109 protein-coding genes and 1 tRNA gene (2 of these 110 running past the window's edge) are annotated in these 112,568 nt (G+C 56.4%); 23 read left to right on the top strand and 87 right to left on the bottom strand.

Going from position 1 to position 112,568, the window contains the following annotated elements; translation table 11 throughout:
• A protein-coding gene (locus F3J29_RS02165) for a nicotinamide mononucleotide deamidase-related protein YfaY (RefSeq protein ID WP_166862640.1) crosses the window boundary here: on the bottom strand, nt 1-913 show its 5' portion. The gene continues 284 nt to the left of window position 1, outside the view; only the first 913 of its 1,197 coding nucleotides appear in the window; it begins with the start codon at nt 911-913; the stop codon falls past the left edge of the window.
• A gap of 252 nt (nt 914-1,165) precedes the next feature.
• On the bottom strand, nt 1,166-1,708 hold the full coding sequence (locus tag F3J29_RS02160; RefSeq protein ID WP_008459823.1) for a YfaZ family outer membrane protein: 543 nt from the start codon (nt 1,706-1,708) through the stop codon (nt 1,166-1,168).
• Between the two features lie 259 nt (nt 1,709-1,967).
• On the opposite strand from F3J29_RS02160, the gene katA reads away from it, so the two are divergent.
• Nucleotides 1,968-3,416 carry a catalase KatA gene (gene katA / locus F3J29_RS02155; protein WP_166862638.1) on the top strand — a complete coding sequence of 483 codons (1,449 nt, stop codon included), beginning with the start codon at nt 1,968-1,970 and terminating at the stop codon, nt 3,414-3,416.
• A gap of 13 nt (nt 3,417-3,429) precedes the next feature.
• On the opposite strand, the gene menE is transcribed toward katA, so the two are convergent.
• The 9 genes from menE to F3J29_RS02110 all read right to left on the bottom strand — a co-directional run bounded on the left by menE (nt 3,430) and on the right by F3J29_RS02110 (nt 12,257).
• Complete coding sequence (gene menE, locus F3J29_RS02150; RefSeq protein ID WP_166862637.1) at nt 3,430-4,785, bottom strand: o-succinylbenzoate--CoA ligase; 1,356 nt, start codon at nt 4,783-4,785, stop codon at nt 3,430-3,432.
• Nucleotides 4,782-5,747, bottom strand: coding sequence for an o-succinylbenzoate synthase (gene menC, locus F3J29_RS02145; protein WP_166864861.1), 966 nt, complete (start codon nt 5,745-5,747; stop codon nt 4,782-4,784). The genes menE and menC overlap by 4 nt, the downstream gene beginning before the upstream one ends.
• A complete protein-coding gene (menB, locus tag F3J29_RS02140; RefSeq protein ID WP_166862635.1) occupies nt 5,747-6,604 on the bottom strand; it encodes a 1,4-dihydroxy-2-naphthoyl-CoA synthase in 858 nt (285 codons plus the stop codon). The genes menC and menB overlap by 1 nt, the downstream gene beginning before the upstream one ends.
• Nucleotides 6,605-6,613: 9 nt before the next feature.
• The gene (gene menH, locus F3J29_RS02135) at nt 6,614-7,387 is read right to left on the bottom strand and encodes a 2-succinyl-6-hydroxy-2,4-cyclohexadiene-1-carboxylate synthase (protein ID WP_166862633.1); all 774 of its coding nucleotides are present in this window, start codon (nt 7,385-7,387) and stop codon (nt 6,614-6,616) included.
• A complete protein-coding gene (menD, locus tag F3J29_RS02130) occupies nt 7,384-9,054 on the bottom strand; it encodes a 2-succinyl-5-enolpyruvyl-6-hydroxy-3-cyclohexene-1-carboxylic-acid synthase (RefSeq protein WP_166862632.1) in 1,671 nt (556 codons plus the stop codon). Before menD ends, menH begins: the two co-directional genes overlap by 4 nt.
• A gap of 82 nt (nt 9,055-9,136) precedes the next feature.
• A complete protein-coding gene (gene menF / locus F3J29_RS02125) occupies nt 9,137-10,438 on the bottom strand; it encodes an isochorismate synthase MenF (RefSeq protein WP_166862630.1) in 1,302 nt (433 codons plus the stop codon).
• 111 nt (nt 10,439-10,549) lie between these two features.
• Nucleotides 10,550-10,846, bottom strand: a complete 297-nt coding sequence (elaB, locus tag F3J29_RS02120; RefSeq protein ID WP_166862628.1) for a stress response protein ElaB — start codon at nt 10,844-10,846, stop codon at nt 10,550-10,552.
• A gap of 49 nt (nt 10,847-10,895) precedes the next feature.
• A complete protein-coding gene (locus F3J29_RS02115; protein WP_166862626.1) occupies nt 10,896-11,363 on the bottom strand; it encodes a GNAT family N-acetyltransferase in 468 nt (155 codons plus the stop codon).
• 36 nt (nt 11,364-11,399) lie between these two features.
• The gene (locus F3J29_RS02110) at nt 11,400-12,257 is read right to left on the bottom strand and encodes an NmrA family NAD(P)-binding protein (RefSeq protein ID WP_166862624.1); all 858 of its coding nucleotides are present in this window, start codon (nt 12,255-12,257) and stop codon (nt 11,400-11,402) included.
• Between the two features lie 113 nt (nt 12,258-12,370).
• On the opposite strand from F3J29_RS02110, the gene F3J29_RS02105 reads away from it, so the two are divergent.
• Nucleotides 12,371-13,273 carry a LysR family transcriptional regulator gene (locus F3J29_RS02105; protein ID WP_166862623.1) on the top strand — a complete coding sequence of 301 codons (903 nt, stop codon included), beginning with the start codon at nt 12,371-12,373 and terminating at the stop codon, nt 13,271-13,273.
• Nucleotides 13,274-13,328: 55 nt separating this feature from the next.
• Here the strand turns inward: F3J29_RS02105 and nuoN are convergent, their stop codons facing one another.
• The 14 genes from nuoN to lrhA all read right to left on the bottom strand — a co-directional run bounded on the left by nuoN (nt 13,329) and on the right by lrhA (nt 30,017).
• The gene (gene nuoN / locus F3J29_RS02100; RefSeq protein ID WP_166862622.1) at nt 13,329-14,786 is read right to left on the bottom strand and encodes an NADH-quinone oxidoreductase subunit NuoN; all 1,458 of its coding nucleotides are present in this window, start codon (nt 14,784-14,786) and stop codon (nt 13,329-13,331) included.
• A 6-nt stretch (nt 14,787-14,792) separates the two neighbouring features.
• On the bottom strand, nt 14,793-16,322 hold the full coding sequence (nuoM, locus tag F3J29_RS02095) for an NADH-quinone oxidoreductase subunit M (protein ID WP_166862620.1): 1,530 nt from the start codon (nt 16,320-16,322) through the stop codon (nt 14,793-14,795).
• A 121-nt stretch (nt 16,323-16,443) separates the two neighbouring features.
• On the bottom strand, nt 16,444-18,285 hold the full coding sequence (gene nuoL / locus F3J29_RS02090; RefSeq protein ID WP_166862618.1) for an NADH-quinone oxidoreductase subunit L: 1,842 nt from the start codon (nt 18,283-18,285) through the stop codon (nt 16,444-16,446).
• Entirely contained in the window at nt 18,282-18,584 is a 303-nt protein-coding gene (gene nuoK / locus F3J29_RS02085; protein WP_008459783.1) for an NADH-quinone oxidoreductase subunit NuoK, read from the bottom strand. The genes nuoL and nuoK overlap by 4 nt, the downstream gene beginning before the upstream one ends.
• Nucleotides 18,581-19,138 (bottom strand): NADH-quinone oxidoreductase subunit J, encoded by a 558-nt coding sequence (nuoJ, locus tag F3J29_RS02080; RefSeq protein WP_008459782.1) that lies wholly within the window; start codon nt 19,136-19,138, stop codon nt 18,581-18,583. The genes nuoK and nuoJ overlap by 4 nt, the downstream gene beginning before the upstream one ends.
• Before the next feature lie 10 nt (nt 19,139-19,148).
• Nucleotides 19,149-19,691: an NADH-quinone oxidoreductase subunit NuoI gene (gene nuoI, locus F3J29_RS02075; RefSeq protein WP_008459780.1), complete on the bottom strand. Its 543-nt coding sequence runs from the start codon at nt 19,689-19,691 to the stop codon at nt 19,149-19,151.
• Nucleotides 19,692-19,705: 14 nt separating this feature from the next.
• On the bottom strand, nt 19,706-20,683 hold the full coding sequence (gene nuoH, locus F3J29_RS02070) for an NADH-quinone oxidoreductase subunit NuoH (RefSeq protein ID WP_008459779.1): 978 nt from the start codon (nt 20,681-20,683) through the stop codon (nt 19,706-19,708).
• On the bottom strand, nt 20,680-23,403 hold the full coding sequence (gene nuoG / locus F3J29_RS02065) for an NADH-quinone oxidoreductase subunit NuoG (protein WP_166862616.1): 2,724 nt from the start codon (nt 23,401-23,403) through the stop codon (nt 20,680-20,682). The genes nuoH and nuoG overlap by 4 nt, the downstream gene beginning before the upstream one ends.
• Before the next feature lie 166 nt (nt 23,404-23,569).
• Complete coding sequence (gene nuoF, locus F3J29_RS02060; RefSeq protein ID WP_039305072.1) at nt 23,570-24,916, bottom strand: NADH-quinone oxidoreductase subunit NuoF; 1,347 nt, start codon at nt 24,914-24,916, stop codon at nt 23,570-23,572.
• Entirely contained in the window at nt 24,913-25,413 is a 501-nt protein-coding gene (gene nuoE / locus F3J29_RS02055) for an NADH-quinone oxidoreductase subunit NuoE (RefSeq protein WP_008459776.1), read from the bottom strand. The genes nuoF and nuoE overlap by 4 nt, the downstream gene beginning before the upstream one ends.
• Nucleotides 25,414-25,415: 2 nt before the next feature.
• On the bottom strand, nt 25,416-27,227 hold the full coding sequence (nuoC, locus tag F3J29_RS02050) for an NADH-quinone oxidoreductase subunit C/D (protein ID WP_008459775.1): 1,812 nt from the start codon (nt 27,225-27,227) through the stop codon (nt 25,416-25,418).
• 86 nt (nt 27,228-27,313) lie between these two features.
• Complete coding sequence (nuoB, locus tag F3J29_RS02045) at nt 27,314-27,988, bottom strand: NADH-quinone oxidoreductase subunit NuoB (protein WP_008459774.1); 675 nt, start codon at nt 27,986-27,988, stop codon at nt 27,314-27,316.
• A 15-nt stretch (nt 27,989-28,003) separates the two neighbouring features.
• Complete coding sequence (gene nuoA / locus F3J29_RS02040) at nt 28,004-28,450, bottom strand: NADH-quinone oxidoreductase subunit NuoA (RefSeq protein WP_008459773.1); 447 nt, start codon at nt 28,448-28,450, stop codon at nt 28,004-28,006.
• A gap of 631 nt (nt 28,451-29,081) precedes the next feature.
• Nucleotides 29,082-30,017, bottom strand: coding sequence for a transcriptional regulator LrhA (lrhA, locus tag F3J29_RS02035; RefSeq protein ID WP_166862613.1), 936 nt, complete (start codon nt 30,015-30,017; stop codon nt 29,082-29,084).
• 1,002 nt (nt 30,018-31,019) lie between these two features.
• On the opposite strand from lrhA, the gene alaA reads away from it, so the two are divergent.
• Nucleotides 31,020-32,234, top strand: a complete 1,215-nt coding sequence (gene alaA, locus F3J29_RS02030; protein WP_008459770.1) for an alanine transaminase AlaA — start codon at nt 31,020-31,022, stop codon at nt 32,232-32,234.
• 76 nt (nt 32,235-32,310) lie between these two features.
• On the top strand, nt 32,311-32,910 hold the full coding sequence (yfbR, locus tag F3J29_RS02025; RefSeq protein WP_166862611.1) for a 5'-deoxynucleotidase: 600 nt from the start codon (nt 32,311-32,313) through the stop codon (nt 32,908-32,910).
• Between the two features lie 41 nt (nt 32,911-32,951).
• Here the strand turns inward: yfbR and F3J29_RS02020 are convergent, their stop codons facing one another.
• From F3J29_RS02020 to yfbV, 4 genes are all read right to left on the bottom strand, one after another.
• A complete protein-coding gene (locus F3J29_RS02020; protein ID WP_166862609.1) occupies nt 32,952-34,784 on the bottom strand; it encodes an SLC13 family permease in 1,833 nt (610 codons plus the stop codon).
• A 91-nt stretch (nt 34,785-34,875) separates the two neighbouring features.
• Nucleotides 34,876-35,556, bottom strand: coding sequence for a sugar phosphatase (locus tag F3J29_RS02015; protein ID WP_166862607.1), 681 nt, complete (start codon nt 35,554-35,556; stop codon nt 34,876-34,878).
• Nucleotides 35,549-36,043 (bottom strand): YfbU family protein, encoded by a 495-nt coding sequence (locus F3J29_RS02010; RefSeq protein ID WP_166862606.1) that lies wholly within the window; start codon nt 36,041-36,043, stop codon nt 35,549-35,551. The genes F3J29_RS02015 and F3J29_RS02010 overlap by 8 nt, the downstream gene beginning before the upstream one ends.
• A 95-nt stretch (nt 36,044-36,138) precedes the next feature.
• The gene (gene yfbV / locus F3J29_RS02005) at nt 36,139-36,594 is read right to left on the bottom strand and encodes a terminus macrodomain insulation protein YfbV (protein ID WP_008459760.1); all 456 of its coding nucleotides are present in this window, start codon (nt 36,592-36,594) and stop codon (nt 36,139-36,141) included.
• A gap of 339 nt (nt 36,595-36,933) precedes the next feature.
• Here yfbV and ackA point away from each other — a divergent pair, with 339 nt between their 5' ends.
• Both ackA and pta read left to right on the top strand, forming a co-directional pair.
• Entirely contained in the window at nt 36,934-38,136 is a 1,203-nt protein-coding gene (gene ackA, locus F3J29_RS02000; RefSeq protein WP_008459758.1) for an acetate kinase, read from the top strand.
• Nucleotides 38,137-38,221: 85 nt separating this feature from the next.
• The gene (gene pta / locus F3J29_RS01995) at nt 38,222-40,363 is read left to right on the top strand and encodes a phosphate acetyltransferase (protein ID WP_166862604.1); all 2,142 of its coding nucleotides are present in this window, start codon (nt 38,222-38,224) and stop codon (nt 40,361-40,363) included.
• Between the two features lie 64 nt (nt 40,364-40,427).
• Here the strand turns inward: pta and F3J29_RS01990 are convergent, their stop codons facing one another.
• The 5 genes from F3J29_RS01990 to F3J29_RS01970 form a co-directional block, all read right to left on the bottom strand.
• Nucleotides 40,428-41,381 (bottom strand): transketolase family protein, encoded by a 954-nt coding sequence (locus F3J29_RS01990; RefSeq protein WP_166862602.1) that lies wholly within the window; start codon nt 41,379-41,381, stop codon nt 40,428-40,430.
• Nucleotides 41,374-42,207 (bottom strand): transketolase, encoded by an 834-nt coding sequence (locus F3J29_RS01985; RefSeq protein ID WP_166862600.1) that lies wholly within the window; start codon nt 42,205-42,207, stop codon nt 41,374-41,376. Before F3J29_RS01985 ends, F3J29_RS01990 begins: the two co-directional genes overlap by 8 nt.
• Nucleotides 42,207-43,598, bottom strand: a complete 1,392-nt coding sequence (locus F3J29_RS01980; protein WP_166862597.1) for a PTS ascorbate transporter subunit IIC — start codon at nt 43,596-43,598, stop codon at nt 42,207-42,209. Before F3J29_RS01980 ends, F3J29_RS01985 begins: the two co-directional genes overlap by 1 nt.
• 142 nt (nt 43,599-43,740) lie before the next feature.
• Nucleotides 43,741-44,019 (bottom strand): PTS sugar transporter subunit IIB, encoded by a 279-nt coding sequence (locus tag F3J29_RS01975; RefSeq protein WP_166862595.1) that lies wholly within the window; start codon nt 44,017-44,019, stop codon nt 43,741-43,743.
• An 85-nt stretch (nt 44,020-44,104) separates the two neighbouring features.
• Complete coding sequence (locus tag F3J29_RS01970) at nt 44,105-44,548, bottom strand: PTS sugar transporter subunit IIA (RefSeq protein ID WP_166862594.1); 444 nt, start codon at nt 44,546-44,548, stop codon at nt 44,105-44,107.
• Between the two features lie 256 nt (nt 44,549-44,804).
• Here F3J29_RS01970 and F3J29_RS01965 point away from each other — a divergent pair, with 256 nt between their 5' ends.
• A complete protein-coding gene (locus tag F3J29_RS01965; protein ID WP_166862592.1) occupies nt 44,805-45,824 on the top strand; it encodes a LacI family DNA-binding transcriptional regulator in 1,020 nt (339 codons plus the stop codon).
• 57 nt (nt 45,825-45,881) lie between these two features.
• Here F3J29_RS01965 and yfcD read toward each other — a convergent pair whose 3' ends face one another.
• The 3 genes from yfcD to yfcF are packed head-to-tail and all read right to left on the bottom strand — an operon-like array spanning nt 45,882 to nt 47,736.
• Nucleotides 45,882-46,424, bottom strand: coding sequence for an NUDIX hydrolase YfcD (yfcD, locus tag F3J29_RS01960; protein ID WP_039305105.1), 543 nt, complete (start codon nt 46,422-46,424; stop codon nt 45,882-45,884).
• 58 nt (nt 46,425-46,482) lie between these two features.
• On the bottom strand, nt 46,483-47,034 hold the full coding sequence (yfcE, locus tag F3J29_RS01955; protein ID WP_166862590.1) for a phosphodiesterase: 552 nt from the start codon (nt 47,032-47,034) through the stop codon (nt 46,483-46,485).
• Between the two features lie 57 nt (nt 47,035-47,091).
• A complete protein-coding gene (gene yfcF, locus F3J29_RS01950) occupies nt 47,092-47,736 on the bottom strand; it encodes a glutathione transferase (protein WP_166864858.1) in 645 nt (214 codons plus the stop codon).
• A 151-nt stretch (nt 47,737-47,887) separates the two neighbouring features.
• On the opposite strand from yfcF, the gene yfcG reads away from it, so the two are divergent.
• The 3 genes from yfcG (at nt 47,888) to F3J29_RS01935 (ending at nt 49,871) form a co-directional block, all read left to right on the top strand.
• The gene (yfcG, locus tag F3J29_RS01945) at nt 47,888-48,517 is read left to right on the top strand and encodes a GSH-dependent disulfide bond oxidoreductase (RefSeq protein ID WP_166862588.1); all 630 of its coding nucleotides are present in this window, start codon (nt 47,888-47,890) and stop codon (nt 48,515-48,517) included.
• Between the two features lie 77 nt (nt 48,518-48,594).
• A complete protein-coding gene (gene folX, locus F3J29_RS01940; RefSeq protein WP_205246678.1) occupies nt 48,595-48,954 on the top strand; it encodes a dihydroneopterin triphosphate 2'-epimerase in 360 nt (119 codons plus the stop codon).
• Between the two features lie 23 nt (nt 48,955-48,977).
• On the top strand, nt 48,978-49,871 hold the full coding sequence (locus tag F3J29_RS01935) for a TIGR01777 family oxidoreductase (protein ID WP_166862585.1): 894 nt from the start codon (nt 48,978-48,980) through the stop codon (nt 49,869-49,871).
• A gap of 35 nt (nt 49,872-49,906) precedes the next feature.
• On the opposite strand, the gene F3J29_RS01930 is transcribed toward F3J29_RS01935, so the two are convergent.
• The 3 genes from F3J29_RS01930 to dalD all read right to left on the bottom strand — a co-directional run bounded on the left by F3J29_RS01930 (nt 49,907) and on the right by dalD (nt 54,118).
• Nucleotides 49,907-51,184: an MFS transporter gene (locus F3J29_RS01930; protein ID WP_166862583.1), complete on the bottom strand. Its 1,278-nt coding sequence runs from the start codon at nt 51,182-51,184 to the stop codon at nt 49,907-49,909.
• A 63-nt stretch (nt 51,185-51,247) separates the two neighbouring features.
• On the bottom strand, nt 51,248-52,714 hold the full coding sequence (gene xylB / locus F3J29_RS01925) for a xylulokinase (RefSeq protein ID WP_166862581.1): 1,467 nt from the start codon (nt 52,712-52,714) through the stop codon (nt 51,248-51,250).
• 9 nt (nt 52,715-52,723) lie between these two features.
• Complete coding sequence (gene dalD / locus F3J29_RS01920; RefSeq protein WP_166862579.1) at nt 52,724-54,118, bottom strand: D-arabinitol 4-dehydrogenase; 1,395 nt, start codon at nt 54,116-54,118, stop codon at nt 52,724-52,726.
• Nucleotides 54,119-54,312: 194 nt separating this feature from the next.
• On the opposite strand from dalD, the gene F3J29_RS01915 reads away from it, so the two are divergent.
• Entirely contained in the window at nt 54,313-55,263 is a 951-nt protein-coding gene (locus tag F3J29_RS01915) for a sugar-binding transcriptional regulator (protein WP_166862577.1), read from the top strand.
• Nucleotides 55,264-55,372: 109 nt separating this feature from the next.
• On the opposite strand, the gene hisP is transcribed toward F3J29_RS01915, so the two are convergent.
• The 17 genes from hisP to pdxB all read right to left on the bottom strand — a co-directional run bounded on the left by hisP (nt 55,373) and on the right by pdxB (nt 71,750).
• Nucleotides 55,373-56,146 carry a histidine ABC transporter ATP-binding protein HisP gene (gene hisP / locus F3J29_RS01910; protein WP_008459737.1) on the bottom strand — a complete coding sequence of 258 codons (774 nt, stop codon included), beginning with the start codon at nt 56,144-56,146 and terminating at the stop codon, nt 55,373-55,375.
• A gap of 10 nt (nt 56,147-56,156) precedes the next feature.
• Complete coding sequence (locus F3J29_RS01905) at nt 56,157-56,870, bottom strand: ABC transporter permease (protein WP_039295564.1); 714 nt, start codon at nt 56,868-56,870, stop codon at nt 56,157-56,159.
• A complete protein-coding gene (locus F3J29_RS01900) occupies nt 56,867-57,553 on the bottom strand; it encodes a histidine ABC transporter permease HisQ (RefSeq protein WP_008459735.1) in 687 nt (228 codons plus the stop codon). Before F3J29_RS01900 ends, F3J29_RS01905 begins: the two co-directional genes overlap by 4 nt.
• A 74-nt stretch (nt 57,554-57,627) precedes the next feature.
• On the bottom strand, nt 57,628-58,410 hold the full coding sequence (gene hisJ, locus F3J29_RS01895; RefSeq protein ID WP_166862575.1) for a histidine ABC transporter substrate-binding protein HisJ: 783 nt from the start codon (nt 58,408-58,410) through the stop codon (nt 57,628-57,630).
• A gap of 189 nt (nt 58,411-58,599) precedes the next feature.
• Nucleotides 58,600-59,382: a lysine/arginine/ornithine ABC transporter substrate-binding protein ArgT gene (argT, locus tag F3J29_RS01890; protein ID WP_166862572.1), complete on the bottom strand. Its 783-nt coding sequence runs from the start codon at nt 59,380-59,382 to the stop codon at nt 58,600-58,602.
• A 286-nt stretch (nt 59,383-59,668) separates the two neighbouring features.
• A complete protein-coding gene (locus F3J29_RS01885) occupies nt 59,669-60,241 on the bottom strand; it encodes a UbiX family flavin prenyltransferase (RefSeq protein ID WP_166862570.1) in 573 nt (190 codons plus the stop codon).
• 21 nt (nt 60,242-60,262) lie between these two features.
• Nucleotides 60,263-60,934: an ArsR/SmtB family transcription factor gene (locus F3J29_RS01880; RefSeq protein WP_166862568.1), complete on the bottom strand. Its 672-nt coding sequence runs from the start codon at nt 60,932-60,934 to the stop codon at nt 60,263-60,265.
• Between the two features lie 65 nt (nt 60,935-60,999).
• The gene (locus tag F3J29_RS01875) at nt 61,000-62,412 is read right to left on the bottom strand and encodes an MFS transporter (RefSeq protein WP_166862566.1); all 1,413 of its coding nucleotides are present in this window, start codon (nt 62,410-62,412) and stop codon (nt 61,000-61,002) included.
• A 135-nt stretch (nt 62,413-62,547) separates the two neighbouring features.
• A complete protein-coding gene (gene purF / locus F3J29_RS01870; RefSeq protein ID WP_008459723.1) occupies nt 62,548-64,065 on the bottom strand; it encodes an amidophosphoribosyltransferase in 1,518 nt (505 codons plus the stop codon).
• 38 nt (nt 64,066-64,103) lie between these two features.
• The gene (gene cvpA / locus F3J29_RS01865) at nt 64,104-64,589 is read right to left on the bottom strand and encodes a colicin V production protein (RefSeq protein WP_039295575.1); all 486 of its coding nucleotides are present in this window, start codon (nt 64,587-64,589) and stop codon (nt 64,104-64,106) included.
• A 343-nt stretch (nt 64,590-64,932) separates the two neighbouring features.
• On the bottom strand, nt 64,933-65,649 hold the full coding sequence (gene dedD / locus F3J29_RS01860; RefSeq protein WP_166862564.1) for a cell division protein DedD: 717 nt from the start codon (nt 65,647-65,649) through the stop codon (nt 64,933-64,935).
• Nucleotides 65,639-66,907 carry a bifunctional tetrahydrofolate synthase/dihydrofolate synthase gene (gene folC / locus F3J29_RS01855; RefSeq protein WP_166862562.1) on the bottom strand — a complete coding sequence of 423 codons (1,269 nt, stop codon included), beginning with the start codon at nt 66,905-66,907 and terminating at the stop codon, nt 65,639-65,641. The genes dedD and folC overlap by 11 nt, the downstream gene beginning before the upstream one ends.
• A gap of 64 nt (nt 66,908-66,971) precedes the next feature.
• Nucleotides 66,972-67,892 (bottom strand): acetyl-CoA carboxylase, carboxyltransferase subunit beta, encoded by a 921-nt coding sequence (gene accD / locus F3J29_RS01850; protein WP_039305152.1) that lies wholly within the window; start codon nt 67,890-67,892, stop codon nt 66,972-66,974.
• Nucleotides 67,893-68,030: 138 nt separating this feature from the next.
• A complete protein-coding gene (locus F3J29_RS01845) occupies nt 68,031-68,690 on the bottom strand; it encodes a DedA family protein (RefSeq protein ID WP_039295583.1) in 660 nt (219 codons plus the stop codon).
• 25 nt (nt 68,691-68,715) lie between these two features.
• Nucleotides 68,716-69,531: a tRNA pseudouridine(38-40) synthase TruA gene (gene truA, locus F3J29_RS01840; RefSeq protein WP_166862560.1), complete on the bottom strand. Its 816-nt coding sequence runs from the start codon at nt 69,529-69,531 to the stop codon at nt 68,716-68,718.
• Nucleotides 69,531-70,544 carry an aspartate-semialdehyde dehydrogenase gene (locus F3J29_RS01835; protein WP_166862558.1) on the bottom strand — a complete coding sequence of 338 codons (1,014 nt, stop codon included), beginning with the start codon at nt 70,542-70,544 and terminating at the stop codon, nt 69,531-69,533. Before F3J29_RS01835 ends, truA begins: the two co-directional genes overlap by 1 nt.
• 69 nt (nt 70,545-70,613) lie before the next feature.
• Nucleotides 70,614-71,750 carry a 4-phosphoerythronate dehydrogenase PdxB gene (gene pdxB / locus F3J29_RS01830; RefSeq protein WP_166862556.1) on the bottom strand — a complete coding sequence of 379 codons (1,137 nt, stop codon included), beginning with the start codon at nt 71,748-71,750 and terminating at the stop codon, nt 70,614-70,616.
• A 251-nt stretch (nt 71,751-72,001) separates the two neighbouring features.
• On the opposite strand from pdxB, the gene flk reads away from it, so the two are divergent.
• A complete protein-coding gene (gene flk, locus F3J29_RS01825; RefSeq protein WP_166862554.1) occupies nt 72,002-73,006 on the top strand; it encodes a flagella biosynthesis regulator Flk in 1,005 nt (334 codons plus the stop codon).
• A 56-nt stretch (nt 73,007-73,062) separates the two neighbouring features.
• Here flk and F3J29_RS01820 read toward each other — a convergent pair whose 3' ends face one another.
• Together F3J29_RS01820 and fabB are read right to left on the bottom strand one after the other, a co-directional pair.
• Entirely contained in the window at nt 73,063-74,244 is a 1,182-nt protein-coding gene (locus tag F3J29_RS01820; protein ID WP_166862552.1) for an MFS transporter, read from the bottom strand.
• Between the two features lie 225 nt (nt 74,245-74,469).
• Nucleotides 74,470-75,687: a beta-ketoacyl-ACP synthase I gene (gene fabB / locus F3J29_RS01815; RefSeq protein WP_166862550.1), complete on the bottom strand. Its 1,218-nt coding sequence runs from the start codon at nt 75,685-75,687 to the stop codon at nt 74,470-74,472.
• A gap of 158 nt (nt 75,688-75,845) precedes the next feature.
• On the opposite strand from fabB, the gene mnmC reads away from it, so the two are divergent.
• Entirely contained in the window at nt 75,846-77,846 is a 2,001-nt protein-coding gene (gene mnmC, locus F3J29_RS01810; protein WP_353620526.1) for a bifunctional tRNA (5-methylaminomethyl-2-thiouridine)(34)-methyltransferase MnmC2/FAD-dependent 5-carboxymethylaminomethyl-2-thiouridine(34) oxidoreductase MnmC1, read from the top strand.
• Between the two features lie 71 nt (nt 77,847-77,917).
• On the opposite strand, the gene F3J29_RS01805 is transcribed toward mnmC, so the two are convergent.
• From F3J29_RS01805 to prmB, 6 genes are all read right to left on the bottom strand, one after another.
• Nucleotides 77,918-78,193 carry a YfcL family protein gene (locus tag F3J29_RS01805; RefSeq protein WP_008459691.1) on the bottom strand — a complete coding sequence of 92 codons (276 nt, stop codon included), beginning with the start codon at nt 78,191-78,193 and terminating at the stop codon, nt 77,918-77,920.
• A 27-nt stretch (nt 78,194-78,220) separates the two neighbouring features.
• Nucleotides 78,221-78,769 (bottom strand): elongation factor P hydroxylase, encoded by a 549-nt coding sequence (locus F3J29_RS01800; protein ID WP_166862546.1) that lies wholly within the window; start codon nt 78,767-78,769, stop codon nt 78,221-78,223.
• Nucleotides 78,770-78,785: 16 nt separating this feature from the next.
• A complete protein-coding gene (locus tag F3J29_RS01795) occupies nt 78,786-79,583 on the bottom strand; it encodes a sulfite exporter TauE/SafE family protein (RefSeq protein WP_166862544.1) in 798 nt (265 codons plus the stop codon).
• 11 nt (nt 79,584-79,594) lie between these two features.
• Nucleotides 79,595-80,419 (bottom strand): penicillin-insensitive murein endopeptidase, encoded by an 825-nt coding sequence (gene mepA / locus F3J29_RS01790; RefSeq protein ID WP_039305183.1) that lies wholly within the window; start codon nt 80,417-80,419, stop codon nt 79,595-79,597.
• Between the two features lie 4 nt (nt 80,420-80,423).
• On the bottom strand, nt 80,424-81,509 hold the full coding sequence (gene aroC, locus F3J29_RS01785) for a chorismate synthase (protein ID WP_008459684.1): 1,086 nt from the start codon (nt 81,507-81,509) through the stop codon (nt 80,424-80,426).
• Between the two features lie 82 nt (nt 81,510-81,591).
• Nucleotides 81,592-82,524 carry a 50S ribosomal protein L3 N(5)-glutamine methyltransferase gene (prmB, locus tag F3J29_RS01780; protein WP_008459683.1) on the bottom strand — a complete coding sequence of 311 codons (933 nt, stop codon included), beginning with the start codon at nt 82,522-82,524 and terminating at the stop codon, nt 81,592-81,594.
• A 173-nt stretch (nt 82,525-82,697) separates the two neighbouring features.
• On the opposite strand from prmB, the gene smrB reads away from it, so the two are divergent.
• Nucleotides 82,698-83,249, top strand: coding sequence for an endonuclease SmrB (gene smrB / locus F3J29_RS01775; RefSeq protein WP_038480719.1), 552 nt, complete (start codon nt 82,698-82,700; stop codon nt 83,247-83,249).
• A 174-nt stretch (nt 83,250-83,423) separates the two neighbouring features.
• Here smrB and sixA read toward each other — a convergent pair whose 3' ends face one another.
• The 4 genes from sixA to F3J29_RS01755 form a co-directional block, all read right to left on the bottom strand.
• Nucleotides 83,424-83,912, bottom strand: a complete 489-nt coding sequence (gene sixA / locus F3J29_RS01770) for a phosphohistidine phosphatase SixA (protein WP_166862542.1) — start codon at nt 83,910-83,912, stop codon at nt 83,424-83,426.
• 178 nt (nt 83,913-84,090) lie between these two features.
• Complete coding sequence (fadJ, locus tag F3J29_RS01765; RefSeq protein ID WP_166864856.1) at nt 84,091-86,256, bottom strand: fatty acid oxidation complex subunit alpha FadJ; 2,166 nt, start codon at nt 86,254-86,256, stop codon at nt 84,091-84,093.
• A complete protein-coding gene (gene fadI, locus F3J29_RS01760) occupies nt 86,256-87,566 on the bottom strand; it encodes an acetyl-CoA C-acyltransferase FadI (protein WP_166862540.1) in 1,311 nt (436 codons plus the stop codon). The genes fadJ and fadI overlap by 1 nt, the downstream gene beginning before the upstream one ends.
• A 180-nt stretch (nt 87,567-87,746) precedes the next feature.
• On the bottom strand, nt 87,747-88,031 hold the full coding sequence (locus F3J29_RS01755; protein WP_166862538.1) for a YfcZ/YiiS family protein: 285 nt from the start codon (nt 88,029-88,031) through the stop codon (nt 87,747-87,749).
• Nucleotides 88,032-88,408: 377 nt separating this feature from the next.
• On the opposite strand from F3J29_RS01755, the gene fadL reads away from it, so the two are divergent.
• The gene (gene fadL, locus F3J29_RS01750; protein ID WP_166862536.1) at nt 88,409-89,773 is read left to right on the top strand and encodes a long-chain fatty acid transporter FadL; all 1,365 of its coding nucleotides are present in this window, start codon (nt 88,409-88,411) and stop codon (nt 89,771-89,773) included.
• A 46-nt stretch (nt 89,774-89,819) separates the two neighbouring features.
• Here the strand turns inward: fadL and F3J29_RS01745 are convergent, their stop codons facing one another.
• The 13 genes from F3J29_RS01745 to ccmA form a co-directional block, all read right to left on the bottom strand.
• On the bottom strand, nt 89,820-91,721 hold the full coding sequence (locus F3J29_RS01745; RefSeq protein WP_166862534.1) for a heavy metal translocating P-type ATPase: 1,902 nt from the start codon (nt 91,719-91,721) through the stop codon (nt 89,820-89,822).
• The gene (gene hflK, locus F3J29_RS01740) at nt 91,718-92,770 is read right to left on the bottom strand and encodes a protease modulator HflK (RefSeq protein ID WP_166862532.1); all 1,053 of its coding nucleotides are present in this window, start codon (nt 92,768-92,770) and stop codon (nt 91,718-91,720) included. The genes F3J29_RS01745 and hflK (F3J29_RS01740) overlap by 4 nt, the downstream gene beginning before the upstream one ends.
• Complete coding sequence (gene hflC / locus F3J29_RS01735) at nt 92,767-93,780, bottom strand: protease modulator HflC (protein ID WP_166862530.1); 1,014 nt, start codon at nt 93,778-93,780, stop codon at nt 92,767-92,769. The genes hflK (F3J29_RS01740) and hflC overlap by 4 nt, the downstream gene beginning before the upstream one ends.
• A complete protein-coding gene (gene hflK, locus F3J29_RS01730; RefSeq protein ID WP_166862528.1) occupies nt 93,777-95,741 on the bottom strand; it encodes a protease modulator HflK in 1,965 nt (654 codons plus the stop codon). The genes hflC and hflK (F3J29_RS01730) overlap by 4 nt, the downstream gene beginning before the upstream one ends.
• A gap of 166 nt (nt 95,742-95,907) precedes the next feature.
• Entirely contained in the window at nt 95,908-96,666 is a 759-nt protein-coding gene (gene mlaA, locus F3J29_RS01725; protein WP_166862526.1) for a phospholipid-binding lipoprotein MlaA, read from the bottom strand.
• A gap of 13 nt (nt 96,667-96,679) precedes the next feature.
• A complete protein-coding gene (locus F3J29_RS01720) occupies nt 96,680-97,744 on the bottom strand; it encodes a cytochrome c-type biogenesis protein CcmH (protein WP_166864853.1) in 1,065 nt (354 codons plus the stop codon).
• 8 nt (nt 97,745-97,752) lie between these two features.
• Complete coding sequence (locus tag F3J29_RS01715; protein ID WP_166862524.1) at nt 97,753-98,310, bottom strand: DsbE family thiol:disulfide interchange protein; 558 nt, start codon at nt 98,308-98,310, stop codon at nt 97,753-97,755.
• The gene (locus tag F3J29_RS01710) at nt 98,307-100,262 is read right to left on the bottom strand and encodes a heme lyase CcmF/NrfE family subunit (RefSeq protein ID WP_166862523.1); all 1,956 of its coding nucleotides are present in this window, start codon (nt 100,260-100,262) and stop codon (nt 98,307-98,309) included. The genes F3J29_RS01715 and F3J29_RS01710 overlap by 4 nt, the downstream gene beginning before the upstream one ends.
• Nucleotides 100,259-100,738: a cytochrome c maturation protein CcmE gene (gene ccmE, locus F3J29_RS01705; protein ID WP_166862520.1), complete on the bottom strand. Its 480-nt coding sequence runs from the start codon at nt 100,736-100,738 to the stop codon at nt 100,259-100,261. The genes F3J29_RS01710 and ccmE overlap by 4 nt, the downstream gene beginning before the upstream one ends.
• A complete protein-coding gene (gene ccmD / locus F3J29_RS01700; RefSeq protein WP_166862518.1) occupies nt 100,739-100,951 on the bottom strand; it encodes a heme exporter protein CcmD in 213 nt (70 codons plus the stop codon).
• Nucleotides 100,948-101,688: a heme ABC transporter permease gene (locus F3J29_RS01695; RefSeq protein WP_166862516.1), complete on the bottom strand. Its 741-nt coding sequence runs from the start codon at nt 101,686-101,688 to the stop codon at nt 100,948-100,950. Before F3J29_RS01695 ends, ccmD begins: the two co-directional genes overlap by 4 nt.
• A 29-nt stretch (nt 101,689-101,717) precedes the next feature.
• Complete coding sequence (gene ccmB / locus F3J29_RS01690; protein ID WP_166862514.1) at nt 101,718-102,377, bottom strand: heme exporter protein CcmB; 660 nt, start codon at nt 102,375-102,377, stop codon at nt 101,718-101,720.
• Nucleotides 102,374-102,979 carry a cytochrome c biogenesis heme-transporting ATPase CcmA gene (gene ccmA / locus F3J29_RS01685; protein ID WP_166862513.1) on the bottom strand — a complete coding sequence of 202 codons (606 nt, stop codon included), beginning with the start codon at nt 102,977-102,979 and terminating at the stop codon, nt 102,374-102,376. The genes ccmB and ccmA overlap by 4 nt, the downstream gene beginning before the upstream one ends.
• A gap of 203 nt (nt 102,980-103,182) precedes the next feature.
• On the opposite strand from ccmA, the gene F3J29_RS01680 reads away from it, so the two are divergent.
• The 3 genes from F3J29_RS01680 (at nt 103,183) to F3J29_RS01670 (ending at nt 104,970) form a co-directional block, all read left to right on the top strand.
• Nucleotides 103,183-104,124 carry a formate/nitrite transporter family protein gene (locus tag F3J29_RS01680; RefSeq protein ID WP_166862511.1) on the top strand — a complete coding sequence of 314 codons (942 nt, stop codon included), beginning with the start codon at nt 103,183-103,185 and terminating at the stop codon, nt 104,122-104,124.
• A 75-nt stretch (nt 104,125-104,199) separates the two neighbouring features.
• Nucleotides 104,200-104,274, top strand: a tRNA-Arg gene (locus F3J29_RS01675).
• Between the two features lie 156 nt (nt 104,275-104,430).
• The gene (locus F3J29_RS01670) at nt 104,431-104,970 is read left to right on the top strand and encodes a DUF2058 domain-containing protein (protein WP_166862509.1); all 540 of its coding nucleotides are present in this window, start codon (nt 104,431-104,433) and stop codon (nt 104,968-104,970) included.
• Nucleotides 104,971-105,014: 44 nt separating this feature from the next.
• On the opposite strand, the gene F3J29_RS01665 is transcribed toward F3J29_RS01670, so the two are convergent.
• From F3J29_RS01665 to F3J29_RS01655, 3 genes are all read right to left on the bottom strand, one after another.
• The gene (locus F3J29_RS01665) at nt 105,015-105,458 is read right to left on the bottom strand and encodes an NUDIX hydrolase (RefSeq protein ID WP_166862507.1); all 444 of its coding nucleotides are present in this window, start codon (nt 105,456-105,458) and stop codon (nt 105,015-105,017) included.
• Nucleotides 105,459-105,717: 259 nt separating this feature from the next.
• Nucleotides 105,718-106,767 (bottom strand): NAD(P)/FAD-dependent oxidoreductase, encoded by a 1,050-nt coding sequence (locus F3J29_RS01660; protein WP_166862505.1) that lies wholly within the window; start codon nt 106,765-106,767, stop codon nt 105,718-105,720.
• A gap of 122 nt (nt 106,768-106,889) precedes the next feature.
• On the bottom strand, nt 106,890-107,117 hold the full coding sequence (locus F3J29_RS01655; protein ID WP_166862503.1) for a hypothetical protein: 228 nt from the start codon (nt 107,115-107,117) through the stop codon (nt 106,890-106,892).
• A 241-nt stretch (nt 107,118-107,358) separates the two neighbouring features.
• On the opposite strand from F3J29_RS01655, the gene F3J29_RS01650 reads away from it, so the two are divergent.
• Nucleotides 107,359-108,234, top strand: coding sequence for an NAD(P)-dependent oxidoreductase (locus F3J29_RS01650; RefSeq protein WP_166862501.1), 876 nt, complete (start codon nt 107,359-107,361; stop codon nt 108,232-108,234).
• Nucleotides 108,235-108,278: 44 nt separating this feature from the next.
• On the opposite strand, the gene F3J29_RS01645 is transcribed toward F3J29_RS01650, so the two are convergent.
• Complete coding sequence (locus tag F3J29_RS01645; RefSeq protein ID WP_166862499.1) at nt 108,279-109,073, bottom strand: AraC family transcriptional regulator; 795 nt, start codon at nt 109,071-109,073, stop codon at nt 108,279-108,281.
• 78 nt (nt 109,074-109,151) lie between these two features.
• Here F3J29_RS01645 and F3J29_RS01640 point away from each other — a divergent pair, with 78 nt between their 5' ends.
• From F3J29_RS01640 to F3J29_RS01625, 4 genes are all read left to right on the top strand, one after another.
• Nucleotides 109,152-111,167 carry an FUSC family protein gene (locus F3J29_RS01640; RefSeq protein ID WP_166862497.1) on the top strand — a complete coding sequence of 672 codons (2,016 nt, stop codon included), beginning with the start codon at nt 109,152-109,154 and terminating at the stop codon, nt 111,165-111,167.
• Nucleotides 111,157-111,372, top strand: coding sequence for a DUF1656 domain-containing protein (locus F3J29_RS01635; protein WP_166862495.1), 216 nt, complete (start codon nt 111,157-111,159; stop codon nt 111,370-111,372). The genes F3J29_RS01640 and F3J29_RS01635 overlap by 11 nt, the downstream gene beginning before the upstream one ends.
• Nucleotides 111,369-112,232: an efflux RND transporter periplasmic adaptor subunit gene (locus tag F3J29_RS01630; RefSeq protein WP_166862493.1), complete on the top strand. Its 864-nt coding sequence runs from the start codon at nt 111,369-111,371 to the stop codon at nt 112,230-112,232. The genes F3J29_RS01635 and F3J29_RS01630 overlap by 4 nt, the downstream gene beginning before the upstream one ends.
• A gap of 62 nt (nt 112,233-112,294) precedes the next feature.
• Complete coding sequence (locus tag F3J29_RS01625; protein WP_166862491.1) at nt 112,295-112,540, top strand: DUF2543 family protein; 246 nt, start codon at nt 112,295-112,297, stop codon at nt 112,538-112,540.
• 24 nt (nt 112,541-112,564) lie between these two features.
• Here the strand turns inward: F3J29_RS01625 and F3J29_RS01620 are convergent, their stop codons facing one another.
• Nucleotides 112,565-112,568, bottom strand: partial view of an RluA family pseudouridine synthase gene (locus F3J29_RS01620; RefSeq protein WP_166862490.1) — the 3' end only. Its footprint extends 695 nt past the window's final position; 4 of the gene's 699 nt are visible here — the last part of the coding sequence; its start codon lies beyond the right edge, outside the window; it ends in the stop codon at nt 112,565-112,567.

Genomic DNA, 112,568 nt, shown 5'->3' with positions numbered 1-112,568 from the left:
GTGTTTCAGCTTTCTGCGGTAAAACACGGCTGCCCAGAAGCGCGGCCTGCGCCCGGTTTAACTGCAGCGCCAGCAGGCCCCCGGTAAATTGTTCGCTCACGGCAAGCGTCAGTGAACGTTCGCCGAGGCGGCGTGCTATTTGTGCCGGAAGCCCTTCGGTGCCCTCAAAAATCAGGCTTTCACCCGCCACGCGGCGAACTTCCGGCCAGACAGCCTCCATTGCGTCACGCTGGCTGGCCGGGCCGGTCAGTTTGAGCTCAATGATCGGCATAGAAGAACGATAGCCCATCACCACGCCATCCGGCAGCGCCAGCGGATCAAGGCACTGCGCCAGCTCGCTCTCGGAGCGCCCAAAAGTCGTTAAACGCAGGCATACAGGCGGCTCGGGGAGAGTAAAACGCTCACGCAGCCGCGGCATGATTTGTTTGTCCACCATAGCCTTAAACTCTGACGGTACGCCGGGAGTGAAAAACATCAGGCAGCGGTTTAGGGTCAATGCAAACCCGCAGGCGGTGCCCACAGGATTGTCGATCATTTCACTGTTAGCCGGAATTTGCGCCTGCTTGCGGTTGCTGGGCGCCATCACTCGCCCGCGCTCGGCAAAAAACTGCTCCATATAGGTTAACCATTCCGCGTGCTCAACCAGCTCAACGCCCGCTGCCGTCGCCGCCGCCAGCGCGCTTAAATCATCGCTGGTTGGCCCCAGGCCACCGTTAACAATCAGCACATCGGCTTCGTGGCTACGCTCTTTCAGCACCGCAACCAGGTCTGGAAGGCTGTCACCAACCGTATTACGGCGCGACATGGGCAATCCCTGGTGAAAGAAATAGTCGGCAAGCCAGGCCGCATTGGTATCGGTAATTTGCCCATACAGCACTTCGTCGCCGGTGGACAGCATTTCTACTTTTAACATTTTTTACTCCGCAGCAGGGGAACGCCCCACTATAGCGCAGGCACCAAAGAACGGCAGACACAAAAAACGCGGCTAAAAGCCGCGCTTAAACTACTGACCAACCGCTGGTTAGAGATAAAACGCCAAAGGGATCGTCAAAAAAACTGGAAAATCAATTCATTGATTTTCGGCTGCTCACCACAAAGAGGGAAAAACCACGCTTCTTTCCTCTTTGTCAGCAACTTCAGCGCGGCTAAAAGCCGCGTTGAAGAATTAGAAACTGGCGCTCACGCCCACATACGGGCCGTCGGCAACGGTGTCAGTCCGGTCGCCGTCTTTGCCACCGAGGCTAATATAGCGGTAACCAACCTGCGCCGAGAATGGACGCATAAAGTTCCAGCTTGCACCGGCGCTAGCCTCTTTGTAGTCCTTCACGCTGCTGGAGAGAGAGTCCGGCGAATAGTAGTAATCGCCAAAAATGGCAATGTCAGAAGTGATTGGCCATCTCAAACCGCCACCCGCCGCAAGCGCATAACCTTCTTTGCGATCTTTTGCGTGCAGATAAACGCCCCGACCGCCTACGGTTGCCATCATCGGCCCCAGAGGAATATTAAAACCGAGGCCCAGGCCCACGGTATCACCATTGTCGTCGTTATGGGCATAGTTACCGGTTACCGCAATGCCGCTGCTTTCGGTGCCAAAACCCACGCCGAGATTAGTGTATTCCTTACCGACTTCAGCACTCACGCCAATTGCACTGGCACCTGCAGAAACCAGCAGCAAACCCGCGCCGCCGGCTAAAAGTAATTTATTCATTCCTTGGTTCCTGAAAAAGAAAAGGGCTGCCCTTAAAAATGCCATTGGATGGCGTTGTGCATTATCTTATTAACGCGCTGGAAAATGCCAATATTTCCTTGATTGTAAGAAAATGAAAAGACGCCTTTTTGTGTGACAAGATCAATGCAGCCGGGTAGCACCCAATGACACATTGAGCAGGTGAATAATAAGCACAGTAAAAAAGAGGATTTAATTAAACACTTTTTTACTGTGAAACCTGGCTACCAAGGAGGCATAAATGAGCAAGAAAGGATTAACAACCGGCGCAGGTGCTCCCGTTGCGAATAATAACAACGTTGCTACCGCAGGTCCGCGCGGCCCGATGCTGCTTCAGGACGTCTGGTTCCTTGAAAAACTCGCCCACTTCGACCGCGAAGTGATCCCTGAGCGCCGTATGCACGCGAAAGGCTCCGGCGCGTTTGGTCATTTTACCGTAACCCACGATATCACCCGCTACACTCGGGCAAAATTATTCTCAGAAGTCGGCAAAAAAACTGAGCTTTTCCTGCGTTTCTCCACCGTTGCCGGTGAACGCGGCGCGGCTGACGCCGAACGAGATATTCGCGGCTTTTCCATGAAATTCTATACCGAGGAAGGCAACTGGGACCTGGTGGGCAACAACACGCCGGTGTTCTATCTCCGTGACCCGCTGAAATTCCCTGACCTGAACCACGTTGTTAAACGCGATCCGCGCACCAACCTGCGCAACCCAACGTATAAATGGGATTTCTTCTCGCACCTGCCGGAAGCCCTTCACCAGTTAACCATTGATTTCAGCGACCGTGGCTTACCGCGCTCTTATCGCCACATACACGGTTTTGGCAGCCATACCTTCAGCTTTATCAATAGCGACAATCAGCGTTTCTGGGTGAAGTTCCACCTCAAATCCCAGCAGGGCATTGAGAACCTGATGGATGATGAAGCCAGCCGCCTGATTGCCGCAGACCGTGAAAGCGCCCAGCGCGATCTGTATGAATCCATTGAGGCCGGTGATTTCCCACGCTGGACGCTGTTCGTGCAAATTATGCCGGAAGCCGAAGCGTCAAAAACGCCGTATAACCCGTTTGACCTGACGAAAGTCTGGCCACACGGCGACTATCCATTAATGGAAGTGGGCGTGCTGGAACTGAATCGCAACCCGGAAAACTACTTCTCTGACGTGGAACAGGTGGCGATGTCCCCGGCCAACGTTGTGCCAGGTATTGGCTTCTCACCGGATCGCATGCTTCAGGGTCGCCTGTTCTCCTACGGCGACGCACACCGCTACCGCCTGGGCGTGAACCACCATCAAATCCCGGTGAATGCGCCAAAATGCCCGTTCCATAACTACCACCGCGATGGGTCGATGCGTGTAGATGGCAACAGCGGCAATGGCGCGACTTACGAGCCAAACAGCTTTAACGTTTTCCAGGAACAGCCAGATTTCAGCGAGCCACCGCTGAGCCTGGAAGGCGCGGCAGACCACTGGAACCATCGGGAAGACAGCGACTACTTTAGCCAGCCGCGCGCGCTGTATAACCTGCTAAGCGATGAAGAGCATCATCGTATGTTTGCGCGCATTGCGGGTGAGATGAAAGACGTCCCGGAAAACATTCAGAACCGTCAGATTTGCCTGTTCAGCCAGGTACATCCTGAATACGGTGCAGGAGTGGCGAACGCACTTCAGGCACTGAAGAACAATAAGTAATAACTTGCGGGGGTTATGCCCCTGCTGCCCATTCCATTAATTTACGGCGGGAGATTTTAATCCCGCCCTGTTTTAGCGCCTGTGGCAGGGTTAACCAGCGCACGGGTTGCTGAAAACGAGGCAGTTTTCCGTCAAGCCAGACCGCAATATCATTAAACTCACACCCGGCACTTATCTCAACCACGGCGACCGGCCGCTGTCCAAACTCAGCGTCGTCCACCGGCACCACAAACACCTGCTGAACCGCTGGATGCGCGGCAATGACCCGCTCCACCTCTTCCGGCTGGATGCCCTCTCCACCGCTGAAGAACTGGTTATCAAGACGTCCGACAATCGTCAGGCGGCCTGAATGCAAAACGCCCCGATCGCGGGTAGCAAACCAGCCCTGCTCATTCACCAGAGGAATAATCTGCCCGTCACGCCAGTAGCCGCTGGCCAGGCTGTCCGCCTGGATCCACACTTCTTCATCGACAACTCTCACCTTCCGGCCCGGCAGCGGTGCACCCACATCAGGCTGACCGTCAGCGCGTTTCGCACAAACCGTAGAAGCCAGTTCGGTGAGGCCATAGCCGCACCAGCAGCGCACTCCTCGCGCTTCTGCCTGCCGGGTTAATTCAACCGGAATTGCAGCCCCGCCAAGGAGCACTTCCCGCAGCGCCAGAGGCTCCTCTTTTTCGAGCAGCCGCCAAAGCTGAGTTGGCACTAAGGAAGCGTGACTGCATCCACGCAGCGCCTCGTTTATCGATTGCGCGGTCGAGATCGCCAGCTGGCCCCCTGCATACAGCCAGCGCCAGAGGATCCCCTGCCCGGACACATGGAACAGCGGTAAAGACAAAAGCCAGCTATCGCCTGGCCCGTAATGCATCATCGTCAGTACGCCAGCCGCGCTGGCAAGATGGGCAGAGAATGTATGCACCGCCGCTTTGGGTAACCCGGTTGAACCAGACGTTAGCGTCATAGAGGCTAAACGCGATGGCTGCCAGGTTTCACACCAGGCAGGCGCCCTGACCAGCGACAGTGGCGTCACATCCGGCAGAGACTGGCTGTCGGTCAAGATAATGCCATAGCGAAGCGTCATCGATGGTAAGAGCTGCGCCAGCAAGCTATCAGGCAGCTGAGGATTTAGCGGCAGAATACGCGCCCCGCATTGCCATAACGCCAGCCAGGCGAGCAGCGTTTGCGGGCCATTTTTCGCTTTGAGCGCAACGCCGTCACCTTCTTTGACACCCTGCTGGCGAAAGCCTCCCGCCAGCGCATCCACGCGCTGGCACAGGGTTTGCCAGGTTAAGAGCTCATCGTCGAGGCGGAGCGCAACACTCGTACCACGGACATCGGCCCAGTGACGCCACGGCCAGTCTGTAAAGGTCATCGAATACGCTCGAGCCTGTCTGCGCTAACACACGGCAGAGGACTGCCGGGCCAGCTGCGCTCAAGCTGAGACTGCATCAGGGACAAAGTATCCAGCCCAGGCAGGGTTCCCGGCGTGAGCCAGGCGGCGATGCGGGCCAGTTGAGTCAAACCGAGGCTGGACTCAATGGAGGAGCCAATCACCGCTTTCAGCCCCAGACGATGTGCCGCCGCAACCTGCTCACGCACTTTATCCAGGCTACCGGTAAGCGTCGGTTTGATAACCACTGCCGAAACGCCCGGCTCAGCGGTGAAAGTAAAATCAGCCTCCCGCAGGCTTTCGTCCCAGGCAATGGCAATTCCCGTTTCCAGGCTAAAAGCACGGGACTGCTCGCGGGTTTTGCACGGTTCTTCAATAAAGTCGATGCGCGAACGGTAATCCGGATTGACGTATTTGGCGAACTGCTGCGCTTTGAGCGGCGTCCAGCTGCGGTTAGCATCGAGACGCAGGCGAAGTTCAGGCACGGCTTCAAGCAATAAATTAACCACCATGCCGTCGCGAACCGCTTCGTACAGCCCCACTTTCACCTTCGCAATTTTTTCGCCCGGCATTTTGGCCAGCGTAAGAATCAGCTCGTCCGGATCGCCAGTGCACAGCGGCGCGGCGCGGTAGTCAGCGGCCTGCAGCAGGCTATCTTCTGCTTCTGACAGCGCACAGCTTAAGCCAAAGGCCACCGAAGGCATCCCGGGTAACGGCGTCGATTCATCTGCCACCCACCGTTCAAGCCAGCGCTCGACCTGCGCCTGAGCCTCCGCGAGGGTTTCCCGGCTAAAGCCCGGCAGAGGGGAAATTTCGCCCCATCCGCTGCGCTCGCCCAGGGTCAGGCGCACCAGCAGCCCCTCTCTAAACTTGAGACGCTGGTCGCGAAGCACTACGCCAGCCTCCATCGGGATTTGAAAGCGCCACAGCGCCGCGCTGCGCATCATGGATTCCGTTTAAATTTGCTGAAGTCCGGCTGGCGCTTCTGGTTAAACGCGTTGCGCCCTTCCTGGCCTTCTTCGGTCATGTAGAACAGCATCGTGGCGTTCCCCGCCAGTTCCTGTAACCCGGCCTGGCCGTCGCAGTCGGCATTCAGCGCCGCTTTCAGGCAGCGTAGCGCCATCGGGCTGTTCTGCAGCATTTCACGGCACCAGCGCACGGTCTCTTTTTCCAGATCGGCAATCGGGACAACGGTATTCACCAGGCCCATGTCCAGCGCTTCTTTCGCGTCATACTGGCGGCACAGGAACCAAATCTCGCGCGCTTTTTTCTGGCCGACAATACGCGCCATGTAGGAAGCGCCCCAGCCGCCGTCGAAAGAACCGACTTTTGGGCCAGTCTGGCCAAACACGGCGTTTTCCGCCGCGATGGTCAGGTCACACATCATATGCAGCACATGGCCACCGCCGATGGAGAAACCCGCCACCATCGCCACAACTGGCTTAGGGCAGGTGCGAATTTGGCGCTGAAAATCGAGCACGTTCAGATGGTGCACGCCGCTGGCATCCTGATAGCCGCCGTAGTCACCGCGCACTTTTTGGTCACCGCCCGCACAGAAGGCTTTTTCCCCCTCGCCGGTCAGAATAATAGTGCCGATATTGTCGTCATAGCGTGCATCGGCCAGGGCGTCGATCATCTCTTTAACGGTCAGCGGACGAAACGCATTACGCACTTCCGGGCGGTTGATGGTGATTTTGGCGATACCGTCGCTGGATTTGTGGTAGCGAATATCGGTGTAACCTTCGGAGCAATCCAGCCATTCAATCGGGGCGTAAAGCATTTGTTCATCAGGATAAATCATGAAAGATCCTTACAGGTCATAGGAACGAAAGAGGGTTAGCAGAGCGGAACTGAACGCGGCGGGAGCTTCACGGTGGGCGTTGTGTCCGGCCCCCGAAATCAGAGTCTGGGCGCAGTTCAGCCCGGCGGCAACGGCGCGAAACTTTTCATCTCGCTCACCGCAAATAAAATGGAACGGCACGGCAAGCTGGCCGAGCATTTCACGTAAATCAGGCTGTCGGGCAAGCGACGTTGCTTCCAGCATCCGGGCTAGCGCCCTGGGATTGTTTTGCGCACGCAGGGTAACTAAGTCCGCGCGCTGCTCACAGCTAAGAGAATGGAACACAGGCTGCCGATACCAGGCGTTCAACACGGCCTGGAAATCTTCGTGCATCAAACGCTGCGCCCATCGGGCATCGTTCAGCGCTCTCGCCTCGCGCTCGGCCACATTTGCCAGGCCAGGATGACCGCCTTCTACCACCAGGCCACGCAGCCCTTTCGACTCAGCCTGACTGGCGTGATAAATCGCGATGCGCCCGCCCAGGGAGTAGCCCACGAGCCAATAGTGATTTATACCGTGATGTTTGAGGGTGTTTCGTAACGCGCTATCAACCTCGGCAAAACTCTGCACGTCAAGACCGGCGGAACCGCCGTGGCCGGGCAGATCCAGGTATAGCTGCGGCCAGTCGGAAAAGTGCGGCTTAAGCGCCTGCCACTCATGATGGCTACCAAGAAAACCGTGCAGCCAGACTATGTGCGGCAGAGTGGAACGGCGGCCCGAATACGGCACGGCATGAAGGATCATGCCTGGCTAACCTGGGCCAGTAAATGCTGCAGGGTCTGAGCGCCGGCGGTTTCCGGCACGCTAATTTCAATCACCGTCGCGCCGGGGCGCAACCAGGCCCGACGAACGGCCTCTTCAAGCGCCTGCCAGTTTTCAGGATTCTGATAGCCCAATTCAAACATGGCGGCCGCGTGGGAGAAGTTCACGTTTTGCGGCATACAGTAAAAACGCTCGCGTTCTTCGGCAGGCGTAGGCAAAAGCGAGAAGATCTGGCCGCCGTTATTATTAACCACCAGCAGCACAAACGGCGCCGAGGCGTGGCGCAGCAGCGCCAGAGCATTAAGGTCATAAAGTGCCGAAATATCGCCGACTATCGCCAGCGTGGAGCGCGCCGTTGCCCGCTGAACGCCCGCGGCGGTAGACAGCAGGCCATCAATGCCGCTCGCACCGCGATTGCTGTACACTGGATACCCCACGGGAAGCTGGGCAAAAGCATCGATCAAACGCACAATTAAACTGTTGCCAACAAACAGCTGACCGCCTTCCGGTAGCAGCCGCGGCAGGCGTTGGGCAACCTGCGCCTCACCAAATTCGCGGGTTCCTTGCTCAACTTTTTCCAGCGTCTGCCAGGCCAGAGACGTTAGCGCTTCGGCCCAGGGCAGCCGTTTTTCTGCCGGATGCTTTTCCAGCCAGGCTTCGACGCTGGCGATCAGACGGCGGCCACGGTGGTTGGCAGGATCAAGACGCCCGGGCTGTTTATCCACCAGCCAGTACTCTTCCGGCCTGCACGCGGCCTGCCACTGAAGTACCCGTTTTCCGGTCAAACTGCCGCCAAACTGGATAACAATTTGCGCCTGCTCAAGACAGGTCACGGCCTGGCTATTACTCAGCCACAGGTCTGCACACGGCAGCGGCTGTCCGGTCTGTGAAAGCACGTCGCCGATAAGCGGCCAGCCGAGCATTTGCGCCCAGGCCGCGACCTGCTCACCTTCGCTGGCAGAAAGCCGCCCGGCGACCACCACGCCGCGTTTTTGCCGCCAGAAGAACCAGTCTCTTTGCTTCGGTACTGCATTTTCGTAGACTTCACGCAGCCAGGGAGCGTTGCCTTCCCACCAGCCGTCGAGCTGGTTTTGCCAGTCAAGGCCCGTGTCATCTGGCGCACCGTAGAGCGGCTCGGCAAAGGGGCAATTGATATGCAGAGCGCCTCCGTTAAGCTGGCCGACGGCGCTGTCAACCGCAGACACCAGCCAACTGGCGGGAATATCGTGCGTTGGACGAGGCAGGTTAAGTGCGGCGGAAGGATGAGAGCTAAACAGCCCCGGCTGGCGTACAGCCTGATTTGCGCCACAGTCGATAAGTTCGGGCGGTCGGTCTGCCGTCAGTAAAATGAGCTTTTCACCGGTCAAGCCGGCTTCTATCACCGCAGGATAGAGATTGGCCACCGCGGTGCCGGAGGTCACAATGATCGCCACCGGCTCACCGCTGGCCTTCGCCAGCCCAAGCGCCAGATGGCCCAGGCCGCGTTCATCAAAATGAGTATGGCAAATGAAACTGCGGTTTTCCGCCGCGCTGAGCGTCAGCGGCGTAGAGCGGGAGCCTGGCGCGATACACACATGCCGCACCCCATGTCGGGTCAATGCTTCGAGTATGACGCCCGCCCAACGGCGGTTAAATGAGCTTATCGACATAATATTGTCCGCAGTCAATTTCGACTTTCGATTATAAATACTATGGCAAGAGTTAAATTGATTTGCGTCGTGAATAGCTTATTCAATTACCACTGCCGATCAGCAACGTCTTCAAACCGGCCGCTTTATTTTCAATTTCCTGCCACTCTTCTGCGGCAACCGAGCCGGCGACAATGCCCGCCCCGGCATAAAGACGAACGCCGGTATGGCTCACTTTTGCCGAGCGCAGCGCCACACAAAACTCCGTTTGATGACGGGACAGATAACCCGCCGAACCTGCGTACCATTCACGCTCAAAAGGCTCGTTCACGGCAATAAATCCCCGAGCCAGCTCACGGGGTAATCCCGCCACGGCGGCGGTAGGCTGCAGCTGTTTAAGGCAAAGTGCATCATCCTGACGCTTGAGCTGTGTCCAGATGCAGCGCCGCAAATGCTGCACTTTGCGCAGCCGCATCACCTGCGGCGGCAGTACATCCAGCGCGCCGACCGCAGCCTGCAGGCGCTGGCAAATGTCTTCTACCACCAGCATATTTTCGCGCTGGTTTTTGTCATCTTTTAGCAGCCACTGACCCAGTTTAGCGGCCTGAGCATCGTCCGGGTGATTAGCCACCGTGCCGGCCAGGGCTTCAGTTCGCAGCGCATCGTCGATTCTTCGCCACAGGCGTTCCGGGCTGGAGCCAAGAAAGGCGTTTTTCGCATCAAACGCCATCAGGAAATGGTAGCAGTTCAGGTTCACCCGGCGGCTGGCGGCCATAAACCCTGCGGCGGAAACCGGGGAAGAAAACGCCAGATCGGTGGCCCGGGCGAGCACGACTTTATCCAGTGCTTTCTGGCTGATGGCGCTGACCACCCGATCGACCAGGCGGTGCCATTCGGTCTGCTCCGGCAAATGGGTTTCACCGAGGCATTTGAGATTTAACTGCGGGAGAAGTTTCGCCGGCAGAAGCTGCCCAATAAACGCGGCCGCCGCCAACGCATCCTGCTTAAGGGAGGTTTTGCTGTACAGATGCAGCCAAAGAAATGCCTCCCCGCCTACGCGCCGCCATTCCAGGCGCGAGAGAAACAGAAAACCGTGGGACGGATCGAAAGCATTTAATCCCCAGACGCGCAGAAAAGGTTGTTCCGGGTGAGACTGCAAAAAAGCCTGGGCATCTTCCAGTGCGGAAAAACTCAGTAACGCGCCCAGCGCGGCAACTTCTTCGTTACCGTTGCGCTGCTGCCAGTAAAATTGGGGATACTGTGTCTGGGCAGTGAGCCAGGCAAGAGGATCGGACGCGTCACTCAGCGTGACCGGCACACACAGGCGTTGAAGGCCCGGTTCATCCGCAAATTCCCCTGCTAATTCCTGCTGCATTTGCTGCAGCGCGACGGCCACTGAATTCACGTTTACCTCATGCTCCGTAAAAACCCCTGATTATACGTGGTCGTTCGCACAAAAAAAAATCCTACCCAGGGGGTAAGATTCTTTATTTGCCATTTGCAGCCGCGGTCAAGATTATCGGCGGAGCAAAAGCCCAATCACCAGCCCGACCGCAGCCCCGATGCCAATACCCTGCCAGGGCTTTTCATGCACGTAATCATCGGCACGGTAAACCGCTTTTTTAGTGCGGTAATAATAAGTGTCGGAAGCCTGGCTGATGCGCGCTTTGACTTCATTCAGCGCCTGCTCGGCTTTTTCCTTTAGCTCAAGGTACTTCTGGTCAGCCGGATCGCCGGAGGCGCGAAGTACTTCTTCAAGGGTGTCACTTAAAAGTGCCAGGTCATCATCGAGACGAGATTCATACGGTTGCATCACTGTTCTCCGTGTTAAAAAATTTCTCGTCCGCTAACTATAGACAACATCAACAGGTTTCGCCCGCCGGGCTGTTGGCCATCCCGACATGCGGGATACCATCTTCGTCATACACTTCGGTTACCGGGTGAAAGCCGAGCCGGGCATAAAACGCCTGCAAATGCGCCTGAGCGCCCAGGTAAATTGCACGGTCAGGCCACTGGCGCTGGCAGGCGGCAAGCGCCTGGGTCATTAGCTGTTGTCCAAGCTTTTCACCGCGCACCGACGCATCAACAATAACCCGACCAATGACCACCGGCTCCAGCGCGTTGTCACGCTTAAGAATGCGGGCATAGGCAATCAATTTGCCATCCCGCCAGCCGAGGATATGGCGGTTCTCTCCCACCAAGTCCTCACCATCAACATCCAGATAGGCACAGCGCTGCTCAACGATGAAGACTTCGCAGCGCAGGGCCAAAAGAGCATAGAGATCGGTGGCGCTCAGTTCAGAATGGTGTAAATCCTGCCAGTTAAGCATTGAAAAACTCCTTTTGATTCAGGCGCCACCCGCGGGTTAGCGGCGACGCTCAAGCAACTGTTTTAGCACAGTTTCCAGAGGCGTGGCACCTTTCACCGTGTCACCGGTGAAATCAATCCAGCCTTCGTTAAAGCCGTCCAGCATTTGCATGCGTGGGAGCGGGTTTTTCATGCCCTGAGCAAGGAAGTCTGCTTCCCAGTTTTCACGCGGCACGGCTTTTGCCGTTACCGGCTGCTCCAGAACCTGAGCGAACGCTTCGGCTGCCAGCTGCGGACTGTAACGCTGCGGCCCTTCCAGCTCCACAATGCGGGTTCCTGATGCTGGCTGAGTCAATAATTCGGCGGCAAGCTGGCCGATATCGACCGTCGCAATCATCGGGATAACACGCTCCAGCGGCTGCAAATGGCTGTAGATAGTCCCGGTCTCTTTGGCACTTTCCATATCCCAGAGGAAGTTCTCCATAAACCAGCCCGCGCGAAGGAACACGACGGAATCACAAACATCCGAGAGCTCTTTCTCCATCAACCCCAGGGCATTCAGCAGGTTTGGCTGCGTTGCCTGCGCCCCAATGGTGGAAAGACAGACCACGTGCTGCGGACGCGCAGCCAGCAGGGCGTTTCTAATGGCCGCAATATTTGCACGCGGCTCAGCAAAATCGCCGGAAGGATCGAACACCGGCGGCAGCAGGATAAAGACCGCTTCAGCCCCGCTGAAGGCCTTTGCCAGCGCTTCGCCATCGTGCATTTCTGCCAGCGCAGTGTCAGCGCCCCGCTGTGCCCAGGGTTGCCCTTTAGCTTCTGAGCGTACGATGGCCCGAATCTCATGTCCTTGAGCAAGCAATGCATTGGCCAGTGCGCCGCCAACTTGTCCGGTAATACCTGTAATTGCGAACATAATGTTTCTCCAGTTTGAGAGCCCACGACAGGGTGTGGACGGCATTATGCGGATGCAGCTATGTTGTATCGATAGCACCATAGACAATTCACTGATGACTGCAGGGCACTAATATGATTTTCAACGATCGGACATTCGACGGCTTGTCCGTGTTTACCGCCGTGGTAGAAAGCGGCACGTTTGCCGCCGCCGCGGAGGTGATCAATATGTCACCGCCGGGGGTCAGCCGGGCGATTGCCCGCCTGGAAAAGCGTCTCGGTATCCGCCTTTTCGACCGTACCACCCGCGCGGTGTCGTTAACCGGAGAAGGCAAAGCGTTTTATCGTCAGATCCTGCCGCTGCTGGCCGCGCTGGAAGATGTGACCAGCACCGCCTCGCGCTCCACTAAAGCGATTACCGGCAGGCTCAGGGTCAACATCGATCCGTTCTTTTCCAGCCTCATTCTGGGCCCGCAACTGGACACATTTATGTCCCGCTATCCCGATCTCGAGCTGGATTTGGTCACCAGCGACCGGCTGGGGGATATGATTGGCGACGGGTTCGATCTCGCTATTCGCTTTGGCGTGCCGCGCAACAGCACGCTGGTGGCACGCAAGCTGCTGGAAACCCGCATCATGACGGTCGCCACCCCCGCCTATCTGGCGCGACACGGCAGGCCTGAAACACCGCAGGCGCTGCTGGGACATACCTGTATTCATTTCCGCGATCCGGAAACCGGCAGGCCGTTTGAATGGGAGTTTCATCGTAAAGGAGAAGCGATCAAAGTCCCGGTCAGCGGCCGCCTGACGCTGAACGACGCCCGTACTTTGCATGAAGCTTGCCTGAGCGGACACGCTATTGCCCAGATGATGACGTTTGGCTCTGACGACCTCGTGAAGCAGGGACTGTTGGTGGATTTATTTCCCGACTGGCCGGATGAACGGTTCCCGCTTTACGCGTATTACCCCTCGCGGATTAATCCTGCCGCCCGCACCCGCTGTTTTCTTGAGTTTATTCTTGAGCTGGCCAAAACCTGAACCCATAAAAAAACCGCCAACAGGTGGCGGTTTTTGAACGGTTTTGTAAACCCGATTACATCAGCGGCTGCGCTAACTGCACCAGGCTGATAAGCGGCTGCGGATAAATACCGAGCAGCAGCACCAGCAGGGAGGAGATCAGCACCACCACGCCGCCCGCGGTCAACGCCCAGTTAGATGGGGTGTCGCGGTTAAGCTGCTGAGGCGCGCTCAGGTACAGGCTCACGGTCACGCGCAGGTAGTAGTACAGGCCGATGGCGCTGCCCAGCACTACTGCGCCGGTCAGCCACCACAGGTGAGCCTGAACGCCCACGGCAATGATGTAGAACTTGCCGATGAAGCCCAGGGTCATTGGGATACCCGCCAGGGAAAGCATCATCACGGTCATCACCGCAGAAAGCACCGGCTTGTGCCAGAACAAACCGCGGTAGGAGAACAGCGAGTCGGCATCCGGGCCACGGTACGGGCTGGACATCAGGCTAACCACACCAAACGCGCCGAGGCTGCTGAACAGGTAAGCGGCCAGATAAACCCCTACCGCTTCCATAGACATGTTACCGGTTTGCAGCGCAATCAGCGCCACCAGCAGGTAACCAAGGTGCGCAATGGAAGAATAGCCCAGCAGACGCTTGATGTTGGACTGGTTCAGCGCCATCAGGTTACCGAACAGGATTGACGCGAAGGCGATAATCCCCAGCACAACGCGAACCGCTTCGCTGTTGCCCACTGGCGCATAGAGGAACAGACGCATCACCACGCCAAAAATGGCGATTTTGCTGGCGGTTGCCAGGAAGGTGGAAACCGGCGCAGGCGCGCCCTGGTATACGTCTGGAGTCCACAGGTGGAACGGCACCAGAGAAAGCTTAAAGCCGAGGCCGACGATCATCAGACCCAGGCCAGCCAGCAGCAGAGGTTCGTGCAGCATGTTGTCCGCCAGGCTCTTACCGAGGCTGACAAACGACAGGCTACCGGAATCGGCGTAAATCAGCGCCATACCGAACAGCAGGAAGGACGATGCCGCCGCTGACAGAATGGTGTACTTGATGCTCGCTTCCAGGGAACGCTTCTGACGGAAGGCGTAGCCGACCAGGCCGAACAGCGGCAGAGAAATCAGCTCAATGCCGAGGAACAGCGCCGCGAGGTGGTTCGCATTCGCCAGCAGAATACCGCCCAGGGCAGCAATCAGGACCAGCAGATAGAACTCTTCGCGGTTGTCGGTGTAGCCCTGCAGCCACGGGTAAGCAAAAGTACAGGTTGCCAGGCTCGCCAGCAGTACCAGCCCGGTGTAGAGCATGGCGTAACCGTCAACGCGCATCAGCGGGGTGACATCCATCGCCCCTGCCTGACCGACAAACCACAGTGAAATCAGCGCGGCGTTAAGGCCGATAACCGACAGCGTCGCATTCAGAAAATGGTCGCGTCGCCACGCAATGGAGAGCATCACAACCACCACCGTCAATCCGACGATCAACAGCGGTAGCAGCGCGATCAAATGTTGAGGAGTTATTGTCATGGCGAATTACGGCCTTGTAGTAGAAAGTGAACTGGTAAACCACTGCTGAATATTGCTCATCGCAGAATGCGAAGTATCCAGAATCGGCTGCGGGAAGAAGCCCAGCAGAACTAACAGCACCACCAGCAACAGAATGATAAAGAACTCGCGCATGGACATGCCCGGCAGCTGTTTATCGCTGATTTCGCTCTTAGCTTTTCCGAAGTACGCGCGGTGCAGCATCGCCAGAGAGTAAACAGAGGCAAAGACCAGACCGAAGGTTGAAATCACGGTAATGACCGGCACAACGTGGAAGCTGCCGAACAGGATCATGAATTCACCGACGAAGTTACCGGTACCTGGCATACCCAGCGTGGCAACAGCGAAGAACATCGACAGACCCGGCAGCCATTTAATTTTGTTCCACAGGCCGCCCATCATGCGCATGTCACGCGTGTGCAGACGCTCGTAAAGCTGACCGCAGATGATGAACATACCCGCTGCTGACAGACCGTGCGCGATCATCTGAATCACCGCACCCTGATAAGCCAGCTGGTTGCCGGTGTAGATAGCAATCAGCACGAAGCCCATGTGGGAAACGGAGGTGTAAGCTATCAGGCGTTTAATGTCGGTCTGGGCAAAGGCCATCCACGCGCCGTAGAAGATGCCGATGACACCCAACCACATGGCGATTGGTGCAAATTCAGCAGATGCTTCAGGGAACAGCGGCAGAGAGAAACGCAGCAGGCCGTAGGCCGCAGTTTTCAGCAAGATACCCGCGAGGTCAACGGAACCCGCCGTTGGTGCCTGGGAGTGTGCATCCGGCAGCCAGCCGTGAAGAGGAACCACCGGCATTTTTACCGCAAAGGCGATAAAGAAGCCCAGCATCAGCAGCCATTGTACGCCGTGGGACATCGGCGTTTTCAGCAGCAGTGCATAGTTAAAGGTCCACACGCCGGTCGCATTGTAGTGCACAAACACCAGACCAAGGATAGCTATCAGCATTACCAGGCCACTCGCCTGGGTATAGATGAAGAACTTGGTCGCGGCGGTAATACGCGTCTTCCCGTCGGAGGCTTTGTGGCCCCACAGCGCAATCAGGAAGTACATCGGCACCAGCATCATTTCCCAGAAGAAGAAGAACAGGAACATGTCGATGGCAAGGAACACGCCGATAACGCCGCCGAGGATCCACATCAGGTTGAGGTGGAAGAAGCCCTGATATTTTTCGATTTCATTCCAGGAACAGAGCACCGCCAGCACGCCAAGCAGGCCGGTCAGCACCACCATCAGCAGCGACAGACCGTCGAGCGCCAGGTGAATATCAATGCCAAAACGTGGGATCCATTTCAGAATGTACTCTGACTGCCACTGCGGAAAATCCGTCGACTGCGTCAGAGAATAGCCACCCTGCAACCACAATTGCAGAGACAGTGCCAGTGTCAGCCCCATGGTGATCAGCGCAATCCAGCGAGGCACTTTCACGCCGAAGCGTTCGGTCTGCCAGCAGAAGAAGCCGCCGATAAAGGGGATTAGTATTAGCCAGGGTAATAGCATGGCGTTTGAGTCCCTAAGTCAAAATAATTCTTAAACATCGCTCACTTCCCAGCGCCAGAGGAGGCTTAAACCTCGCTCCGACCCTCTCTCCTCAGAGAGAGGGGGGATGGAAGAAATCCTGTTAACGCAGAATCAGCAGCAGGCCGAGAACCACAACGGCACCGATGCTCATGGATGCAACATACCAGCGCAGGTAACCGTTCTCGCTCACCAGCAGGCCGCGGCCAGCGAAGCGGGAGAGAATTGCCGGAATGTTCATCAGCGCATTCAGCGGGTCACGACGCAGCAGCCACGCAATACCAAGGAACGGCTTGACGAAAATCATGTCATACAGCCAGTCGAAGCCCCAGGCATTGAACCACCATGTACCGAAGAAACGTCCCGGTGCGCTGTTCGCAAGCGACGTCACCAGAGTACGTTTGCCCAGCCACAGGAAGGCGGCAATCAGGATACCGGCAATGGCGACGACGCCAGAGATAATCTCCAGGGTCAGCACGCTGCCGTGCGCAAGTTCAGTGGTTTCCGGCAGTACGCCGCGCAGCGGTGGCACAATCATTGCGCCAACGAAGGTGGACAGCACCAGCAGCACAACCAGCGGCAGGTGGTGGGTAATCCCCTTCCCTGCGTGAGCGTGAATTTTTTCTTCACCGTGGAACGTAATGAAAATCATGCGGAAGGTATAGAGCGAGGTCATGAACGCCCCAACCAGGCCCGCAACCATCAGGTTGATGTGGCCGTTCGCCATCGCACCGGCAAGAATTTCATCTTTACTGAAGAAGCCTGCGGTAATCAGCGGCAGAGCGGACAGCGCCGCGCCGCCAACCAGGAAGCAGACATACACCAGCGGAATCGACTTACGCAGACCACCCATCTTGAAGATGTTTTGTTCGTGGTGGCACGCCAGAATCACCGAGCCGGATGACAGGAACAGCAGCGCTTTAAAGAACGCGTGGGTCATCAGGTGGAAGATTGCCGCATCCCACGCCTGTACGCCCAGCGCCAGGAACATGTAGCCAATCTGGCTCATGGTGGAGTAAGCGAGTACGCGCTTGATGTCGGTCTGAACCAGCGCGGCAAAGCCTGCCAGCACCAGCGTAACCGCACCCACGATACCCACCAAATGCAGAATTTCCGGGGTCATCAGGAACAGACCATGGGTACGGGCAATCAGATAAACGCCCGCGGTAACCATGGTGGCCGCGTGAATCAGAGCGGAAACAGGGGTTGGACCCGCCATCGCATCCGCAAGCCATGTTTGCAGCGGAAGCTGTGCAGATTTACCGACCGCACCGCCCAGCAGCATCAGGGTTGCCCAGGTCAGCATCTGGTTACCAGCAGCGAAGTGCTGCGGTGCCAGCTCGACCATTTCGCGGAAGTTCAGCGTGCCCAGCTCGTTGTAGAGGATGAACAGGCCGAAGGCCAGGAACACGTCCCCAACGCGGGTGACCACGAACGCTTTCATTGCCGCCGCGTTGTTCTTCGGATCGGTGTAGTAGAAACCGATCAGCAGGTAAGAACAGAGGCCCACGCCTTCCCAGCCGAGGTACATTAGCAGCAGGTTGTCGGCAAGAACCAAAACCACCATGCTGGCGATGAACAGGTTGGTGTAAGCGAAGAAGCGGGAATACCCTTCTTCACCGCGCATGTACCAGGAAGCGAACATGTGGATCAGGAAGCCGACGCCGGTGACCACGGAAAGCATGGTCAGGGACAGGCCGTCCAGCACCAGGTTGAAGCCGATGTTAAAGTCACCGACCGCCATCCAGGTCCACAGCGGCTGAGTGAACGCCTGCTGTCCGTTGTTAAAGAAATCAACCCCGGCAATGGCGGTGACAACCGCCGCCAGACCTACAGAGCCCATTCCGATGGTTGCGGACAGGTTTTCTGACCAGCGACCGCGGGAGAATGCCAACAGTAAAAAGCCAATCAATGGCAGAACAATGGTTAACCAGAGAAGGTTCATCCACGCATCTCACTTACTGAATCGATATTCAGATTCTGGCGACGACGATGGAGCTGCAGTAACAGCGCGAGGCCAATACTGGCTTCGGCAGCAGCTAAGCTTATCGCGAGTATATACATCACCTGACCGTCAGCCTGGCCCCAGTAGCTGCCGGCAACCACGAAGGCCAGCGCGGCGGCGTTAATCATCACTTCCAGGCTGATCAGCATGAACAGCAGGTTGCGGCGGATGACCAGCCCGGTAAGACCCAGCACGAACAGAATGGCGGCGAGGATCAGTCCATGTTGCAGCGGGATCATACGTTCTCCTCCGTTTTTCTTCTCACGGCCATGTCAGCAGGGCGATTGCTCAGCACCTCACCGGCACGGTCTTCACGACCCAGGTGGAACGCAACGACCAGGCCCGCCAGCAGCAGCATGGAGGCCAGCTCCACCGCCAGTACGTAAGGCCCGAACAGCGCGATACCGACCTGCTTCGCATCGATGGACGTGCCATCAATACCCTGGTCGTTAACGGTGCGGATTGCGTAAATCAGTACCACCAGCAGAACGGCAGACAGGACGCCTGGCCCGATCCACAGCTGCGGCTTCAGCCACTCGCGCTCCTGTTGCTGAACCGCGTTACCGAGGTTGAGCATCATCACCACGAAGACGAACAGCACCATGATAGCCCCGGCATACACGATGATCTCCAGTGCACCGGCGAAGTAAGCCCCGAGGGAGAAAAACACCCCGGAGATCGCCAGCAGCGAGATGATCAGGTACAGCAGCGCGTGCACCGGATTGGTGTGAGTGATCGTCCGAAGGGTTGTCAGGACGGCCACAATGGCGCAGATATAAAAAGCGAATTCCATTCCTGACTCCTTAAGGTAACAGGCCTTTGACGTCGATAGGCTTGGCTTCGTTTTCCGCTTCGCCCTTATCTTTGCCGTCGATTGCCATACCTGCCATCCGGTAGAAGTTATATTCCGGGTATTTGCCCGGACCGGAGATCAGCAGATCCTCTTTCTCGTACACCAGATCCTGGCGCTTGTACTCACCCAGCTCGAAGTCCGGGGTAAGCTGAATCGCGGTGGTTGGGCAGGCTTCTTCACACAGGCCGCAGAAGATGCAGCGGGAAAAGTTGATGCGGAAGAACTCCGGATACCAACGGCCGTCTTTCATCTCGGCTTTCTGCAGTGAAATACAGCCTACCGGGCAGGCTACCGCACACAGGTTACAGGCAACGCAGCGCTCTTCACCGTCCGGGTCGCGCGTCAGCACGATACGGCCACGGTAGCGCGGCGGCAGATACACTGGTTCTTCCGGATACATGCGGGTTTCGCGCTTGGCGAAAGCGTGCATGCCGATCATCCAGATACTGCGTACCTGGGTGCCGAAACCAACCACTAACTCTTTCAATGTCATGGTTTTTTCACCCCTTATGGTGCCTGGTAAAGAATGACCGCGGCGGTCACCAGCAAGTTGATAAGCGTCAGCGGCAGGCAAACTTTCCAGCCGAAGGACATCACCTGGTCATAACGTGGACGAGGCAGTGCGGCGCGAATCAAAATGAACATCATCATGAAGAACGCGGTTTTCAGCGCGAACCAGATGAACGGCGGTAACCACGGGCCATGCCAGCCACCAAAGAACAGCGTCACGATCAGTGCAGAAACGGTGACGATGCCGATGTATTCCCCGACGAAGAACAGACCGAACTTCATGCCGGAATATTCGATGTGATAACCATCGGCCAGTTCCTGCTCGGCTTCCGGTTGGTCAAACGGGTGACGGTGGCAAACCGCAACGCCGGCAATCGCGAAGGTCACGAAGCCGAAGAACTGCGGGATGATATTCCACAGATGTGCCTGGTTGTTGACGATGTCGGCCATATTAAAGGAACCGGCCTGCGCCACCACGCCCATCAGGGAAAGCCCCAGGAACACTTCATAGCTCAGGGTCTGCGCGGAAGCGCGCATCGCACCCAGCAGGGAGTATTTGTTGTTACTGGACCAGCCAGCGAACAGTACGGCGTACACCGCCAGGCCCGCCAGCATCAGGAAGAACAGGATCCCGATGTTCAGATCCGCAACCACCCAGCTTGGGCTGACCGGCACAATAGCAAAGGCCAGCAGCAGCGAGGTGAACGCGATCATCGGCGCAAGCGTAAAGATCACGCGGTCAGAGAACTTAGGGATCCAGTCCTCTTTAAAGAACATCTTGATCATGTCCGCAACCAGCTGGAGTGAACCACCCCAGCCTACGCGGTTCGGTCCGTAGCGGTTCTGGAACAGACCGAGCAGACGGCGTTCGCCGAAGCTCATGAATGCGCCACAGGTCACCACGACCAGCAGAATGACAACCGCTTTGAGGATGCTCAGCAGAATGTCGATAACTTCCGGTGTCAGCCAGCTCATTGCGCAGCCTCCTGCAGATTTTCAAGACGAGCACCGGCAAGCACTGGCGCAATCCCCGGCATCCCCATCGGCAGACCAACCTGCCCTGCAACCAGACCTTCGGACAGCTGGAGAGGCAGACTTAGCGTCTGGCCTTCGTAGCTGAAGGAGACCAGGCTCCCGGCGTTTATACCAAGCTTCGCGGCATCGGCCGGGTTCAGCTTGATATAAGGCTCAACCATACGCTTCTGGAACACCGGAGAACGCTGGGACATCTCGTCGCTACCAAACAGGTGATAATACGGCGCGATACGCCATTTGCCCTCTTCCGCGTGGAAGGTGTCCGGTACCGAGGTGAAGTACTCCAGACCCGTTTCAGAGGCTTCGATCAGGCGCACGCCCGGATCGCCGTGGCGCAGATGACCGCCCACTTCAGCCTGGAATTTGTTCCATGCCTGCGGGGAGTTCCAGCCTGGAGCCCAGGCAAACGGAATCTGCTGACGGTCGGCCAGCGGGCTGTTGTTCCCTTCCATAGAGAAGGCAAACATCGTGTCTTTATCCTGCGGCTGACGCGGTTCGTGCACGCTGATATTGGCGCGCATGGCGGTGCGTCCGCTCGAACGGATAGGAGAACGGGACAGCTTCTGGCCTTTGATACGGAAGGAAGCATCCGGCGCGGCATCTTTAATACCGGCCAGTTGAGGCAATACCTTCACGCAGGCGTCAATCACATGGTCCAGCTGCGTCCAGTCAACGTCACGACTCTGCACGGTGCTGTGCAGCGAGTGCAGCCAGCGCCAGCTTTCGAACATTGTCACGCTGGTGTCGTAGTAAGCCGGGTCATAAACCTGGAAGAAGCGCTGGGCGCGGCCTTCGTTGTTTATCACCGTCCCATCGCTTTCTGCAAAACTTGCGGCGGAAAGCACAAGGTGCGCTTTATCCATGATGGCCGTACGCTGATGGTCAATAACCATCACCAGAGGGGCTTTGCTCAGCGCCGCATCTACTCGGGCTGCGGAAGCATGGCGATGGAGGTCATTTTCCAGCACCACTACCGCATCGGCAGCGCCGCTTTCCAGTTCGCTCAGAGCATCGTCCAGAGAGCCGCCGCCAATCATGCCGAGGCCAACGCTGTTAACCGCACGGGCAATCATGGTTACGCCAACATCTGCACCGCGGCCTTTCAGCGCTTTAGCCACGTTGGCCGCGGCCTGAATCACTGCTTCGCTACCGGCGTTCGTTCCGGAAACAATCAGGGGTTTCTTCGCACCGGCCAGCGCCTGCACGATAACGTCCACTTTGTTTTTCAGGTCACGATCCAGTTCAACCGCCGGGGAATTGCTGTCCAGCGCATTGGCAATCGCGAAACCAAGACGCGCCTGATCTTCAACCGGCGCACGGTAAGTCCATGCGGCGATATCGTCCAGACGGGTGCTGTCTACGTTGGTGACAAACAGCGGATGCTTGGCGTTCTGGCCGATGTTCAGGATGGCGGCGATCTGCCAGTCAGCCACTTTCTGAGCCGCCGCCATTTCACGCGCCTTCCCTTTTACCGCCTGACGGATAGCCAGAGCGGCACGTGCGCCGGTCTGGGTCACATCTTCACCCAGAATTAGCACCGCATCGTAAGATTCGATTTCACGCAGCGCAGGCGTGTGAATGCCGCTGTCACGCAGCACTTTCAGCATCAACTGCAGACGAGCCTGCTCACCTGCTGCAATACCGGTGTAGAAGTTTTCAGCCCCAACCAGCTCGCGCAGAGCAAAGTTGCTTTCCACGCTCGCGCGCGGAGAACCGATGCCGATCACTTTCTTCGACTGACGCAGGATATCCGCCGCACCCTGCATTGCCTGTTCGGCGTTCAGGGTAATGAGGTCATCACCACGGCGCTGAATGGGCTGCCGCGGACGGTCTTTCAGGTTCACATAGCCGTAACCAAAACGACCACGGTCGCAAAGGAAGTAGTGGTTCACGGTACCGTTGTAGCGGTTTTCAATGCGACGCAGTTCACCGTAACGTTCACCTGGGCTGGTGTTACAGCCCAGCGAGCACTGCTGGCAGATGCTCGGCGCAAACTGCATGTCCCACTTACGGTTGTAGCGTTCGGAATGCGTTTTGTCGGTAAATACGCCGGTCGGGCAAATTTCTACCAGGTTACCGGAGAACTCGCTTTCCAGCGTGCCGTCTTCCGGACGACCGAAGTAGACGTTGTCGTGTGCGCCGTAAACGCCCAGATCTTTACCGTCTGCATAGTCTTTGTAGTAACGCACGCAGCGGTAGCAGGCGATACAGCGGTTCATTTCATGAGAGATGAACGGACCGAGATCCTGATTGCGGTGAGTACGCTTGGTAAAGCGGTAGCGACGGAAGCTATGACCGGTCATCACGGTCATATCCTGCAGGTGGCAGTTGCCGCCCTCTTCACAGACCGGACAGTCGTGTGGGTGGTTAGTCATCAACCATTCCACAACGCTTTCACGGAACTGTTTCGCTTCGCCATCATCAATAGAGATGAAGGTCCCGTCGGAGGCCGGTGTCATACAGGACATCACCAGGCGACCGCGAGTATCTTCCGCGTTCTGATATTGCTTCACCGCACACTGGCGGCAAGCACCGACGCTGCCCAGCGCCGGATGCCAGCAAAAATAAGGAATATCAAGACCGAGAGAGAGACAAGCTTCCAGCAAGTTGTCTGCTCCGTTGACCTCGTATTCTTTGCCGTCTACATGAATCGTAGCCATAGTCAGCATGCTTCCAGTTGGCCTGAATAACTTCAGGCGTTAATCAAAAATTCTTGTGCGAACCACCTTCGCCCTCACCCCGGCGCTATCCCCACGAGAGGGGAAAAATCACCGGTCTATCCCCTCTCTCAGAGAGAGGGTTAGAGTGAGGATGAAACGTTGTCTATCACCAGCGCGTTTTTAACAGGTTCGGCTGAATACCATTAATGGCACGCAGATTTCCGTAATCCTGTTTGGCAATGCCTGCTTCGAATTCGTCGCGGAAATATTTAATCGCACTCTGCAATGGCTCAACGGCACCCGGCGCGTGGGCACAGAAGGTTTTACCTGGACCCAGATGGCGGCAAAGCTGCTCAAGGGTTTCGATATCCCCCGGCTGTCCTTCGCCACGCTCAAGCGCACGCAGGATTTTTACGCTCCACGGCAGACCATCGCGGCACGGTGTACACCAGCCACAGGATTCACGGGCAAAGAACTCTTCCAGGTTACGCACCAGCGGCACCATACCTATTTCATGGTCAACCGCCATTGCCAGCGCCGTACCGAGACGGCTGCCTGCTTTACCAATACTTTCAAACTCCATCGGCAGATCGAGGTGTGCTTCCGTCAGGAAGTCGGTCCCCGCCCCGCCCGGCTGCCAGGCTTTAAACTTCAGGCCATCGCGCATGCCGCCGGCGTATTCTTCAAGGATCTCACGGGCGGTTGTGCCAAACGGCAGTTCCCAGACGCCAGGGTTTTTCACGCGGCCAGAGAAACCCATCAGCTTGGTGCCGGCATCTTTACTCATGCCGCCGCCGATGCCCTGATACCACTCAACGCCGTTAGCCAGAATCGCCGGGACGTTACACAGGGTTTCGACGTTGTTTACACAGGTCGGTTTACCCCAAACGCCGCTTGATGCAGGGAACGGTGGCTTAGAACGTGGGTTCGCGCGGCGGCCTTCCAGGGAGTTAATCAGCGCAGTTTCTTCCCCGCAGATATAACGCCCGGCACCGGTGTGCACGAACAGTTCGAAATCAAACCCTGAGCCCAGGATATTCTTGCCCAGCAGGCCCGCTTCGGTGGCTTCGGCGATCGCGCGGCGCAGGTGGTCTGCCGCTTCAATGTACTCACCGCGCAGGAAGATATAGCCACGGTAAGCTTTCAGCGCAAAAGCAGAAATCAGCATGCCTTCCACCAGCAGGTGCGGCAGCTGCTCCATCAGCAAGCGGTCTTTATAGGTACCCGGCTCCATTTCATCGGCGTTACACAGCAGGTAACGGATGTTCATGGATTCGTCTTTCGGCATCAGACTCCACTTCAAACCGGTGGAAAAGCCCGCGCCGCCGCGCCCTTTCAGGCCAGCGTCTTTTACCGCAGTCACGATTTCATCTGGCGCCATGCCGGTCAGCGCCTTACGCGCGCCCTCATAGCCGTTTTTGCTACGGTATTCGTCAAGCCAGACCGGCTGTTTATCATCGCGCAGACGCCAGGTCAGCGGATGGGTTTCGGCAGTACGAATAATCGTCTTCATTTATACTGCTCCAGCAAGTCAGGGATGGCTTCCGGCGTCAGATGGCTGTGAGTGTCCTCATCAATCATCATGGTCGGCCCCTTGTCGCAGTTCCCCAGGCAGCAGGTTGGCAGCAGGGTAAAGCGGCCGTCAAACGTAGTCTGGCCCGGCTTGATGTTCAGTTTGGCTTCGATAGCCGACTGAATGCCCTGGTAGCCAGTGATATGGCAAACCACGCTGTCGCAGTAGCGAATCACGTGGCGGCCAACCGGTTGGCGGAAGATTTGGCTATAGAACGTGGCCACACCTTCTACGTCGCTCGCCGGGATACCCAGCACGTCAGCAATCGCGTAGATGGCGCCATCTGGCACCCAGCCGCGCTGTTTCTGAACGATTTTCAGCGCTTCGATAGAGGCCGCACGGGCATCTTCATAATGGTGTTTCTCGTGCTCAATCGCCTCACGCTCTGCCGCACTCAGCTCAAAAGCCTCAGCCTGGTTTTGTTGGTTATCGTGCATAGTTAGCGATCCACATCAGACATTACAAAATCGATACTACCCAGATAGACAATCAGGTCAGAAACCAGGCTGCCGCGGATCGCCGCCGGAATTTGCTGCAGGTGCGCAAAGCTCGGGGTACGAATACGGGTACGATAGCTCATGGTGCTAGCGTCACTGGTCAGGTAGTAACTGTTAATCCCTTTCGTTGCCTCAATCATCTGGAAGGATTCGTTGGCCGGCATAACCGGACCCCAGGAAACCTGCAGGAAGTGAGTGATCAGGGTTTCGATATGCTGCAGCGTGCGCTCTTTCGGCGGCGGCGTAGTCAGCGGGTGATCCGCTTTGAACGGGCCGGCTGGCATATTTTTCAGGCACTGCTCAAGAATGCGTAGGCTCTGGCGCAGCTCTTCAACTTTCAGCATAACGCGGGTGTAGCAGTCGCTGATGCCACCGCCAACCGGCACTTCGAAGTCGAAGTTTTGGTAGCCAGAATAAGGGCGAGCCTTACGCACGTCGAAGTCAATACCGGTGGCACGCAGGCCCGCACCGGTGGTTCCCCACTCCAGCGCTTCTTTCGCGGTATAGGCTGCAACGCCCTGAGAACGGCCTTTCAGAATGGTGTTGCGCAGCGCCGCTTTCTCATAAGAATCCAGACGCTTCGGCATCCACTCGAGGAACTCCTTCAGCAGGCGTTCCCACCCCTTCGGCAGGTCGTGTGCAACGCCGCCGATACGGAACCAGGCCGGGTGCATACGGAAACCGGTAATCGCTTCCACCAGATCGTAGATTTTCTGACGATCGGTAAACGCGAAGAAGACCGGCGTCATGGCGCCCACGTCCTGAATAAAGGTGGAGATGTAGAGCAGGTGACTATTGATACGGAACAGCTCAGAGAGCATAACGCGGATAACTTCAACGCGCTCTGGCACGACAATGCCAGCCAGCTTTTCGACCGCCAGCACGTAAGGCATTTCGTTGACGCAGCCGCCGAGGTACTCAATACGGTCGGTATACGGAATGTAGCTGTGCCAGGACTGACGCTCACCCATCTTCTCAGCACCACGATGGTGGTAGCCGATATCCGGCACGCAGTCGACGATCTCTTCGCCGTCCAGCTGCAGGATGATACGGAAAGCACCGTGCGCGGAGGGGTGGTTCGGCCCCAGGTTCAGGAACATGAAGTCTTCATGTTCGCTGCTGCGCTTCATGCCCCACTCTTCAGGCTTGAAGGTCAGCGCTTCCATTTCCAGATCTTCTTTCTGTTTAGTCAGGATAAACGGATCGAATTCGGTGGCGCGCGCCGGGTAGTCTTTACGCAGCGGGTGGCCTTCCCAGGTCGGCGGCATCATGATGCGCGTCAGGTGCGGGTGACCGTTAAAGGTGATGCCAAACATCTCCCATGTTTCACGCTCGTACCAGTTGGCGTTCGGGAAGAGTTTGGTCAGCGTCGGCAGGTTGAGATCGTTTTCAGACAGCGCCACCTTGAGCATGATATCGCGATTGCGTTCAATGGAAATCAGGTGGTAGAAAACGGAAAAATCCGCAGCCGGTAAACCGTTGCGGTGTGTGCGTAGACGCTCATCCATGCCATGCAGGTCGAACAGCATCACGTAGGGTTTTGGTGATTTCTTAAGGAAATCGACCACTTCCAGTAACTGTTCACGCTTAACCCAAACGACGGGCACCCCGGTGCGGGTTGGCTGAACGGTAAAGGCATCCGGCCCAAAACGGTTACGCAATTCGCCAATGACCGGATCATCCAGGTGATCCCTTGTCTGCCAGGCTGGCATAGCGGCGTCTTGCGCGGTTAAATCGGTCATAGTTCTCACCATTGCAAATGGTTCTGTGGTGACTGCGCTCAGTGTCTTTGTTTTTATATTATTGATATACAAAGACGCTCACTGACCGCAGGCGCTAATTAAATCTCGTCCGGCGTCCGCAGGTTGGTGACCGCGATACGCTCGCCGCGCTTACGCTCACGCTCGGACTGCATGTTGGCGCGGTAAACGCCCTGATCGCCAACGACCCACGACAGCGGGCGGCGCTCTTTACCGATGGACTCCTGCAGCAGCATCAACGCCTGCATGTAAGCCTCCGGACGCGGTGGGCAACCTGGGATGTACACATCAACCGGGATAAATTTATCGACACCCTGCACAACGGAATAGATGTCGTACATGCCGCCAGAGTTAGCGCAGGCGCCCATGGAAATGACCCATTTCGGCTCCAGCATCTGATCGTAAAGGCGCTGAATTACCGGAGCCATTTTGGTGAAGCAGGTACCGGCCACCACCATCAGGTCAGCCTGACGAGGAGAAGCACGTAAAACTTCTGCACCGAAACGCGCCACGTCATGTACAGCGGTAAACGAGGTCACCATCTCTACATAGCAGCAGGAAAGGCCAAAGTTGTATGGCCAGATTGAGTTTTTACGACCCCAGTTAACCACATCGTGCATGGCATGCTCGAGCTTGCCCATGTAAACGCTGCGGTTAATCTCTTGTTCGAGGGGATCGGTTACGATCTCCTGCTTTTGCAGGGGGTAACGGTCATTCTCACCGTTGGGGTCTATGCGGGTGAGCGTATAGTCCATCTTATTGCCTCGCTGTTACTGCGTATGACGGTTAGTGAGACTGTCTGTTTCCGGGTTGATTTTCTCACGACGCGAACGCGCAGGAGTCCAATCCAGAGCGCCAACGCGCACCAGATAAACCAGACCAGCCAGTAGCACTAAAATGAAAATTGCGGCCTCGACGAAGCCAATCCAGCCGCTTTCACGGATAGAAGTTGACCACGCATAGAGATACAAGGCTTCCACGTCAAAGATAACGAAGAACATGGCGACCAGGTAAAACTTGGCGGAGAGACGTAGACGCGCCGTACCAACGGAGTCGATGCCCGACTCGAATGGGGTGTTTTTGTGCCGTGCCTTAGCTCTTCCGCCAAGGAACCAGCCCCCGACAAGCATCAAACAACACAGGCCAACGGCGACAATAAGAAAGACAGCGAACGCCCAGTGATGAGCGATAACTTCAGTGGATGTTGACATACTCATTGCTTACTCATCAAAAGTGGCGCCAAAGTCTCTGCTCTTGTTGGCAGATGAACGCCACATCGATTCATGGGGAGGAACAATCAACCGTACAATAACTACCGGAAATAATGCGTAGGCAGCCAATTGATGGGGTTTTTTACTCCTTTCTATAACCTTTTGTCAACTTTAACAAAAGTATCCACACATTAATTTACACCGACAGCAATCCATTAACATTTAATGCGTTAAAACTCATCAACACTCGCGTAAAGACCAGATTTAGATGAGGGTGAATCGTGTCCGTTCCGTGTGAAAAAATAAACAGCCCCTATATTTTGGCAGGAAATTACAACTATTCCTCCCCCCAAGAGGGAGTATTTTCTTGATCTGAGACACGCTTTTGTTAATCCACTTCAAAAAGAAGCAACATTGTTATGCGTTTTTTAACATTACCCGGCCTTTGCATGAAGTTTTTGCGCATAAAACGAACAAAAATAAGTGTGCGACCAATGCATTGAATTTGTTAGAAAAGATGATAGCGCCGGTGATTTGATGAAAATCAGCTATAAAAAATGGGCCGTTGGCGTTAAAAAAACCACCAACGGCCCATTTTTTATCTTTAATATTTTGTTACTAACTAGTCGACCTGCAGCTACTCAAAATCCCCTTCAACCAGCAGCGTGTCGTCCCCTTCAGCGCCCGCAGTGTTATAACGATATGGATTTTCCGGTGTCGCTAGCGCGCTGAAGATCGCCTGCGCCAGCTCATTACCACTTTCAGGGTTTTTGCACAGCAGATATTGGGTTTCAGGTAAAACGGGCAGCCCTTCTGACGCCCCCAGAACGCGAAGTTCCGGACTCATCATTTCAACCGGCCTGGCCGTCACGCCTAATCCCGCTTTTACTGCGGCCCTGACGGCGGCAAGCGTGGAGGCGACATAAGAAATGCGCCATGGCGTGTGGCTGGCATCAAGGTGTTCGAGCATCATATCGCGGTACGGGCTTGGATCGTCCAGCATCACCAGCGGCAACGCTTCGCCACGCTGAAAGACATAATCAGCGGCACAGTACCAAAGCGTGGGCGAGGTTCGCAGGACAATGGCATCAAAGTTAGACGGATTTGATGTCGTCACCACCAGATCGACCTCATGCTGATTAAGCATTTCGATCATAAACGGATTTCGTTTGACCCTGACATCCAGCGCCAGCTTGGGATAAACCGAACTGATGCGGTTCAACAGGAACGGCAGGATGGTGTCCGCCGTTTCATCAGAGGCCCCAAGGGTCAGCGACCCTTGCAGATTGTTAAACATCAGGGAAGAGCACGCTTCATCGTTAAAGCGAAGGATTTTACGCGCATAGCCCAGCAGTTGAATGCCGTGCTCGGTGAGCAGTTTATTGCGGCCATGTCGGGCAAAAAGCTCTTTTCCGACTAATTGTTCAAGGCGCTGCATCTGTTGGCTTACAGCGGATTGGGTACGACACACCGCTGCAGCCGCAGCCGCAAAGGTATTGAGATCGGCGACCGCAACGAATGTCCTCAGCAGATCGAGGTCGAGGTTCAGTATCGGACGATTTGCGTTAATCATAATTTATTCACTAATAGGTTGCTCTTTCGAGTCTGCCCTGGTTGTATTGCTATGATTTATCAAAGAGATAAAGCAATTCCTTTTACCGGAAGTCTCCGGTAGTCTTGGCCGCATACGTTAGCGACGCTTCTGTTTGTTATTTTTGTATTCCCCGGCATGTCCCAATAATCTAAAACACACCCAAACGGGATATTATGCAGGTCAGGATAAGAAAAAAACCACCAACTCATCGTACCAGTTAACTATTTTAAAACTGAGTTAAAAAGGTAAGTCAGCTTCAAAAAACGACTTTTAATAAGCTTTTATATGATTATTTAACGGGCTGGAGTGCAGCGGCAGGCTTAAACCGGCCAAAACACACAACCAGCTGAATAATAATGGAAATATTTTAATATTCCGGCAAAGCCATGTCGTTGGCACAGCCACTGGCATCCAAAACCTACCATTTTTCGTAGTGTATCTTACAGTAAAACATGATGTTTTATAACACTTATTGCGAATTATCTGATCTTATTCTCTTTTTGTGGTTTCCACTCTGTTGATTATTTACAACGTTTTTTGAAGTCAGCCACACACTATAATAAAAGACACTTAATTATTGCCGAGGTATTTATCTATTACATTGACCAATCTTTTGATATACATCTCTTTAACTACCTTTTCATTAATCCCTTAATGTTTCAGGCATGAATATTAATTTTTACTTATGTTTGGCGACAATGCATTTACGTCGGCAGCACCTCTCCCTCCGCAGCGAGCAACAAGCAGTGAATACCATTGCATCATGGCGATATAAATAGCCAATAAAACCACAATAACTTAAATTAATAGTTTTTTTAACCATCAATATTTTTAAAGCGCGCTACCCGCTTATACATTGTGCTGTAAAGATAAATTGCATTTCTTCAAGCCCTGTCCTTCAAATCTGGCTGCAGCAGGAGTACATTGTGGCGGTGCGCTTCCACGGCAGGACGCGCAATTAACAACAAAGGTCGAAGCTTCATGTCCCCCATCGAAAAATCCAGCAAACTTGATAATGTCTGTTATGACATCCGTGGCCCGGTACTCAAAGAGGCAAAGCGCCTTGAAGAAGAAGGCAACAAAGTGCTTAAACTCAACATCGGTAACCCCGCGCCGTTCGGTTTCGAAGCGCCGGATGAGATCCTTGTTGATGTGATACGTAATCTTCCGACCGCCCAGGGATATTGCGATTCCAAAGGGCTCTTCTCTGCCCGTAAAGCCATCATGCAGCATTATCAGGCTCGTGGGATGCGGGATGTCACTACGGAAGATATCTACATCGGGAACGGGGTTTCTGAACTGATCGTTCAGTCAATGCAGGCGCTGCTAAACAGCGGTGACGAAATGCTGGTCCCCGCGCCGGACTACCCGCTTTGGACGGCAGCCGTCTCTTTATCCAGCGGTAAAGCGGTGCATTATCTGTGCGATGAAAGCTCTGACTGGTTCCCGGATCTCGACGATATCCGCGCTAAAATCACCCCACGCACGCGTGGCATTGTGATTATTAACCCGAACAACCCTACCGGCGCTGTTTACTCCAAAGAGCTGCTGCTAGAGATTGTCGAGATTGCGCGCCAGCATAATCTGATCATCTTTGCCGATGAGATTTACGACAAAATTCTTTATGACGATGCCGAGCATCACTCAATCGCAGCCCTGGCACCGGATCTGCTGACAATTACCTTCAACGGCCTGTCAAAAACCTATCGCGTGGCCGGTTTCCGTCAGGGCTGGATGGTGCTTAACGGACCGAAGAAACACGCGAAAGGCTATATTGAAGGTCTGGAAATGTTGGCCTCGATGCGCCTGTGCGCCAACGTCCCTGCCCAACATGCTATCCAGACAGCGCTGGGAGGATACCAAAGCATTAGCGAGTTTATCGTGCCTGGTGGCCGTCTATACGAACAGCGTAACCGTGCCTGGGAATTGATCAATGAGATCCCCGGCGTCTCCTGCGTTAAGCCTCGTGGCGCGCTGTACATGTTCCCGAAAATTGACGCAAAGCGCTTCAATATTCATGACGACCAGAAAATGGTTCTGGACTTCTTGCTGCAGGAAAAGGTTCTGCTGGTTCAGGGCACGGCATTCAACTGGCCGTGGCCGGATCACGTGCGTATCGTGACTCTGCCGCGCATTGATGACCTGGAAATGTCGATAGCCAAGCTGGGGCGTTTCCTCGGACACTACCACCAGTAAGCCGTTCGGGGGGCATTTGCAATGTCCCCCTTCTCCCCTCACAATGACGTCACCAAGTTGTTATCGCGAGAACGTCATGAGTCAGAGTCATTTCTTTGCCCACCTCTCCCGCCTGAAACTGATTAACCGCTGGCCATTGATGCGCAACGTTCGCACCGAGAACGTGTCTGAACACAGCCTGCAGGTCGCCATGGTTGCCCACGCCCTTGCCGCTATCAAAAATCGCAAGTTTAACGGCAACGTTAATGCTGAAAGAATCGCGCTTCTGGCGATGTATCATGACGCCAGCGAGGTGCTGACCGGGGATCTCCCCACGCCGGTAAAATACTTCAATTCGCAAATCGCCCATGAATACAAAGCCATTGAAAAGATTGCGCAGCAGAAGTTAATCGAAATGGTGCCGGAAGAACTTCGTGATATCTGGACGCCGCTGATTGACGAGCACAGCTACAGTGAAGAAGAGAAAGCGCTGGTGAAGCAGGCCGATGCGCTATGCGCTTATCTGAAATGCCTGGAAGAGCTCTCGGCCGGGAACAACGAGTTTCTGCTGGCGAAAGGTCGCCTGGAAAAAACGCTGGCCGACCGCCACAGTCCGGAGATGGATTATTTTATGCAGGTCTTTGTACCAAGCTTCCAGCTTTCGCTGGATGAAATCAGCCAGGATTCCCCGCTTTAATCACTTCCCCTCACCCCGCCCCAAAGGGATGAGGGGGAGTATCAGAATGGGAACAGCATCGGCACCATCACCACGCTTACGATCATCACTATCACGGTAAACGGCACGCCCAGCTTCACGAAGTCGCTGAACCTATAGTTTCCAGGCCCAAGCACCAGCGTGTTGACCGGCGAAGATACCGGCGTCATAAACGCCGCAGAAGCCGCCATCGCTACAATCATCGCAAACGGATAAGGCGACACGCCCATTGATTTAGCCGCTGCCAGCGCAATAGGCGCCATCAACACTGCCGTGGCGGTATTAGAAATAAATAACCCGATAGCCGCACACATCACAAACAGACACACCAGCATAATATAGGGGCCGTAGCCGCCGCCAAACTCCATCAGGCCATGTACGATCAGGTCCACCCCGCCGGTTTTCTGCAGCGCCAAAGCAAAGGGCATCATCCCGACAATCAAAATAATGCTCGGCCAGTGAATAGCCTTGTAGGCGCTTTCCATATCAATACAGCGGAATTTGCCCATCAACAAACAGGCAATAATCGCGGCAATTGGATTGGGTATTTCGTCGGTTAGCATCAGCGCTACCATCAGCGCCAGGCAGAAAATCGCATGAGGCGCCTGGCTGTGGGCTGGGGAGGCATCCTGCTCTTCCACAGGCAGGCTAAGCACCAGGAAATCACGGTTCTGCTGTGAAAGCTGGTTGATCAGCTTCCAGTCTCCGACCACCAGTATAATGTCGCCCAACTGGATAGGCTCATCCACCAGCAATCCTTCCATGACTTCACCCGCCCGCCGCAGGCCAACGACGTTAAGACCATAGCGGGTTCGGAAAGCCATTTCTCGCAAAGTCTGCCCGGTGAGCTCTGACTCCGGCAGCAGAGAAACTTCTGCCATTCCCACATCCAGTGCCTGATCGGAGAAATACTCCCCGCGCAGGATCATTGGCTCCAGCATTTGTTCCCCGCAAAACTCTCGCAAATCGACCTCAGAGGCCGACATGTCAATCAGCAGTACATCGCGGGCGCGGAATTCCGTACCGCCGGTCACGTTCACGATAACGCGCCGGAAACGGCGCCAGCGCTCAAGCCCAATCACGTTCGCACCGTAGCGTTCACGCAGCTTTAAATCGTCCAGACGATGGCCAACCATTGGAGAACCGGGGCGAATAGCCAACCGGCGAGCCCGCCCGGTCAGGCGATATTCTTTGATCAGATCGCGAAATGAACGGCGCTTCCAGCTCTCTTTCCCTGCCTCTTCACCCTGCCCTTTGAGCGCGAAACGCGCCACCAGCATATAAAGGATGCCCAGTACCAGCACCGCCAGGCCAATCGGCGTCACGCTAAAGAACTGGAATCCTTCCAGCCCCTCTCGCAGTAATTCACTGTTGATCACCAGGTTGGGCGGCGTCGCAACCAGCGTCATCATACCGCTTATCAGCCCGGCAAAGCTGAGCGGCATCATCAGTCGGGAAGGGGAGATTTTCATGCGCATGGAAACGCTGATTACCACCGGAATAAAAATCGCCACCACGCCGGTAGAGCTCATAAATGCCCCCAATCCGGCCACCGTCACCATCAGCAGGACCAGCATTTTGGTTTCGCTGCTGCCCGCCACGTCCACCAGCCAGCTTCCCATCTTGGTGGCTACCCCGGTGCGTACCAGCCCGTCGCCAATAATGAATAGCGCGGCAATCAGAATCACGTTGGGATCGCTAAAGCCGGAAAACGCTTCGCTGAGGCTTAATGTTCCGCTGAGCACAAAAGCAACTATCACCAATAGCGCCACCGCGTCCATACGCATTTTTCCGGTGGCGAACAGCAGAACGGCAACCGCCAGTAACGACAACACCCAAATGAGTTCCGAATTCAAAATGCGTCCCTGAATGGCTGAATATTGGTGAATTGAATGTAGACGAGAATGCCATAAAAAAACCCCGCAAATGCGGGGTTAAATCATGGGATTAGTGTTTTCTTAACACTTCGACGCTTCCGTCCGGGGATTTCTGGACGAGCAGTTCGGTGAGGGAAGTCAGAACGTAATCCACGTGCTCAAGCCGGGGCGTATCCGCCGGGGCATTAACCGCTATCACATGGCAACCGGCAGCCAGCCCTGAAAGCACGCCCGCCGGCGCGTCTTCAACAACCACGCACTCTTCCGGCTCCAGGCCAAGCAGCTGCGCACCCAGTAAATAGGCATCCGGCTCTGGTTTACCGCGTGCGACCAGTTCCGCGGTCACAAACACGTCCGGCTCAGGCAGCCCACCGGCCAGACGGCGAGCAGATGCCACCGGCACAGAACCCGAAGTGACGATGGCCCACGGAATACCCGCCTCATTAAGATGAGCCAATAACTCTGCCGCTCCCGGGAGCGCTTCGATGCCATCGGTATCTTCAGACTCAAGCCTTTCCAGTCGGAGAAACTCCTGCTGAATCTCTTCCTCAGAAGCACCGGCCATAAAGTGGCGCAGTGAGGTAATCGCCTGCTTGCCGTGGATGAAGCCTAATACTTCTTCCGGGGAAATATTAAAACGCTTTGCCCAATTTACCCATGCGCGCTCAACGGCAGGAAGAGAGTCAACCAGCGTACCATCCAAATCAAACAAGAAACCTTTACACTTCACTCCGCGTCTCTCCTCAGGCATTAATGATCTGCGCAATCTCGTTAGCGCTTAAATGATACTGACGTGGGCAAGCGTGCCACACTTTCAGCATACGTTGATATTTGTCCCACATAGGGGTTTGGGCGTTAAAACCGTGGGTGCCGGCATCAAAATGGGTATAGCGGCCTTCAATATTCACCATAAAGCGAACATAGCCGAGGAAGCGGGCTTCGGTGGCAGCATCAAATCCCATAAAGGTGACGCGGCGCTCATCGATTTCCTTGCTGTCTTTCAGGTTAGTCCAGGAGACATGCATCGCGTGATACATTTCCATGATGTCGATGACGATGCGACAGGTTTCCTCTTTCAGCTCGCCAAACTCGCGATCCAACTCGCGCATTTGCAGGCCATAGCCGCGTTCGATGATGGTCTGCAAACGACGATAGCGTTCGGCGTTTTCCGGGTCCATCATCGTCATCATTTTATACTGGTTGGATAAAATCAGACGCTGCGCGTGGGTCATTTCCATTTCCGGGCTCCTTTGGTACATGGAAAAATACAGGTTACGATCGGGATAACCTGTAAGAAAGTGTGCCTTCCTTTATATGCGCAACCGCAGGGTAATTACAAATCATCCAAGAAAGTTTTATCCAGCTGTTTAAACGCGCGCTTCAGCACGTCCGCCAGCGCCTGGTAGTCTGGCTTGCCTTCCACCGGTGCCAACGCCTGCCCGGCTTCCTGAAGCTTCATGCGAACGTCATAAAACCACTGTAACGTCGACGGCGGTAATGGCGTGACCGATCGCTTGCCCAACCACCACAATCCCTGCATCGGCAGGCTACAGGCAAAGAGCGCCGTCGCCACCGCCGGGCCAAGCTGGCCACCCAACGCGATCTGCCACGTCAGGGTAAATACCGCCAGCGGCGGCATAAAGCGGATGGCATAGCGGGTGGCGCGTATCACGCGGTTTTCGATAAATACCGGCGCCAGGCGCTTATCCAGCGGCCAGGTCTTCGAGTAGTGTTGCCCACGTCCGAACAGGCTAAACCAGCTTACATGGCTATTCTGGGGTGTCGACATGGCTCATACCTCAACTCTACGTATAAAAAATAAAATAATACTGCAACTCAACAACTCTAAATGACATCGTTCAAAAAATTTTGTCTTTCCGAGCCGCTATCTGCTACCCTGTGCCGGCCTTTTGGTGGCCGTAGTTGGGAAACTACAAGCTGTCAAACATTCTTTTACATCGCCGTGACCTGCATCCTCAGGAATATGGCGTAAACTCTGAGTAATTTTATTCGCCATGCCGAAAAACGCTTCTGGCATGACGTTAATCATAAATGTCCGCGTCATCATGCGCTACGCTGATAGACTCACTGACGTTTTTTTAGCCACGTATCAAAAATAGGTACTTCCATGTCGAGTAAGCTAGTACTGGTTCTGAACTGCGGTAGCTCATCCCTGAAATTCGCAATTATCGATGCTGTAAACGGTGAAGAGTACCTTTCTGGTTTAGCAGAGTGTTTCCACCTTCCTGAAGCCCGTATCAAGTGGAAGCTGGACGGCGCTAAACAAGAAGCGGCTCTGGGTGCAGGTGCCGCTCACAGCGAAGCTCTTAACTTCATCGTTAATAAAATTCTGGCAGAAAAACCAGAATTGTCCGCTCAACTGACCGCAATTGGTCACCGTATCGTACACGGCGGTGAAAAATACACCAGCTCTGTAGTTATCGATGATTCCGTGATTCAGGGTATCAAAGATTCAGCCTCTTTTGCACCGCTGCATAACCCGGCTCACCTGATCGGTATCGCTGAAGCCCTGAAATCCTTCCCTAACCTGGCTGATAAAAACGTTGCCGTGTTCGACACCGCGTTCCATCAGACCATGCCGGAAGAATCTTTCCTCTACGCCCTGCCGTACAAACTGTACAAAGAGCACGGCGTTCGTCGCTACGGCGCGCACGGCACCAGCCACTTCTACGTGACTCAGGAAGCCGCAAAAATGCTGAACAAGCCGGTTGATGAACTGAACATCATCACCTGCCACCTGGGCAACGGCGGTTCCGTGTCTGCAATCCGTAACGGCAAATGCGTTGACACCTCCATGGGTCTGACCCCGCTGGAAGGTCTGGTGATGGGTACCCGCTCCGGCGACATCGACCCGGCAATCATCTTCCACCTGCACGATGCCCTGGGCATGAGCGTAGAAGACATCAACAAAATGCTGACCAAAGAGTCTGGCCTGCTGGGTCTGACCGAAGTGACCAGCGACTGCCGTTACGTTGAAGACAACTACGCAACTAAAGAAGACGCTAAGCGTGCGATGGACGTTTACTGCCACCGCCTGGCGAAATACATCGGTTCCTACACCGCACTGATGGATGGCCGTCTGGACGCCGTTGTCTTCACCGGCGGTATCGGTGAAAACGCCGCGATGGTACGCGAACTGTCCCTGGGCAAACTGGGCGTACTGGGCTTCGATGTCGATCACGAGCGCAACCTGGCTGCACGTTTCGGCAAGTCTGGCTTTATCAACAAGGAAGGCACCCGCCCTGCGGTGGTTATCACCACCAACGAAGAGCTGGTCATCGCTCAGGATGCATCCCGCCTGACCGCCTGATTCCCTCACCGCCAGCCTTAGCTGGCGGTGTTGTTTTCTGAGTCGAGTGAGCATATCTGCTCGCGAAAACGAAAGAGGTTATACCGTGTCCCGTACTATTATGCTGATCCCTACCGGAACCAGCGTCGGCCTTACCAGCGTAAGCCTTGGCGTTATCCGTGCTATGGAACAAAAAGGCGTTCGCCTGAGCGTGTTCAAACCTATCGCCCAGCCGCGTACCGGCGGCGATACGCCGGACCAGACCACCAGCATCATTCGCGCTAACTCCACCATCCCGGCCGCTGAGCCGCTGCACATGAGCCACGTTGAGTCTCTGCTGTCCAGCAACCAGCAGGACGTGCTGATGGAAGAGATCATCGCCAACTATCACAATAGCAGCAAAGATGCTGAAGTTGTGCTGGTTGAAGGTCTGGTGCCAACCCGTAAACACCAGTTTGCGCAGGCGCTGAACTATGAAATCGCCAAAACCCTGAACGCAGAAATCGTCTTCGTCATGTCTCTGGGCAATGACTCTCCGGAGCAGCTGAAAGAGCGTATCGAACTGACCCGCAGCAGCTTCGGCGGCAGCAAAAACACCAACATCACCGGTGTTATCATCAACAAGCTGAACGCTCCGGTTGATGAACAGGGCCGCACCCGTCCCGATCTGTCTGAAATCTTCGACGACTCCAGCAAAGCAAGCATTGCGAACATCGATCCTAAGCAGCTGTTTGCCGACAGCCCGCTGCCGGTTCTGGGCTGCGTGCCGTGGAGCTTCGAACTGATTGCCACCCGCGCAATCGACATGGCTCGCCACCTGAACGCAACCATCGTAAACGAAGGCGACATCAACACCCGCCGCGTGAAGTCCGTCACCTTCTGTGCGCGCAGCATTCCTCACATGCTGGAACACTTCCGCCCAGGCTCTCTGTTAGTCACCTCTGCAGACCGCCCGGACGTGCTGGTTGCTGCCTGCCTGGCCGCCATGAACGGCGTGGAAATCGGCGCTATCCTGCTGACCGGTGGTTACGAAATGGACCCACGCATCAGCAAGCTGTGCGAACGTGCTTTCGCCACCGGCCTACCGCTGTTTATGGTTGAAACCAACACCTGGCAGACCTCTCTGAGCCTGCAGAGCTTCAATCTGGAAGTCCCAACCGACGACCATCAGCGTATCGAAAAAGTGCAGGAATATGTGGCCAGCCACATCGATGCTAACTGGATCGAATCCCTGACCGCGACCTCCGAGCGCAGCCGTCGTCTGTCTCCTCCAGCATTCCGTTACCAGCTGACCGAACTGGCTCGCAAAGCCGGTAAACGCGTCGTGCTGCCGGAAGGCGATGAACCGCGTACCGTAAAAGCGGCAGCCATCTGTGCTGAGCGCGGTATCGCCACCTGTGTTCTGCTGGGTAACCCGGAAGAAATCACCCGTGTTGCTGCGGCACAGGGCGTTGAGCTGGGCGCAGGCATCGAAATCGTTGATCCAGAAGTGGTTCGCGAAAGCTATGTTGCCCGCCTGGTTGAGCTGCGTAAGAGCAAAGGCATGACCGAAGCCGTTGCCCGCGAGCAGCTGGAAGACAACGTTGTGCTGGGCACCCTGATGCTTGAGCAGGACGAAGTTGACGGCCTGGTTTCCGGCGCGGTTCACACCACCGCCAACACCATCCGTCCACCGCTGCAGCTGATCAAAACCGCACCGGGCAGTTCACTGGTCTCTTCCGTGTTCTTCATGCTGCTGCCTGAACAGGTTTACGTTTACGGCGACTGCGCGATCAACCCGGATCCAACCGCTGAACAGCTGGCAGAAATCGCGATTCAGTCCGCTGACTCCGCTGCCGCCTTTGGGATCGATCCACGCGTGGCAATGCTCTCCTACTCCACCGGTAACTCCGGCGCGGGTAGCGACGTTGAGAAAGTGCGTGAAGCCACCCGTATCGCTCAGGAAAAACGCCCTGACCTGGTCATCGACGGTCCGCTGCAGTATGACGCTGCGGTTATGGCTGATGTGGCGAAGTCTAAGGCACCAAACTCTCCTGTTGCGGGCCGTGCGACCGTGTTCATCTTCCCTGACCTGAACACCGGGAACACCACCTACAAAGCGGTACAGCGTTCTGCAGACCTGATCTCCATCGGGCCAATGCTGCAGGGTATGCGCAAGCCGGTTAACGATCTGTCCCGTGGCGCGCTGGTGGACGATATCGTTTACACCATCGCGCTGACCGCGATTCAGTCCGCTCAGCAAGCGTAAGCTCACTGATACGCAAAAAAGGCAGCCAGATGGCTGCCTTTTCTTTTTCTGTCACCTTTGGCTGTTACAGCAGCTCTTTCGCTGCCTGCACGATATCTGCCGCCGTCAGGCCATACTCCTGCTGCAGGAAGTCCTGAGTCCCGACCTGGCCATAACGCTCCTTCACGCCCACTCTGCGCATCGGCACCGGGCAGGTTTCCACCAGCACTTCCGCCACCGCTGACCCAAGCCCGTTGTGAATACTGTGGTTTTCACAGGTCACAATTCGGCCGGTTTTTTCGGCGTAGTTCTTCACCAGCATGCGGTCGATAGGCTTGAGGGTAAACATGTCGATGACTGCCGCGCTAACCCCTTCCCGTTCCAGCTGCTGAGCCGCTTTCAGCGCTTCCGCAACCATGATGCCGTTGGCGATCAGCGTAATATCCGTGCCCTCGCGCAGCACATTCCCTTTGCCGATAGTGAAGGTTGAGCCTGCCTCATAGACCGTAGCCGCCTGCTTGCGAATAGTCCGCACCCAGTAAAAACCTTCCAGCTCGATCAGCTGACGTAGAATGTCCTTAAACATCACCGCGTCAGTCACCTCAAGCACAATGGAGTGCGCCAGCCCGCGAACAATGCCCATATCCTCAAACGACATATGGGTACCGCCGTTGTGGCAAGCCGTCACCCCGGCGTCGGAAGCAATGACCTTGACGTTATTCCGCTGGTAATCCAGCGACATAAACAGCTGATCAAAGCAGCGGCGGCTGGCGAAGGCGGTAAAGGTGTGCACGAACGGCTTGCGTCCGGTCAGCGACAGTCCTGCCGCCACGCCAATCACGTTAGCTTCCATGATGCCGCAGTTAATCACGTGCTGCGGGTTATCGCGCTGCACGCCATCCATCGCCATCGAACTCATCAGGTCAGCTTCCAGCGCGATAATTCCGCTGCCTTCACCAATCTGTTGCTGAACAAACCCGGCGTAGACTTTACGCATTTCAACGGCGTCCTGGCCGCCGGTCTGGCTTACCTTAATCATGTGCCGCCTCCAGTTGCGCGATGGCCTGCTCCAGCGCCTGTTTTGACTGCTCCGTCAGGCGGAGATGATGGGAGTTCCCCAGTTGCTCAAGGTACGGCACCCCCTGCCCTTTTATGCTGTCGAGGATCACCAGCAGAGGACGCTGTTCGCCGCTGCGAACGGGTTTCACCGCCGCCAGCAAACCGGGAATGTCATCGCCTTTCACCTGCACCACGTCAAACCCGAAGGCGCTAAACTTCTCTGCCAGATCGAAAGCACAGATGATTTCGTCCAGCTCGCCGTCCAGCTGCTGTTTGTTCCAGTCTACGAACACCGTCAGATTGTTAAGACGGTGGTGAGCAATAAACTGGAAAGCCTCCCAGCACTGCCCCTCGTTCAGCTCGCCGTCGCCGACAATGCTGAAGACCCGGTTGCGACGCTGCGCCAGTTTGTGGGACAGCGCCATGCCGGCGGCAATCGAAATTCCTTGCCCTAACGAACCTGTGGTCGCATCCACGCCGCGCGTTTTCAGGCGATCGGGGTGGCTGGGCAGGCTGGTACCGTTCTGGTTTAGCGTGGCCAATTGCTCCACAGGAAAATACCCTTTCAGCGCCAGCGTGCTGTACAGCGCCGGGCCAGCATGCCCCTTGGACAGCACAAAGTAGTCGCGTTCTGCCCAGTCAGGGTCGCCCGGATCGATATTCATCACGTCGCCGTACAGCACCGCCAGCGTCTCAACCACCGACATGCTGCCGCCGTAATGGCCAAACCCCAGTTGGGTGAGCGCTTTCAGCGTCTCTACACGGATGTCGCGCGCAAACCGCGCGACGTCTGCCAGTTCATTCATTATTTAGCCCCCGTATTGTCTTCAGTGTGTACGGCAGGAGTGCCTTTTCCTTTGCCCAGATAGTTGAACCCGACCAGCACCGCAAACACGGCGACCACCACCGCGGTAATCGCCGCAGGTGACAGGAAGCGTGCAAGGTTGCCGAGGATAATCCCCACTACGCCAAAATCAGCGTCGGAGAAGGTTGTGTTGGCGAAGCCCAGCGCGCCCAGAACAGGCAGCAGCAACACTGGCAGGAAAGTAATCAGCAGCCCGTTGGCAAAAGCCCCTACCATCGCGCCGCGACGGCCGCCGGTAGCGTTACCAAACACGCCCGCTGTTGCCCCGGTAAAGAAGTGAGGCACCACGCCCGGCAAAATCAGCACCAGCTTCATCTGCCCTAAAAGGAACAAGCCCACCAGGCCGCCGAGGAAGCTGAACAGGAAGCCCACCAGCACGGCATTCGGCGCATAAGGGTAAACCACCGGGCAGTCCAGCGCCGGACGTGCATTAGGTACCAGCTTCTCAGAGAAACCGGTAAACGCCGGGACGATTTCCGCCAGAATCAAGCGCACGCCCTGCAGGATGATGAACACCCCGGCCGCAAAGGTAATCGCCTGAATAATGGAGTAAACCAGGAAGTTCTGGCCGCCGCTGAGTTTCTCTTCTACATAAGTCTGGCCCGCACAAATCGCGAGGATCATGTAGATGACAATCATGGTCAGGGAGATGGAGATTGAACTGTCACGCAGGAAGCTAAGGTTCTTCGGCAGGTTCATCTCTTCCGTGGAGCGCGAGCCTTTTCCACACTTGCTGCCGATCCAGCCGGACAGCACGTAACCCAGCGTGCCGAAGTGGCCGAAGCCGATATCATCGGTGCCGGTGATGCGACGCATATAGCGCTGTGCAATAGCCGGGAAGAACGCCATGATCAGACCGAGGATCAACGACCCGGTAAACACCAGCGCCACGCCTTCAAAGCCCGCCACGGTCAGAATGACGCTTATCATGCACGCCATGTAGAACGTGTGGTGCCCGGTCAGGAAGATGTACTTCAGGCGGGTAAAGCGAGCCACAATGATGTTCGCCACCATCCCGAAGGCCATAATCAGCGCCGTGGATGCCCCGTATTTCTCCAGCGCGATAGAAACAATCGCTTCATTATTAGGAATAATGCCCTGGATATTAAAGGCGTGCTCAAACATACCGCCCAGTGGATTTAAACATCCCACTAATACGGTAGCGCCGCCGCCCAAAACAATAAAGCCTAATACGGTTTTAATTGAGCCTTTTACCACATCAGAAAATGACTTCTTTTGCGCAACCAGACCAATTAAGGCTATCAGCCCGACCAGAATGGCCGGAACCTTTAGAATATCAACAATAAAATTCAGCGTGCCAAGGATAAACATATCCGCCTCCGCTTATATCCGTCATACTTCGAACCGCAGACGCGTTGGCTGCACTCATCCCTCCCAGTCATTTACTTGATGTAAATTCCTGGAGTGCCTGAGCTTGCCGCCTTTCTGCAATTCGAATTATTTTGGCTATAGATTATGATTGACGACCGGCGAAATAAGCGCTCAGCTTATTTTCCAGCTCATTGATATCGATGATGTTGTTGATTACCACCAGCTGACTGTCCGGCAGGCGCGCGCTGGCGGCAATATCTTTCGCCATCACAAACACATCTGCCGCGTCCGGCGTGGCAGAAGATAAATCCGAGTGTTCAACCTCTGCCTCAATATTGAGTTTTTTAAGTACTTTTTTAATATTCATTTCGACCATAAAACTACTGCCGAGTCCGGAACCGCAGATTGCCATTATTTTCATCTTACATACCTTATATTTTTAGTAGAGTACGAGCACATCGCATTTTTCAATGCAACGTAAAAAACCATGGTGTTAAATTAAAAAACTAGAATCGATTAATTATTTTTTGTATTTCCTCCAGGTTGTTGGCCTGATGCAGTAACGCCATGTCTTCGTCGCTGGAAAATAGCTCAGCGAGCGCGGAAATCATTTCAATGTGGCTATGGCTGTCCGGCGCCGCCAGCATAATAATAACGTCCACCGGGTCGTTTCCTTCAGAATGAAAGTTAACGCCTCGCTTTAACTTCAGCAGCGACAGGCCAAGGCCGGTCGCGCCCTCTTCCGGACGCGCATGCGGCATCGCCAGGCCCGGTGCCAGCACATAGTACGGCCCAAGCTTTTGGTGCTGCTGCATGATGGCCGTCAGGTAATGGGGAGCAATAATCCCCGCGTCCAGCAGCGGCCGGGCGCTAATCTCCAGCGCCTGCTGCCAGTTTGCGACCTCGTCATGAAGCTGAATAGTCTGCGGATGCAGCCATTGGTTGAGCACGATAACCTCTCGAAATCGACATTGATGATGGGCAAACTTTATTCAACGGCCTCGGGTTTAACTGTGATTGATATCACAAAGATAGCGCTACCAATAACTATCACTCGATTTTGTGATAGCGCTATCAAATTGCAATCATTGTGTTAAATCGCATTAAGGCGCACGATTTCAGGCGTATACTTGAGCGATATTTCCCCTTCGTTTTCAGGGGCCAACGTCAGCCTGGCGTTTTTCAGGTCGAGAATCAGGAATCACAATGTCCATAACCCGAAAGCGGCGAAGTACCGGTAAGGTGACGCTTGCAGATGTGGCTCAGCTCGCCGGAGTTGGTACCATGACCGTTTCGCGTGCGCTAAGAACCCCGGAGCAGGTTTCCGACAAATTACGCGAAAAAATCGAAGCGGCAGTTTCCGAGCTGGGTTACATGCCCAACCTTGCGGCAAGCGCGCTGGCCTCAGCCTCCTCGTACACCATTGCGATGGTGGTCCCAAGCCTGGCGGAATCCGGCTGCAGTGAAATGTTTGCCGGCCTGCAACAGGTACTGCAGCCTGCGGGGTATCAGATAGTCCTGGCGGAATCCCAGCACCGGCTTGAGCAGGAGGAGAAGCTACTGGAAACCCTGCTGGCGTCCAATATTGCCGCGGCTATTCTACTGAGCGTGGAACACAGTGACACAGTGCGGGGCTGGCTGAAACACGCCAGCATCCCCGTGCTCGAAATAGGCGCCACCCGCGCCGATCCGCTGGACATGAACATCGGCATTGATAACGTCGCCGCCATGTTTGAACTGACGGAAATGCTCATCCACCGCGGCTATCAGAACATCGGGCTCCTGTGCGCGAATCAGGAACAATGGATTTTCCAGCAGCACCTTCAGGGCTGGTACAAAGCAATGCTGCGCCATCATATGTCGCCCAACAGAGTGATCAACGCGGCGGCCCCGCCTACTTTCTCCACCGGGGCCGCACAGCTACCCGAGTTTTTACTGGCCTGGCCTGAGCTGGATGCGCTGGTCTGCGTGTCGGATGAGCTGGCCTGCGGCGCGCTGTACGAATGCCAGCGCAGGCGCATCAAAGTTCCTGACGATCTGGCCATCGTCGGGTTTGGCGACAGCGACGTAAGCCGCGTGTGCCAGCCTGCGCTGACCACCATTGCGGTACCGCATCGTAAGATTGGGATTGAAGCCGGGCGGGCGCTATTGGCAAGAATTAACGAAGAAGAATGGGACAGAAGCCCGACTATCGCGTCATCGCTTTGTATGCGGGACAGCTGCTGATTTTCCCTCACCCTGGTCCCCTCCTTGTGAAAAGAGGATCGGGGTGAGGGCAAACAATTACTCGCTTTCTTCGCTTTGCGACTCGTTTTTGGCGTTGCGGGTCATCCACAGCGCCAGCGCCTTCAGCGAATCAGGGGTAAATTCGTCGCAGCGCGCGGTGATCTCTTCCGGGGACATCCAGCTTACTTCGCTGACCTCTTCTTCCTGCAGCGCGAAAGGCCCGTGGGAAACGCAGCTAAAGAGTCCGCCCCAAACGCGGCAGCTATCGTCTTCGAAGTAGAACTGCCCGTGCTCCGCGAACGGTACGCCGGCAATGCCCAACTCTTCTTCCGCCTCGCGGCGAGCCGACTCGAGCATTTGTTCATCCGCCTGCACGACGCCGCCTGCGGTGGCATCCAGCATGCCCGGCATGAAGTCTTTAATTTCGGTGCGACGCTGCACCAGAATTTTGCCCATACCATCGTGAACAACAATATAGGTCGCGCGATGACGCAGCCGCTGCGCACGCATTTGCTCGCGGCTCGCCTGTGCGATGACCTCATTGTCCTCATTAACAATATCTACCCATTCCGTGCCGACAAAATGACTCTGTTCCACCATCAGGGAAACCTTATTCAGGGGCGCTCTTACGGCGCGTTATTGGATTAGCCTGCCAACGTTACGGGGTAATACGCACCTGTGCAATAACCCCATCACTCTCCAGCGTGCGAACGGTCAGAACGCCATCATCCAGCATCCCGTAGCTGGCCTCAAAACCGCCCTTCGGTATGCTGACAGAGCCTGGATTAAACAAATAGATCTGTTCGTGCTTTTCTGCAACCGGAAGATGCGTATGGCCGAAAATCAGAACATCGCCAGCGGAAAGCGGCGGTAAATGCCCCGGATGATAAAGATGCCCGTGGGTCAGAAAAAGCCGCTGCTGTGCCAGCAAAACCTGCTGCCAGGGTGCGGTAATCGGAAACTGGAGCAGCATCTGATCCACTTCGCTGTCGCAGTTTCCGCGCACCGCGATAATCTTATCGGCAACGCTATTCAGGCACTGCGCCACCGCCGAAGGATTGTAGCCTTCAGGCAACGCGTTTCGCGGTCCGTGATTCAGTAAGTCGCCCAGAATAACCAGCCATTGCGCGCCGCTGTTCGCGAAACGTTCCAGAACATTTTCCGTGGCGGGTAGCGAACCGTGAAGGTCCGAGGCAAACATCAGTTTCATTTATCCCTGGCTCCAGTAATGACAATCCGCCAATGATAACGAATTCCCTGCCCGCTATCAGCCTGCGTTTTTGGCCGACTGCGCCAGCCAAAGCTGCACCGACGCGCGCTGCCACTGGAAGCCGGCATATTCTTTCAATCGCTCAGGCACGTCATCCCCGTTCAGAATCAGACGGTTGAGCATCAGCGCCAGGTCGGTGTCGGCGATAGACCATTCGCCAAATAAATTTTGCTGCCCTGCCGGGAGCAAATGCTCTGCGGTAGCGATTAACTTCTCTGCAGCCTGAAGGCCTGCCGGGCTTAGCGCCGGTTTCTTCTCACCGGCAAAGACCACGGCAGTAGAACGCTCTTCCCGAATGGGCATTAAGTCGCTGCGCAACCACGCCTGCACCTGCCGCGCCCGGGCGCGTTTTTCAATATCGTGAGGATAAATACGCTCCCACGTCGGCGGGGCAAAACGCTCCTCCAGATACTCATCAATCGCGGAGGATTCACTGAGCACAAAATCCCCGACGGCCAGCACCGGCACGCGGCGAGTGAGATCAAAACCTTTCCAGCCTGGCTTTAAATTCTGGCCGCTGGCGAGGTCGACAGTTTGTAGAGAAAAGGCGAGCCCTTTTTCTTTCAGCGCAACAAAAACGGAAAGCACATAGGGGCTAAAACACTGGCTATCGGTCCACAACGTAATGGCAGGCTGGCTCATCATATCCTCACTTATTCCCACGACAGGTTATTGAACATAGGGCGAAAAAAGCGTTTTGTCATCCGGTTAAAACGCACCATTGCGGTGCAGAAATAGCAAATACTTCTATACTCGAAACATTTGCCAAAATGGACTAACCCCTGGAGTGACCATGATCGAACTTTATTATGCGCCTACCCCAAACGGCCATAAAATAACCCTGTTTCTGGAAGAGGCTGGCCTGGAGTACAAGATCCACCGGGTCGATATCGGCAAAGGCGAACAGTTTCGCCCGGATTTCCTGGCTATCTCGCCGAATAACAAAATTCCTGCCATCGTCGATAACAAACCGGCCGACGGCGGCGAGCCTATAAGCCTCTTTGAGTCCGGCGAAATTTTGCTTTATCTGGCGGATAAAACCGGGTTGCTCCTCAGCAAAGAACTGCGCGCCCGCCATGCCACGCTGCAGTGGCTTTTCTGGCAGGTCGGCGGCTTCGGCCCGATGCTGGGCCAGAATCACCATTTTAACCACTTTGCTCCGCAGCCTGTCCCTTATGCTATCGAGCGCTATCAGGTTGAAACTCAGCGCCTTTACGGCGTGCTCAACAAACAGCTGGAGAAAGCCCCGTGGCTTGGCGGCCACGATTACAGCATTGCGGACATCGCGACTTATCCCTGGGTGGTGTCCCATGAGCGCCAGCGCGTTGACCTCGCCAATTTCCCGGCGGTAAGGAACTGGTTTGAGCGGATCCGCACTCGGCCTGCCACCGTGAAGGCTTATCAGCGGGCGGAGAAGGCGTAATCCCCGGTTCAGGTTTTTTCCCGCGCTGGTGTATCCTGTGGTGGGAAAAGACTAATAAGGAACCTGCAATGTCATCCATGCAACCAGACGCCATTATTCGCATTAAAAACCTGCGCCTGCGGACTTTTATTGGTATCAAAGAAGAAGAGATCGCCAACCGGCAGGATATCGTGATTAACGTCGCTCTCCACTACCCTGCGGGCAAAGCCAGGGAGAGTGAAGACATCAACGACGCGCTGAATTACCGCACCGTGACCAAAGACATCATCCAGCTGGTTGAGAATAACCGCTTCTCCCTGCTGGAGAAATTAACTCAGGATGTGCTGAACATCGCATGCGCCCACCCGTGGGTGACATATGCTGAAGTAGAGATCGATAAACTTCACGCGCTCCGCTATGCCGACTCGGTATCCATGACCCTGAGCTGGCGGCGATAAGCGCGTCCAGGTGGGAGGAAAGTATGGAGATCCTGATTACCGGCGGCAGCGGGCTGATTGGCCGCCACCTGACAGCTCGCCTGCTTGAGCTGGGCCATACTGTTTCGGTCGTCACACGTTCGCCGGAAAAGGCCCGCAAGCGGCTGAATAATCGCGTCGTACTGCTCAAAGGGTTAGAGGGCTTACAGAATCTCGACGCCTTTGACGCGGTCATCAACCTGGCCGGAGAGCCGATTGCCGATAAACGCTGGAGCGAGGAGCAAAAGCAGCGCCTGTGCCAGAGCCGCTGGCAAATCACCGAGCGGCTGGTCGAGCTGTTTAAAGCCAGCCAGCAGCCGCCCAAAGTTTTCATTTCCGGTTCAGCCACCGGCTATTACGGCGATCTTGGCGAAGTGGTCGTCACCGAAGACGAGCCTCCCCACAATGAATTTACCCACAAGCTTTGCGCCCGCTGGGAGCAAATCGCCTGCGGCGCGCAAAGTGAAAAGACGCGAGTTTGCCTGCTACGTACCGGCGTTGTTTTAGCCCCCAAAGGCGGAATTCTGGCCAAAATGCTGCCGCTGTTCAAGCTGGGGCTGGGCGGCCCCATCGGTAATGGCAGGCAGTATCTGGCGTGGATCCACGTCGACGATATGGTGAACGGCATTCTCTGGCTGCTGGATAATGATCTCCGCGGGCCGTTTAATCTGGTTTCCCCTTATCCCGTTCGCAACGAACAGTTTTCCCATGCTCTCGGCCATGCCCTCAAGCGCCCGGCGATACTTCGCGCTCCGGCCACGGCCATTCGTCTTCTGATGGGGGAATCTTCGGTGTTAGTGCTCGGCGGGCAGCGGGCGCTGCCTAAACGCCTTGAGGAATCCGGCTTTGGCTTCCGCTGGTTTGATTTAGATGAAGCTCTGGCGGATGTGATTCGCTAACGGCAAAAAGCCGGGCTTATCCCCGGCTTTTCATTTTACTGCTCTACAGCGTTCATTTCCCCCGCGCCAGCTTTATTCTTCACGCGTTTCGGCTGCGGAACTTTGATAATAAACGTCAGCACGCCCGCGAAGAGATACAGCCCGGTATAAGCCCAAACGACGCCCACAATGTCGAAGAACGGCAGGATCAGTGACGCAATAGCCGGTGCCACAAAGTTGCTCATTCCCGCCGACAGGTTATAGATAGAAATAGCCGCGCCACGGTGGTGCGGCTCCAGGGTTGGAAATACCGCCGTCATCGGCACAAACGCCGCGACAAAGGTGCCGAGCATAACCGCCGGGATCAGCGCCACCCAGAAGTTATGCCCCACCCACACCGGCAGGTAATAAAACGTCAGGCTGGAAATGGCCATGCCTAAACAGCCGAACCAGCGTACCTGGCGGATCCAGCCGATGTACTCCCCCATAATGCCCCAAAAAATATTGGTGAAAATGGTCACAAAGAAGAACACCGCCCAGATTTGCAGCCATTCAGAAATCGTGAAGCCGAGGCGGTCAACAAACAGCAGCGGCATCACTATCGCGAAGCCAAACAGCGACAGCGTGTTAATAATGCGGATAAGACAGGCGTAAAATACGTCGCGGTTGCTGAACAGAATGGTCACCGCCCGCGACATCTCCGTCATTTTCTCTTTCAGCGGCAAATTAACCCGCGAACGATCAACCGGCACATTACGCAGGCTGAAGAAGGCGATAAGCCCCCCGCCCGTTACCCAGGCAATGGCCATCCACAGCGTCCCCGTTTCGCCAAATGCCGGAATAGTCAGGCTCGGCAGATAGCTCCCCACCACGCCGATGCCGATAGAGTACATCGCCCAGAACCAGCCCGTTGCCGCCGCCAGTCTTTCGCGCGGCACTACCTGCACCAGCATCAGCATAAAGGAGTAGATAAACAGCGGATAAGCCAGGCCGCGAATGCCGTAGAACAGCAGCATCAGCGGATAGTTACGCATCCCGAGGCCAAGCGTCATAAACAATGCGTGCATCACGACCCAGGTCACAAAACCAATCAGCATTGCTTTTTGCGGGGTGATAAGCTCAGCGACTACGCCGGAAGCCCAGGCCGCCAGACCTGCCGCAAGGCCATACAGAGTAAACACCATCGCCGATTCCGCGGGCGTAAAGCCCATGTCGGTAATGTGTTTAGACAAAAACGCCATCTCGAAACCATCGCCGCTCATAAAAATAGCGATGGCGACAAATCCCCACAGCAGATGTTTAGGTAAACCAAACCAGTAGTGTTTAGATTGCATCACACGCTTCCTCGTTCACGGGTACAGGGGTTTCCGGCGGCAGAGAGGCCGCAGGAAGGGCCGTCAGGGCAGCAGCTTACGAGCGGCTTTTTGTTGTTGGTAAAGCAGATGGAACACGGACAACCGCTGCTGCAGCACGCTTTGCAGGCTTTTACGCGGCGTGAAACGCTGTTGAACAGGAGGCTTGCGGCAAACAACTTCTTCTACGCCGCCATCGGCCAACCAGCCAAGGCGAGCAGCACCGAGCGCTCCGGAGGAACTCGCCGGATGGGTCACAATCGGCACATCCAGCACGTCGGCAATCAGCTGCGCCCAGATAGCGCTCCGCGCCCCTCCGCCGGTCAGGCTGCATTGGGTAATCTGGCTGCGGGACGTCTCCAGCACCGCCATGCCGTCCGCCAGGCCAAAGGTCACGCCCTCAATCACCGAATACCCCAGTAAGGCACGACTGGTTTCATGGTTGAGCGCGAAGAAACTCCCCATGGCGTGAGCATCGTTATGCGGCGTGCGCTCCCCTGACAGATAAGGCAGGAAAACAGGCGCATGTTTTTTCTGCTCGTCGCTCAACTCGGCCATTTCCTCCATAAGCTGGCTTTCGGTGACCGACAGCAGATTGCACACCCAGCGCAGGCAGCTGGCGGCGCTGAGCATCACGCTCATCTGGTGCCAGCGCTGAGGTAGAGCGTGGCAAAAAGCATGCACGCCGGATTCAGGACGGGTTTGCAGCTCGTCGTTTACCACGAAGATAACGCCAGACGTGCCGAGCGAAATAAACGCATCGCCGCTGTTCACCGCGCCAACGCCCACTGCCGAGGTAGCATTATCGCCACCGCCGCCGGCGATGTTGACGCCGGAGCTAAGCCCCCACTCGGTCGCCAGGGCGGAACGTAAAACGGCGCTGACTTCGCTGCCCTCTACCAGGCGCGGCATCTGGCTGCGGGTTAGTCCGGTCGCCGCCAGCAGTTTGTCTGACCAGTCACGTTTTGCCACGTCCAGCCACAGCGTTCCAGCGGCGTCGGACGGGTCAGAAACGAACGCGCCGCTCAGCCGCCAGCGCAGGTAGTCTTTCGGCAGCAGCACCTTATCCACGCGGGAAAAGATTTCCGGCTCGTGCTCCGCCACCCAGCGAAGCTTCGGGGCGGTAAAGCCGGGCATCACCAGGTTGCCGCTAATGGTCAGAAATTCAGGATGTTCTGCCGTGAGCCGAGCGCATTGTTCGGCGCTGCGCGTGTCGTTCCACAGAATGCAGGGGCGCAGCACGTTTTCCTGGTCGTCCAGCAGCACCGCACCGTGCATCTGCCCGGACAAGCCAATAGCGCGAATTCTCGCCCAGGCATCAGGCATTTGCTGACGCAGCGTAGAGACCACCTGCTGCGTCGCCTGCCACCAGGCCTCAGGATCCTGCTCCGCCCAGTGCGGATGCGGGCGCTGAACGGTTAAAGCCGCGTGAGCAGAGCCTAAAATTTCGCCCTGCCCGTCAATCAGCAAAGCCTTTAGTTCAGAGGTGCCAATATCAATGCCAAGATACATAGCGCCTCCTTAAGCTGCTGCCAAAGGCGATTGCGGAGACTTGATCCACGCCTCAAGGCGAGTGACCGTCCGCGCCATCAGCTCATGGAAAGCGGAGGAATGCGCGAGTTCAGCAAACAACGTTTCGTCGCTGACAAAGGCTTTAAGCGGCTCAGGTGCGCTGAATACAGCCCGAATCGCGTCGTCCTGCATGACGCCATCCTGGTACTCGTAAGGCAGCTGACCTTGCGCCCAGCGCTGCAGGAAGAGGAAGAACAGTGCGGGCAGAACCGCCGTTGCCGCAGGCTCCTCACCTCGCTGATAGCACTCAATCAGCGTCGGGGTAATAAAGCCTGGGATCTTGGACAGGCCGTCGGCCGCCACGCGCTGGTTGGTGTCTTTGATATAGGGATTGCTAAAGCGGGCCAGCACCACATCCCGATACTCAGCCAGTTCCAACGGGCTTGGCGACAGCGAAGGAATAACATCCTCCGTGACGTAGTCCCATGCCATCTGCCTAATCGGCTGCTGCACGGTGCTTTCATCGATGTAGTTCAGCCCGGTCAGCGTCCCCGCCCAGGCAATACAGCTGTGGCTGGCGTTCAGAATGCGGATTTTTGCCTCTTCATACGGCAGCACCGATTTCACCATTTCGACGCCAACGTTCTCAAGCGGCGGGCGGCCGTTGATAAAGTCGTCCTCGATAACCCACTGAATAAAAGACTCCCCCATCACCGGCACCTTATCGTCGAACCCCGTCGCCGCTTTCACCCGCGGAGCAATGTCTGCCGTAGGACGAGGGGTAATACGGTCAACCATGGTGTTAGGCGACACAGTGTGGGTGGTTACCCAGTCAAACAGCGCGTGGTCGCCCTTCGCCTTCAGGAACGACAGAAAGCCGTGGCGGAAGCGTTCGCCGTTGTGGCGCAGGTTATCGCAGTTCAGTAGCGTGACTGGCTCACCGCCGTTGCTCATACGCCGATGCAGAATGCGGCTGAGCGCGCCGTAAAGCGTGGTCATGCCCCCGGCAAGATCGGCTTTAACATCCGGCTGATTAACGTCCAGCTCGTGCTGCGGCGTGAGGTAGTAACCGGCTTCGGTGACGGTGAAGGCGATCACACGGGTCGACGCCCTGGCTCCCTCTTCAACCAGGGCAGTAATCTCTTTATCCCACGGCAGCACTTTGCGGATAGAGGCAATCTTTTCGTAGGCACGCTCGCCCTCCGGCGTAACGGTTTCCAGCACGTATTCGCCACCCTGCGCAGTCAGTTGACTCAGCAGCTCGCCGGCATCATCGCGGATATTGCCCAGCGAAATACTCCAGCCGTCATCGCCCTGCTCGCGCAGCTGATTGAGATACCACGCCTGATGGGCACGGTGGAAAGAGCCTGCGCCAATATGCATCCATACCGATTTCGTCGTCATGATTCACCTCAGAATTAAGCATTTGTCATTTTTATGGGCATTTGCCCGTTTGTTGTAGTCTAGTTGCGGCAGGTGCCGTCTTTCTGAGATCAAACTCACACAGACAACATTTGCCCACAAAAATGACTTTTGCCCAATTACCAACGAAACGCGTGCGGAGTAGAATGCGTTTCAAAGAGTCATAAGGTGTCGCCATGAGCAGAGAAGAGAAAAAACAAGAGCAAGCCGCACGCGTTGCCTGGATGTATTACGTGGCGGGTATGACGCAGCAGGATATTGCCCGCGAACTGGGCATTTCCCGTCAGGTCGCTCAGCGGCTGGTTTCTTCCGCACGCGAGCAGGGTATGGTAACGGTGAAAATCGCCCATCCGGTCGCCCGCTGCCTGAAGCTGGCGCAGCAAGTCCAGGCGCGTTTCGGCCTGGAAATCTGCCGCGTGGTGCCTTCGGAAGGATTGGATGACGAAGCTATCCAGCAGATGCTGGCGGTAGAAGGTGCCGAAGTGATGTCACAGTTTATCGCTGACGAGCAGCCGCAGGTTTTCGGCATCGGCTCCGGGAAAACGCTGCGCTCAATCATCGACGTGCTGCCGTGGATCGAACGCCCGCAGCACCACTGCGTCTCAATGATTGGGGCGATTGCGCGCGATGACTCAGGTACGCGCTATGACATGCCGCTAAAAATGGCGGAAAAAATGCAGGGCAAATATTATTTCATCCCCGCCCCTCTGTACGCCGACAGCGAAGAAGACCGCGACATGTGGTGCCGGCATAAAGTGTACCAGCGAGTAACCGACCGGGCGCTGGCGGCCAATGTCGCGTTTCTCGGCGTTGGCGAGGTGGACATCGGCTGCCCGCTGAACGCCGAGGGTTTTATTACCGACGAGCAGGTCAACATGCTGCACCGCCAGGGCGTTGCCGGTGAAATGCTGGGGCATTTCTTTGACCACGGTGGCCAGCGCGTTTACAGCGAGCTGGATGCTTTGCTGACCAGCGTGCCGCTGCAAAGCGATAACCCGCGTAAGATCATCGCTTTTTCCGGTGGAGCGCGAAAATTTGCCGCCATCAAAGCAGCATTGACCGGTCGCTGGATGTCAGGCCTGGTGACGGATGAGAGTACGGCGGTAAGGTTGTTGGCTGAGAAGTGAGGCGTTTTTCACCCTCACCCCGGCCCTCTCCCTGAGGGAGAGGGGGAAAACAGCTGACGTGGAATCATGTTTATTCCCTCTCCCCTTGGGAGAGGGTTAGGGTGAGGGGTTACTTCAGCGATCCAGAAAGGAACTGCTGCAGGCGGGCGCTTTTTGGGCTGCCAAACAGTTCGGCGGGCGGCCCTTCCTCTTCAATGCGGCCCTGATGCAGGAAGATAACGTGGCTGGAAACATGCCGGGCAAAGTCCATCTCATGGGTGACCACCACCATGGTTTTCCCCTCTTCCGCCAGCTTCTGCATAATGCGCAGGACTTCCCCCACCAGCTCCGGATCAAGCGCTGAAGTAGGCTCGTCAAACAGCAGCACTTCCGGCTCCATCGCCAGCGCGCGGGCAATGGAAACGCGCTGCTGCTGGCCACCGGACAGATGCACCGGGTATTTAACGTACTGACGCTCGTCGATGCCGACTTTGGCCAGGTATTTAATCGCCCGCTCTTTCGATTCCTGTTTACTCAAACCCAGCACCTGAATAGGCGCTTCCATCACGTTTTCCAGCACCGTCATGTGGCTCCACAGGTTAAAGTGCTGGAACACCATCGTCAGGCGAGTGCGCAGCAGCCGCAGCTGGTTTTTGTCGGCGACTTTGAGCTGGCCGTCTTTATCCCGCACCAGATTGATGTTCTGGTTGCTGACCACAATCGTGCCTTCGCTCGGTTTTTCAAGGAAGTTTATACAACGCAAAAAGGTACTTTTGCCTGAGCCAGATGAACCGATAATACTGATCACATCCCCGGCGTTAGCCTTCAGAGACACCCCTTTGAGCACTTCATGTTCGCCGTAGCGTTTGTGCAAATCCGTTACGTTTAGTTTAATTTCAGCCATCAGAAGTCACTCAGTGCGAAGCGGGTTTAACGTGCTGCAGCCAGCGTTTTTCCGCTTTGCGGAACAGGCTTATCAGCACATAAGAGATAATCAAATACAGCACGGCCGCGATGCCAAACGCGGTAAACGGCTGGTAGGTTGCGGAGTTGATATCACGGGCAATCTTGAGCAGATCCGGCACCGTGGCGGTAAACGCCAGCGCCGTAGAGTGCAGCATCAGGATCACTTCGTTGCTGTAGGCCGGCAGCGCAATACGCAGCGCGGAAGGCAGAATAATACAGCGGTACATTTTCACTTTTGAGAAGCCGTAAGCGCGCGCCGCTTCAATATCACCGTGCGGGACAGAGCGGATGGCACCGGCAAAAATCTCCGTGGTGTAGGCGCAGGTATTCAGCGTCAGCGCCAGCACGGTACAGTTCAGGCCGCTGCGGAAGAACGCGTTCAGCAGCTCCGTCCCTTTGACTATCTCCAGCGTGTACATCCCGGAATAGAACACCAACAACTGCACGTATAGCGGCGTACCGCGAAAAATGTAGGTAAAAAGCCAGATCGGGAACGAAATAAACTTGTTGCTGGACACGCGCCCGATGGCGAGGAACAGCGCCAGAATCCCGCCCATGACCACGGACGTAATCAGCAGCCACAGCGTAATGGCAACGCCCGTAAAGCGGTAACCGTCAGTCCACAGCAGCGACTGCCAGTAATCGTGAATAATATCGATCATAGCTCGGCCCTCTTCACGCCAACGGAATAGCGGCGTTCAAGCCAGAGCAGCACTCCGTTTGAAACCGTGGTAAAGACCAGGTAGATAATCCCGGCGACAATCGCGAAGTAGAACGGCTGCCAGGTGCTTTTCCCGGCGAGCTGCGTGGCTTTCACCACATCCTCCAGGCCAAGCAGAGAAACCAGCGCGGTGGCTTTGAGGATAACCTGCCAGTTGTTACCTATGCCCGGCAGCGCGTAGCGCATCATGGCCGGGAACAGAATACGGCGGAAAGTTTGTGACCCGGTAAAGCCAAAAGCGGTGGCCGCCTCAATATGGCCCTTCGGCACGGCAAGATAGGCCCCACGGAAGGTTTCGGTGAAATAAGCCCCGTAAATAAAACCCAGCGTGATGATCCCGGCAATCATTGGGTCGATATCAAACTGCGCCATTCCAAGCGCATCTGTAATGCTGTTGAGCAGCATCTGCAGCCCGTAGAAAATTAACAGCATCAGCACCAGGTCAGGCACGCCGCGAATCAGCGTGGTGTAGCCTTCAAACAGCAAAGCGAGCGGGCGATTTTTGGACAGTTTTGCGCCGGCACCGGCAAGCCCAATCAGCACGGAAAGGACAACCGAGGCGAGCGCCAGCTCAAGCGTAACCAGAGCCCCTTTGAAAATTACTTCGGAAAAGCCATACAACATGGTGCGTATCCTGTCGTCAGTGTTTGCTGCTTATTGGGCCCCGTCTGACGCGGGGCCTTTGTCACCGGTAAGGCTTATTCACCATACACATTAAAATCAAAGTACGGCTTCGCTAACTTGTCGTAAGTGCCGTCTTTACGCATCTCTGCGAACGCCTTGTTCAGCGCCTCACGCAGTTCGTTATCTTCTTTACGCAGTCCCATGCCGGTACCCACGCCAAACAGCTTGTCATCTTTGATGGACGGGCCACCGAACTGATAGTTTTTGCCCACCGGCTGCTTCAGGAAGCCTTCGCTGGCGGCGACTTCATCCTGGAACGCGGCGTCAATACGCCCGGCGGCCAGGTCAGCGTAGATCGAGTCCTGCCCCTGGTAGGAGACAATCTCAATGCCTTTTGGCGCCCAATGCTCATTGCCGTAGGTTTCCTGCGTGGTGCCCTGCAGCACGCCGACGCGCTTGCCTTTCAGCGACTCAAGGGTCGGCTGAATCGGGGAACCTTTGGCCACCACCAGACGAGAATCCGCCGCGTACAACTTGTCGGTAAACGCGATTTCCTGCTGACGTTTTTCGGTGATGGACAGGGAAGACATGATGGCGTCGATCTTCTTCGCTTTCAGCGAGGGGATCAGCGCGTCCAATGGGTTTTCAACGAAGGTACATTGGGTGTTAATGCGCTTGCAGAGTTCTTTCGCCAAATCGATATCAAAGCCGATCAGCTGGCCCTGAGCATTTTTGGATTCAAATGGCGCATAGGTTGGGTCCGTGCCAATCCGCAGATTTTTCGGAATAGCGGCGAATGCTGTGGTCACGCTGGAAAACGCCAGCACCAGAGAAAGAGACAAAACCAGCTTTTTCATAATTATCCTCAATAGACTGTCCGTTACTTAAGGCTCACGCCCACTACAAACAGGGAAAACCTACGCAACACGCTGCGAATACACAGCTTTCGCACCATAAAGGTGCAGCCGGAACGGGGCTGCACTCTGCATAGTTATCCTGCCCGGTTAAGAATATATTCAAAACCGGGCTACATACCAGGGATAAACTTATTCGCCGTAAACATTAAAGTCGAAGTACTTTTTCGCCAGTTTGTCGTAAGTGCCGTCTTTACGTATTTCAGCCAGCGCTTTGTCGAACGCGGCTTTCAGCTCGGTGTCATCTTTACGCAGGCCGATACCGGTTCCATCGCCGAAGTATTTCTTGTCCTTCACGGACGGGCCAGCAAAGGCATAGTCTTTCCCGGCCGGCTGTTTCAGGAAGCCTTCGCTCCCGGCAACTTCGTCCTGGAAGGCCGCATCAAGGCGCCCTGCCGCCAGGTCAGAGTAGATCAAATCCTGGTTGGCGTAGGCCACCACATCGACACCTTTCGGGCGCCATTCAGCGTTGCCGTAGGTCTCCTGAATAGAGCCCTGCAGCACCCCAACGTGCTTGCCTTTCAGCGATTCGAGCGTCGGTTGAATCGGGGAGCCTTTGGCCGCAATCAGGCGCGAATCCGCCGCGTAAAGTTTGTTGGAGAAAAGAATCTCCTGCTGGCGTTTTTCGGTGATCGACAGAGACGAGATAATGGCGTCAATTTTCTTCGCTTTCAGCGACGGGATCAGGGAGTCAAAGTCGCTGCCAACCCAAGTACATTTGGTCTGAATGCGCTTGCAAAGTTCGTTACCCAGATCGATATCAAACCCAACAAAATCGCCTTTCGCGTCTTTCGAAGAGAATGGCGCGTAGGTCGCATCGGTACCAATGCGGACGTTTTGCGGAATCGCTGCAAACACGCTGGCTGCGCTGGACAGACCGAGCAGTAAAGACAGTGCAAGAACCGACTTCTTCATACGATACCCTCAAGTTTGGCTTTCTTATTTGTGATGTCTTGTTGTGTGGTAATGCCTTTGCATACGGAGAGTTGCAGTTCTCATGCCACTTTTCCCTGCGTGGGGAAAAGCCGCTGGTTATGTTAATAAAACGTTGCAACTTCGCGCTAGTTTGAAAGATAGCAGGTCTGGGAAGCGGGCATAGAGGGGAAAGCGGTTTTCGTGGATTAAATCTTCTAAAAGCGATCGGCGTTACAGAATTGCCCCATTATGAGGCAATCATTTTGTGATGCACTGCATTAGTGCATCACTTGTGCTCACCCCAGCGCACAAAGAGGTCTTCAGGCAGGGCCAGGTCAAACTGATCCAATACCCGGTTTACCGTCTGGTCAATAATGTCCTGCAGGGTTTGTGGGCGATGATAGAACGCGGGGACCGGCGGCATGATCACCGCGCCCAGCTCGGAGGCCTGGGTCATCAGGCGCAGGTGGCCGAGGTGCAGCGGCGTTTCACGAATACACAGCACCAGCGGGCGACGCTCTTTCAGCACCACATCCGCCGCGCGGGTCAGCAGCCCGTCCGTATAGCTGTGCACGATGCCGGAGAGCGTTTTGATTGAACACGGCAGCACTGCCATGCCCATGGTCTTAAACGAGCCGGAAGAGATGCTGGCGGCGATATCCCGTGAGTCGTGCACAACATCCGCCAGGGCCTGCACATCACGCAGCGAGTAATCGGTTTCCAGCGCCAGCGTCTGGCGCGCCGCATTGCTCATCACCAGGTGGCTTTCCACCTCCGGCAGCTGCTGGAGGATCTGCAGTAAACGCACCCCGTAAATGGCGCCGCTTGCGCCGGAAATACCGACAATCAGTCGTTTCATTCATCACCTTTTCTCACCCTTTCAGGATGACCATTTCGACTCAACTCGCAACCCGGCCGCCTGCCAGCCAGGAAAACCATCATCCACGCGCTGCACCATAAAGTCTTTCTGGCGCAGAAACGCCACTGCCTGTCTGGAGAGTACGCAGAAACGCCCGCCGCAGTAGGCCAGAATATCCCTGTCGCGAGGTAAATCAGACAGGTGCTGCTCCAGCTTCTCCAGCGGAATATTCAGCGCGCCGGGGATATGGCCGGCGGAATAATCTTCCGCGGAGCGAACATCCAGCAACAACGCGCCCTGCTCCAGCCTGGCCAGCAGTGCTTCAATGGAAACCCCCTCCAGCCGCTGCGGGTTGTAGAGACTCTCCGTCGCAACGCGCTGCATTTCGCTGTGCTGCCAGGTATTAAAATTGTGCAGGGCAGAGAGCACGTTTGCCACCGGCCCTTCGCCTTCGCGGTAAAAAACCTGCTTCCCGACGCGCCGCGACTGGACGAACCCGGCCCGCCTGAGCTGCTGTAAATGCTGGGAGGTATTGGTCACGGAAAGGCCGGTTGTCTCTGCCAGTTGCTCAACTGAACTTTCGTGCTGAAAAACGGCCTCCAGCAAGGCAAGACGATGGGGATGCGCCATCGCGCGAGCAAGACCTGCCAGTATTTCTAGTTGGCCCTGCGGGCTCCCCATCACTTTTTTCATCCACGCTGCCCGTTATCCGCCAAACGCCGCCGATGTTAGCATTGCCGCCCCTAAAGTGACAGATATCACCTGGCCTGCCGACTCAGGCGTATTGCTAAAAGCGTCGCACCGGCCGGCGCCAAAGCGAAGACCCCAAACAACGCCATACTGGCCGTGCTGGCCCCTTCAACCCCTCCGGGGGAGGTGATGCCGGCCCCGTGAGTAATAACCCCGGCCAGGGCGGCGGCGAGCGCCGTCGCGTAAAGCTGCACGGTGGTAATAGAGGCGGACGCCAGCGTTTCTTCCCCGGGCGGTGCCGCCTGAAATACTTTCGTTAAAAGATGAGGCCAGGCAAGACCAATCCCGAACCCAACGCCCGCCAGCGCCGTACCGCAGACAACCACGCCCGCCGGGCCGTTAAACGGTGTCGGCATAATAATGGACAGCGTGACCAGCGACACAAGCACCACCAGCGGCCCGACGCAAATTATCCGCTGCGACATTTTTGAACTGACTGAAGCGCTACAAAGCGCCGCCAGCGTCCAGCCTCCGGCCATCATTGCCGTCAAATAACCGGCGGACAGCGGGCTGAATAGATGGATGAGCTGCAGAAAGTATGGCACGTAAATTTCCGTCGTCAGGCCAATGACCAGCAGCGCCATCATCGCATAAAGCAGGCCAATACCGCGCGTCGGGGAATAAGCGCCGCGAGGCAGCAATTTTGCCGCACCCGGCCTGCTGTCCAGGCGAGCGATGAGCCACCCCAGCCCCAGACCAATGGCTATTCCAGAGATGTTCAGGGGCAAAGAGTCGCCCAGCCCGGCGATGGAAATGACCAGCACGGACAGCACCAACAGCGAGATGGTGAGGACGGGCAACCGCGCCTCACCGGCTTCAGGTTTCGACATGCTTCTAAATTGCACCATCACAATCAGGGCAAGCACGGCGGCTATCGGCAGCAGCGCCCAGAACGCCAGGCGCCATTCGCCGATCTCCGCGAAAACACCGCCGATCGCCGGGCCGCATAGGGTTGCGATGCCCCACATGCCGGAAACCAGCGCCATAGCCCGGGACCAAAGCGGAGCCTCAAAGGCGACGCGGATCAGCGCATAGCTCAGCGCAAACAACACGCCGCCTCCGAGCCCCTGCACCACCCTCCCCAGGAGCATGACCGGCATGGAGGGTGCCAGCGCGCAGATTACCGCCCCACAGGAAAACAGCAGCAGGGCCGACAGGTAGGCCATCGCCGCGCCCTGCCGCGCAATCAGCTTCGCAGAGATGGCGGAGCCTACAATCGACGCGGCGACAAAGAGCGTGGTGTTCCACGCATACCAGGCCAGGCCGCCAATCTCCTGAATGACGGTCGGCAAAATTGTGGTGACGATATAAATATTAATGGCATGCAGCGCCACGCCGCCGGCGAGGGCCAGGGAGCGCAGCCCGTTATGGCCGCTAAGCAACGTGGCCCAGGAGGCATTTTGACTCGTAATGTCTGACATTCACTCTTCCATCTATCATTCCATAAAGTAATGGAATGATAGAATGAAAAACCAACCGCAATTTGTCTCTCTGTGCATCGGGCATAAAAAAGCCCACGGGGTAAACCGTGGGCCTGTAAACGAGGGCGGCTTAGCTTAGCCTTCGTTGTGCATCTCTAAGTTTTCCACTTCGTTCTGACGCGCCAGCGCTTTGGAGTCGTCGTTACGCAAGGATTCGAGATACTGCAGATATTTGTGGTCAACGTCCTTCGTCACGTAAATGCCGTTAAAGACGGAGCATTCGAACTGGGTGATGTCCGGGTTTTCCACGCGAACTGCTTCGATGAGATCGTCCAGATCCTGGAAAATCAGGCCGTCGGCGCCGATGATCTGGCGAATCTCATCCACTTCGCGACCGTGAGCAATCAGCTCATTGGCGCTCGGCATATCAATGCCGTACACGTTAGGGAAGCGAATTTCCGGTGCCGCAGATGCCAGATAAACCTTTTTGGCACCGGCTTCACGCGCCATCTCGATAATCTGTTCAGAGGTGGTGCCGCGCACGATGGAATCATCCACCAGCAGCACGTTCTTGTCGCGGAATTCAGCACGGTTGGCATTCAGCTTACGGCGCACGGATTTACGGCGCAGCTGCTGGCCCGGCATGATAAACGTACGGCCTACGTAGCGGTTTTTCACAAACCCCTGGCGGTACGGCTTCTCAAGAATGCGGGCAATTTCCAGCGCGATGTCGCAGGAGGTTTCTGGAATCGGAATGACCACGTCGATATCCAGGTCTTCCCATTCACGGGCAATTTTCTCGCCGAGTTTTTTACCCATCTCAACGCGCGCGCTGTAGACGGAGATCTTGTCGATGAACGAGTCCGGGCGAGCAAAGTACACGTACTCAAACAGGCAAGGATTGCTGACCGGGTTGTCAGCGCACTGGCGGGTGAACAGCTGGCCTTTCTCGGTAATGTAGACCGCTTCGCCCGGGGCAATATCACGCAGGAATTCAAAGCCCAAGGTATCCAGCGCCACGCTCTCGGAGGCCACCATGTACTCGGTGCGGCCATCGCCAAGATCGCGTTTGCCGATCACCAGCGGGCGGATCCCATTCGGGTCGCGGAAGGCAACCATACCGTGGCCGATAATCATCGCCACGCAGGCGTATGCGCCGCGAATCTGGCGGTTAGTGGCGGCGATGGCGGCAAAAATGTTGTCTGCTTCCAGCGGATAGTGGCGGAAGTTATCCAGCTCGCTGGCAAAGATGTTGAGCAGGATTTCAGAATCAGAGGTGGTGTTAATGTGGCGGCGTTTTTCTTCAAACAGCTTTTTACGCAGCTCGTGGGCATTGGTCAGATTACCGTTATGCGCCAGCGTAATCCCGTAAGGTGAGTTGACGTAGAACGGCTGAGCTTCAGAAGCGCTGGAACTGCCGGCGGTGGGATAACGCACGTGGCCAATACCCATATTCCCCTGCAGACGCTGCATGTGACGGGCTTCAAACACATCGCTCACCAGGCCATTCGCTTTACGCAGACGGAAGCAATTTAACGCGTCGATGGTGACGATGCCTGCGGCATCCTGGCCACGGTGCTGAAGCACCGTTAACGCATCATAAATCGACTGGTTTACCGGCATAAAACCGGCGATACCGACAATACCGCACATGTTGTCTTTTCCTCATTAAGCCACACCCCCCGCTACGATTAGCGGGGCAAGAAACTTGACGAGCTTTGCAGATAGTCAAAGAACCATCTGATGATGAAACTGAATTGCGGGATAAGCTGTGACTTTTGCCAGTCATCGCTTTTTGAAAAACCGGTAAAGGTGTCCAGGAAGAACAGAATGGCGGAGACGATCAGAACGCCACGCAAGGCGCCAAAGCAGATCCCCAACACCCTGTCTGTACCCGACAGGCCGGTTTTTTGCACCAGCGCGCTAATCACATAATTGACTATCGCACCGACAATCAGCGTCGCGATAAACAGCACCGCGATAGCTATCCCATTACGTACCAGTTCGTCTTCAAAGCCAGTGAACCAGACTGACAGATAAGTGTAGTAATGACTGGCGACAAAGAAAGCACATCCCCAGGTCACAAGCGATAACGCTTCCTTCACAAACCCACGTATTACGCTTACCAGACAAGAAAAACCGATAACCGCAATGATGGCGTAATCTATCCAGACCATGAAAAAATCTCGTGATAAATTGCCCTGACGTCCAGTTCGGGGCGAATTCTAACAGAAAAAGAAAACGTTTGCGTAGGGATTTCCTTCCCCCGCGTAAATAAATAATGGCGTTGAAAAAAGCATCAACGCCATTAAAAAAGTGCCTGTTTTGCCTTCACTCCGTTGGGGGAAAGCGACGATATACCGTCGTTTTTCCCCTCACCCTAACCATCTCCCCAAAGGGGCGAGGTAACCGATAGGTGTAATAACTTTTCCCTCTCCCCAGAGGGCGAGGATACCGAACGGTGCAACAGCTTCCCCCTCTCCCTTCCAGGGAGAGGGCCGGGGTGAGGGTAACAGACGACTACCTCGGCGAGTAGTTCATCACCACGCCGTTCAGGCCAGAAAGCGAATTCAGTTCGCCCAGCGAAGACTTCAGCTTATCTTTCGACGCATCCGGCCCGACAAGAATACGGGTGATTTTCCCCTGCACAGGCGTGGTTGGTGAGGTGTAAACCTTGAACCCGGCTCCGCGCAGTTTACCAACAATTTCATTCACTTTGTCGGCATTTTTCAACGCGCCAAGCTGCACCACATACGCTTGCCCGGTCGGCGCTTTGTCGGCCGTTTTTTCCGCCTTCGATGGCTGTTCGGAGGCCATGGCAAGCTGCTGCCCGGTATTGTCATCTGCTGCAGATTTAGGCTGCGGTTTTTCCACCGGCTTCGGTTTTGGTTTTTCCTGCACGGGCTGCGGCTTAGGCTGCTCGCGCGCGACAGGCACTTCGTCAACGCCCGCGGAGCCTTCATTCGGGATAGCCCCGCTGTTCAGCCCGGGCGGTACGGAAGCCCCCGCCCTTACCTCTTCCGCCGCGCCTTCCGGCGGCTGGGCTGGTAAAGCCTGAGTAGCCGCCGGCAGCATATCGGGCTCGTCGCTGTCTCCAGGTTTTGGCACCAAAGGAATGGCCGCGAACTCATCCTGATAATGTTTTTTCTGCCCGTCCAGCAGACCCGGCAGCACAATCACGCCCAGTGCGACCAGAATAATGGTTCCGACTAATCGGTTTTGAAACTTACTCGCCACCTGCTCTCCCCGCGTCCAGTACTTCCATTACATGGGCCACCGTGTGGAACGAACCACACACCAGCACGGTATCTTCGGCCGTTGCTTCCGCCATGGCGGCATGCCATGCGTCCGCGACGGTTGCAAATGCTTTGCCGTGACCAAGATGGGCCATAAGCTGCTCTGCGCTTGCGCCTCGTGGCCCTTCCAGCGGAGCACAATACCAGCTATCGACCTGAGGCGACAAACAGGCAAGCGTTCCGGCAATGTCTTTATCGTGTAGCATGCCAATCACCGCCAGCACGCGTCCCTGTTTTGGTAACGCCGCCAGTCGACCCGCAAGATAAGCCGCCGCATGCGGATTATGGGCAACGTCAAGAATCACGCGCGGTGCCTGAGACACAATCTGGAAACGCCCCGGCAGCGTGGCATGTTCGATGCCATAGCGTATCGCGTTTTCACTCACGTTCAGTTTGCTGGCACGTAAAGCGGCCAGCGCCGTGGCGGCATTGGGCTGTGGAACCAGCGGTAGCGGCAGATCTTTAAGCTCGCCGTTAGCGTCCCGGAACGTCCAGCCTGTGCCGTTAACTTCATAATCCCAGTCAACGCCGCGGCGCAGTAATTGCGCGCCCTTCTCCTGCGCCACATCGGCAATCGTCTGCGGCATATCTGGCTCGCCCACCACCGCGGGGTTGTCCCTGCGGAAGACGCCGGCTTTTTCACGGCCAATGCTCTCACGATCCGGGCCAAGCCAGTCGGTGTGATCGAGTGCAATGCTGGTGACCACGGCCACATCAGAATCCACAATATTGGTGGCATCAAGACGCCCGCCCAGACCCACTTCAAGAATCACCACGTCAACCGCCTGCTGCTTAAACAATAGCAAGGCCGAGAGCGTTCCGTATTCAAAATAGGTTAAGGAAATATCTCCGCGAGCGGCCTCTATTTCGGCAAACGAGGCGGTATGCAGGGCTTCAGGTAACTCTTCACCCTGAATGCGCACGCGCTCGGTGTAACGCACCAGATGCGGAGAGCTATAAACCCCTACGCGATAGCCGTCGGCCATCAGCGCGGTTTCAAGCGTACGGCAGGTGGTGCCTTTCCCGTTCGTGCCGGCCACGGTAAAGACCGTTGGCGCAGGTTTCAGCACATCGAGCTTGCGCGCAACGTTGCTGATGCGCTCAAGGCCCATATCGATAGTGGTGGAATGAAGGTTTTCAAGATAGCAAAGCCACGTGGCCAGGGGCGACGTGGCTTGAGGAATAAGGTCTTTGTCCATGATGCCCACTTAACATGCACATAAAGAAAAGGGCAGAACCTGCTGGCCTGCCCTTAGTTGCGAATCAGGCCTCTTGACCCTGTTCCGGTGCTGGCGGAACCACGATGGGCTCACGCGGGGCTTCCGGGTTTGGCGCTGGCAGATTCATGAACTTCGCCAGGATGCTCGCCAGTTTAAGGCGCATTTCCGGACGACGAACGATCATGTCGATCGCGCCTTTTTCGATCAGGAACTCACTGCGCTGGAAGCCCGGCGGCAGTTTTTCACGAACGGTCTGCTCGATAACGCGTGGACCGGCAAAGCCAATCAGCGCTTTCGGCTCGGCAATGTTCAGGTCACCCAGCATCGCGAAGCTTGCGGAAACGCCGCCCATGGTTGGGTCAGTCAGCACAGAGATGTACGGCAGACCGCGTTCCTGCATTTTTGCCAGCGCAGCGCTGGTTTTCGCCATCTGCATCAGCGACATCAGCGCTTCCTGCATGCGCGCCCCGCCGGAAGCGGAGAAGCAGACCATCGGGCAGTTGTCTTCCAGCGCCTGCTCAACGGCGCGAACAAAACGCGCGCCGACCACAGAGCCCATAGAACCCCCCATAAAGGAGAACTCAAAGGCAGCGGCCACAACAGGCATACCGTGCAGCGTGCCTTTCATAACAACTAACGCGTCTTTCTCGCCGGTCTCTTTCTGTGCGCTAACCAGACGATCTTTGTACTTCTTGGAGTCACGGAACTTCAGCAAATCTTTTGGCTCAAGCTCGCTCCCCAATTCCACCATTGTGCCTTCATCTAACAGGCTATGCAGGCGATCGCGGGCCGACATACGCATGTGGTGATCGCACTTAGGGCAGACACCAAGATTGCGTTCCAGCTCGGCGCGGTACAGGACCTGGCCGCAGCTGTCGCACTTGGTCCACACCCCTTCAGGGATGCTCGCCTTGCGGGTGGGAGTAATATTGCTCTTATTGAGAATTCGTTCAATCCAGCTCATTGATGACCTTTCTGCTTGAACCTGGTCGATACCAGCTTTTCTGCGGCAGTTTTCCCTGCCCCAGACCATAAATGGTGCTCATTAAAACACAACGGCCCGCTACTTTGGATAAAAAAGTGGTCGAACCGCTGCCACGTATTATTTTGACTGCCGCGACGCCGCGCGTTTGTGGCGGATAACTTCCACCACGCCAGGCAAAATCGACACCACGATAATTGCCACAATCAGCAGCTTCAGGTTTTCCTGTACCACCGGCAGGTTACCGAACAGGTAGCCCGCGTAGGTAAACAGCAAGACCCATAGCAGTGCGCCGACAACGTTATAGATCGCAAAATGGCGATAGGACATGTGCCCCATCCCGGCGACAAACGGTGCGAAGGTTCGCACAATCGGCACGAAGCGCGCGAGGATAATCGTTTTTCCGCCGTGACGCTCGTAAAAAGCGTGAGTTTTATCGAGATAACTGCGGCGGAAGATTTTTGAATTCGGATTACTGAACAACTTCTCGCCAAACAGCCGCCCGATAGTGTAGTTCACCGCATCGCCGATGATGGCGGCAATCACCATCAAAATGACCATGTAATGCACGTTCAGGTCGTTGGTTTCCAGCGACGCCAGCGCGCCCGCCACAAACAGCAGTGAATCACCCGGTAAAAACGGCGTGACCACCAGCCCGGTTTCGCAGAACAAAATCAGGAACAGAATAGCGTAAACCCAGACGCCGTATTGTGCCACCAGCTCGGCCAGATGCACGTCGATATGCAAAATGAAGTCGATGATAAAACGGATGAAATCCATCAAAGTATCCTTTCTTAAGCAGCAATCAATCGGCTAAAAAAAGCGGCCCCATCGGCAGACGTGGCAGCGCAAAGTGGTCGGGATAATCCACCGACACCAGGTACAGCCCTTCCGCCTTCGCGGTGGCAGCAGCCTTAGTGCGGTCCTTCATTGCCAGCAGATCGGCCATCCAGGTTTCTGCCTGGTTGCCGCAGCCGACTTCCATCAGGCTACCGACGATGTTGCGCACCATGTGGTGCACAAAAGCGTTGGCCTTAATGTCCACCACGATGTAAGCGCCGTAGCGGTTTACCGTGATGTGCATCATGTTGCGCCATGGGGTGCGGGACTGGCACTGCACCGCACGGAACGAGGTAAAGTCATTTTCCCCCAGCAGGCTCTGCGCGGCACGGTGCATTTTATCCGCATCCAGAGGCAGGTGAAAATGGGTGACGCCCTGCTGCAAAATGGCTGGACGCAGGCGATGATTATAAATCACGTAGCGATAGCGGCGGGCCGTGGCGCTAAACCGGGCATGGAACTCAGACGGCACGTCTTTTACCCAGCGTACGGCGATGTCACCAGGCAAATTCGTATTGACGCCCATCGTCCAGGCCGCATCTTTGCGCACCGCGGTGGTTTCAAAATGCACTACCTGGCCCGTGGCGTGAACGCCGGCATCGGTGCGCCCTGCGCAAAATACGTTAATCGGCTCATTGGCCACCTGAGATAACGCTTTTTCCAGCTTTTCCTGCACGCTGCGCACTTCGTTCTGCCGCTGCCAGCCGTAATATTTACTGCCGTCGTACTCAATGCCGAGCGCGATTTTATGAAGCGGAATTTCGCTTAGCACTTCGGACATCAGTACATATACTCCTGCACCAGTTTCTCAGCGGTTTTTATCGCCATCAGCGCGCCGCCAAAGCGAACGTTATCGGCGACTGACCAGAACTGGATTTGCTCCGGCATGCCGTAATCGTTGTGTACGCAGCCAATAGAAAGATGGCCGCTGCCGGACGCATCCGCCACCTGAGTCGGGAATTCTCCCTCTTCAGACAACTCAATATCTTCTGCCTGAGCAAACGCATCGCGGGCTTCTTCTGCCGCCAGCGGGCGCAGCGCTTCAAAATTGACGATTTGGGCATGGCCGTAGAACACCGGCGACTGCACAAGGCTGGCGGAGATCATTAAGCCATCGTCCTGCAGCACTTTACGCACTTCATTCACCAGACGGCGCTCTTCCCGCACGCTGCCTTCGGCATCCGGCACCAGCGGCAGCATGTTGAACGCCAGCTGGCGGCCAAACAGGTCTTCTTCATCAATAGGGATGCCGTTCAGCAGACGGGCGCTTTGCCCGGCCAGCGCGTCTACGGCCACTTTGCCGCGCGCAGAAGCAGACAGCAGGCTGGTTACCTGAATACGTGACAGGCCGCCCTGTTCAATCAGCGGTTTCAGCGCGCTAAGCAGTTGGCTGGTCAGGCTGTCCGCCACGGCCACCAGGTTACGGTTGCGGTAATCACCCAGTACGAACGGGTTCACGTCCGGCACAACCAGCGGCACATCCGGCTCGAGCGAGAAAAGACCGCTAGAGTCAATCACCAGGCAGCCCGCGTTAGTCGCTTCTTCGACATAGCGAGCGGAGGCTTCAACGCCCGCGACGAAGAACGCCAGCTGAGCCTGAGTCCAGTCAAACTCTGCCGCGTCCTGCACCTGGAGGGTTTTACCTTCATAACGCAGATTTTCACCGGCGCTCTCACCGCGCGCCAGGGCGTACAATTCACCAACCGGGAACTGACGTTCAGCAAGCAGTTCAAGCAAAGCTGAGCCTACGGCACCGGTGGCGCCTAAAACGGCAATATTCCAGCCTTCGGACATGTTGGTTTACTCCAGAAAATAGAACAGATGCTCCCCAGGACGTCGCCCCAGGGAGCCAGAAGATATTGCTTAGCGAAGCGGGTGATGTGCCGCGCTAAAGCCAAGTTTTTGCAGCATGCTTGCCGTTTCAGCATCATCACACTGCACGTACAGCGATGACCACTCGCGGCGCTCCAGGTAGTTCTTACGCAGCTTGTCGAATTCACCAGGCTGACCGGCAACCTTCCGCAGCGGCGCGTCGTCGCGGCGCACATCATACACCAGATGCACCAGTCTTTTGAGCGTGGGCTGATCGAGCGGGCCTGCCAGCGTGATGCGGCCAAACTCCGGCGCAGGCAGCAATGAATCCAGCGCCACTTTCTGAGACTGGCCGATAAAATCGCTAAAGGCTTCAAAGACCTGAGTAGTACCGCGAGCCTTACCTTCAAGCGTATAGCCCGCAATGTGCGCCGTGCCAATATCGACCTTGTCGAGCAACTCTACGCTGAGATCCGGCTCCGGCTCCCAGACGTCCAGCACAACGCTGAGATTCTGCCCTGCTTTTAAGCATTTCAGCAATGCGTTGTTGTCCACTACCGGGCCACGACAGGCATTAATCAGAATAGCGCCAGGCTTCAGGCGGCTAATCAGCGCCTCGTCCGCCAGATGCAACGTTTTATACTCGCCGGATTTAAACAGTGGCGTATGGAAGGTGATGACGTCGGCTTCCTGTACCAGCGTTTCCAGCGAAACGAAATCGCCTTCGTCACCGCGATCGGCTCGCGGCGGATCGCACAGTAAGGTGCGCACGCCCCAGGCTTCCAGACGCGCCTGAAGACGGGCACCAACGTTACCCACGCCGACGATACCGACGGTTCGGTCTTTCAGCTGAAAACCATCGCGCTCGGCCAGCATCAATAAGGAGGAGAACACATACTCAACCACGGCAATCGCGTTGCATCCAGGAGCGGCAGAGAAAGCCACCCCGGCGCTTTGCAAATACGCTTCATCAACGTGATCGGTTCCGGCCGTGGCCGTCCCGACAAATTTAATCCCTTTACCATCCAGCAGTTCGGCATTCACTTTGGTGACCGAACGAACCATCAACGCGTCAGCATCCGTTAACGCCTCCACCGGAATCGGACGCCCCGGCACGGCAGTCACCTCGCCCAGGCGACTGAAAAGTTCGCGGGCATAGGGCATATTTTCATCAACGAGGATTTTCACCTGAGTACCTGTCTGTTAATCGTCGAGATAAGGCCGGATAGTGTGCCATAATCTGACGTCCGGGCATAACGAACTATGCTCGTCATACTTCAAGCTGCAGGCGCGTTGGCTGCACCCGTTCACCCCAGTCACATAGTTAGCTATGCTCCTGAGGACTCACGGTCTTGCCCTCTGCCTGCAACTCGAATTATCTAGAGCATATTTGTTATATGTTTTGCCGTGTTTAAGGCGAGCCTAAGGATTTTACTATAATGCAACCCATTCAGGGCGCCACGCCGCGTCCTCCGGGGGAACCTCCCTCCGCACCTTCTGCCGCCGGCGAACAGCCGCTTTCCAGCCAGCAACGTACCGTGCTGGAGCGCCTGATCACCCGGATCATTGCGCTTAGTCAACAGCAGAGCGCTGAAGTGTGGGCGGGCCTTAAGCACGATCTGGGACTCAAAAGCGAGACGCCGCTGCTGTCCCGGCATTTCCCCGCCGCTGAGCAAAACCTGAATCAGCGTCTGACCAGCGCGCAAACCACGCTGGCAACGCGTCAGATCATTCAGCAACTGAGCGATTTGCTGCCCCAGGGCAATAACCGCCAGGCGGTGAGCGACTTTATCCGCCAGCAGTTTGGCCAGACGGCGCTGAGCCAGCTCACGCCGGACCAGCTCAAAACCGTGCTGACGCTGCTGCAAAACAACCAGCTCGCCATTCCTCAGCCGCAGCAGCGCCCGGCCACCGACCGCCCGCTGCTCCCCGCCGAGCACAACAGCCTGAATCAGCTTGTCACCAAACTCGCCGCGGCAACGGGCGAGTCCGGCAAACAAATCTGGCAGTCAATGCTGGAGCTGTCCGGCGTGAAAACCGGTGAACTCATTCCGGCTAAGCACTTTGCTTTGCTGACAACCTGGCTCCAGGCAAGGCAAACGCTGAGCCAGCAGTCTGCGCCTACTTTGCACAGCGTGCAGGCGGCCCTAAAGCAGCCGCTTGAGCCGCAGGAGTGGAAAGAGATGGTGGATTACAGCCAGCAGCGCTTCCAGGCCACGCCGCAAACGGTACTGACGACCGCGCAGGTACAGGACATTCTCAATCAGGTGTTTTTAAAACGTGCCGAGCGCCATCCAGCTACGATTGAAGTGCGTGATATTAAGCCGATCTACAACCCGATGTTTAGCGCAATTATCGAGCCGATAAAGGCGCTGAGCGCGAGGCCTGGTCTGGCGTTGATCGCGCTGGTCGTGGTGATGATTTTGCTCTGGCTGGTGATCTAGTACCTCACCCCAACCCTCTCCCAAAAGGAGAGGGAAAAAACGGGCAACAAGCAAACCTACTTCCTGAACGCCACCAGCGTCACGGCAATCCCCAGCACCGCAGAAACGGCCCCGGCCATAAACACCGACGAATAGCCCATAGACGTTGCCAGAATTCCGGTCAGCGGCCCGGTGACACCGTATGAAATATCCTGGAAAGCAGCATAGCCGCCCAGCGCCGTGCCGCGCACCTGAGGCGGAACACGCTTAACCACTTCCACGCCAAGCGCGGGGAATATAAGCGAACAACCGCAGCCGGTGAGCGCCGCACCCAGCAGCGCGGTCCAGGCTCCAGGCGCGTGCCAAAGCAGCAGCAAACCCACGGTTTCAACCGCAAGGGAAAACAGCGCCACGCGCACGCCGCCGTAGCGATCGGGCATCCAGCCAAACAGCACGCGCACCAGTACAAAAGCGCCGCCAAAAGCCGTCAACGTGAAGCCTGCATGGGCCCAGCCGTTTGCGGCAAAATAGAGCGAAACAAAGGTGCCGATCACGGCAAAACCGACGCCCTGCAGCGCCAGCCCCAGCCCCGGCTGCCAGATAAGCCCGATGACGGTAAGCAGCGAAGGCCGCTCGCCTTTATGGGCCGGAACTGGCTTCACGGTGCCGTTAAACAGCAGCCCAATCAGCGGCAAAGCGATGGTTGTCACACCCAGCGCCACAAACCCCCACTGGCTGTTAAGCATCAGCCCCAGCGGTGCACCGGCAGCCAGCGCGCCATAAATCGCCATCCCGTTCCAGGACATCACTTTGCCCGAGCGACCCGGACCAACCAGCCCCAGTCCCCAGGTCAGGTTACCGGTCAGCAGCTGGCTTTCGCCAAAACCAAGGATCAGCCGCCCGACAATCAGCAAGGCAAACTTCACCGCTGGCTCTACCGGCAATAGCGCGGCGAGCAGGTAGGCAGCGCCCGCCAGTCCGCAGGCAAACATCCCTTGCAGGACGGAGCGTTTAGCCCCCATCTGGTCGGCGAGTCGCCCCGCGTAACCCCGGGTCAATACGGTGGCGAGAAACTGAATGCCCACCGCCACGCCAACCATCATGTTGCCGTAACCCAGCTGCTGATGAACAAAAAGCGGGATAACGGGCAGCGGCAGGCCAACCGTCATATAGGTAAGAAAGACCGCAAAGGTAATTCTGAAAAGCGATGTATTTGCCGATTTCGACGTTTTAAGAGTGGAATCAGGTACTGCAGGCATACTGCTTACTCCATAAATTCAGAGCAAGGCGCAAGTTACCCCGCGCCCTTGCCTCTGAGCGTTCAGATGACAGGGTGCGTTGGTTAACGTTAAACGCTTACGCATTATCAATAATGATAATGGAGGGGAAGGCATAGTGCCTTTCGCTTGACCGGCTGTCAATGCTAAGCGATGGGCAAAAAAATGGGGCCCCCGCAGGAGCCCCATTCTGAATCATTCTGTCGCTTAAGCTTTGAGCTTACGCATCACCAGCGTGGCGTTAGTGCCGCCGAAGCCGAAGCTGTTGGACATCACGGTGGTCAGCGCTGCATCCGTCGCTTTAGTGACGATGTTCAGGCCGGCAGCCTGTTCGTCGAGCTCTTCCACGTTAATGCTTGGCGCGATAAAACCGTGTTCCAGCATCAGCAGAGAGTAGATGGCTTCCTGTACGCCCGCGGCGCCCAGAGAGTGGCCGGTCATGGCTTTAGTCGCGGAAATAGCCGGGCTGTTGTCAGCGAATACTTCACGAATCGCACCCAGCTCTTTCACGTCGCCTACCGGAGTAGAAGTACCGTGGGAGTTCAGGTAGTCGATTGGGGTATCAACGCCGTGCATCGCCATCTTCATGCACCGCACCGCACCTTCACCGGATGGGGCAACCATGTCTGCGCCGTCAGACGTTGCGCCGTAGCCAACGATTTCAGCGTAGATGTGTGCGCCACGAGCCAGCGCGTGCTCCAGTTCTTCAACCACGACCATACCGCCGCCGCCCGCGATGACGAAGCCGTCACGGTGCGCGTCATAGGTACGGGAAGCTTTTTCTGGCGTTTCGTTGTACTTGGTGGACAGCGCGCCCATTGCATCGAACTCACACGCCATTTCCCAGCCCAGCTCTTCGCCGCCGCCGGCAAAGACGATGTCTTGTTTACCGAGCTGAATCTGCTCTACCGCGTTACCGATACAGTGGGCGGAAGTTGCACAGGCGGAGCTGATGGAGTAGTTCACCCCATGAATTTTGAACGGCGTTGCCAGGCAAGCGGAAACCGCAGAGCCCATGGCTTTGGTCACTACGTAAGGACCCACGGCTTTCAGGCCGCGCGGGCTACGCATGGCGTCAGCACCAAAGACCTGCGCTTTAGAAGAGCCGCCGGAACCGGCAATCAGACCAACGCGTGGGTTGTTCTGGTAAACCTCTTCGCTCAGGCCTGCATCGGCAATCGCTTCACGCATGGAGAGATAGGCATAGATAGAGGCATCGTTCATGAAACGAACCACTTTACGGTCAATCAAACCGGTGGTATCCAGCTTGACGTTACCCCAGATGTGGCTACGCATTCCCGCGTCTTTAAACTCTTCCGAGAAAGTGATCCCTGAGCGTCCTTCTCGCAGAGATGCCAGGACTTCCTGCTGGTTATTACCAATGCTGGAAACAATGCCCAGGCCAGTAATCACTGCACGTTTCATTCAAATACCTCGTTCACTGCACTATGTAGGATTTCGTGTCGCACAATAGCGTACAGTTGTAAGCCGAACAAGTCCGATCAGCCAAATTGTGCGGAAATTTGCGCCGCTCCGCTCACACCGTTATGATCGTGCCACTGCCTGTCAGACGAGCAACTTACGTGAAACATTCCCCTATACAATCCGCCAACCTCGGTTTTAACGAAGAAGGTACACCTGTATCCCGAGATTTTGACGACGTTTACTTCTCTAACGATAACGGACTGGAAGAGACGCGATACGTCTTCCTCGGCGGAAACCATCTCCCTGAACGCTTTGCAACCCATGAAAGACCGCTATTTGTGGTCGCAGAAAGTGGATTTGGCACCGGCCTTAACTTTTTGACTTTATGGCAGGCGTTCGATGAATTTTGTGTGAAACGTGAAGATGCCTGCTTAAAAAGGCTGCATTTTATCAGTTTTGAAAAATTCCCCCTGACCGCCGCCGATCTGTCGCTGGCCCACCGACACTGGCCAGAGCTAAGTCGTTTTGCCACCGAGCTTCAGCAACAGTGGCCGCTGCCGATTCCCGGGTGCCACCGCCTGCTGCTGGACAATGGCCGCATCACGCTTGACCTGTGGTTTGGCGATATTAACGAGCTGATATCTCAGTTAGATGACACCCTTAATCAGCAGGTGGACGCCTGGTTTCTGGATGGCTTTGCGCCCTCTAAAAATCCGGATATGTGGACGCCGCAGCTTTTTCAGGCCATGGTTCGTATGGCTCGCCCTAGGGGCACGCTGGCGACCTTTACCTCCGCAGGCTTTGTGCGCCGTGGGTTAATTGAAGCGGGCTTCACCGTGACACGCAGCAAAGGGTTTGGCCGCAAACGCGAAATGCTCGTCGGGTCGCTACCACACCCCGTAGCTACCCCTGCCCGCACGCCCTGGTACGCTCGCCCTGGCACAAGTGAACGTGAAGCCGCGATTATTGGCGGCGGCATTGCCAGCGCCCTGCTCGCCCTGGCGCTGCTGCGTCGAGGCTGGAAGGTCACCCTGTATTGCGAGGATAAAGCCCCAGCCCAGGGCGCATCCGGCAACCGTCAGGGCGCACTTTACCCGCTGCTCACCGCGCATGATGCGGCGCTAACCACCTTTTTCCCGGCGGCATTCACCTTCGCGCGCCGACTGTACGATACCCTTCCGGTAACTTTTGATCATGCCTGGTGCGGCGTAACCCAGCTCGCCTGGGATGAAAAAAGCGCCCATAAAATCGAACAGATGCTCGGTCTGAACCTACCAGACTTACTGGCGAAGGCGGTGGATGCTGAAACGGTGGCGGACACCTGTGGCGTGGACACGCAGTGCGGTGGCATTAGCTATCCGCTGGGCGGCTGGCTTTATCCGGCGCAGCTTACCGCCGGCGCTCTGGCGCTGGCCGAACAACAAGGATTGAGGATTCATTATGGTCACCGGGTGACCAACCTAACGGCAGACAATGGCGGCTGGCAGATAGATTTTGCTCAGCAGGACGCGGCCCATCACGCCGCTGCCGTACTGGCCAACGGACATCAAATAAACCGATTCGCGCAAACTCAGAACCTGCCTGTTTACTCGGTCGGCGGCCAGGTTAGCCATATTCCTACCACGCCGGGATTAAGCCAGCTCCGCCAGGTGCTGTGCTACGACGGCTATCTGACGCCGGTCAACCCGCACAACCAGCAGCATTGTATTGGCGCCAGCTATCACCGTGGCCGGGATGAAATGACCTGGAATGCAGAAGATCAGCAGCATAATCGCCAGCGCCTGCTCGACTGCCTGCCTAACGCCGAATGGGCAAAAGAAGTGGACGTTTCAGCCAACGAAGCCCGCTGCGGCGTGCGCTGCGCTTCACGCGACCACCTTCCAATGGTGGGCAGTGTGCCAGATTATGACGCCACGCTTGAGCAGTACGCCGGGCTTGCGGAGGATCGTAAGAACGCAGAGCCTGCACCGGTTTACGGCAATCTTTATATGCTGGGTGCATTGGGCTCACGCGGGCTGTGTAGCGCGCCGCTGGCTTCTGAGATTCTGGCAGCACAGATGAGTGAAGAACCAATTCCGCTGGATGCCGTCACGCTCGCGGCGCTGAACCCGAACCGGCTTTGGGTAAGAAAGCTATTGAAAGGAAAAGCGGTGAAGTGATGTTCCCCTCATCAGCTTCTCTGTAACGCTTTTATCCCCTCTCCCTTTTAGGGAGAGGGTTAGGGTGAGGGTTAAAACTTCGCCTTCTCGAAAAGCGTTTCCCACATGCCCAACACCAGCGCCTGGTCGCGCGGCGAAAGCTCACCGGCCTGAATCGCCTTTTGCAGGCTATCGCTCACCACCACATGCAGCGCGTCTGGCGTATGGTCGTCGCCGTTTTCCAGTTCGGCTACCGCCAGAGTCAGGTGCCCACGCAGATAACCGCTGGCAAACAGGTCGTCGTCACTGGCGTGCTCCACCATCTCATCAATCAACGCCAAAATACGTGACTCAAATTCCGCGATCATCATACATCCTCTTCATACAGGTGATTTTTAGTTTAGGTCTTCTGGCCAGGCAAACTGCCCGGCTTCGAGCGCAGGGGTGCCATAATACGCCCTTAGCGCGTCAATCAAACGCGCCGGGCGCTCCGGGATCCCGTCTTTCAGATAAGTCATAACCTGGGCATGAACCCGGCGCTGAAACGCAATGCGGTCAGGCTCAAAATCGCCGCTCAGGTTGTCGCAGCTGACGTTAAACGGGAAGCCTGCGGCGGTGCTGAGCATCCACTCCAGCGCCTGCGGCTTCACTTCCACATCTTCGAACTTGCCCTGGGTTTCGGCGTCTCGCCCGTCCGGACAATACCAGTAACCGAAGTCCACCAGCTTACGGCGCTCTGCGCCCGCCACGCACCAGTGGGAGATTTCATGCATTCCGCTGGCGTAATAGCCGTGCGCAAAGACGATGCGGTTATACGGCAATTCGTCATCCGCAGGCAGATAGACAGGCTCGTCATCGCCCTTGATCAAGCGGGTATTAAACTCTGCCAGGAAGCAGCTATCGAACACGTCAATCAGTTCCTGGTAATGGTGTTGTTTGCTCATGGTGACATCATTCATTTCAGGCTATCCCTAACCAATGGAGAATTTCCGGTCCGTGGCTGTCATACAGCAGCCTGGCGCTCATTACCGCCGAAACAACGACAATCATTGGGCGAATCAGCTGCTGCCCTTTACTTAAGACGAGGCGCGAACCCACCCTTGCCCCTAAAAATTGCCCGGCCATCATCACAAAGCCGGTGCCCCAAATCACCTTGCCGCCGATGATAAACAGCAGCAGCCCGCCAAGGTTAGAGGTAGCGTTCAGGACTTTCGCGTGGGCGGTGGATTTGGCGAGGTTGAAGCCGCAAAGCGTCACAAAGGCCAGCGCGTAAAACGACCCGGCGCCGGGGCCAAAGAAGCCATCATAAAAACCGACGCAGCCCCCGGCAATTAACGCGAACGGCAAACCGTGCAGGCGGCGCTGCCGGTCTTCTTCCCCGAGCTTTGGCATCAGCAGGAAATAGAGCCCGATGCCGATAATCAGCAGCGGCAGGATCTGGCGCAAAATATCGGACTTCACGTGCTGCACCAGCAATGCGCCGCAGGTGGAGCCGATAAAGGTCATCAGAATATTGAGCTTCTGATCGGCAAGGCTGACCACCTTCCGGCGGATGAAATAGAGCGAGGCTGAAACCGAGCCGCCGCAGGCCTGGAGCTTGTTGGTTGCCAGGGCCTGAGCAGGAGACATGCCTACCGCCAGCAAAGCAGGGACCGTCAGTAACCCACCGCCGCCCGCAAGGGCATCAATAAACCCGGCCAGCATGGCGACAAAAAACAGCGCCACCAGCAGCAGCGGGGAAACCATAAACCATTCCATTAACTTATCCGTTAGAGAACGTGCTCATCCAGTAATGCCTGACAGGAGGCGGGTAAAGGCGGTGGCGTTGTCTTTTTCGGTGGCGTGCTGCCCGGCGCAGGCGGCGCGAACCAGCTTTGCAGCTCGGCACCACAGCCGTCTCCCGGAGGAGGCAGCGGCTGATCTTCACACTCGAGGCTGTTAGCCGGGCAGCGCAGGCGAACGTGCATGTGGGCGCGGTGAGCAAACCACGGACGCACCTTACGCAGCCAGTCGCGATCGGCGCCAGCATCTTCGCAAAGCCGCTGTTTAATCGCCGGGTTTACGAAGATACGCGTCACCTCGTTATCTTTAGCCGCGAGCTTAATCAGGCTGTCGATTTCCGGTTTCCACAGCGAAGGCACCACGCGCTTGCCGTCTGCAGCGACTAAATCCAGCGCCTGAGGACGCAACAATTGTGCTGACGTCCAGCGAGTTTTCGGCAGCTGCAGGAAGATATCAACATCAAGCCCGGTCTGGTGGCTGGCGTGGCCTGAGCTAAAACGCCCGCCTGCCGCCATGCCCATGTCGCCAATCAATACCGTGCCCAGGCCGAGCTGATTGACCTGATTACTCAGGCGCTGAATAAACATCACCAGATCGGGATGACCAAAGTAGCGACGCTGATCCGGGCGCATCACCTGGTAGCGGGCATCCTCAAGCGGCAACGCGTGAGCCCCCACGATACAGCCGTTGGAAAACGCGCCAATAGACTGCGCGCTACCGGCGATCGGGTGGTCGATTTTTTGCCACGGCGTGGCCGCTAAAGCCTGAGCGCTGGCGGCCAGCGCCAGCATCCCGATCAGGAGTTTGTTCATCGTCTTACCAGCGAGGCAGCGGGGAAGAAACGTCAGCGTTCTGAGCACGCTGCCGTAGCAGGTGATCCATCAGCACGATAGCCAGCATTGCTTCCGCGATCGGCACGGCGCGGATCCCGACGCACGGATCGTGACGCCCGCGGGTAATCATCTCCACTTCTTCGCCTTCGCGATTAATGGTTTTGCCCGGCACGGTAATGCTGGACGTTGGTTTCAGGGCCATGTTGGCCACAATCTGCTGGCCGCTGCTGATGCCGCCCAGAATGCCGCCCGCATGGTTGCTCTGGAAGCCCTGTTGGGTGATTTCGTCCCGGTTCTGGCTACCGCGCAGGTTTACTACGCCGAAACCTTCGCCAATTTCCACGCCTTTCACCGCGTTGATGCTCATCAGCGCGTGGGCAATGTCTGCGTCCAGGCGGTCAAAGACCGGCTCGCCAAGGCCCGGCGGCACGTTGTCAGCCACAACGGTCACTTTCGCGCCGATGGAGTCGCCCTCTTTTTTCAGGCCTCGCATCAGCTCGTCCAGCGCGTCGATTTTATCCGGATCCGGGCAGAAGAACGGGTTCTGTTCAACCTGATCCCAGTCTTTGATTTCCAGCGGAATATCGCCCATCTGCGTCAGGCAGCCGCGAATTTTAATACCGAATTTCTGCTCAAGGTATTTCTTGGCAATGGCACCTGCCGCAACGCGCATAGCCGTTTCACGCGCAGAAGAACGACCACCGCCGCGATAGTCGCGCAGGCCGTATTTTTGTTCGTAAGTGTAATCGGCATGGCCCGGACGGAACACGTCTTTGATAGCGCTGTAATCCTGGGAACGCTGATCGGTATTTTCAATCAGCAGGCCAATGCTCGTACCGGTCGTCACGCCTTCAAACACGCCGGAGAGAATTTTAACCTGGTCAGGCTCACGGCGCTGAGTGGTGTAACGCGATGTGCCCGGGCGGCGACGATCGAGATCGTGCTGCAGGTCGGCTTCGGTCAGCGGAATGCCCGGCGGAACGCCGTCAACAATGCAGCCCAGCGCGATGCCGTGAGATTCACCAAATGTCGTTACGCGAAAAACCTGTCCAATACTGTTACCAGCCATCACGGCTCCTTAATCACCGTTCTAGTTATTGTGTTGTGCGCGGGAAGTAAAACGAGCCCGAAGGCTCGTCTACGTTCGGCAATTAATCTTTGTAGATACTGAAGTACTCGCGAGCGTCAATCAGCTGCGCTTTAGTCAGCATAAATACGCCGTCGCCGCCGTTGTCGAACTCAAGCCAGGTGAACGGCACCTCCGGGTACTGCTCCATCAGGTGTACCATGCTGTTCCCCACTTCACAAATCAGGATCCCGCCGTCGGCCAGGTAATCCGGCGCGCAGCCAAGAATACGACGAGCCAGCTTCAGACCATCGCTGCCGGCCGCCAGGCCCAGCTCAGGTTCGAAGTGGTATTCGCCCGGCAGATCCGCCATGTCTTCTTCATCAACATACGGTGGGTTCGTCACAATCACGTCGTACTGCACTTTAGGCAGGTCGCGGAACAGGTCCGAGCGAATCGGCGTGACGTTGTGGTCCAGGCCATGCTCGGCAATGTTCTGCTCGGCCACGGCGATAGCGTCAGGGGAAATATCAACAATATCCACTTCCGCATTCGGGAATTCATAGGCGCAGGCAATCCCGATGCAGCCGCTGCCGGTGCACATATCCAGAATGTGCTGCGGCTCGTGGTCGATCATCCCGGCAAAGCGGTTGTTAATCAGCTCTCCAATCGGCGAGCGCGGCACCAGTACACGTTCGTCCACGTAGAACTCGTGGCCGCAGAACCAGGCTTTATTGGTCAGGTAGGCAACCGGAATACGTTCGTTGACGCGGCGAATCACGCGTTCGACGATGCGGTGACGCTCGCTTGGGGTCAGGCGCGCGGTACGCATGTCTTCTGGAATATCCAGCGGCAGGTACAGGCTTGGCAGAACCAGCTGAACGGCTTCATCCCATGGATTGTCGGTGCCGTGCCCATACCAGATGTTGGCGGCGCTAAAGCGGCTGACCGACCAGCGCAGCATGTCCTGAATGGTATGCAGCTCGTTTACTGCCTCATCGACGAAAATTTTATCCACGTGCCCTCCGCAGGCGACTCACGCTAGTTCAATAATAATCGGCTAGTTTGCCATGAAGGAGGCGACAAATCAGCATTCATCGACGCCGCGAGACCGCGAAATTTGCGTTTTCTTTATTGCCGCCGGAGAAAGCGGGTAAACTGGCTACAAAGCGAATGCGAGATGAGAGAAACATGAAAAAGAAATCACCGCTCAGTTCCGAAGATGAGGCGCTGTTTCGCGGCCTGATGAGCGGCACGAAAAAACTGGCTCAGGACACGATTGTCCACCGCCCGGTGCGCAAGAAAATAACGGAAGTGCCCGTGAAGCGTCTGCTGCAGGAACAGGCCGATGCCAGCCACTACTTTTCCGATGAGTTTCAGCCGCGCCTGGCGACCGAAGGGCCAATGCGCTACGTGCGCGAAGGCGTGAGTCACTTTGAACTGAAGAAACTGCGTCGCGGGGATTATTCTCCGGAACTGTTTCTTGATTTGCACGGCCTGACCCAGCTTCAGGCAAAACAGGAGCTGGGCGCGCTGATTGCCGCCTGCCGCCGCGAGCATGTTTTCTGTGCCTGCGTGATGCACGGCCACGGTAAACACGTCCTTAAGCAGCAAACGCCGCTGTGGCTGGCGCAGCATCCGCATATTGTGGCGTTTCATCAGGCGCCGAAAGAGTACGGCGGCGATGCCGCGCTGCTGGTGTTAATAGAAATTGAAGAGTGGCAGCCGCCGGAGCTGCCATAAGCTCAGCGCAAGGGATTCCCCTCACCCCGGCCCTCTCCCAGAGGGAGAGGGGGAAAACGATCGGGAGCAGTTCCCTCGCCCCTTTGGGGAGAGGGTTAGGATGAGGGGAAAATCCTGAGCACCTTAAAAGCAAAAAGAGCCGCTTTCGCGACTCTTTTTTCATGCTCACAGCAATCAGATAGCCTTAGCCACCTTAAAGTTGCAGGGGCTCATCTGCCAGTTAAACACGCCTTTGCCGGTATCCGGATCCAGCGTGATGTTGGCAATGGCCGACGTGGTAAACATCGGCGGGGCCTCTTCCGGGCAAAGCTCCGAAACCAGGTAACCAACAAGCGGCAGATGGGAAACCACCAGCGCAGATTCAACGCCTTGACTTGCCAGCGCCAGCAGGTAATCCCCCACCAGGCCCACATCACCACAGGGCCGAAGCTCTGGCAGGATGTCTTCTTTTTCCGGGAGGTTCAGCGCTTCCCGCACCACGTCCAGGGTCTGTTCAGCTCGCAGGTAAGGGCTCACCAGAACACGTTCGATACTTGCCACCTGACCCGTTAACCAGGTCGCCATCAGACGGGATTCATCACACCCACATTGGGTTAAGGGACGAACCGAGTCGCTGGCAGCATCGAGTGCTGCGTCGCCGTGACGCATGATAAAAACTTGCATATTGCACCGCTTTTGTTAACCAGGAACGCCTGAACCCACACACTGAAAAAGTGGGGTTCACGGCAGCCGGGCATTGTGCCTTATCCGTACATCGAATGAAACGCTGTCTTTTACCTCAATGCTGCAAGTATAGTCAATATCTGTTTACAAAATGACCTTGCAGCGTACATTTACAGGCTCAGCTCAGCGCTTCGTCAAGCTCTGTCACCGGCTGCGATGTCAACGCAGGCCAGAAACTAAGCTTTTGTTCAGCCATAATAATCAGCCTTTCACAGGGGCTGAACCGCTCCCCGTACTGGCCCGCTAAACGCTGCAGTTTTGCCACCACATCGGCGGCTCCCAGGCTGTCCATATACCTGAACGGCCCGCCTAAAAACGGCGGAAAACCAATGCCGAAAACGGCGCCAATATCACCATCACGCGCGCTTCTGACCACGCCTTCATCGAGGCAGCGAGCGGCCTCGTTGAGCATCATCATGACGCAGCGCTCGGCGATGTGTTCCGGGGTCTGACGTCCGTTCGGCGTCACGCCTAACAGCGTGTAAATCGCTGTGTCAGGCTGTTTCTTGCTTTTACGCCCTTTTGCCGGATAAAGATAGAAACCGCGACCATTTTTTCTTCCTTTGCGATCGTCCTTCAAGATCGCATCCACGCTATCGGGCGCGGCAAAGCGATCGCCGAAAGCCTGCTGCAGAATCGGGATAATCTTCGTGCCGACGTCTATCCCAACCTCGTCCAGCAGTTGCACCGGCCCCACCGGGAAACCGAACTTCACCAGCGCATCGTCAATACGCTCGATCGGCTCACCTTCCGTGAGGCAGCGCAGCGCTTCATTAACATAAGGCGCAAGAATGCGATTGACGTAAAACCCGGCGCTGTCGCCTACCACAATCGGCGTTTTGCCCTGTTTTTTCGCCAACTGCACGGTCGTGGAAATGGTTTCCGCGCTGCTACCCGCGTGAGGAATCACTTCGACCAGCGGCATTTTATCCACCGGGCTGAAGAAATGCAGGCCAATAACCTGCTGCGGGCGCGCTGCCTGAGCGGCAATATCGGCAATCGGTAGCGAAGAAGTATTCGAGGCAAAAACGGTGTGCGGTGCGGCATACTGTTCAACCTCAGCCACCATTTTTTGCTTCAGCGCCAGGTCTTCAAACACGGCTTCCACCACAATATCGCGCTGGCTAAAGCCGTGGTAATCGGTTCCACCGGAGATGCGAGCCAGCTCGCGCTGGCGCTCGGCAGGCTTCATATGGCGGCGACGGACTTTCTTGTCCAGCAGATCCCAGCTGTATTTCAGCGCGTGGTTAATACCGTCGTTGTTAATGTCCTTAATGCGCACCGGAAGCTTGCCTTTGGTGGCGGTCACATAGGCAATCCCGCCGCCCATCAGGCCGCCCCCCAGCACGCCGACCGAGTTAAGTTTGCCGGGCTTCGCTTCACCGCCGTACTCTTTTTTCAACTCCGTGCTGGCGAAGAACAGGCCGCGCAGGGCGGCAGATTCAGGAGATATTGCCAGCTCACCGAACGCTTTGGCCTCGGCCTCATAGCCGCTTTTGCTCCCCTGCTCCAGCCCGGTGCGAATAACCTCAAGAATGCGGCCCGTTGCCGGGTAGTTCCCCTGGGTCTTTTCTTCGGTCTTCTTGCTGACCATGCTGAACAGGAGCGAGCGCCCCAGTGGCCCGGCGAGTATGCGTTCTTTTACCGGCAGCTCACGCGAAGGTTTCCGCCCTTTAAGCGCCAACTCAACGGCAGCCTGAAGCAAAATAGATTCGGGCACCACGTCATCCACCAGCCCCAGCTTCAGGGCCTGACGCGGGCGCAGCTGTTTACCGGTCAAAATCATGTCCAGCGCGTGACTGACGCCGACCAGGCGAGGCAAACGCTGAGTGCCTCCCGAGCCTGGCAGCAATCCCAATTGCACTTCCGGCAGGCCAAGCTGCGTTTTGGGGGAATCGGTGCAAATGCGGGCGTGGCAGGCAAGCGCCATTTCCAGGCCGCCGCCCAGGCAGGCGCCGTGAATCGCGGCCACCACCGGGATCGGCAGCGCGGCGATTTCCACCATGATCTGCTGCCCCTGCCTCGCCAGCTCTTGGGCTTCTTCAGCCGTTTTGCAGCCGGCTATCATGTTGATGTCGGCCCCGGCGATAAAGTTGTCCGGTTTGCCGGAGATAAATACCAGCCCCTGCACGCTCGGGTTGTCGCGCAGTTTTTTGATAATGCTGTGCACCTGCGCCCCAAACTCGGCCTTCAGGGTATTCATTTTTTCACCCGGAACGTCGATGGTCACCACGGCAACGTTATCCAGCCGGATGTGTAAATCGAATGCGCCTTTCTGTTCCATCACTCCACCTCCAGAACCATTGCCGCACCAAGCCCGCCGGCCGCACACGCGGTAACGAGGCCAAAGCCCCCCCCGCGGCGACGCAGTTCATGCAGCGTCTGGGTAATCATCCTTGCGCCCGTCGCCGCAAACGGATGTCCGTAGGCAATCGACCCGCCCAGCACGTTAAATTTCGCGTCATCGACTTCGCCCGTGGCGTGAGCCCGGCCCAGCACATTACGGGCAAAGTTTTCGCTGGAAAGCATTTTCAGATTGGCTAGCGTCTGCGCGGCAAAGGCTTCATGCATATCAAACAGGGTCAAATCATTCAGCGTGATCCCCGCCCGCTCAAGCGCCAGCGGCGTTGCCCACGCCGGGCCAAGCAGCATATCCTGCCAGACATCAATGGCAGTGAAGGCGTAGCTGCGCAGGAAGCCGAGCGGCTTGAGGCCAAGCTCTTTTGCCCGGGATTCGGTCATCAGGATCACCGCCGCAGCGCCGTCCGTCAGCGGCGTACTGTTCGCCGCTGTCACGGTGCCGTGCTTGCGGTCAAACGCCGGGCGCAGTTTTGCATAATCGGCGAGGCTTGAGCCTTTACGGACGTTGTTATCTTCGGCGAACGGCTGACGATACGGCGGAATAAACGCCGTCATCACTTCTTCAGCCAGCTTTCCTTCCTGCCAGGCCTGGGCGGCACGCTCGTGGGAACGATGCGCCAGCGCGTCCTGTTGCTCACGCGTGATGCCGTGAGTTTTCGCCATTTGCTCAGCGGTATCGCCCATGCGCAGACCGGTAGAATATTCAGCCACAGCTGGAGGCACCGGCAACAGATCGCGAGGGCGTAATTTGGAAAACAGTTTCAGCCGCTGCCCAAGCGTGCGCGCTTTGTTCACGTCCACCAGCGTTCGCCCCAGCTTTTTGCTAACGCCAATTGGCAACACGGAAGAGGAATCTGCGCCGCCGGCAATCCCGGCGCGAATGGTGCCGGCCATCAAACTTTCGGCCACGTTCGCAACGGCCTGGAAACTAGTGGCGCAGGCACGGCTGACGCTGTAGGCATCGGTATGGACGCTCATGCCGGTCGCCAGCACGATTTCACGGGCAATGTTTGGCGCTTCAGGCATTTGTACCACCTGGCCAAAGACCAGTTGCTCAATCGCTTCGGGCGGTACTTCGCTGCGAGCCATCAGCTCGCTCACCACCATATTGCCGAGATCGACGGCGGGAATACCATGAAAAGCCGTGGCCTGACGGGCAAACGGCGTGCGTAAACCACTCACAATGGCAATACGATCGCCCTGGCGGGTAATCAACGGCAGTGCCTGACTCATAACGCTCCCCTGCTAAAAAAAAGTGAATACAGACAAAAAGTGGTCTGACCTGATCACAGTCTTAACTAAAAATTCACATCCAGCCAACCAGCGGGCGAGAAAAATGGGAGAAGCGACACGAATTATTACATAACGAAATGAACGCCCCCGTTTTACACGGGGGAATTAGAGAGGAGGAATTTAACGCAGGCCGAGCTGGAAGATCATCGTTTCGGCCTGGCAGCTAAACTGGAAATCAATATCCAGCTGCACGCCATCGGCAACGTCGGTGTAGCGCGGTGTAATCTGGCAAGGTTCAGACTCCACTTCACGGGCTTTGGCCGTTAACGCAGCCAGAACGTCATCGGCTTCTGTTTTGCTAGTAAATACGCGGCTGTAGGAGGCGATGCAATCTGTGTTGTCGATAATGGAACCGACATCAATGCAGCAGCAAACCGGGGTTTCATCGGCGGTATTTTTACTCATCACGCTTTCCTCTGTAATGCGGCTTAAAAAAGGAGAATGGTTAAAATAATTGTGGCTATTTTACGCCCGCCGTTGCATCTGCTCCAGTTGATAATCCTCACAAAACCGACAAGTGACGGAAATCACACTTAAAAATGATCTAAAACAAATAACATCCCCCGTCTGGGGAGAAGTTCCCCCGGATTTTGCCAACCAGATCCCGTTTTCAAGATCAAACATGAAAAACTTTAGAAACAAACTTGCAACATCCTCGCTGGTCAGACCTATACTCTCGCCACTGGTCTGATTTCTCTGTACCCGATCAGTCCCTACTATTCGCGCTCCTGTTACGGTATGTAACATTGTTTGCATAAAAATAAATCAATGAGGTTTTGGTCATGAGCCAGAAAAACCTGTTTACAAAGTCAGCCCTCGCGGTTGCAGTGGCAATAGTCTCCTCCCAGGCGTACGCCGCCGGCTTTCAATTAAACGAGTTCTCTTCCTCTGGCCTTGGCCGAGCGTATTCGGGGGAAGGTGCAGTTGCGGATAATGCGGGTTCAGCAAGCCGCAACCCCGCTACCATCATGATGTTCGATCGCCCTTCTTTCTCTGCCGGCGCAATCTTCGTTGACCCGGACGTTGATATCTCCGGCCGTTCGCCGTCAGGCAAAAGCCTGGATGCAAAAAACATCGCGCCAACCGCATGGGTGCCTAACCTGCACTTTGTAGCGCCGATCAACGACCAGTTTGGCTGGGGGGCTTCCGTCACCTCCAACTACGGCCTGGCCACCGAATATAATGACAGCTACGCAGCAGGCTCGATGGGCGGTACTACCGACCTGACGACCCTGAACATGAACCTGAGCGGCGCGTACCGCCTGAGCAGCAACTGGAGCTTCGGTCTGGGCTTCAACGCGGTATATGCTAAGGCGAAAATCGACCGCTACGCGGGTGACTTAGGTCAGCTGATGGCGGGTAAAATTGCCCAGGGCGGTGGTTTAGCAACGCCTGAAGGTCGCGCTCTTGCAGCCTACGCAAACTCTATCGCGCCAGATACCCAAATTGCACACCTGAAGGGTGACAAATGGGGCTTTGGCTGGAACGCCGGTATCCTGTATGAAATTGATAAGGATAACCGCTACGGCTTCACCTACCGTTCAGAAGTGAAAATTGACTTTGACGGCGACTATAAGAGCAGCCTGCCACCTTCAAGCGCCCTGCCACCGGCAGCATCAGCGCTGTTAGCGGCCAACAATATTCCAACGGGCACCGGCGGAGCAACCATCCCTGGCTCTCTGAATCTGTATCTGCCAGAAATGTGGGAGCTGTCCGGCTATAACAAAGTGGCACCGAAATGGGCCATTCACTATAGCCTGACCTACACCAGCTGGAGCCAGTTCCAGGAGCTGAAAGCGAAAGGCAGCAACGGCCAGACGCTGTTCTATAAAGATGAAGGCTTCAAAGATGCATACCGCATCGCGCTGGGTACCACCTACTACATGGACGACAACTGGACCTTCCGCACCGGGATCGCGTTCGATGACAGCCCGGTTCCGGCTAACAAGCGCTCCATCTCCATTCCGGATCAGGACCGCCTGTGGCTGAGCGCCGGTACCACCTATGCGTTTAACAAAGACGCGTCTGTGGACGTAGGCGTTTCCTACATGCACGGCCAGAAAGTCAATATCGAAGAAGGCCCATACACCTTCAAATCCGAAGGTAAAGCCTGGCTGTACGGCGCTAACTTCAACTACGCGTTCTAAGTTACTGCCCCGAAAAATAAAGCGCCTTCTGATGAAGGCGCTTTTTTTATACCTGCTCGCTCAGCTTTTCTTCAAACCGCAATAGTCTTCCCGCATTGCCGAGCACCAACAGCGTGCTGAGATTATGCAATAACGCGGCAACCACCGCGCCGGAAGCCCCTAACCAGCCAAAAGCCGCCATCGCGACGATCGCCAGCGTCCAGCCCAGACCGATAAACACGTTCACCTGCAAAGTCCTGCGGCAGCGGCGGCTCAGGCGCACGCAGGTGCCCAGCCGGCGCAGATCGCTGCCAATCAGAACAATATCCGCCGAGGACATCGCAATATCAGATCCTCCGGCCCCCATCGCCACGCCCACCACGCCCGCCTTCAATGCCAGCGAATCGTTGATACCATCGCCGATAACCATCGGCCGATAGCCGCTGTCGATCTGCCGTTTCACCTGCGCCAGCTTATCCGCGGGCAGCGCCCCGGCCACCACATCGGTAATCCCCACCTGGTGCGCAATCCGGTCGGCAACCGACTGACGATCGCCGGTCAGTAAAAGCTGTCGGTTTAGCCCAAGATCGCTCAGCTCGGCCATCGCCGTTGCTGCCTCGTCTCGCAGGCTGTCGGCCAGCAGCAGCCAGCCAAGAAAACGGCCATCAAGCGCCAGCCCGACAATCGGACCATCGTGCTCCGGGGCTTCAGGTAAATCGGTCAACGTGGTGGCTAACAGCTCGCGCCTGCCAAGCACCGCTTCCCCCCGAGCTGTAGAAGCAGAAACGCCTAATCCCTGATGCTCACGCACGTTGTCGAGGGGCAGCCAGGCTTCCCGCGAAACAATCTCGCTTACCGCACGGCTGACCGGGTGATTGCTGGTCGCGCCCAGGCTGGCCGCCAGGTTTTGCAGCAGAGAGGGGTCGGCATCGTCATAAGGCGCCACGGCCTGCAGGTGCAGCCTGCCGTGGGTCAGCGTGCCGGTCTTGTCGACCACCACGGCGTTGATCTCCGCCAGCTCCTCAAGAAACGCCGCGCCGCGAATTAAAATGCCGTGGCGGGCGGCCACCGTCAGCCCGGCAATAGATGATGCCGGGGCGGAAAGCACCAGCGCGCAGGGACAGGCCGCCACCAAAACGGCCAGCATCGCCTGGGCATCCTGCGTCAGGAACCAGGTGCTGGCGGCAATCATCAGCACCAAAAGCAGGTAGCGCGCCGCGTGGCGTTCGAGCAGGCGAGTGATCGGCGGGCTTGCCTGTTCCGCGCTTTGCATCAGGGCGATCACGCGCCCCAGAGTCGAGGTTTCTCCGGTACGCGTGACGCGGATGCGCAGCAAACCATCCAGATTTATCGCCCCGCCAAAAACTTCCGCACCCGGTTCAACTTCCTGCGGCACGGACTCTCCGGTAATGGGGGCTGTGTCCAGGCTGGCTTTGCCTTCCAGCACCAGGCCGTCGGCAGGAATATGATCCCCGGCACGCACCTCAACCACATCGCCAGGTTCAAGGTCGTGGTTGTCGATCTCCTGCAGCTGGCCATCTGCGCTTAAGCGTCTCGCCCGGCTGCGTGTGAGTTTGCTCAACGCGGCAATAGCTTCCTGCGAGCCAATCACGCTGCGCTCTTCGAGAATATGTCCGACAATCATGATCAGCGGCAGCAGCGCGGCAGTCAGAAGATCGCCCGTCGCCCAGGCGCCCAGCAATGCCAGCGCGATAAGCTGGTCAGTCAAGCCGTGCAGGCTGGGGTAGCGCAGGCTATGTAACGCGTGACGGAGCACGGGTACAGCAACGACCACCGAGGCGGTACCCAAAAGTAAATCACCGACGGCAACCTGCTGAGGCGCCAGCCACCGCCAAAGCAAACCAAGAATCAGCGCCCCGCTGGCCACCAGCGCCAGCATCAACTGGCGGGTAATATACCGCTGCTCCTTGCGGGTCAGCGCCCCACCGGCTTGTACAGAAGAAGTCATGGTTTCGTCGCCTCTTGTTGCGCTACACCCTGCAGGATCAAATGGGCATCATCCTGCGGCGACACGGTAATTACCGATCCGGCCTGGGACAGGATCCCGGCTATTCGCTGGCGATAAATACGTCCCAGCAAATCAGGGTCGTCGTGGTTGCTGGCCAGACGGGCAATTGTCGCCGTGTCCGACTGCGCCTTCGCCACGCTCTCCTGCGCTTTGGCCTGGGCGGTTTGTCGCATCTGGTCAGCCTGTTGAACCGCCTTTTGCCGCGTTAATGAGGCATCGCTTTGCGCCGTCGCAATCGCTTTCGAGGCCTGCTGGCTGGCGGTTAAGACCGCATTGAATGCCGCTACGGTCGTCAGCGGTAAAGCAGACTGAACGGTCACCCGCTCAAGAGTGATACCCGCATCGCTCCCCGACTGCTGAAGCCGCAGCAAATTTTGTTCGATGTTCCGCTGCACATCACTCCGCAGCTGTTCGCGCTGCTGAGCAACGTTCATATCGTTGCCGGGCATTTCGGGCCGGGCAACCAGAATGGTATCCAGATCGCGGGAAGCACAAACCGCCACCGCCGCGCGCTCCACCAGCCGGTCCAGCAGCGGCAGGACATGCTTGTCCTGTAAGACGTAAGCGGTTGGCGTTCTGACCCGGTAAAACACGCTAATATCCAGCTGCACAACGCCCGCGTCACCGGTGAGCAAAAAACCAGAGCCCGAAACAGCATCATTCCCGGGGCCGCCGTTGATATCCAGGCTTTGCGCCTCGGACGAGCGCAGCAGCGCGGTCACCCGGTGTTCAATCACCCGATCCGGTCCCGGCACCATCACCACTTCATTGACCGGCGCGGGCCAGGCAAGCAGCAAGCCAGGCTCGGCCACGCGCTGCTCCGCGCCGAAGCGCAGCACCACGGCCCTGCTGCCCGGCGGAATTTGCCGGACATTCGACAGCAACCACGCCCCGGCGGCAAACAGCGTCAGCACAAATATCGCGATAAACGCCAGCCGAATCGACTGCGTCCACGGCCCACCGGGCTCAAGTTTTTGCCGTTCGGTCATGGTTTTTTATCCGCCGCTTTATCCATTTGCGGCCCGTCAACCAGCAGGCTGAACGGTTTGGCATCGGTACGCAGCACCAGTCGGGTTTGCGCATTCACCATGCCGCTAAGCGCGTCAATCTGGCGCAGCAGGCTATAAAGCTGCGGGGCGCTGGCATAAGCTTTACCGTAAATGGACGCCGTCTGTACCTGGGCCTGGGCTTCGATATCCGCCGCTTTCACTGAAGCCTGAGCTTCGGTGATGCGGGCATCGCGGTCGGCGGCGGAACGAATCTCTGCCGCCGCGCGCTTACCTTCCGCCGTGCGCTCAATGGCAATGGTTTCGCGCTCTGCTCGCATACGGTCAACCGTGGCGTTGAGCGTCACGGCCGGCAACGTCAGGCGTTCGGTGCCCATCTGCACCAGCCTGATGCCGTAACTTTGCAGCAACGGCTGGCTGATTTGCTGTTGAAGATGCGATTCAAACTCCGCCAGCTGAACCTGCTTGCCGTCGGTGTTCACCAGTTGAGAAAGCGTGAAGCCGCTGGCGGTGGTTTCCAGCGCTGAGCCTAAATAAGTGCGAATTTGCCGGGCCGCTTCATCCGGCTGGTTTTGCACCGCCCGCATAAACCGCTGCACGTGCTCAGGCGTGCTGTCCACTTCCCATACCGCGTAGGACTGAACGATGATCCGCAGGCCATCGCGCGTGCCGACATCCTGCAGCCCGCTGGACGTCGTTCGCAGGCGCAAATCCACCACCGTTGCCGTTTCAAAAGGGGCAGGCAAACGCCAGGCAAGCCCCGGCTCGAGCAGCACGCGGACGGGTTTGCCAAAACGAGTGATCACCAGTGATTCGCCAGATCTCACCTGCACCAGACTCGCGGCCGCAAGCAGAATAATGACCAACCCAACGGCAGCGGTAATCCGCTTCCAGGCGCCTTTTTTACCCCCTTCCGGGGCGGAAGAGTGGCCATGGCTGCAGCCGTGACCATGATGGTGATCATGATGTCCATGAGAGTGCGAATGGCTCACCGGGAAAGCTCCTGTGCGGGTTTGGCGGGCGCGTCACGCCGCGCCGCATCGGTAGAAGTAGGGAAATCACGCAGATCGAGCGTAGGCGGCGAACCGGCGCCAATCCGTTGGTCAATGACCAGCAGAGGGCGACCGCTGAGCGCCACTTGAAGCTGTTTAAACCAAAGCTCGTCAATAAAGACCTGCCCTGCCTGCTGCCAGGCATTTTTCTGCGCGGCAAAGCGGGTGGCCGTTGCCTGAGCTTCGCTTAACGCTTCGGTGGCATTGGCCTGCGCCGTGTTCTCGCGCACTGCGGCATTGGTCGCGGCCAGCGCGGCTTTTTCCGCCGCACTGCCCTGCTCTCTCAGGATCAGCGACTGCGCGGCAATCTGCGCGGCCTGCACGCCATGAAATGCATCGGCAGCACCCGCAGGCGGATGAATCGCCTCCACGACGGTAGAAAGAATTTCCACGCCGCTGTGCAGGCTATCCAGCTGCTGCTGAACGGCCTGGTTAATCTGCCCGGCCAGGTCGTCACGCCGCTCGCTCAGGACATCGTCCAGCGTTAAAGACGAAAACTGATGTACCAGCACCTCATTTGCCGTGCTGCGCACCAGCTCCGACAGGTTCACCGCCCGGTAGGTCGCCGCCAGCGCAGCTTCATCGCTCAGCCCAATACGCCACATAAAGCGTACGTCGCTGTTAACGATCTGCAGGCTTTGCCGATCCCCGCTCTGGCTGGCGATGATTTGTGCTTTGTCGAAGTTGTGGGTGGCATCCCACAGTCTGTCGGCGCTGGCGGGCGCGGGGCCTTCAGCATCGGCGCGTTTTGCAGGAGGCTGGCTGGCCGGATCTTCCCCGGCAGCCAGCTCATGCACCTGCCCATTTTCGGTCAACTGCACCCGACCAAACGGCCAGGGCAGCCCCAAATGCAGGCCTGGCTCAAGCACCGCCACAGAGCGGCCAAAACGCTCGTACACGCCGCGTTCGGTGGCTGAGATTTGCTGTAGCCCGGTCAGCAACCAGCCGCAAAGCAGCATCAGGCCCACCATCGGGATAAACGCGCGCTTCAGGACGGTGAAGGCCCAGACCTGGCGAAGATCGATGCCGAAACGCTGGTGCAGCTCCTGCTGTAAAAAACCGAGGGGGCGCGGCGGCCAGGTTAACTGGGCGGCCAGCTGGCTTTTGGGGATAAGTGCGGGTTCTGCCGTACCGTCACCGGGTGGCGTGAAGAGAGAGAACAGCCCGCGCAGCATAAACTCAGCGGCAACTAACATAACCAGCACAGCGGGTAAGTTTACCGCTAAAGCGCTATTCAGCTGCGGCCAGACCAGCCCCGGTAAACTCAGCACCTGGACCGCCATCACCAGGCGCAGCAGCGGCGCTATGGACCCGGCTTCAGGAGATGCCTCTTTCGCCACCGCGCTGAGATGCCGCTCGGCCACCAGCAGCACAAAAACCGATCCCGCCAGGCAGGCTACCGCAATCCAGCGATTATTATTGTCCAACAGCGGAACGTAGCGGCTACTCCAGCCAGAAAATGCAATATAGAACGCCAGCGCGGCAAGCGCCCCGGACCAGATACCTTCCGCCTTAAGCAGAGCCTCAGCTCGGGCAAAATTTAGCGGCACCAGGCCCGTGAACCAGCTTAAGAGAGGGTTCTTTGGCGCTTCTTCATCCTGAATCGGGGGGGCAGCCGATGGGGAAAACTTAATGTTTCGCCACTGACAAATACGCTGCGTGGCGTGCAGCGTAACGACCAATAATAAAAGCGCTGCGGCATTGCTGCATAGCAAAGCGACCCAGCGTGAAGTCGGCTCCAGAATACTGACCGTCAGCGCCAGCAGGAGCATCATAAACAGCAGGAAGGTTAAGGTGAACACCGCACGCGCGGCGAGTCGGGCCTGTGCGCCGGCAAGCGAATAGCGAGCGGGCAGCGCCTGAGGCAGCAGTTCAGCTTCGGGTAACCGGGTTGGTGGCATGATGTTTTAAACGTGAGGTGCGCAAGAGTTGCACAGTATTTTTAGATTGTTATTTTATAACATATCAACACAAAATGCTGGTGGGTAAAGATGTGTCATTTTATGTCAGTATGATGACAATAAAAAAGCGAACATCAATGTTCGCTTTTTCACGTCCGGGTATTGCTTACTGGGAATCGATATCTTTCAGGTCATCCTGAATCGCCGCCGCGTTCGGGTTCGCTTCTGGTTTCAGCTGGCCGCCGTTAGCGAGGAAGTCATGGCGCTGGAAGTAGGCTTCACGCACGGTGATATAAGGATCGGCTGACTGGCGCAGCAGGCCGTCGGAATCCAGCAATTGCGCACGCGTTTCGACGCCTTCGACCGCCCATTTACCGATGGACATCGGCCAGGTGAGCCAGGAAAGCACCGGATACAGCGTATCGGCAAAATCACCGCCGTCTTCGCGCAGCGTGAAGCTGCCGTAGCCCGGCAGCATCACATAAGGACCGTAACCGACGTCGTAATGGCCCAGGGTGCTGCCGAAGCGGTGAGGCTCGACGCGCTGAAGTTTAGGGTTAGCCATCCCGGCCACGTCGATGAAGCCGCCCATTCCCAGCAGGGTGTTCAGGAAGAAGCGCGTAAAGTGCACCATCCCCTGGTACGGGTCGCCCTGCACGAAGTAGTTCACCATCGTGGCGGGCTCTTCGAGGTTGCTGGTGAAGTTGCTCAGGCCGTTGCGCGCGGGCACCGGCACATAGTCACGCCACGCTACGGCTACCGGGCGTAATACATACGGATCCAGCACGTTGTAGTTGAAGTTGAACATTGAACGGTTGAACCCTTCGAGCGGGTCCGAACGCCCCTGAGGCTGCTGGCTACCAGAACTGGCACATCCCACTAATACCGTTGTTGCCAGAGCAAGTCCGGTCAGGCGGAAATTCATTAGCGTCTCCCTATTATTGTTTGTCTGCGCTTTCAGTGGTGCCCGGTTCAAGCTGGGCCCTCGCCTGATCGATGCTGCGCTCAATGACGGCGCGGCGCTGGTCGTTTGCCGGTAAAATTTTCAGCATCATGTGCCACGCCCCAATCGCCTCACGGTAGTTCTGGCGCTCAAAAGCATTGAACGCCAGCAGGCTGAGCACGCGAATATTCGTGTGGTCATCTTTTAACATTTCGCGGAGCAGAAGCCCACCAAGCTGGTTATCCTGCGCGTCGGCAGAGCGGGTCAATACTTCAGCATAGCCCAGCTTTGCTTCGCCGTTTGTGGGCGCAAGTTTATATGCGTGAGCAAAAGCCTGTGTCGCCGTTGTGGCGTTATTCAGCACCATGCCAATGCGCCCAAGCATCATCCAGCCTTCAAGATTATCAGGCTGTTGCTGCAATCGCGTGCGTAATCCTAACCCAAGACGCGCCATCTCTTCCATAGTCAGCGGCGCGGCCTGCGGATCAAGAACACGTTTTAACAACGCTGGCGTCTCGGCCGTCGCCTGCCGCCAGGCCTGCACCTGCGCCAGCCCGGACGTTTTCAGATAACTGCCAGCGCTGACCGCCAGCAGCAACACGCCCCCCGGCAAGAAGACCCACAGCGAGATTTTCCCTGAGGTTATCCCTTCGTTCAGCGCCGGATTTTCTTCCGTGAGCGAAATCTTTTGCCGCCTGCGGCTGCGCAGCACAATCACCGCCGCACCACCGACAATAAACAGCCCCGGCAGCACCCAGAGGATCACCGTGGCCGGCGTCAGCGGCGGCTCATAGGTCACAAAGTGGCCGTAGCGCTCCACCATATAATCCACAATCTGCTGCTTGCTTTTGCCCTGCTGCATCAGCTCGTAGACTTTAAGCTTCATATCCGTGGCAATCATTGCGTTGGAATCCGCAATGCTGTTGTTCTGGCATTTCGGGCAGCGTAGCGCTTCGGTTAGCTGGCGGAACTGCTGCTCCTGCGCTTCATCTTTAAAGGTGAAGGTATCAATGGCCGCCGCCGCATGGAGGCTAAACAGCATCCCGAGCAAAAAGAACATTGCGCGCATCATGAGCCCGCCTCCTGGCTGTATTTCTCCCAAAGCGGCTTCAGCTCCTGCTGCCAGACGCGATCGTTCAGATCGCCCGCATGGCGATAGCGGATGATCCCCTTGCCGTCGATCAGAAAGGTTTCCGGCGCGCCGTACACGCCGAGATCCAGCCCCAGCATGCCATTGCCGTCAAACAGGCTTAGCCTGTACGGGTTGCCGAGATCGCGCAGCCAGGTAATCGCTTTGTGGCGATCGTCTTTATAGTTCATGCCGACGACGCGGACGCCCTGCGCGGCAAGTCCGTTCAGAAACTTATGCTCGGCGCGGCAGGTTGGGCACCAGGTCGCCCAGACGTTCAGCAGCAGCGGCTTGCCGTCCGCCAGCACTGCCCGGCTCCACTCCTTGCCGGGCTCGTCGAGGGATTCCAGGCGGAACTCCGGCACCGGTTTACCAATCAACGCCGATTCCAGATCCGTGGGCGCTTCCCCCTGCGCATTACGCGCCAGCTGCCAGAGCAGCAGCGAGGCCAGCAGCAGAAACAGCGCCAGCGGAATAAAAAGATAGCGGCGCTTCATACTGCGGCCTCCGGCTTAACTCTACGGCTGCGATAACGCGGGTCACACAGGCAGCAAAGCCCGCCGAGGGCCATCAGCAGCCCGCCCGCCCAAATCCAGCGCACGAAAGGTTTGTAATACAGGCGCACCGCCCAGCTGCCGTCATCCAGCTCTTCGCCCAGCGCAGCATAAAGGTCGCGGGTGAAACCGCCGTCGATGGCCGCCTCGGTCATCATCGCCTTATTACTGTTATAGAAACGCTTTTCGGCGTGCAGCGTGGCTTCCGGCTTGCCGTGGCGGGTGACGTCAATCACGCCCACGCCGCCACGATAGTTAGGGCCGGTGATGTCCCGCACTTCGCGGAACACAAAGTGGTACTGATGAATATCAATACTGTCGCCTGACTTCATGCGCACGTCGCGCTCCACGCTGTAGCTCTGGCTAAAAGCGATGCCGACCACCGTCACCGCCAGGCCCAGATGCGCGGAAACCATGCCCCAGTGGCTGGCAGGAATTTTGCGTAACCCATCCCGGAAGCCGTGGCGATGCATGGCGCGCTGATAAACTTCCATCAGCGCCAGCACAAAGACCCAGACGGCCATCAGCAGGCCGACCACCGTCATGGCTTCCACGCGATCCTGCATCAGCCACGGTAAGAGCAGTGACATAACCAGCGTGATGACCACCGCCACCAACAGATGCTTGCGCAGCTTGCCCGGCTCGTCGCGTCGCCAGCGAACCAGCGGCCCAATGCCGAGCATCAGCGCAAACGGAGCCATCAGCGCGGTAAACATCGTATTGAAGAACGGCTCCCCGATGGAAATGCTGCCGAGGCCAAGCTGCTTATGCACCAGCGGCAGCAGCGTACCCAGCAGAACCACCAGCATGGCGGCAATCAGCAGGACGTTGTTGCCGAGCAGGAAAGACTCGCGCGACCAGAGATCGTTGCTCACGCGGGAACGTACTTTGCTGCCTTTGACCGCATACAGCAGCAGCGAACCGCCGATAACGACCACCAGGAAAGCCAGAATAAACATGCCGCGCGCCGGATCGGACGCAAAGGAATGCACCGACACCAGCACGCCGGAGCGCACCAGGAACGTGCCCAGCAGGCAAAGCGAAAAGGCGCTTATCGCCAGCAGCACCGTCCAGGCTTTAAAGCTGCCGCGTTTTTCGGTAACGGAAAGCGAGTGGATAAGCGCCGTGCCCGCCAGCCACGGCATAAACGAGGCGTTTTCTACCGGGTCCCAGAACCACCAGCCGCCCCAGCCAAGCTCGTAATACGCCCACGCCGAACCCAGCACAATCCCCACGGTCAGGAAAGCCCAGGCCGCCAGCGTCCACGGGCGAGTCCAGCGCGCCCAGGCGCTGTCCAGCCTGCCGCCCAGCAGCGCCGCAATCGAGAAAGCAAACGCCACTGAGAAACCCACGTAGCCCATATACAGCAGCGGCGGATGCAGTATCAGGCCGATGTCCTGCAGCAGCGGATTTAAATCTCGCCCTTCCAGCGGGTAGTCCGGCAGCGTGCGGATAAACGGATTGGAGGTGAAAATAATAAACAGCAGGAAGCCGAAATTAATCATGCCCATGACAGCGAGCACGCGGGCGTGATCTTCTTTAGGCATGCTGCGCCCGGTGAGAGCAACGGCAAACGTCCAGCCGCTCATCATCAGCACCCACAGCATCAATGACCCTTCGTGCGCCCCCCAGGTGGCCGCCACGCGATACCAGACCGGCAGCTCGGTATTCGAGTTGTTGGCGACATAAAGCACGCTGAAGTCGTTCACCACGAAGGCGTTAACCAGTATCAGGAATGATGCGCAAAGGGTGATAAACAGCGCCCAGCTAAACGGCCGCGCCGAGGCCATCAGCCGCTTATCGCCGCGCGCCACGCCCCAGAGTGGATAAACGCTTAATAGCAAAGACCAACCGAGCGCCAGGCTTAGCAGGAACCCACCGATTTCCGGCATCATGAGGCGTTATCCTTATACACTTCCGGGGCCTGCTGGTGATTCTGCTCCATCGCCGCTTTCACTTCAGGCGGCGTGTAGTTTTCATCGTGTTTCGCCAGCACTTCTTTAGCGTGGATAAGCGTGGCACCTTCCATCACGCCCTGGGCCACCACGCCCTGCCCCTCGCGGAACAGGTCCGGCAGAATGCCTTCGTAGGTCACGTCCACCACGCCGCGCGCGTCATACAGCTTGAAGCTGACCTTCAGGCTTTGGCTGTCGCGCTTCACGCTGCCCGGCATCACCATGCCGCCGATCCTCAGGCGTTGCCCGGTTTCCGGCATCAAATGGCTTTCGCCTTTGCCGTGGATAATTTCGCCGGGAGTATAAAACAGGTCGATATTGCTGCGCAGGGCATAGAGCACGAGCGTGATGGTCAGCCCAAGACCGACCAGCACCGCTACGGCCAGATAAAGCCGGTTTTTACGACGCGGATTCACTTAAACTTCCTCCTGACGCTGGCGAGCGACACGAATACGCTGCTCTCTTGCCTGCTGGCGCGCCACCGTTCGCAAAATCGCGCGATGCTGGTAGCGGGTGTGAAAAATCAGCCCAAGCAGCGGCAGGAGCGTGAAAGCCACCGCCAGCCAGACGTAAAAGGCGTAGCCGCCCATGGCGAAGAACTCGTGCCAGTCAGTAAACGCCCACGTCATGATTTTGCTCCTTTGCCGTTAGCAAGCACTGACACCCACGGACGGCGGCTTTCCTGTAACAGCAGCAGGTTACGCAGCCGCATCAGAGTGAGCGTGATAAACAGCGCGAGGAAGCCGAAAATGGTCCAGCGCAGCGGCGTGCGCATAGAAGGGTCGATGGACTGCTGCATATTGGTGGACCCCTGATGCAGCGTGTTCCACCACTCCACCGAGAAGTGAATAATCGGCAGGTTCACCACGCCGACCAGCACCAGAATCCCGGCGGCCCGGCCAGCAAGGCGGCGATCGTCAAACGCGCTGTACAGCGCAATGGCACCCACGTAGAGGAACAGCAGCACCAGCTCGGAGGTCAGCCTTGCGTCCCAAATCCACCAGGTGCCCCACATTGGCTTACCCCAGGCGGAGCCGGTGACCAGCGCGATAAAGGTAAATGCCGCCCCGACGGGGGCCATCGCCATCACCGCCAGATCGGCGGTTTTTATCTGCCACACCAGGCCAATAAAGGCGGCCATCGCCATGCTGGCGTAAATGCCCATCGACCACATCGCCGCCGGGACGTGAAGGTACATGATCCGGTAGCTTTGTCCCTGCTGATAGTCCGCCGGAGCAATACCAAAGCCCCAGACGCAGCCGACCAGCAGCAGCACCGCGCTGAGGATAGCCAGCCAGGGCAGCAGGCGGCCGCAAAAGTGATACAGCCGCTCGGGTTTAGCCAGCTGATGTAGCGTTTTCCACATAGGTTTTGCTCACAAAACAAAAAATAAAGTTACGCAATGCTTACCCGCAGCGCCGCCGCCGTAGCGAACGGGCTTAGCGTGGCGCTGCCGGCCAGCAGCGCGCCAAGAATTGCCATATAGCCCTCCACCGGCAGATGCATCGAGGCGGCATCCATCGCGGCGGTGGCAAAAATTAAAAGCGGGATAGTCAGCGGCAGCACCAGCAGGCTAAGCAGCACCCCGCCGCGCTTCAGCCCAACCGTTAACCCCACGCCGGGCGCGCCGAGGAAGCTCAGCGTTGGCGTGCCCAGCAGCAAAGTGGCGGCCATCACCTGCCAGCCATAAACATCCAGCCCGAGCAGCAAGGCCGCCAGCGGCGAAAGTAGTAACAGCGGAAGACCCGTGACCACCCAGTGAGCGGTCACTTTCGCCAGCACCACCAGCGGCAAAGGCACCGGCAGCAGCATCAGCTGTTCGAGCGAGCCGTCCTGAAAGTCATCCCGGAACAGCCTGTCCATCGCCATTAAAGAAGCCAGCAAAGCCGCCACCCAGATAATCCCCGGCGCAATGCGCGCCAGCAGCTGCGGCTCCGGGCCAATGCCGAGCGGAAACAGGGTTATCACAATCAGGAAGAACCACAGCGGGTTGGCGATTTCTGCCCCACGACGAAACACGACCTGCAGCTCGCGCCAGAAAATACGCCGAATCATAAATCGATTTCCTGCAGATGAATTTGGCGCACAGCACAGCTCAAAGGTTGGTGGCTGGTGAGAATAACTATCCCACCTGCTTCAGCGTGATGTTGCAGACGGCGGGTCAGACGTTCAATACCGACGGCGTCCAGCGCGCTGAATGGCTCATCCAAAAGCCAAAGCTTTGCCGTGGATAGCCACAGACGAGCGAGCGCGGCGCGGCGCTGCTGCCCGGCGGAAAGCTGGTTGACGGGTAAATCTTCGAAGCCGAGCAGCCCGGTTTGCTCCAGCGCAGCCCACAGCTGTTCTTCAGTTACATCGGCATGAAAAAAGGTAAGATTTTCAAAAGGGGTGAGAACGGACTTGATACCCGGCTGATGGCCAATCCACAGCAGGTCACCGTGGAAATTATCGCGTTGGCGGCGAAGTGGCTGATTTTGCCAAAAAACCTCGCCCTCATCGGCCTGTGCCAGCCCGACCAGAATACGTAAAAGCGTGGTTTTCCCCGCGCCGTTTTTGCCCGCCACCTGCACCATTTCTCCCGGCCCAACGCTAAACGACAGCGCGTTGAACAGCGTGCGATCGTCACGCTGGCAGGTCAGTTGTCGGGCTTCTAGCATCAGGAGGCGCTCCTTGTCTCGGGTGACGCTAAGCATATCATATCGCCCTGTTTTCTTCAGGTTGCCCCCGGCGCCTTCAGCTACTCCATTAGGGTTAATTGGCTTATTCAGATCAAAACCGGGGCGATTATTCCCATTCGTCAAAAATGTGGGATAAAAACCGCTACGCTTAAGTGAACATTTTCCGACCAGGAACCGCCCTGATGGACAAGATCGAGCCCGATGAAATCGCTAAGACCGATGAGCTGGCAGTGGACAGCGATGAGAAGTCGAGCGGCAAGAAAATAGAACTGGACGAGGATCGCCTGCCCTCCGGCGCAATGGCGATTCACGAGCACATTCGCCAGGACGGGCAAAAAGAGCTGGAGCGCGACGGCATGGCGCTGTTCTGGTCAGCCGTGGCGGCGGGTTTGTCGATGGGCGCCTCGCTGCTGGCAAAAGGCATTTTTCACGTTAACCTGGTCGGCATACCCGGCAATTTTCTTCTGGAAAATCTTGGCTACACCTTTGGTTTTATCATCGTCATTATGGCGCGCCAGCAGCTGTTTACCGAAAACACCGTCACCGCCGTACTGCCGGTGATGCAGCATCCGACTACCAGCAACTTTTGGCTGCTGATGCGGCTATGGGGCATTGTGCTGCTCGGGAATATCGTCGGCACCGCGCTGGCGGCGCTGGCCTTCGAATACATGCCGATATTCGACGAAGCCACCCGCCAGGCCTTCGACGACATCGGCATGAAGGTGATGGCTAACCCGCCAAGCGAGATGTTCGCCAATGCCATTATCTCCGGTTGGATCATCGCCACCATGGTGTGGATGTTTCCCGCTGCAGGTTCGGCAAAAATCTTTGTTATCGTGCTGATGACCTGGCTGGTAGCCCTGGGCGACTTAACCCATATCGTGGTTGGCTCAGTTGAAATTCTTTACCTTGTATTTAACGGCACGCTGCACTGGAGCGAGTTCTTCTGGCCGTTTGCCCTGCCCACCTTAGCCGGGAATATCTGCGGCGGCACGTTTATTTTCGCGCTGATAAGCCACGCGCAAATCCGCAACGATATGAGCAACAAGAAAAAGGCGGAGGCAAAGCGAAAACGGGAAGAAAAGAACCAAAATTCAGCGAAGAGTGAACAAGGCAACGGGTAAATTGTTCATCTTCCAGGCAAACGGACCGCCAACCCCTTAACCTGCCTCGAAAAGCGGGTATACTACGCCCGCCGCGTTCCCTTAGTTAAATGGATATAACGAGCCCCTCCTAAGGGCTAGTTGCAGGTTCGATTCCTGCAGGGAACGCCATTAGATTTACCCTTTCCATTCTGCCTTTCTTTCAAACTCGCCATTAAAAATACCTGATGCTATCAATGCAGTGAGCTTTGCATATCCACAGCATGGAATCACCGGAAGCATTAAGGATATAATCCCTGCAACGATCCCTCAGCCGTCGAAAAGAACATGACAAAACTTACGTTACAAGAGCAGATGCTCAAAGCAGGCCTGGTCAGCAGCAAAAAAGTGGCCAAAGTGCAGCGCACTGCGAAGAAATCACGCGTGCAGGCTCGTGAAGCTCGGGAAGCCGTGGAAGCCAACAAACAGGCTCAGGTTGAGCGCGATAAAGAACTCAGCGAACAGCAAAAGCAGGCCACTTTAGCCAAAGAATATAAAGCGCAGATCAAGCAGTTGATCGAAATGAACCGCATTGTTATTTCGAAGGGTGATATCGGCTATAACTTCACGGACAATAACTTAATTAAAAAAGTCTACGTCGATAAAGTAACCCAGACTCAGTTGATTAAAGGCCGCCTGGCCATCGCCCGCCTGATTTCAGATAAAAATCCTGAAGGCGAATACGCCATTATTCCCGCAGGCGTTGCCGATAAAATTAAACAGCGCGACGCCAGCTTTATCGTGCTGAGCAGCGACCTGGCTCCGGAAGACAAAGACGAAGACGATCCGTACGCGGACTTCGTGGTGCCTGATGATTTGATGTGGTAACGATTCATTGCGTTAAGGCAGCCTGGTTTTGCCGGGCCGCCTGGTTAATTTTTTTCAATCATATTGAGGATCAAATCAAGCGGGAAGATTATTTCACTGGTCTGTCTGAGTTCTTCCGTTGTCCACCAGCGGTGCTCCCGAATGACTTTCTTTTCGTTGTCAGTCCACCTCGCACGGTCAATATCTGATTTATCCACATGAAGGGTAAAGAAACGCTCTGCCGCAAGAACCGTTTCACCGCTGGGCAGCATCATTTCGAAGTCTCTGGCTGCTATCTGCTGTCCTGCCGTGGTTCTTGTTAACCCCGTTTCCTCAAAGAGTTCTCGCAAAGCGGCCTGTTCATATGATTCACCGTGTTCAAGCCCTCCGCCCGGCGTTGCCCAGTATGATTTTCCACGCAAAGCATCCTCTGTATGGCAGAAATTAAACAGCAAGACATGATTTTCTGGGGAAATAACTATCCAGCGAGAGGATGGTCGAATACGCACAAAACCCCCTGATACAGGTTATTCATCATTATGTGAAAGTGGACTTAGAATCGTGCATAGATTTACGGCAATATAATATCAGAAATGAGGCAGTTAGCCGGAAACCGTCCCGTTCCCCTCGCCCTTACATATTTTTATATCCATTGATTTTACTGTTACGGCGGTCTGCTGACTGAATACTTCTTTCTGCTAAAGCGGGGGAAAGCACTGCCGGACGGAATCAAAGAGGCAGATCCGCACCCGGTCGTTTTAAAATTGACTACAAAACCTGATGTTTGAAGCGAGCAGGACGATAGCTTGCAGGAATCTCTTCGTGCCTGCCGTCGCGTATTTCTTCAGCAACCAGTCGTCCTATTGTCGCCGCGCAGGTCACCGCCGGATGCATAACGGCGACATACACTCCCCGGCTCTCGTCAGTAAAACCAAGCACTGGATGCCCATCCTGAGGCACAGGGCGCTCTCCCACCGAGTAATGCATCAAAGAAGCCGATTCTGCCCCCCGGAGATGCTTTCTGACTGAGGCCTGAGCGGCACTCACGGTTTCTGTCACCTGGCCGCTTTCCGGATAATCCTCGGCGGCCAGGAGATCTCCGTTGTGGGCATGCCTGACTTCTATCTCGTTCCCGGCGATGAGCGTGTTGACTACCCGTTGAGGGACGGCAAACCGCAGCAATATAGCGGGGGATGTCAGAACGGGGACGTGAGTTCCCATCCGCTGAGCCAGCGCGGGAATACCTGCTCCGCAGGCCAGCACCACACAATCCGCCTCCCATTGCCCCTGACTGGTCTGAACGCCTGTGACTTTACCTTCGGTGGTGCAGATAGCCGTCACGGTCGTTTGCTTGTGCAGGACGACGCCCATCCTACAGGCGTGTTCCAGTATGGCACGCGTCGCCTCGGCGGCATCCACGGTTCCGTCTTTTGCTGCATAGCGGGCTTCCGGGGGAGGACATACCATCGCAGGTTCAAGGCTGGCTATTTCAGACCTGTCGACCAGGCGTTCGCCCGGCAAACAGGCCTGAGGGGCTGCGTCGTATTTCAACGAACCACTCCAGCTAATCTGCAGGTCAGGGATTTGGGCCTGCAGTCTGCGCCAGTCGGCAAATGCGGCTCGCCGGAGAAACACATCCGCCGCATCATCACTGACCGCACCGGTCAGCCAGCCAAACGCGCTGCCTGTCGCCCCGGAGGCAGGCTCATGTTGTTCAATCAGAGTGACGTCAAATTCAAGACGGGCCAAATGCCACGCGATTGAAGCCCCGACGATCCCGGCCCCCACTACAACTATTCTTTTTTTGCTTCCGACCACGCCGGCCTTCTCCTGGGGGTAAGAAATTCAGGCCATGATGCGAGATTTAGGGGGTACGGGCAAGCTACCAGAATTGCGGCCCGTTACCCTCGAGATAAACCGGGCCTGAAAACAACAGCAGATTAAAGATTCGCGCTGCGTAAAGCGGTGCAAAAGGCGCAGTTGCAGCCCGCAATCGGGATGATTTTGGTGATGTCGTAGTTGGCTTCAGAAGGGATCGCATGCCCATTGGCGGCGTTATTGTTCACCTTCGCCGTCTGTTCAGGGTGAACAGAGGAATTAGAAACGAATGCCGAGGCATGGAATGAGGTCGCTAACAATGTCGCCCCCACGATACTTAATACTTTCATTTTTTACCCGCCATAGAACGCAAAAAAATCACTCTAGCGTGAGCAGATTTTGAACACCAGAAGCGGTCACTGAAAAAAGTGTGCATATTTATGTCTAAGGTCAGAAGGCGGCAATAGCTGGTCTTGTCTCAAACAGTAAAGCCCCTCGCGGACTGAGATAGGGGCACGAAGTGGAAAAGACTCGCGACCCGGGGCAGTGTATTAAAGAGAGTCTTATAGTCACTTTCATTCGGAGCTTATTATGAATATTGCATTTCTTGGTCTGGGCGGCATGGGGCACCCTATGGCGCGTAATTTGCTCAAAGCTGGCTATGATGTCAGCGTCTGGAACAGAACCCAGTCTGTGGCAGAAACATTGGTCAGCGAGGGGGCTTCCGTCCTCACCGCCCCTTCAGCGGCTGCAGACTGCGATATCGTCATTTCAATGCTGGCCGATGATAATGCCACTCGTGACGTCCTGTTCAGCCAAAACGTATTAACCACCCTGAAGCCCGGTGCGCTGGTGATAAATATGGCCACCATCTCGGTCAGTTTAATCCGCGAATTAACGGAAATTTGCCCTGACCGTCATCTCTTTTTCATCAATGCGCCAGTATTGGGTCGGGTGGAAGTGGCGGACGCCGGTAACCTGAACATTTTGGCTTCCGGCGACGGGCAGCAAATCGATCGCGCGCAGCCGCTCTTTGATGTGATGGGGCAAAAAACGTGGCGTTTTGGGGATAAACCTGAAAATGCGTGCGCCGCAAAACTGGCCACAAATTTTGTTCTGGCAAGCGCCATTGAGGCGTTAGGCGAATCCTGCGCCCTGGTTGAATCCCATGACATCAATGCCAGCGATTTTATTGCTATGCTGACAGGCACGCTTTTCTCTGCCCCGGCCTACAAGGGCTATGGCGCAATGGTCGCTGAAGAACGCTACACGCCGGTAGGCTTTAAGCTAACGCTTGGGCTCAAGGATATGCTTTTGGTTCAACAGGCCGCTGAGAAGAAAAATGTCCCTATGCCCTTTGCCAGCGTGATGCGGGACAACTACCTCGAAGCGATCGCCGGCGGCGACGGAGATTTAGACTGGTCAGCCCTCGGGAATGTAACCCGCAAGCGAAGCAGATTGCGTTAAAGAGTAACATGCTTGCCCCAGTGGGGAGTTTAGTCTTACCCGGCCTAAAGCTCCCCGTTTTTACGCTCGGTAAAATACTGCGCTGGCGTGCTGCCCATGGTTTTTTTGAACATGGTGATAAACGCATTCACGGATTCGTACCCCAGCTGCGCCGCCACGTTTTGGACAGATACGCCGCTGGCCAGCTCCTTCAGGGCAATAATCAAATGCAGCTGCTGTCGCCACCGCCCAAAAGTCAGCCCCGTCTCACGTACCATCAATCGAGCCAGGGAGCGTTCACTGAGCGCCAGCCGTTTGGCCCATGCTTTTAAGGTGCTGCGGTCCTCGGGTCGGCTGACCAGCGCGTCGGCCATTGCGCGTATTTTGAGATTAGCCGAAACGGGTAAGCTGAAATTCTGCTGCGGCATCGTCGCTAATTCATCGAGCGTCACTCTCGCAAGCCGCGCCGCATGGCTGTCGGGGGCATACTCCTCGCTCTCACAGGTTAAGCGTCCCACCAGGGCTTTGATCAGCGGGGAAATCGCTAAAGTGCAGCATTTTGACGGCAGCGCAACGGCGCCGGGCGCCACGAACAAATAATCCAGATGCGCGTTCCAGGTCGCTTTCGCGCTGTGGGGGACACCCTCGGGGATCCAGACCCCGCAATCGGGCGGCACTATCCATATCTCATTTTCCGCCCGGCAAACTACCGCCCCGTAAAGTGCAATAATGAGCTGCCCCTTCCGGTGGACGTGAACCGGCACCTCTTCTCCGTAATCGACAAAATCGAGGCGGCGCGCTATCGCCGGGCTTAGCGCGGGATCGGGATCGTACAGGCTCGTGGCGGGCAGTGGCTTCATGCTGATTGGCAACATTTAGGGATTTTTTGACAGAATAGGATATTTAGCGATATCTGTAACGCGGCAATAATGGCCGCCATGAATAAAATAAACGCCGGCCACCTCGCCCCTTTGTGGGGAAAGCGTGTGACACCCGCTCTGCTGAATGACGCTCACGCCCTGCTTTATGCAGCCAAAAGCTTTGCGGCTGCCATGCTGGCGTATTACCTCGCCTTGTCTATCGGGCTGGGAACGCCTTCCTGGGCCATCGTCACCGTCTATATCGTGTCGCAAACAACGGTCGGCTCCTCGCTAAGCAAAGGGGTTTATCGCCTGGCGGGCACGGTTGTCGGTGCCGCAGCGACCGTTTTGATTGTGACGACGTTTGTGAATATGCCGATTCTGTGCAGCGTGGTGCTCACCGGCTGGATTACCCTGTGCCTCTATTTCTCGCTGCTTGAGCGCACGCCCCGCGCCTATGCCTTTGTATTAGCGGGCTACACGGCGAGCCTGATCGGCTTTCCTGCCCTGCACGATCCCGGTTCAATTTTCGATACGGCCATCACCCGCGTGCAGGAGATTTCGCTGGGCATACTCTGCGCGAGCCTCGTTCACCGCTATGTTTTGCCGAAGCGAATCGCCGGGCTGTTTAACGCCAAATTCTCAGAAACGCTGCACTCGGCGCGGCAAGCCGTGGCAGCTTCGCTGAGTGACGGGCCGTCTTCAGGCGCAAAACACCTTCACATGGCCCTGCCGCTTCAGCTTTTACAGACTCTCAATCACCATGTTCCCTTTGACTTTGCCCTTTCCGTGCCTGTCAGGGAGGCAAGAAAAAAACTGCACGATAAGCTTACTCGCCTGCTAGTGGTGAATAGCGAACTGAGCGAACGCCGGCAGATGATAAACGCGCTGGATCCTCGGCTGCTGCGGCTGGAGAACGAAGTCCGAAGCTGGCTGAACGATGAACCTGAAATCACGGGTGAAGCGCTGGACAAACAAAGTTCAGCGTTAGCGAAAATGTTAGCTGCAGCGGCACTTCAGCCAGAAGATGTGCTGCAGGCGAGTCTAGCCGCTTATCTTTGTGAGGCCATCACTCTACTGCTGCAGTGCGAGAAGTTGTATCAAACGATAGCGCAGTCACCCCAGCCCCTGGAAAACGAGCCGGCAGCCAAAGGCTATGTGCTGCATCGCGACGGTCTGTCCGCGGCCAGGACCGCGCTGGGTGCCTTCACGCTGGTGTTAGCCGGATGCCTGGCGTGGATTTACTCGGCCTGGCCGGACGGGGCCACGGCGGTATCGGTAATTGGGGTTTGCTGTACGCTGTTTGGCAGTTTCGACACGCCCGCGCCTCACCTCATCAAATATGCCATTGGCTCGCTCTACGGCGTGGCGATAAGCCTGCTCTACAGCTTTGCAATTCTGCCGCAAATCACCACGTTCAGCGTGCTGGCCGCCGCACTGGCCCCCGTCTATTTGCTGGCAGGATCGCTGCAGGCCAACCCCCCGACGACGTTTATGGCGATGGGCATCACGCTCACGCTCCCCATTTTATCCGGGCTGGGCCCCCACTACGGCGGTGACTTCGCTGTAGCGCTCAATACAGCCACCGCATTATTTATTGCTATCGGCTTTGCCGTGTTCGGCATGGGGCTGCTGCAAACCGTACAGGCCGACGCGGCGATAGATCGCCTGCTTCAGCTCTGCCACCGCGACGTCAAACTCAGCGCCAAAGGCGCTTTCACCCCGGATGAAGTGGTCTGGACCAACCTGATGATCGACAGAACGGCATTGCTGCTGCCGCGCCTGCAGCGCAGCGAACAGTCCGCAGAGCAAATCCTTAACCAAATGCTCCACTACCTGCGCACTGGCCTCGCCACGCTGCATCTGCGGCAGTTGCAGGTTCACCTCAACCGGGAAACCGCCGCCCAGATTCATGAGCTGCTTGGCCTGCTGGCCTGCGAAACAGACCTCCGAAAAATACAGGCAACTGTTTTTGCACTGATAAACGCGCATTCTCCGGCGGCGAATGCGCTGACCCGGCGGCTTAATCGCGGACTAATAGATTTGTACTGCGCACTGAATATTTCAGGTAAGGAGTCGGCCGATGATCGGTGACGTAAATATTGGCGGGGTTTATCTGCCCGGCCTGCTGGTCATCGCGCTTGTCGCGTTACTCTGCACTCTTTTTCTGCTTTCGCGGCTGATGCTCAGCGGGGTATATCGCCGCCTGCCCTGGCGGCCACTGATTGATTTCGCTGCTTATATTTTTACCGCATTCCTGCTGCTGCAGGGGTTGAACGCCCAGGGGTTTATCGTATGAAATCATTTTTGGCTCTGACAGGCCGCTACGCGCTGACGCTTCTCGCCACCGCCGCGGCTCTGTTTATCGCTTTTACGATGTGGAAGCATGAATCGCAAAAACCCTGGACGAGGGATGGCCGGCTTCGCGCCGACGTGGTGCAGATTGCGCCGGATGTCTCTGGCCCGGTGAGCAGCGTGGCCGTGAAGGACAACCAGTGGGTGAACCGCGGCGATATTCTCTACGCCATTGACCCGCGCTGGCTGAAGCTCGCCGTCAGCAGCGCCCGGTCAGAAGTTGACGTAAAGCGCCACGAAATGCTGATGCGCCAGGATTCTGCCGCGCGGCGCACGCAGCTTCAGAGCGTAATATCTAAAGAAGATTTACAGCAAACCCGCAGTGCGGCAAACGTGGCCGTCGCCAACTATCAGGGGGCGCTGGCGGCGCTGGAGCTTGCGCAGCTCAATTTAGCTCATTCCATCGTTAAATCCCCGGTGGCGGGCTACGTGACGCATCTCAGGCTCAGCCCTGGCGACTACGCCACCGCAGGCGTGACAAAAGTTGCCATCATTGATGCAAAAAGCTTCTGGATTGTCGGTTATTTTGAGGAGACAAAACTGCGACACATCCGCGTGGGGAACCGCGCGCAGATAGCGCTGATGGGCTTCGACGCAGTGATACCCGGCCATGTGGAAAGCATCGGCCACGGTATCGGCGACAGCAACGATGAAACAGGCGACCTCGGTCTGCCGGACGTTAACCCTACCTTTAGCTGGGTGCGTCTTGCGCAGCGGGTACCGGTACGCATCCATATCGACAGGCTACCGGCAGGCATTGAGTTAGTGGCTGGCTTATCCGCGAGTATTTCCGTCACGCCTTAGCGCGCTGAATCTGGCTGAACAATGCTATTATCGCGGCCAGGCTAACAAACCCAGAGATAACCATGAACAACGAAATCGACCTGAAATATTACGACATCGCGGACGAGTACTCGACGGAAGCGGCAAAGCCCGTTGCCGAGGATGAGCGTGATGCCGTGGCGCGCTATTTCCAGCTGCTGATTACCCGCTTAATGAACAACGAGGAAATCAGCGAAGAAGCGCAGGGCGAAATGGCCGTTGAGGCTGGCCTTGCCGAACAGCGGATTGACGAAATCGCTGAGTTTCTGAATCAGTGGGGCAACGAGTAATTTCTGCCGCGATACATTTCCCCGTCAG

The organism is Enterobacter sp. Cy-643 (assembly GCF_011752815.1).
Lineage (GTDB): Bacteria > Pseudomonadota > Gammaproteobacteria > Enterobacterales > Enterobacteriaceae > Cedecea.
Note: the sequence above shows the minus strand (reverse complement) of the source record. Positions and strands in the feature narration are given on the sequence as shown.

What these genes read in the sequence shown, in the direction of transcription:
- F3J29_RS02160 (WP_008459823.1), bottom strand. Translation starts at nt 1,708, where the DNA reads ATGAATAAATTACTTTTAGCCGGCGGCGCGGGTTTGCTGCTGGTTTCT.
- katA (WP_166862638.1), top strand. Translation starts at nt 1,968, where the DNA reads ATGAGCAAGAAAGGATTAACAACCGGCGCAGGTGCTCCCGTTGCGAAT.
- menE (WP_166862637.1), bottom strand. Translation starts at nt 4,785, where the DNA reads ATGACCTTTACAGACTGGCCGTGGCGTCACTGGGCCGATGTCCGTGGT.
- menC (WP_166864861.1), bottom strand. Translation starts at nt 5,747, where the DNA reads ATGCGCAGCGCGGCGCTGTGGCGCTTTCAAATCCCGATGGAGGCTGGC.
- menB (WP_166862635.1), bottom strand. Translation starts at nt 6,604, where the DNA reads ATGATTTATCCTGATGAACAAATGCTTTACGCCCCGATTGAATGGCTG.
- menH (WP_166862633.1), bottom strand. Translation starts at nt 7,387, where the DNA reads ATGATCCTTCATGCCGTGCCGTATTCGGGCCGCCGTTCCACTCTGCCG.
- menD (WP_166862632.1), bottom strand. Translation starts at nt 9,054, where the DNA reads ATGTCGATAAGCTCATTTAACCGCCGTTGGGCGGGCGTCATACTCGAA.
- elaB (WP_166862628.1), bottom strand. Translation starts at nt 10,846, where the DNA reads ATGCAACCGTATGAATCTCGTCTCGATGATGACCTGGCACTTTTAAGT.
- F3J29_RS02115 (WP_166862626.1), bottom strand. Translation starts at nt 11,363, where the DNA reads ATGCTTAACTGGCAGGATTTACACCATTCTGAACTGAGCGCCACCGAT.
- F3J29_RS02110 (WP_166862624.1), bottom strand. Translation starts at nt 12,257, where the DNA reads ATGTTCGCAATTACAGGTATTACCGGACAAGTTGGCGGCGCACTGGCC.
- F3J29_RS02105 (WP_166862623.1), top strand. Translation starts at nt 12,371, where the DNA reads ATGATTTTCAACGATCGGACATTCGACGGCTTGTCCGTGTTTACCGCC.
- nuoN (WP_166862622.1), bottom strand. Translation starts at nt 14,786, where the DNA reads ATGACAATAACTCCTCAACATTTGATCGCGCTGCTACCGCTGTTGATC.
- nuoM (WP_166862620.1), bottom strand. Translation starts at nt 16,322, where the DNA reads ATGCTATTACCCTGGCTAATACTAATCCCCTTTATCGGCGGCTTCTTC.
- nuoL (WP_166862618.1), bottom strand. Translation starts at nt 18,285, where the DNA reads ATGAACCTTCTCTGGTTAACCATTGTTCTGCCATTGATTGGCTTTTTA.
- nuoK (WP_008459783.1), bottom strand. Translation starts at nt 18,584, where the DNA reads ATGATCCCGCTGCAACATGGACTGATCCTCGCCGCCATTCTGTTCGTG.
- nuoJ (WP_008459782.1), bottom strand. Translation starts at nt 19,138, where the DNA reads ATGGAATTCGCTTTTTATATCTGCGCCATTGTGGCCGTCCTGACAACC.
- nuoI (WP_008459780.1), bottom strand. Translation starts at nt 19,691, where the DNA reads ATGACATTGAAAGAGTTAGTGGTTGGTTTCGGCACCCAGGTACGCAGT.
- nuoH (WP_008459779.1), bottom strand. Translation starts at nt 20,683, where the DNA reads ATGAGCTGGCTGACACCGGAAGTTATCGACATTCTGCTGAGCATCCTC.
- nuoG (WP_166862616.1), bottom strand. Translation starts at nt 23,403, where the DNA reads ATGGCTACGATTCATGTAGACGGCAAAGAATACGAGGTCAACGGAGCA.
- nuoF (WP_039305072.1), bottom strand. Translation starts at nt 24,916, where the DNA reads ATGAAGACGATTATTCGTACTGCCGAAACCCATCCGCTGACCTGGCGT.
- nuoE (WP_008459776.1), bottom strand. Translation starts at nt 25,413, where the DNA reads ATGCACGATAACCAACAAAACCAGGCTGAGGCTTTTGAGCTGAGTGCG.
- nuoC (WP_008459775.1), bottom strand. Translation starts at nt 27,227, where the DNA reads ATGGTGAGAACTATGACCGATTTAACCGCGCAAGACGCCGCTATGCCA.
- nuoB (WP_008459774.1), bottom strand. Translation starts at nt 27,988, where the DNA reads ATGGACTATACGCTCACCCGCATAGACCCCAACGGTGAGAATGACCGT.
- nuoA (WP_008459773.1), bottom strand. Translation starts at nt 28,450, where the DNA reads ATGAGTATGTCAACATCCACTGAAGTTATCGCTCATCACTGGGCGTTC.
- lrhA (WP_166862613.1), bottom strand. Translation starts at nt 30,017, where the DNA reads ATGATTAACGCAAATCGTCCGATACTGAACCTCGACCTCGATCTGCTG.
- alaA (WP_008459770.1), top strand. Translation starts at nt 31,020, where the DNA reads ATGTCCCCCATCGAAAAATCCAGCAAACTTGATAATGTCTGTTATGAC.
- yfbR (WP_166862611.1), top strand. Translation starts at nt 32,311, where the DNA reads ATGAGTCAGAGTCATTTCTTTGCCCACCTCTCCCGCCTGAAACTGATT.
- F3J29_RS02015 (WP_166862607.1), bottom strand. Translation starts at nt 35,556, where the DNA reads ATGCCTGAGGAGAGACGCGGAGTGAAGTGTAAAGGTTTCTTGTTTGAT.
- F3J29_RS02010 (WP_166862606.1), bottom strand. Translation starts at nt 36,043, where the DNA reads ATGGAAATGACCCACGCGCAGCGTCTGATTTTATCCAACCAGTATAAA.
- yfbV (WP_008459760.1), bottom strand. Translation starts at nt 36,594, where the DNA reads ATGTCGACACCCCAGAATAGCCATGTAAGCTGGTTTAGCCTGTTCGGA.
- ackA (WP_008459758.1), top strand. Translation starts at nt 36,934, where the DNA reads ATGTCGAGTAAGCTAGTACTGGTTCTGAACTGCGGTAGCTCATCCCTG.
- F3J29_RS01990 (WP_166862602.1), bottom strand. Translation starts at nt 41,381, where the DNA reads ATGATTAAGGTAAGCCAGACCGGCGGCCAGGACGCCGTTGAAATGCGT.
- F3J29_RS01985 (WP_166862600.1), bottom strand. Translation starts at nt 42,207, where the DNA reads ATGAATGAACTGGCAGACGTCGCGCGGTTTGCGCGCGACATCCGTGTA.
- F3J29_RS01980 (WP_166862597.1), bottom strand. Translation starts at nt 43,598, where the DNA reads ATGTTTATCCTTGGCACGCTGAATTTTATTGTTGATATTCTAAAGGTT.
- F3J29_RS01975 (WP_166862595.1), bottom strand. Translation starts at nt 44,019, where the DNA reads ATGAAAATAATGGCAATCTGCGGTTCCGGACTCGGCAGTAGTTTTATG.
- F3J29_RS01965 (WP_166862592.1), top strand. Translation starts at nt 44,805, where the DNA reads ATGTCCATAACCCGAAAGCGGCGAAGTACCGGTAAGGTGACGCTTGCA.
- yfcD (WP_039305105.1), bottom strand. Translation starts at nt 46,424, where the DNA reads ATGGTGGAACAGAGTCATTTTGTCGGCACGGAATGGGTAGATATTGTT.
- yfcE (WP_166862590.1), bottom strand. Translation starts at nt 47,034, where the DNA reads ATGAAACTGATGTTTGCCTCGGACCTTCACGGTTCGCTACCCGCCACG.
- yfcF (WP_166864858.1), bottom strand. Translation starts at nt 47,736, where the DNA reads ATGAGCCAGCCTGCCATTACGTTGTGGACCGATAGCCAGTGTTTTAGC.
- yfcG (WP_166862588.1), top strand. Translation starts at nt 47,888, where the DNA reads ATGATCGAACTTTATTATGCGCCTACCCCAAACGGCCATAAAATAACC.
- folX (WP_205246678.1), top strand. Translation starts at nt 48,595, where the DNA reads ATGCAACCAGACGCCATTATTCGCATTAAAAACCTGCGCCTGCGGACT.
- F3J29_RS01935 (WP_166862585.1), top strand. Translation starts at nt 48,978, where the DNA reads ATGGAGATCCTGATTACCGGCGGCAGCGGGCTGATTGGCCGCCACCTG.
- F3J29_RS01930 (WP_166862583.1), bottom strand. Translation starts at nt 51,184, where the DNA reads ATGCAATCTAAACACTACTGGTTTGGTTTACCTAAACATCTGCTGTGG.
- xylB (WP_166862581.1), bottom strand. Translation starts at nt 52,714, where the DNA reads ATGTATCTTGGCATTGATATTGGCACCTCTGAACTAAAGGCTTTGCTG.
- dalD (WP_166862579.1), bottom strand. Translation starts at nt 54,118, where the DNA reads ATGACGACGAAATCGGTATGGATGCATATTGGCGCAGGCTCTTTCCAC.
- F3J29_RS01915 (WP_166862577.1), top strand. Translation starts at nt 54,313, where the DNA reads ATGAGCAGAGAAGAGAAAAAACAAGAGCAAGCCGCACGCGTTGCCTGG.
- hisP (WP_008459737.1), bottom strand. Translation starts at nt 56,146, where the DNA reads ATGGCTGAAATTAAACTAAACGTAACGGATTTGCACAAACGCTACGGC.
- F3J29_RS01905 (WP_039295564.1), bottom strand. Translation starts at nt 56,870, where the DNA reads ATGATCGATATTATTCACGATTACTGGCAGTCGCTGCTGTGGACTGAC.
- F3J29_RS01900 (WP_008459735.1), bottom strand. Translation starts at nt 57,553, where the DNA reads ATGTTGTATGGCTTTTCCGAAGTAATTTTCAAAGGGGCTCTGGTTACG.
- hisJ (WP_166862575.1), bottom strand. Translation starts at nt 58,410, where the DNA reads ATGAAAAAGCTGGTTTTGTCTCTTTCTCTGGTGCTGGCGTTTTCCAGC.
- argT (WP_166862572.1), bottom strand. Translation starts at nt 59,382, where the DNA reads ATGAAGAAGTCGGTTCTTGCACTGTCTTTACTGCTCGGTCTGTCCAGC.
- F3J29_RS01885 (WP_166862570.1), bottom strand. Translation starts at nt 60,241, where the DNA reads ATGAAACGACTGATTGTCGGTATTTCCGGCGCAAGCGGCGCCATTTAC.
- F3J29_RS01880 (WP_166862568.1), bottom strand. Translation starts at nt 60,934, where the DNA reads ATGAAAAAAGTGATGGGGAGCCCGCAGGGCCAACTAGAAATACTGGCA.
- F3J29_RS01875 (WP_166862566.1), bottom strand. Translation starts at nt 62,412, where the DNA reads ATGTCAGACATTACGAGTCAAAATGCCTCCTGGGCCACGTTGCTTAGC.
- purF (WP_008459723.1), bottom strand. Translation starts at nt 64,065, where the DNA reads ATGTGCGGTATTGTCGGTATCGCCGGTTTTATGCCGGTAAACCAGTCG.
- cvpA (WP_039295575.1), bottom strand. Translation starts at nt 64,589, where the DNA reads ATGGTCTGGATAGATTACGCCATCATTGCGGTTATCGGTTTTTCTTGT.
- folC (WP_166862562.1), bottom strand. Translation starts at nt 66,907, where the DNA reads ATGGACAAAGACCTTATTCCTCAAGCCACGTCGCCCCTGGCCACGTGG.
- accD (WP_039305152.1), bottom strand. Translation starts at nt 67,892, where the DNA reads ATGAGCTGGATTGAACGAATTCTCAATAAGAGCAATATTACTCCCACC.
- F3J29_RS01845 (WP_039295583.1), bottom strand. Translation starts at nt 68,690, where the DNA reads ATGGATTTCATCCGTTTTATCATCGACTTCATTTTGCATATCGACGTG.
- truA (WP_166862560.1), bottom strand. Translation starts at nt 69,531, where the DNA reads ATGTCCGAAGTGCTAAGCGAAATTCCGCTTCATAAAATCGCGCTCGGC.
- F3J29_RS01835 (WP_166862558.1), bottom strand. Translation starts at nt 70,544, where the DNA reads ATGTCCGAAGGCTGGAATATTGCCGTTTTAGGCGCCACCGGTGCCGTA.
- flk (WP_166862554.1), top strand. Translation starts at nt 72,002, where the DNA reads ATGCAACCCATTCAGGGCGCCACGCCGCGTCCTCCGGGGGAACCTCCC.
- F3J29_RS01820 (WP_166862552.1), bottom strand. Translation starts at nt 74,244, where the DNA reads ATGCCTGCAGTACCTGATTCCACTCTTAAAACGTCGAAATCGGCAAAT.
- fabB (WP_166862550.1), bottom strand. Translation starts at nt 75,687, where the DNA reads ATGAAACGTGCAGTGATTACTGGCCTGGGCATTGTTTCCAGCATTGGT.
- F3J29_RS01805 (WP_008459691.1), bottom strand. Translation starts at nt 78,193, where the DNA reads ATGATCGCGGAATTTGAGTCACGTATTTTGGCGTTGATTGATGAGATG.
- F3J29_RS01800 (WP_166862546.1), bottom strand. Translation starts at nt 78,769, where the DNA reads ATGAGCAAACAACACCATTACCAGGAACTGATTGACGTGTTCGATAGC.
- F3J29_RS01795 (WP_166862544.1), bottom strand. Translation starts at nt 79,583, where the DNA reads ATGGAATGGTTTATGGTTTCCCCGCTGCTGCTGGTGGCGCTGTTTTTT.
- mepA (WP_039305183.1), bottom strand. Translation starts at nt 80,419, where the DNA reads ATGAACAAACTCCTGATCGGGATGCTGGCGCTGGCCGCCAGCGCTCAG.
- aroC (WP_008459684.1), bottom strand. Translation starts at nt 81,509, where the DNA reads ATGGCTGGTAACAGTATTGGACAGGTTTTTCGCGTAACGACATTTGGT.
- smrB (WP_038480719.1), top strand. Translation starts at nt 82,698, where the DNA reads ATGAAAAAGAAATCACCGCTCAGTTCCGAAGATGAGGCGCTGTTTCGC.
- sixA (WP_166862542.1), bottom strand. Translation starts at nt 83,912, where the DNA reads ATGCAAGTTTTTATCATGCGTCACGGCGACGCAGCACTCGATGCTGCC.
- fadJ (WP_166864856.1), bottom strand. Translation starts at nt 86,256, where the DNA reads ATGGAACAGAAAGGCGCATTCGATTTACACATCCGGCTGGATAACGTT.
- fadI (WP_166862540.1), bottom strand. Translation starts at nt 87,566, where the DNA reads ATGAGTCAGGCACTGCCGTTGATTACCCGCCAGGGCGATCGTATTGCC.
- F3J29_RS01755 (WP_166862538.1), bottom strand. Translation starts at nt 88,031, where the DNA reads ATGAGTAAAAATACCGCCGATGAAACCCCGGTTTGCTGCTGCATTGAT.
- fadL (WP_166862536.1), top strand. Translation starts at nt 88,409, where the DNA reads ATGAGCCAGAAAAACCTGTTTACAAAGTCAGCCCTCGCGGTTGCAGTG.
- F3J29_RS01745 (WP_166862534.1), bottom strand. Translation starts at nt 91,721, where the DNA reads ATGACTTCTTCTGTACAAGCCGGTGGGGCGCTGACCCGCAAGGAGCAG.
- hflK (WP_166862532.1), bottom strand. Translation starts at nt 92,770, where the DNA reads ATGACCGAACGGCAAAAACTTGAGCCCGGTGGGCCGTGGACGCAGTCG.
- hflK (WP_166862528.1), bottom strand. Translation starts at nt 95,741, where the DNA reads ATGCCACCAACCCGGTTACCCGAAGCTGAACTGCTGCCTCAGGCGCTG.
- mlaA (WP_166862526.1), bottom strand. Translation starts at nt 96,666, where the DNA reads ATGAATTTCCGCCTGACCGGACTTGCTCTGGCAACAACGGTATTAGTG.
- F3J29_RS01720 (WP_166864853.1), bottom strand. Translation starts at nt 97,744, where the DNA reads ATGTTCTTTTTGCTCGGGATGCTGTTTAGCCTCCATGCGGCGGCGGCC.
- F3J29_RS01715 (WP_166862524.1), bottom strand. Translation starts at nt 98,310, where the DNA reads ATGAAGCGCCGCTATCTTTTTATTCCGCTGGCGCTGTTTCTGCTGCTG.
- F3J29_RS01710 (WP_166862523.1), bottom strand. Translation starts at nt 100,262, where the DNA reads ATGATGCCGGAAATCGGTGGGTTCCTGCTAAGCCTGGCGCTCGGTTGG.
- ccmD (WP_166862518.1), bottom strand. Translation starts at nt 100,951, where the DNA reads ATGACGTGGGCGTTTACTGACTGGCACGAGTTCTTCGCCATGGGCGGC.
- F3J29_RS01695 (WP_166862516.1), bottom strand. Translation starts at nt 101,688, where the DNA reads ATGTGGAAAACGCTACATCAGCTGGCTAAACCCGAGCGGCTGTATCAC.
- ccmB (WP_166862514.1), bottom strand. Translation starts at nt 102,377, where the DNA reads ATGATTCGGCGTATTTTCTGGCGCGAGCTGCAGGTCGTGTTTCGTCGT.
- ccmA (WP_166862513.1), bottom strand. Translation starts at nt 102,979, where the DNA reads ATGCTAGAAGCCCGACAACTGACCTGCCAGCGTGACGATCGCACGCTG.
- F3J29_RS01680 (WP_166862511.1), top strand. Translation starts at nt 103,183, where the DNA reads ATGGACAAGATCGAGCCCGATGAAATCGCTAAGACCGATGAGCTGGCA.
- F3J29_RS01670 (WP_166862509.1), top strand. Translation starts at nt 104,431, where the DNA reads ATGACAAAACTTACGTTACAAGAGCAGATGCTCAAAGCAGGCCTGGTC.
- F3J29_RS01655 (WP_166862503.1), bottom strand. Translation starts at nt 107,117, where the DNA reads ATGAAAGTATTAAGTATCGTGGGGGCGACATTGTTAGCGACCTCATTC.
- F3J29_RS01650 (WP_166862501.1), top strand. Translation starts at nt 107,359, where the DNA reads ATGAATATTGCATTTCTTGGTCTGGGCGGCATGGGGCACCCTATGGCG.
- F3J29_RS01645 (WP_166862499.1), bottom strand. Translation starts at nt 109,073, where the DNA reads ATGAAGCCACTGCCCGCCACGAGCCTGTACGATCCCGATCCCGCGCTA.
- F3J29_RS01640 (WP_166862497.1), top strand. Translation starts at nt 109,152, where the DNA reads ATGAATAAAATAAACGCCGGCCACCTCGCCCCTTTGTGGGGAAAGCGT.
- F3J29_RS01635 (WP_166862495.1), top strand. Translation starts at nt 111,157, where the DNA reads ATGATCGGTGACGTAAATATTGGCGGGGTTTATCTGCCCGGCCTGCTG.
- F3J29_RS01630 (WP_166862493.1), top strand. Translation starts at nt 111,369, where the DNA reads ATGAAATCATTTTTGGCTCTGACAGGCCGCTACGCGCTGACGCTTCTC.
- F3J29_RS01625 (WP_166862491.1), top strand. Translation starts at nt 112,295, where the DNA reads ATGAACAACGAAATCGACCTGAAATATTACGACATCGCGGACGAGTAC.